Below are 98,430 nucleotides of genomic sequence, written 5' to 3' on the forward strand. Positions count from 1 at the left end.
ATGCCCCTGTCGTCGCGCATCGGCGGGCCGAGCCGGTCGGGAATCCGGGGGTCGCCACCGCGCCCGGCGGGGGCGCCACCGCGCTCCTCCAGCTCGGCGAGCTGCCGCTCGACCCGGTCGAGGTGCAGGTCCACCTGCCACTCGTCGTAGCCGTTGAAGCGGACCCGGAAGACGACGTCGTGGACCTCCTGGGAGGCCACGGGCGCGCCGACCGGCTGACCGGCGAGTGTCGCCTCGACCCGGTCCAGGAAGGCGTCGACCTCGTCGACCTTGTATCCCCGGCGGAGCGCCTTACGCCGGAAACGCTGACCCTGACTCGCCACTATGTCTCCTGGTCTCGTACCGCTACGCCGTTGCCGCGCGTGAGTCGCCGTCCGTGTCCCCGGCGGCGGCGAGCTGGCCACACGCCCCGTCGATCTCGCGTCCCCGGGTGTCCCGCACGGTGGTCGACACCCCGGCGTCGCGCAACCGCCGGACGAACTCCCGCTCGACCGGCTTCGGGCTGGCGTCCCAGCGGCTGCCCGGAGTCGGGTTGAGCGGGATCAGGTTCACGTGGGCCAGCTTGCCGGCCAACAGCCGCCCGAGCAGATCTGCTCTCCACGGCTGGTCGTTCACGTCCTTGATCATCGCGTATTCGATGGACACGCGACGCCCCGTCGTGGCCGCGTAGTCCCACGCCGCGTCCAGCACCTCGGACACCTTCCAGCGCTGGTTGACCGGGACGAGTTCGTCGCGCAGCTCATCATCGGGGGCATGCAGCGACAACGCAAGGGTCACGGAGAGGTCTTCGCTGGCCAGTCGCCGGATCGCCGGGACCAGCCCGACCGTGGAGACGGTGATGTGCCGCTGCGACAGGCCCAGGCCCTCCGGCGCCGGAGCGACCAGCCGGCGGATCGCCGCCACCACCCGCGAGTAGTTGGCCAGCGGCTCGCCCATGCCCATGAACACCACGTGCGACAGCCGCGGCGGCGAGCCGGACACCGCGCCGGAGGCGGCCACCCCGGCCAGGTAGACCGCCTGGTCGACGATCTCGGCGGTGGACAGGTTGCGGGTCAGCCCGGCCTGGCCGGTCGCGCAGAACGGGCAGGCCATGCCGCACCCGGCCTGGCTGGAGATGCAGACGGTCACCCGGTCCGGGTAGCCCATCAGCACGCTCTCCACGAGCGAGCCGTCGTGCAGCCGCCAGAGCGCCTTACGGGTCGCGCCGTCGTCGCAGGCCAGCTCGCGTACCGGGGTGAGCAGGGTGGGCAGCAGCTCACCCGCCAGCCGCTCCCGGGTCGCCGCCGGCAGGTCGGTCATCCGCTCCGGGTCGCGCACCAGGCGGCCGAAGTAGTGGTTGGAGACCTGCTTGGCGCGGAACGCCGGCTCGCCCAGCTCGGTGACGAGCGCCTGCCGGCCGGGCAGGTCCAGGTCGGCGAGGTGGCGCGGAGGCATCGAGGGTCGGCGGCCGCGGGCGTCGGGGTCTACGGAGATCAGCGGGAGACTCGTCATGGCGCGTCCAGTCTGACACGCTCCCGCCCGGACGCACCCGTCCGTACGTGTCGAATCGCCCCCGGCCGCCCGGCCCGCCGCGGGTCTCCGCCGTGACGCATACCTCAGCTCACCACCGGGACGAACACGGCGAGCAGAAGGTAGGCCACCGGCACCGCGAACAGGATCGAGTCGAGCCGGTCCATCAGACCGCCGTGCCCGGGCAGCAGGTTGCTCATGTCCTTGACGCCGAGATCCCGCTTGATCATCGACTCGGCGAGGTCGCCGAGCACCGCGGAGACCGAGATCGCCATCCCGAACAGCGCGCCCCACCAGGGCGCCACGTCGAACAACACCCACAGCAGCACCGCGCTGCCCGCCGCCGCGGCGGTCACCGAGCCGGCGAAGCCCTCCCAGGACTTCTTCGGGCTGATCGTGGGCGCCATCGGATGCTTGCCGAACGACACGCCGGCCGCGTACCCGCCGGTGTCGGAGAGCACCACCGCGACGAGCGTCACCAGCACCCGCAGGTGCCCGTCGCCCGGCGCCGCCGCGAGCATGGCCGCGAACCCGGCGAGGAACGGCACGTACACCGCGATCAGGGTGGCCGCGGTGAGGTCGCGCTGGTAGTTGCCCGGCCCGTCGCCCAGCCGCCAGATCATCGTGCCGAGCACCGTGACCAGCAGGCCGAGGCAGAGCGCGTCCGGGCCGGCGAACCAGGCCAGGCCCACCGTGATCACGCCACCGGCGACCAGCGGCGCCAGCGGCGGGTGGGCGCCGCTGCGGCGTACCGCCCGGGCCATCTCCCAGATGCCGATCCCGACCGCGGTCGCCAGCACGGCCAGGAACGCCGGCATGAAGAAGAACAGCGGCACCACCACCGCGGCGCCGAGTGCCACCCCGACGCCGATCGCGGCCGGCAGGTTGCGCCCCGCCCGGGACGTCGTCGGCGTGGTGGTCGGCGGACGCTCGGCGCTCGCCCGCCGTCGCCCCCGACCCCGGCGACCGGGCGGCGGCTCGGGCTCGGGCTCGTCGCGTACCGCCGGGATCTGGTCGGTGGGCTCGTCGCGCACCGGCGCGATCTGCGCGGTCGGGTACTCGTCGTCACGGGGCGGCTCACCCCACGGGCCGCGGCGCTCCGGCCCGTCGGGCCGGCCGCGGTCGCCGGCCGGCGGTCCGTCGTACCGGCCCGGTCCGTCGTGGCGCCGACCGCTGTTCGGGTACGGCCCGGCGTACGTGTCCGGGCCGGCATAGGTGTCCGGGGCGGCGTACGTGTCCGGGGCGGCGTACGTGTCCGGGGCGGCGCCGGGGCGGGCGTAGCCGCCCGGCTCGGTCGGGTGGGTGGGCGCCGCCGGGGCGGGCCGCCAGGGGCCCGGCTCCAGATCGGTGTCCGGCCAGGGCAGAGCGGGGGCCGGACGGTCCCAGCCACGCGGCTCGGTGCTGCCGTAGGGGTCGGGGTGGGACATCACGCACCGGCAGCCGGTACGAGAGCCACCACATGACGCAAGACCAAAACCATCCCCTACCGGCGTGAGACTTCTGTTGACCGACCGACGGCCGGGCGACCCCCGCCGTTCACCCCGTGGTGGCCGGGAATCGTGCCGAGCCTACTGCACCCGCCGGAGCCCCGAGGGTCTGCGCCGCCGGGCACGACGACGGCACCGGGCCGCCGCCCGTGCGGGCGACGGCGGCGGTGCCGTGCGGGGTACGCGCGCGCTCAGACCTCGAGCAGCTCGTTCTCCTTGTGCTTGACCAGCTCGTCGACGGTAGCGACGAAACGCTGGGTCAGATCGTCCAGCTCCTTCTCCGCGCGCCGGCCCTCGTCCTCGCCGACCTCGCCGTCCTTGACCAGGCGGTCCAGCTCCTCCTTGGCCTTGCGGCGGATGTTGCGGACGGCGACCTTGGCCTCCTCGCCCTTCTGCCGGGCGACCTTGATCATCTCCCGGCGCCGCTCCTCGGTCATCTGCGGCAGGACGATGCGGAGCTGGTTGCCCTCGTTGTTCGGGTTGGCCCCGAGGTCCGAGTCGCGGATCGCCTTCTCCATGGCGCCCAGCTGCGAGTTGTCGTACGGCTTGATGATCACCATGCGGGGCTCGGGCACCGCGATGGAGGCCATCTGCGGCAGCGGGGTCGGGCTGCCGTAGTAGTCGATGACGATCCGGGAGAACATGGCGGCGTTGGCGCGACCGGTACGGATCCCGCCGAACTCCTCCTTGGCGTGCTCGATGGCACGCTCCATCTTCTCCTCCGCCTCGAGGAGGGTGTCGTCGATCACCGGTCTCCTCGCCTCCTTCTGTCGCTCGTCGTGGGTAGTGCGGGTGCCGCCGTGGCAGAGGGACCGCTTGTCGATCCGGCGGGCCGGTCAGGCGGTGATCAGGGTGCCGATCTTCTCACCGGCGACGGCCCGGACGATGGTGTCGTCGCCCTGGGCGCCGAAGACCAGCATCGGCAGGCCGTTCTCCATGCAGAGGCTGAACGCGGCGGCGTCGGCCACCCGCAGGTTACGGCGCAGCACCTCGGAGAAAGTGATCGAGTCGAGCTTGCTCGCGGTCGGGTCGATCCGGGGGTCGGCGGTGTACACCGCGTCCACGCCGTTCTTGCTCATCAGCACCACGTCCGCGCGGATCTCCAGCGCCCGCTGGGCGGCCACCGTGTCGGTGGAGAAGTACGGCATGCCGGCGCCCGCGCCGAAGATGACCACGCGGCCCTTCTCCAGGTGCCGGATCGCCCGCAGCGGGATGTACGGCTCGGCGACCTGGGCCATGGTGATCGCGGTCTGCACCCGGGTCTCGATGCCCTCCTTCTCCAGGAAGTCCTGGAGGGCCAGGCAGTTCATGACCGTGCCGAGCATGCCCATGTAGTCCGCGCGGGCCCGGTCCATGCCCCGCTTCTGCAGCTCGGCGCCGCGGAAGAAGTTGCCGCCGCCGACCACCACGGAGACCTGCACACCACGGCGTACGACGGTGGCGATCTGCCGGGCGATGCCCTGCACGACGTCGGGGTCGACACCGATCGCGCCGCCGCCGAAGACCTCACCGGAGAGCTTCAGCACCACCCGGCGGGACCGACCGGGAGGAGGCGCGGTCGGATCCTCCATCGCCAGGCTCCGGTCACTCACAACCTGCGTCATCCGCCCCGCCCCTTCTCCCCGCGCATAGCGCGGGCGTCGCGTACGTGCCCTTGCCGACCCTATGTGACGAGGAGGCCGCGGTGCCTGTCACGTACACCGGCGGCCTCCTCGTCGACGTTCTCCCCTGTGCCCGGGCCCGGAAGGCCCGGCGCGGCGGCTCAGGCCTGGCCGACCTCGAACCGCAGGAAGCGGGTCACCTCGATGCCGGCGTCGGCCAGCACCTGCTTGACGGTCTTCTTGTTGTCGGCGACCGACGCCTGCTCCAGCAGGACGAAGTCCTTGAAGAAGGCGTTCACCCGGCCCTCGACGATCTTCGGCAGCGCCGCCTCGGGCTTGTTCTCCTCGCGGGCGGTCTGCTCGGCGATGCGCCGCTCCGACTCGACGGTCTCGGCCGGCACCTCGTCGCGGGTGAGGTACTTCGGCCGCATCGCGGCGATCTGCATGGCCACGGCGCGCGCGTCGGCGTCCGCCGCCTCGTCGGTCTTGCCGGTGAACTCCACGAGCACGCCGACCGCCGGGGGCAGGTCCTGGCTCTTGCGGTGCAGGTAGACCGCGGTGGTGCCGTCGAGCTTGGCGAAGCGGTTGAGCACCAGCTTCTCGCCGATCTTGGCGGACTGCTCCTGGATCAGGTCGGCCACGCTCTTGCCGTCGATGCTGCTGGCGAGCAGCTCCTCGGCGTTGGTGGCGCCGCTGGCCACGCCGTGCTCGACGAGCTGCTGGGCCAGCGCGATGAAGGCGTCGTTCTTGGCGACGAAGTCCGTCTCGCAGTTGAGCTCGAGCAGCGCCTGGCCGGAGTGGGCGACGAGCCCGTTGGCGGCGGTGCGGCCGGCCCGCTTGCCGACGTCCTTGGCGCCCTTGACGCGCAGGATCTCGACGGCCTTGTCGAAGTCGCCCTCGGCCTCCGTCAGCGCCTTCTTGGAGTCCATCATGCCGGCGCCGGTGAGGTCGCGGAGCTTCTTGACGTCCGCGGCGGTGAAGTTGGACATGACTCTCTCTTCGGTGTCAGTGAGGTGGTCTGGGGTGCTGGTTACCCGGTTCCGGGCCGGTGCTGCCGCCCGGCGTACCCGTCGCGCCCCACCGCCGGGAATCGCCGACGGTGGGGACGCGACGGCGAGATCACTCGGCGGCGGCGGTCGCCGGCTGCTCGGCAGCGGCGGCGGCGGGCTGCTCGTCGGCCTTCTTCGGCTCCTCGAGCAGCTCACGCTCCCACTCGGCCAGCGGCTCGTCGGCGGCGACCTGGCCGGCCTCGGGCTTCTCGTCCGCGCCCCGGTTACGGCCGGAGCGGGCGATCAGACCGTCGGCGACGGCGGCGGCGACGACCTTGGTCAGCAGCTCGGCCGAGCGGATGGCGTCGTCGTTGCCCGGGATCGGGAAGTCGACCTCGTCCGGGTCGCAGTTGGTGTCGAGCACGGCGATCACCGGGATGCCCAGCTTGCGGGCCTCGTCGACGGCGATGTGCTCCTTCTTGGTGTCGACGATCCAGACCGCGGCCGGGAGCTTCTGCATGTCCCGCAGACCACCGAGGGTCTTGGTGAGCTTGATCTTCTCGCGGGAGAGCTGGAGCGTCTCCTTCTTGGTGTAACCGGCGGCGGTGCCGCTCAGGTCACCCAGGGCCTCCAGCTCCTTCATCCGCTGCAGCCGCTTGTACACGGTCTGGAAGTTGGTCAGCATGCCACCGAGCCAGCGGTGGTTGACGTACGGCTGGCCGACCCGGGTCGCCTGCTCGGCGATGGCCTCCTGGGCCTGCTTCTTGGTGCCGACGAACAGGATGCTGCCGCCACCGGCGACGGTGGTGCGGACGAACTCGTACGCCTTCTCGATGTAGTCGAGCGTCTGGCGCAGGTCGATGATGTAGATACCGTTGCGCTCGGTGAAGATGAAGCGCTTCATCTTCGGGTTCCAGCGCCGGGTCTGGTGCCCGAAGTGCACACCGCTTTCCAGCAGCTGACGCATGGTCACGACGGCCATGGTGGGTTACTCCTACTGTGTCCCTGGTTGTCCGTCCGGCCGGCGGCCGGACGCCTGGCACCCGGTCGGCGGCCGGGGTGGGCCCGGGTGAAGAACCGGGACCAGGGAGGCCGTCGCCCCACGGAGGAGACCGTGGAAAGGGCACGCGAGGTCGACCGCGCGAGGCGGTCGCCAGTCGACCAGTGTACGCGCCCTGTCCGCCGCACGGCCCTCGGGTGCGGGAGGCGGCCTTGCTCAAACCTTGATCGACTCCGGTACGGCGAAGTGGCGGTGTCAACCTGCCTGTGACACCGCCACTTCGGCGTACTGGTTCAGCGGTCGTCCATCCGCTCAGCCCGCCGCGAGGGCTGCGGCGAGGAAGAGGACCAGCCCGACCGTCAGGTACGCCGTCGGCGGGCGCAGCCAGCCCCGGCTGCCGTCGGCCAGCGCCAGCCCGCCGGTGCGCAGCCCGTACAGGCCGGTGCCGAAGATCGGCAGTCCGACGGTCAGGAACATGCCCACCACCACGTGCGACGTCGACACCGGGTCGCCGAACAGGCCGTGCAGCAACACCCGTACCGCCGGCACCTCCAGCACCAGCACCATCACCGCCAGCAGCACCGCGAGCGCCGGACGCCGGGTCCGGTAGACGCCGTCACCGGGCGGCGGACCGTCCGGCCGGGGCATGAGTGCCGGCATCGGGCCGGTCGGCATCTCCAGCGGATTCGGGGTCGCCGCCGGCTCGGCCGGACCGGCCGGGCGCTCACCGATCCGCAGCGGAGTCGCCTCGCCGGGGTTGAGCCGCGCCGCGGCCGACGGGTCCGTCCCACCGGTCACCGGCGGCTCGGCCGACCGGCCGGTGTCCACGATCGGGTAGCCGCCGAGCGGCCCCGGACCGGCCTGGCCGGCAGCGCCGCCGAGGGCCAGCGCGTTGCCGCCACCGCGCGGATCGGCGTTGTGAGCGGCCAGGCCGTACGGGTCGCCGCCGGTACGGGACGCGCCGTCGGAGGCCGGGGTGCCGAGCGGGCTCGCCGGCGCCGCGCTCAGCGGGTTGCCGTGCGCGGCGGTGCCGAGCGCGTCCACACCACTGCGGGACACCGCGGCGAGCGAATCGTCCGCGGACTCGCGGGCCGCCCGCCGCCCGGCACGTGACCCGGGCAGCTCACCGGAGACCTCCGGGTCGTCCGGCCGCTGCGACCGCCAACTGCTCGTGTCGTCCACCAGCGGGTCGGCGGCGGAGTACCGGCCCGGCTCGGCGTACCGGCTCTCACCGGCCCGCTGCTCCGGCGTGCGGTAGTCGTCGTCGCGGTAGCGGGGCTCACCCGCGGCGCGCCAGTCCGACTCGTATCCGCGGTCGCCCCATCGCGACCCCTGCTCATCCTCGGGATAGCTCCGTCGTCCGTCCACGACCGGCACGGTATGCGACCGGCTCCAGCCGCGCCATTCGGGTCCGGTGGACATCGTCCCAGCTCGCACGGACTATCTCGCGTCATCGGATCGTCGCATCTCGTGAGTTGGGCGCGACGGTCGCCTAGTGAGGCTCGACGCCTGCTGGCACTCGCTACCGTCGAACCCGCCCCGCTGAGGTGCACCACTTGACCGATCCGCAGGCCGCCGACCAACGGGTGCACCAAGAGGCCACGTAGGGCCGAACGGGGCAAATCTTCGGCCACGACGGACATGCCCCCGTAACGCCGCCCCCTCAGCGACCCACCTCTTCGTGGCAGCCAGCGGAAGCCAGGGCACTACTCAGCATGTCACCCTCACCCCGATGAGACACAACCGAAGACGCGCCGGCACTCAGGGCAGCGTTGGCATGGGAAGCCGAACGCCTCCTGCCCGCGGAGTAGCTAACTGGGGCAGCCCACTCCACAACCGGAGGCATTCGTCTCCACGCCCACTCACGTTGCGCAGCAATAGCATAGCTGTGAGTTGTGGCGGTGGCGGCTTGGACGCATCCAACCACTCCGGGCATCCTGAGCGGGAAAGCTCAATAAGCCCCGCCGCCACAGGCTCACTGAGCCGCCCAGTCGCCCAAGAAGGATGGGCGGACTCCATTCTTCATCATCGAGAACATGTCGTTCCGACTATTCCCATATCGGTAGACCGAGGAATCGAATCCCGCGTAAAACCTGCCATCACTCCCTGAATATATGGTCAAATGAAAGCTGTCGACTCCAACTGGCATGAGAGCGACGCCAGCCACTGTCGCACAGCGCCGGGATATCCTCGCGTCCCGCACTGTACATACGGCCGACGGTTCAAACCGAGTCCAGCTGGCAATCCTTTCCCCTGCGATGAGGAGGGTTGGAGGATGCTCAACCGTCAGGCCGATGTATTGACCCAAGAATGCGTGACCCTCCTCGTGACACTCAAATCCTGCCCGCTTCAGATTCGCCGCGACAACTTCTATTTCAGGCAACCCGCCAGCCGCCCTCGAATTGGACGAGCCGAGGAACCCGAACAGTTCTGCTTCATGCATAGTTCACCTTGACAGGTCAGTCGCTCCACGCCGCACGAGGACGCTTTGACAGGATAGGCATGCCGCCTCCGAGACACCAGTTGCATTGCGAACAGTCAAGAACTCGATGTCACTCAAACGTAGCGAGCGTCCGGCTCGAGCCTCGAACGCCGCTCCGTGCTCTGCGATAAGAGCGTTGCAAGCCCGAATCTCCGCGCAGTTGTCGGCCCCTCGGCCCGCAATCTGCCCGCCATCCGCAAGAGCGGAATCGATCTCGGGCTCGAAATAGGCTGGACGGGACGAATGGCCAGAGTGGCCGATCGAAACCATGTCGGTCCCTCGAAACCGGGCTGCGGCAGTCATCGTGGCGTCTTCGGGCGCTGATCGCGCTGCGGCTCTAGCCTCAGATCCGCAGTTGTGCACGAGTACCGGAGTGTTGCCGGCCACCACATAGTACGTGTGGACGACGGAGACCGTCAGGTCGCGCATCACCTCGCTGCCGCTGAAGTTGCGGACCTTGACGACGTTCACCGTCGACCCGTCCGCCGCGAGCAGCCCTTCGGCGGCCTTAAGCTCACCCGCGCCGACCCACTGCTCGCGGGTGACGCTCCAGAACGGGTGGTGCTGCGTGGTGTCGATCGTCGACACAGCGCCCTTGCCGTCGCGGACGACCAGGTCGGTCAGGGCGTCGTCCCGGTTGATGTGCAGCTTTTCCACCGTCTGGGCACTGGTGGCCCCGCGCTCGGGGTCGTGGGCGAGGACCTGGTCGCCCTCACGCACCTCGGCGATCGGCTGCGTCGTCCCGTCGGCCATGAGGACCGGGGTGTCCGGCGAGAAACTGTGTGTCGGGCAGCCGCCCTTGGAGCTGGGTGCGCCTCCGCCGTTGTTTCCGCCGGTCTTGCCCTTGGCCGGCGCGACGGGCTCCTTTTTCGGAGGTTCGGGCGTCTTCGGTGCCGGTGGCCGCGGAGTCTCCCGGATCTCCTTCTTCAGCAAGGCCATCTCTTTGGCCTCGGCCGCCGGGTTGATCGACGGGGGCTTGCCCCACCTGATGCGCGCCACGACTGCGCCGGCCTTGTCGGCTCCCCAGTCGATGACCTTCTTGCACCACCTGCCGAGCTTGCAGGCCCAGTCGAGTCCGGGCACGACCGAGACGCCGGACAGCGCGGCCTCCCGCCAGTTTCCTTCGGTGGCGTAAATGACCGCGTTGACGCCGTCACATCCCGCGCCCAGACCGATGAGGAAAAGGCCACACGCCTCAAGGGACTCGTGCGTCTTCTGTCGGCCGGTCTTCTTCGTCGGCCCCCCACTGCCGTCGTTGCGGCTGGGACCATGGCCCTGGCCGGTCTTGCCCTCCGCGTAGTTCTGGCACGCATAGCCCCCGAGGCCGCTGCAAACAACAATGTTGTTGGCCGTCGGGTTGAGGTACTCGGGGATGATCAGACCGCTCGGGTCGCTGAACGTGACCGGGTTGTTCGACGCGTAGGTGTAGGCGGACAGCTGCTGCGGGTTGCCCGGGTCGTTGATCGGGTCGACCGAGATGAACCGGCCGATGGTCGGGTCGTACTCGCGGGCTCCGAGATGGGTCAGGCCGGTCGGGTCCTGATAACCACCGAGGAACCCCTGCTGGTTGGGCCAGGTGACCGCCGCTCCCCGGGGCGACCCGTACGGCGTCTGACGGCGCTGGGTGATGGTCTGGTTCGTGTCGTTGGCGACGCTGACCTGTGAGGTCCCCTGGTGGTCACTGGCCAGCCAGGTGATGCCGGTGACGGTGCGCTGCGCGACCACCTCCCCGCCGAACGAGTAGTAGCGAGTGGCTGTCACCTGCCCGGTGGTGCCGTTCTTGCGGATCTCCTGATCCCCGAGGAACAGGGTGCTTCCGGTGGGATCGGTGGCGATGAGCCGGTTACCGCTCGCGTCGTAGATGTAGGAGCTGGTGCCGGTGCTGTCGGTCACCGAGGCCAGGTGCCCCTCGACGTCCCAGGTGAGGGTCTGCTGCCCGGACTTGCCGGGCCGGCTCTTCGTGTTGCCGGCCTCGTCGTAGGTGTACGAGCCGGTGGTCGTGCCGGTGTTGTCGGTCCTGCTCCACCCGTTGAGCCGGTGCGACTGCGGCGTGCCCGCCGTCGGGTAGGAGTAGGACGTCGTCACCGTCCCCGTCGGGGTCCCGCGCTCGATCTGGGTGCGGCGATTGCCGATGCGGCCCTCCGGGTCGTTCGGCGCGCCGAACGACCACTGCTGCCAGTACGGTGCCGGGCCGCCCAGTTGCGTCTCGGTCTGCGGTTTTGCCGTGCAGTCGAAGGAAGCCGGAGTCCACGCCTCGGTGAGCCGGCGCTGGTGGTCGTAGGTGAAGCACTGGGTGTCGCGGGGACGGGCGCCCGTGTTGTCATCGATCTTGGTGATGTTGCCGCTGGCGTCGTAGTCGTAGAACGTGTTCAGCACATACGAGGGGGCGACTGAGCGTGTCACCGAACTGCTGCTGACCCGGCCCGTGGTCTCGTCGTACAGAGTCTTGCTCTGGACCGACTTCGCGCCCGTCAGCGCGGTGGCGCGGGTGATGGTGTTCAGTTCGTGCATGTCGCTGTAGCCGGCGTCGACCACGTAGTAGGTGGCGTCGATGTAGTCGGTCGCCAACCGGTCCAGCAACGCGTGCGTGGTGTCGTACTTGTAGTTCAGCACCTCCTGGTCGAGGCCACCCGCGGCCGGGATGGTGAGCGTGTTGGGTGAGCCGTCGCCCAGGAAGCTCGCCTTCGACGTGAAGCTACAGGTGACCTTGCCGATACCGCAGAAGCCGGCCTGCGACGCCGGGAGGGTGAGCTTGGTCTGCGTCGTGTTGTACATCTTGTCGACGGACACGACCTCGGAGCGGTACTCCTCGGACCCGATCCACCGCGACGACGACTTGGCGATGCCCTTGACCGGCGAGTCGTAGGTCAGCTCGGTGCGCTTCTGCCCCGTCAGGCTGCCCTCGTGGGTGGTGCGCAGCCGTCCGACCTCGTCGTAGGCGTACCAGAGGTCAGGCGTGTCGGGGCGGGAGTCAGTGGTCCTCTCCAACTCCCCGAGGGTGTTGTACGACCTGGTGGACGTACCGGCGTCCGGGTCGCTCGACGAGATCAACCGGCCCTGGATGTCGTAGGTGTAGGACCAGGTGTTGCCGGACGGGTCCTTGACGGTGGCCAACTGGCCGACCGGGTGGTAGGTGTACCTGGTCTCGTCGTAGGTCCCGGTAGCGGTCCGCCCGTGGTACTGCCAGAGCTTCTCCGTCCGGCCGTACGGGTCGGTCCACACCGTGGTGGCGGCCTGCCCGACCGGCGGCTCCACGGTGACGTGGTCACCGTGATACGTGGTCGAGGTTCTGGCCTTCTCGACCTGGACGCTCGCGACCGAGCCGAGAAGCAGGGAGTGAGTCTGTCGGCCGGCGTTGTCGTAGATCGCCTGGGTCTGGCTCGGCACGTCCTGGTCGAGCCGGGACATGATGATCGAGGTGTCGATCGCGCCGGAGTCGTAGTAGGCCGAGTTGGACTTGTAGATGCGACCGGCCGCGTCATAGAACGTCTCGGTCATGATCCGGCCGCTGCGATGGGCCGGTTCCTGCGTCTGCCGTTGGCGGCCCAGCGCGTCGAAGATCATGTACGAGGTGTCGTTACCACCGAGAGCGTTCACCGCGGTGGTCACCACGTACGACGGCGCGGTCTTCGACAGCGTGTAGGCGTAACTGGTCGACGGGGCGTTGGGATAGGTGGCGCGCTCCCGGTTGGGCAACCACACCTGGAGAGCGCGGCCCAGGGCGTCGTAGGTGTACTCGGTGACGTAGTTGTTGACGTCGGTGCTCTTGAGCGCGAGGCCGGTGGCCGGGTCGAGGTCCACAGTTGTGGTCCACTGCAACGGGTTGGTGGTCGTCCGCTGGGTGACCGGCCCACCGGTGGCCGGGACGTACGCGGTCGTCGTCTTCTTCCCGGCGATGTCGGTGACCTCGGTCGTGCGGCCTCGAAGGTCGTACTTGGCTGTCCCCACCTGCTGGTAGGTGCGGTTGCCGCCGGCGAAGGCCACGATCTTCTCGGTCGCGGTGAGCAGCCCCTTGTCCGGCGCCGTGCCGTACGCCTGCCCGTCGTAGCTGAACCGGACGTCACCGAGGATCTGGTTGGTGTCGGTGGGCGTGGTGGAGCACGCTCCGACCCAGCCGTGGATTCGCTTGACCGGCGTGAGCAACCACCGGGTGGCGTTGCGGATGTACTCGGTCTTGCTGCACCGCTTGTCCCCGGTGGCGCCGCCGTCGGGGCTGTCCTCCTGGGTGGTCGGCATGCCGTAGTCGTCGAAGTCGGTGGTCGACGTGCTGCGCCGCCAACCGGAGTCCGTGGCGGTGCGGGAACTCACCGTGCGTACCCGGGTGTACCGGGATTCGGCGACTGGGCTTCCCGCCCGGGTGGCCGTCGCCTCGGAGCGCCACATCGTGTATACGGTTGCGGACAGGACGTTTCCGTCCAGCCAGGTGATCGTCTCGCGGGGCGAGCCGCTGAAGTGGTCGTAGTCGTTTACCGCCCCGCCTTCCAGACCCTGGACCTGCGTCGTGCGGGTGCTGCCGTTGGCGAGCTTGTCGCCGTACATCCCTCGGTAGTAGAGGGTTTCGGTCTTGGTCCGCGCGGGGCCCTCACCGACGTAGGTCACCACGCGGGGGAAGCCACGCCACTGCGACCAGGTACGGCGGTCGTTCGGAGTGATGCCGGTGTCGTCGTCGTGGTGCCACAACGCCTCGTTGTTGGTGTTGAGGTACTCGTACGCGGTGCGCAGCGGCCTCGACCCTCCGGTGGGGTCGATCTGCTGGACCTCCTCCACGACGTACTTGTGGAAGAAGTCGGTGACCTTGTCCCTGCCGTTGGGTGCCCACTCGACCGGATAACAGAGCAGTTTGTTCTTGTCCAGCGCGTCCTTCGAGGGCATCACGCTGCCGCGGACGCATTGCGGCTGCTTGTAGGTGACGAAGATCTGCCCGCCGGTCTCCAGGGTGATCAGGTTGACCCGGTGCCAGTTCATCGCCAGGGCCCAGTCGCTGCCGCCGGCGTCCACCCGGTTCGGCATCTGGATGCCGGAGAAGGTCACCTCCGGCGTCGTGATCGTGCCACCGTTGAGACCCTTGTGGGTGATGCCTTCGAGCCAGAGACCGGCCCTCGTGCCGTCACCGGGGTCGAGGAACGCGTGGCGGAAGGTCCACGAGTCCGCCTTCTGGTAGGCCGAGGCGGACGCCTTCCACGCCTTGGTGGTGATCTCCGTGGTGCGCTTTGCGGACCAGAACGTGGGAGAGCCGTTGGTACACGGGTTGGTCGAGGCGGTGCAACTCTGGTCCCAGGGAGTGTCCGGCCAGTTCGTCGCATTCTTCGTGGTGCAGTTCTGCAGACACCGGTCCACGTTCGTGAACTCGATACGTCCCGGCACATTCTCGATGTACGGCGACGTGGCGGCGTACTCGTTGTCGTCCCGGTTGTCGCTGCCGTAATCGATGCGGGTCAGGTAGCCGGCCCGGTCGTAGACGACGGGCGTCGTGCCCGTCAGATTCTTGGCGTAGTAGTTGGTCTCCTTGGCCCACCAGTAGGACATGGTGTTGCCGTGGATGTCCTGGACGTAGTCGAGGTTCCACCGCCAGGCCTGCGGCTTCCCGTTGCAGTCGGAGGCGGCGAAGGTGCCGGCGTTGCAGGGTTCGCCCGGGTTGTTGCCGTACACCGGGACGGTCAGCACGGAGTTGGTCGTCGGACGGCCGGTGGCCCAGCCGGGAAGCCGGTGACGTCCGAACCAGTACTGGGTGCCGTCGGTGCCGGTGACCTTCCAGTATTCGTTGTCGTTGTCGCCGTTGGCGTACGCCGACGCGGTGAGCAGCTCGACCTTGGTTCCGTTCTCGCTGCGGGGGTGCCAGGTGCCGTCGCTGCCCTTGAGCAGTTCGACGGTGCTGCCGTTGAGCGACATGACGGCGTTCTCCGGGCCCCAGCACAGGTCACCGGTCTTGACCGTGTTGTTCGCGTTGCCACCCATGTCGTCGGCGCACGCCTTGTAGCGCCGCTCCACGAAACCGGGAGAGAACTCGAAGCCCTCCCCGAACAGGCTCGGCTGGTTGTTGGTCGCCGCGTGCCGACCGTCCACGGACTGCGAGGAGTAGCCGAGGCCGAGGGTCGGTTCCGGTCCGCCGGGGCCCGGCGGGACACGCATCGGGTACGACCACTGGAAGCTGCCGGTGGCACCGCTGTGGCTCCACGACGACGTGGAGGCGAGGCTGGAAGCGGCGAAGTCGCCGGCTCCACCGGACGGGCCGGCGGTCAGGGCGAAGACCGCGGCGGCCTGGGCCTCGGGCACCGACACGGTCGTGGTGACCGTCCGGGTCCGCACGTCGTTACGCGAGTTCAACGGCGTGCTGCGGCAGTCCGCTGCGGCGGGGGTGCTCAGGGCACAGTCGGGCAGCTGCGCCAGCCGCAGTCTCGACGCCCAGTCACCGCCGTACGCGGTCGCGAAGGCGGCGTAGTCGATACCCACCTCGACCGGGCCGGCCGCCCGCACCCCGTCAGTGCGTCCGAGGCGTACCAGTAGGCCGTTGATGCCGGCCGCTTCGGCCTGGGCCTTCGGCAGGACCTCGACCCGGACCTTGGCGGGCGCGGCCACCGCGCTTCGGTTGGCCGAGGACGCGGTAGCCGGCCGGACCGTGACCGGCAGCGACCCGGCCCGGCTCGGTTTTGCCGCTACGCCGGCGGTCGCCGCCAGTGACACCTCGGCGGAGCCCGCCGTTGGCCAGACCGGTGCGGGGCGCCGCACCTTGGCCGCCGCGGCGTCCTTGTCGGGAATCCGCTTGCTGGACGCGGCCTTGTGCAGCGGGGCGGAGGAGTACCGCTGCGGGTCTAGGTGGAGGGCCTGCTCCGGCCGCTCCGCGCGGGCCGGCAACTGGCCACCGAGCGTGGCGGCGAGGACCGTGGCCAACCCCGCGACGAGGGTACGACGGGCGCCCCGTCGCACCGCGACGCTGACCCGCATCCCCCCACCGCCTGGTTGCGGCCGGCCGGATCGATTGATTCTCATTTCTGCCCTTCAAGAACGAGAGGTTGCCGCACCTGCGTTGCGGACGGGACCGGAGACCCGGGTCAGTCGGTTGCGGCGAACGCCGCCTGGACCTCTGCGGCGCTCAGCGCGCCCTGCCATACCTGGACACGGTCGATGTCACCGTTGAAGTAGTCGGTGGGCGCCCCCCACCTGCCTCGGCCGACCGCCAGCCCGCCTGTTCCGTGCCACGGGTTGAAGGTGGGGGTGAGCTGACTGAACAAATTGCCGTCCACGTAGAGGCTCATCGTCCGGCTCGTGGCATCCTGCACGGCCGTGAGGTGCGTCCACTGGTTGACGAGGCAGGTGCTGCCGGTCACGTAGAACCCAGGCGCGGAGGTCAAGTCGCCGGAGCGGAGCATGATCGACCACTTCGACCCGTTCGCGTCGGTACGACAGCTCAGGAACGAACTGGAGATGTTCACACCGTCCTGGGCGATCACCGTGCGGGCGCCCGCGCCGCCTGCGAACCGCACCCACGCCGAGACGGTGTACGACTGGTCGGTGCGCAGCACCGGACCGCTGGTCTGTGCGGCACCCGAGATTCCGTCGAAGCGCAGGGCAGTCGATCCGTTGAAGCCCTCCGTGGTCCAGTTCGCGGCCGGCGCCGGACCGAGAGTCAGTGGTGTCCGGTAGTCGGAGGAGTCGCCCGATTCCCTCGGCTCGTCCTGGTCGTCACTGTCCATGTCCCACTGGCCGACCCGGACGGGCGCCACGATCTCGGACAGGTCCGTCTCCGGGTCGATGACCCGGTCCCAGACCCGGGCCTCGCTGATGGCGCCGTTGATCCAACCGGTCGGTGCCCCGTTGCGCGCAGCACCGATCGTCAGTGGCCCGGACGCGGACCAGACGGAGGCGTTGGCCATGCCCACGCCCTTGCGGACCCCGTTCACGTACAACGAGAGCTGGTTGGTCGAGCCGGCATCGTAGACACCGGCGAGGTGTACCCACACGCCCGGTTGCACCGGCTCGGTACCGCACGCGGGTGACGGGGTCGCCAGAGCGTTCACCGTGTCCGATGCGTAGCTGACCCAGCACCATCGCTGCTTCGCCGGATGGTACTGGAGTTCGAACGGGCTCTTGTTCGTGCCGACCTGCGCCATGACCACCCCACCGACCACATCGGCGCGGACCCAGGCAGCGAAGGAGAAGCTGCGGGTGGTGTCGATGACCGGGCCTGTGGTCGCGGCCTGATCGTCGCCGTCGAACTTGACCGCCCAGTCCTTGCCGCTTCGCCGGCTCGTACCCAGCACACGCGAGTCCGCCCAGGCCGGGGACGGGCTCATGGTCGCCACCGGAGCGCCCTCGACCTTGTTGTTCAGGATCAGACCGGTTCCCTCATCCATCGCCCAGTGCGCGACCGGACCGGATGGGTCGCCTGCCAGGAAGGCGTAGTCGTAGGGGGCGGACGAGTTCCCGGCCTGGTCGCGGCTGCGGACGGTCAGCACGTTCTCATGCCGCAGCGTGGGCGTCGCCACCGTGGTGGCGGTGCCGCCGAGACTGCTGGCACGCACGACCATCTCCGGACCACCGTTCATCTGGTAGACGTAGTCGTATACGTCGGCGGCGCCGTTGGCCGAGAAGGTGAAGCGCCCGGTGTAACCGACCGATCCCCGCAGGTCCTGGTTCGTGCCCCGGGGCGGCGACTCCAGGTAGAGGCCGTCGGCGGCGACGACTCCGGGGGTCGCCTCGGGTGCGGAGTAGTCGACGGAGAACTCGCACCACGGGGACGCCGTGGAGGAACCGCCGAGGGTGTCCTTGGTCTGCACCTGCCACCGGTAGATCTCGCCGTTGACCGTCTTCGCGGACAGCTGCAACTCGGCCTTGGCTCCGGGCGCGACCCCGGAGTCGGTCTTGGGCCAGCCGGACACGTTCGTCCAGGTGCCACCCACCAGCTTCTGGAGGGTGAAGACGCCGGAGAGGCTGCCACCACCGCTGCCGTCCGGGTCACTGACCGTCGCCTTCAGCCACGGGAAGTCCGAGCGCACTGCCGGCCGTGACGTACCGGTCACACACGCCTGCGGCGGGGCGGTGTAGCCGGCGTGGGTCGACAGTTGTGCAGCCGTCGGGGTGTTGGGGTTGGTGTTGTACTCCACCGTCAGCTTGGTCTGCACAGGGTCGAACTTCTTCCACCAGTTGCTCGTCGACTCCGATGTGCCGTCGGACTCGCGGGTCGACAGCGCCAGCGTGTAGATCTCCTGGCCCCGGTTGGCGCTGATGTCGGCGGTGACGTTCGGGCTGGCGAACTCCATCGGCTGGTCCGGCTGGGGGTCGTCGGGGCAGCCCTCACCGGTGGATGGCTTGTGGGCGTGCCCGGACCGCTTCTCCAACCACTTGGAGAAGCTCGGCCCGGACCAGGTCTGCTTGCCTGTGGTCGCCATGTCGGCCGTCCGCCAGAGGTTCACTGGGGTGTTGCCGCAGTCCCACGAGTGCGTCATCTCCGTCAGGAACTTGGCGCTGCGGATGGTCTTGCCGGACAGCGACGTGAGCTTGAACGAGAAGTACGACCGGTAGGTGCCGGACCCCTCGGGGTCCCGGCCGACGCGGGCCACACCGTCGTTGCGGGTCGCGTTGTTGGTGCTCGAGTAACCCCACCGGGTCTTCTCGATTGTGCTCCACGGATCGATGACCACTGGGTAGACCGTGTTCTTGCCCCGCAGCAGCGCCTGGTCCGGCACGATGACCAGGTCGTCGCCCTGCACCCGGGTCGGAATTTCCGCCTTGCGCGCGTGGTCCGGCGCGACCCGCAACGACTCGCGCCGGTCCCAGGCGGCGAAGTCGGCTGCCGCCCGGCTCGTCCCCGCACGCGCCTTCGGCGCCACCCCGGCCGAATCCCACATCAGCGCACCGCCCGCGGACAGCATCGGGCTACCGGTCGGGTCGACCACCTCGAATCCGCCGCCGGCCTTGGACCGCTTGGTCAGCGACCCCGTCGTCCGCAGCGAGAAGCGCAACTCGTTCAACATCGGGTTCGCCGCGGCCTGCGCGGACTTCACCACGAGCGCCCAGGTGAACCCGTCGCGCAAGGCCCGCAGCCGCAGGTCCACGTCCGGCAGCACCGAGGCGTAGACGGCGGTGTCGCCGTCGAGCGAGGGGGCCGGGAGCTCCCCCGGCCAGGACAACGACACCTGCCCGTCGGCCACCGGCAGCCGAATTGCCGGTGCGCTTCCGCCCTGGCTGAACGTCACGTCGGCCAGCGTCGCCACGGGCCCCAGCGAACCGTCGGCTCGCCGTTCGAGCCGGGTATCGATCCGTTGCCACGAGTTGTTGTTGCGAGTCTTCGTCCACTGCGGCTCCACGTATGACTCCAGCACCAGGTTGCCCTGGGGCGTGGCGAGCACACGTGAGTTCTCGCTCTTGAGGCTGGTGACCTCGACCTGCATCTTGAGCTTCCTGGCCTGCGCCAGCGCGTCGACCTCGCCCAGCACGGGTGCGTCCGGGGACGCCGGCGGTTCGGCCACCGCTGGCGACGGCAGCAGGGTCGGGCTGCCGACCGCGATCAGGGCCAGCGTGACGACTGCGGCGGCGAAACCGCGACGACGCCACGCGAAAACCGATCCAGGTGCTCTCACCTAGACACTCCTCATTGCGTTTTGGCACGTCAGAGGGCCGTGCGGGGCACGGGACTCAAGGCGTGGAAATCAAGAACCTGTAGCGGACGGCGGTCGCTCCGGCGCCCGACGTCGGGATGTGTCAGCGCGAGCGGCTCGTCAGCGGGCGAGTTGATCGACGACTGGTCGGCGAGAGTGGCTCAGCGCGACGGTCGTTCTATAGATCAAGCTCAAGTTCATTACAGCCCCCGTTCATTGCTCCTCAGCGATGCGACAGTAAAGATCAGCTACACGCCCTGTAAAGAGGCGTCACAACTGGTTAGCGCAAACCGCCCACATGCTCCCGAGGTCGTCACCGCCGTCACCGTCCGCCACTGGCGTCTCGCATGTACGGCCGGCAGCCTTACCACATCGATCCGGTGATCGTGGCTCCGTCCACAACCGTCAGCTTGTCCACAGGGCAGCCGCATCCGTCCCGCCGCCCCGGGCCGCCCCGGCGCATCCTGGCCGGCATGACGAACCGGAACCGAGCCGTCGGCGCGTACGGCGAGCGGTGCGCGCTGCGGCACCTGATCGAAACGGGCCTGCGCCCGGTCGCCCGCAACTGGCGCTGCCCCGAGGGCGAGATCGACATCATCGCCTGGGAGGGCCCGGTCCTGGCCATCTGCGAGGTCAAGACCCGCCGCAGCGAGCAGTTCGGCTCCCCCGCCGAGGCCGTCGTCCCGGCCAAGGCCCGCCGGCTGCGCGGCCTGGCCGCCCGGTGGCTCGCCGAGACCGGCACCACCGCCGACGAGGTCCGCTTCGACGTGCTGTCCGTCCGGCTCCCGCTCACCGGCCCCGCCCGGGTCAAGCACCTGCGCGGCGCGTTCTGACATGGGGTACGCGAAAGTGCTGAGCGTGGGCCTGGCCGGAGTCGCCGGGCACCTCGTCGAGGTCGAGGCCGACCTCGCCCCCGGCCTGCCCGCCGTGATCATCTCCGGTCTGCCCGACACCGCGCTGCACGAAGCGCGCGACCGGGTCCGTGCCGCGATCGTCAACTCCGGCCAGAAATGGCCGAACCGGCGGATCACCCTCAACCTGCTGCCCGCCACCCTGCCCAAGTACGGCTCGGCGTTCGACCTGGCCATCGCGGTCGCCGTGCTCGCCGGCTCGGGTGAGCTGCCGCCCGTCGCCCTGGACGCCACTGTCGTGCTCGGCGAACTCGGCCTCGACGGCGCGGTGCGCCCGGTACGCGGCACGCTGCCCATGGTCGCCGCCGCAGCCCGCGCCGGGCACACCCGGGTCGTCGTACCCGCCGGCAACGCCGCCGAGGCGGCAGTCATCCCCGGCGTACGGGTGCACGCCGTCGACACGCTGCACCGGCTCGTCGCACACGTCCGCACCGGCGCGCCACTGCTCGCCCCGCCCGCTCCGGCCCCGGCCGAGACCCCACCCGGGCCGGATCTCGCCGACGTGGCCGGCCAGCCGCTCGGGCGGCGCGCGCTGGAGATCGCCGCCGCCGGCGGTCATCACCTTGCGCTGCTCGGCCCGCCCGGCGCCGGCAAGACCATGCTCGCCGAACGGCTGCCGTCGGTGCTGCCCGAGCTGGACGACGAGGCCGCCCTGGAGGTGACCGCGCTGCACTCGATCGCCGGCCTGCTGCCGCCCGGCGGCGGGCTGCTGCGCCGTCCTCCGTTCCAGGCGCCGCACCACACCGCCACGGTGCCCGCCCTCGTCGGTGGCGGCTCCGGGCTGGCCCGTCCCGGCGCGGTGTCGCTGGCCCACCGCGGGGTGCTGTTCCTCGACGAGGCGCCCGAGTTCGGCAAGGGCGCGCTGGAGGCGTTGCGGCAGCCGCTGGAGAGCGGCCGGGTACGTGTGGCGCGCACGCGCGGCGCGACCGAGTACCCGGCCCGCACGCAACTGGTGCTGGCCGCCAACCCATGCCCCTGCGCGAAGCCGTCCGGCGACGTCGACTGCGAGTGCACACCGCTGGCCCGGCGGCGCTACCTGGGCCGGCTGTCGGGGCCGCTGCTCGACCGGGTGGACGTGCAGGTCCGGCTGCAGGCGGTACGCGCGGCGGAACTGTTGCGTACCGATGCCGCGCACGAGTCCTCGGCCACCGTCGCCGCCCGGGTCGCCGCCGCACGACGAGCCGCCGCCGACCGCTGGGCGGCCACCGGGCACCGGGTCAACGCCGACGTCCCCGGCCCGTACCTGCGCCGCCCGCCGTGGCACCTGCCGGCCCGGGTCACCGCGGACCTGCGGCACCGGCTCGACACCGGTTCGCTGTCCGCGCGCGGCTACGACCGCGTACTGCGGCTCGCCTGGACCATCGCGGACCTGGACGGGCGGGACCGCCCCGGCCACGACGACGTCGCGGAGGCCATCCAACTGCGGACGGGAGAGGCCGCGTGAGCACCGAAGAAACCAAGCTGGCGCGGGTCGCGCTCACCTGGCTCGCCGAGCCCGGCACCCGATCCGTGTACGCCCTGGTGCAGCGGATCGGCCCGGTCGCCGCGCTGGACCTGCTGCTGTCCGGTGGCGCGCCGGAGCAGGCCCTGCGCTCGGCCGTGGCGGCGCGGGCCGCTGCCGGTGACGCCCGGGCGGTCGCGGCCGGGGCGCTGGCCCGTGGCGAGCGGCTGGGCGCCCGGCTGGTCACCCCGGACGACGACGAGTGGCCGGCCCAGGTCCGTGACCTGCGGCGGCTGGCGCTGCCCGGCGCCACCCGCCGGGTCGATGTGGAGACCGACCCGCCGCTCTGCTTCTGGGTACGCGGGGCGTGGCCGCTCGGCGAGACGCTGGCGCACTCGGTGGCGGTGGTCGGCGCCCGGGCGGCCACCCCCTACGGCTCACACATCGCCACCGAGCTGGGCTACGGCCTGGCCGACCGGGAGTGGACTGTGGTGTCGGGCGGGGCGTTCGGCATCGACTCCGCCGCCCATCGCGGCGCGTTGACAGCGGGCGGGCGCACCGTCGCCGTGCTGGCGTGCGGGGTGGACCGCCCGTACCCGATGGGCAACGCCGCGTTGTTCGACCGGATCGCCGAGACCGGCCTGCTGGTGAGCGAGTGGATGCCGGGCGCGGAGCCGCTGCGGCCCCGGTTCCTCATCCGCAACCGGGTGATAGCGGCGGCGACACGCGGCACGGTGCTGGTGGAGGCGGCGGCGCGCAGCGGCGCCACCCAGACGCTCAACCGGGCGCTCGGCCTCCGCCGCCACGCGATGGTGGTTCCCGGGCCGGTCACCTCCGCGATGTCGGTCGGCGGGCACGAGGTGCTGCGCGAGCGGCCGGACGCCCGGCTGGTCACCGGCCTCGCGCACGTGCTGGAGGAGGTGGGACGGATCGGCTACGACCTGGCCCCGCCGGCCCGAGCGCCCGAGCGCCCACGGGACCGGCTCGACGAGGAGGCCACCCAGGTGCTGGAGGCGTTGCCCCGTCGCCGGGCGCTCGACCTGGAGAGCGTCGCCGCCCGGGCCGGCGTGGACCTGCGTACCGCGATGCGCAAGCTGTCCCTGCTGGAGGAACTGACGATGGTGGTTCGTCGCGACGGCGGCTACGCGCTCGCCCCGCCAGCGGCCGGCCCGACGTGACAGGCGGCGCGTACCCCCTCGCAACCGCCCGGCGACGGGGCCGTGGGACCGGCCCCGGTCTTCTAGGATCACCATTTCGCGCGCGGCGGAAGCCGTTGCGGGAACGATCGCGCCCCGGCCGGACGCCGGGCGCCGTCACGGGGAGAAGGATGACTGGGGCAGCGAACCGTCGCACATGTCCACAATGGTCGGAGTCCGGCGCCGAGGTGCGGCTCGCCGGGCCGGCGTCGGCCATCCCGCCGACGCGCGGAGGCGGCCGATGAGCACGCAGGAGACCTCGCGCCGCAACCCGGCGGCTGGCCCACCCGGGTCGGGGCGTCGTGCGTTCGGCGGCATGCTGGTCGTGGTCAGCCTCTTCGTGGTGTTCTTCGCGATCCTGTCCCACCGCGACATCGGCGACTACGACCCGAACGGCCCGACGATGTGCGGCGAGGATGTGATGACGCCCCGGGACCGGTGCATGTTCGGCGCGGGCGACGGCTCCTACGAGGCCCAGAAGGCCGAGGCGGAGAAGCAGCACGACATCGACCTGATGATCCGGGACATCGGCTTCGTCGCCGGTCCGGCGCTGTTCGTGGCCGGAGTCCTGCTGATCGTGTGGGGCACGCGCCGGATCCGGGCCACGCAGCAGCCGGCCGAAGCCTGAGCCGGCACGGCACGGCGACGGGACGCGCGATCGTCAGTCGCCCTCGAACCGGATCTCGGTGTCTCGGCGCTCCGCGCAGCGGCGGGCCAGCCGGGCCAGCCGGCGGATGTGGTCGGCCTCCGCCGGCGCCCCGGCCACCTCGGCCAGGCACCGCAGGTCGGCGAGCAGCTGCGACATCCGATCGGTGTCGACTGTCAGCTCGCCGAGCGGATCGACGCGATCCAGCAGCGGCGTCCGGCCGCCGCCGCGGACCCGCGCCAGCAGACCGAGCAGCACGTCCTGCGGATCCGCGACGACCTCGATCGAGACGTACGCGGGCCGGCGACGACTGCTGCCCGCCGAGATCTGTCGGTAGAGGACCGCGTCCACTCCCACTGTCGGCCCCTTTTCGTACCGGGCGTCACCGTCGCGGGACGCGGCTGTCCGATCGCGGCCGGATCGGCCACCCGTGGGGCGCGCCGGCTCAGCCACGCTGCCGTCCGGTTGCCGCCCTGTGCCTGGCCGCAGCATGAGTTTCCTCTGTCCAGGCCCGGTTTAGCCACCCTGCTCGGCGCGGCGCGATCGTCACGCCGGAAGGCACTGGCGCGGCGGCGCACGGCACACCGCGGCCACGGCGGCGCCGACGGCCCGGCCGGCGCGGTGAAGGCGTGCGGCGGCTCAGCGCGCGGCGGCGCTCCGGCCGTACGCTGGACCGGTGATCGCTGTCCGCCTCTGTTACGACCGCGTGCGCCAGATCGGGGCGCCGCGGTGAGCAAGCGGCAGCGCGGCACCCGGGACGCGCACGAGGAGCTGCCCGCGTCGATGCGCGAAGCGGTGGACGACTTCGCCGACCACCTGTCGCGGGTGCGCAACCGGTCCGTCCACACCGTCCGCGCGTACGTCACGGATCTCGTGTCGCTGCTCGACCACGCGGTCCGGATGGGCTGCGCCGAGCTGCCGGAGCTGGACCTCGCCGTGCTGCGCAGCTGGCTGGCGAAACAGCGGACCATGGGCGCGGCCCGGACGACGATGGCCCGCCGCGCCGCCGCGGCCCGGACGTTCAGCGCCTGGGCGCACCGCACCGGCCTGCTCGCCGACGACATCGCCGCGCCGCTGGCGAGCCCTCGGGCCCGGCGCGAACTGCCCACCGTGCTGCGGGCCGACCAGGCCGCCGCCCTGATGGAGGCCGCCCGGCCCGCCGACGCCCCGCAACCCGGGGGAGCACCGGGCGCGGACACGCCCGAGGCCGTGCTGCTGCGTGACCGGCTGCTGCTCGAACTGCTCTACGGCACCGGGGTACGGATCAGCGAGGCGTGCGGCCTGGACGTGACCGACGTCGACCAGGGCCGCCGGGTGGTGCGCGTACTCGGCAAGGGCGGCCGGGAGCGGTCGGTGCCCTACGGGGTGCCGGCGCAGCGGGCGCTCGATGCGTGGCTGAGCGTCGGGCGGCCGGCTCTGGCGACGCCCGGCTCGGGCCGGGCGCTGCTGCTCGGGGCGCGGGGCGGGCGGCTCAACCCGACCACCGCGCGGCGGATCGTGGCCGACTGGACCGAAGCCGCCGGGGTGCCCCGGGTGACGCCGCACGGGCTGCGTCACTCGGCCGCCACCCACCTGCTCGAAGGCGGCGCGGACCTGCGGGCGGTGCAGGAGCTGCTCGGGCACTCGTCGCTGGCGAGCACGCAGATCTACACGCACGTGTCGGTCGAGCGGCTACGTGCGGCGTACCGGCAGGCGCACCCCCGCGCCTGACCGGCGGAATCCCGCCGGGTGATGATCCATCTCGGGCTAGGATCGATGGATGACGGTGCCGCAGCCGCCCGAGCCGATTCCCGGTGCTCGGCTGCTCTTCTCCCTCGATCCCTCCGTCAGCCACCTCAACCACGGCTCGTTCGGCGCCGTGCCGATCGCCGTGCAGCGCGCCCAGCAGCGCCTGCGCGACGAGATGGAGGCCAACCCGCTGCGGTTCTTCACCCAGGGCCTGGTCGACCGGATCGCCCACGCCCGCCGACACCTGGCCGCGTTCCTCGGCGCGGACCCGGACGGCACCGCGCTGGTCGGCAACGTCACCGCCGGCGCGGCGGTCGTGTTGCAGTCGCTGGCGCTGCGCCCCGGCGACGAGATCCTGACCACCGACCACGGGTACGGGGCGGTGGCCCTCTCGATCGCGCGGGAGTGCGCCCGCACGGGGGCGGTGTCGCGCACCCTGCCGGTGCCGTTGACCGCCACCGACGAGGAGGTGGTCGAGATCGTCCGCGCCGGGTTGCGCCCCGGGCGTACCCGGCTGCTCATCGTCGACCAGCTGACCTCGCCGACCGCCCGGCTGTTTCCGGCCGCCGCGCTCGTCGCGGTGGCCCGGGAGCAGGGCGTGCCGGTGCTGGTGGACGCCGCGCACGCGCCGGGCATGCTGCCGGCCACCGTCGCGTCGATCGGCGCCGACTTCTGGGTGGGCAACCTGCACAAGTGGGCGTACGCGCCGCGCGGCACCGCCGTGCTCGTGGTGGCGCCGTCGTGGCGGGAGAAGATCCAGCCGCTCGTCGTCTCGTGGGAGCAGGACAGCGGCTTCCCGACCCGGGTGGAATGGCAGGCGACGCTCGACTACACCGGCTGGCTGGCCGCCCCGGTGGGCCTGTTCACACTGCGCAGCCTCGGCGTGGACCGGGTACGCGCGCACAACGCGGCGCTGGCCGCGTACGGGCAACGGGTCGTCGGGGACGCGCTGGGGGTGGCGCCCGAGCGGCTGCCGGAGCCCGGCGGACCGGCGGTCGCCATGCGTCTGGTGCCGCTGCCACCGGGCGTCGCGACGACCCTGGACGCGGCCCGGGAGCTGCGGGCCCGGATCGCCGACCGGCTCTCCGCCGAGGTGTCGGTGGCCGGCTGGAACGGGCGCGGCTACCTGCGGCTGTGCGGCCAGGTCTACAACACCCCCGACGAGTACGACCGGCTGGCCGTCCGGCTGCCCACGCTGCTCGCCCAGCGCTGAGCGGCGAGAGCCGGCGGCGGCGCCACGACTCAGGGGACCGGCGTCGGCTCCCGGGTCGAGCGGCAGCAGCCGGACCCGGCCGAGCCCGAGCAGCGCCCAGCGGATCCAGGTACTCGGCGCCGCGTCGCAGCCCCCAGTGCAGGCAGGCCGCCTCGGCGCAGCCGGGATGCCCGGCGAGCAGGTCACCGATCGGGGTGCCGGCGTCGACCCGGGTGCCGGCGGTGACCCGGGACCGGACCGGCTCGTAGGTGGTGCGCAGCCCGTCCCGTGGTGGCCGAACGGTGAGCACCGGCCGGCCGGCGACCGAGCCGGCGAACAGGACGGTCCCGGCGCCGGCCGAGCGGACCTGCGCGCCGGGCGCGCCCGCCAGGTCCACGCCCCGGTGCCCGGACATCCACGGCTGCGGCGGCGGGTCGAACCCGCGTGCCACGCGGGGTGGACCGGGCAGCGGCCACCGGAACCGTCCGGCGGTCGCCGACCCGCCGGGCGCGCCCCGGTATCCCGTCGTGACGTCCGGCCCGTCAAGGACCGCCGCCGAGCCGCCCGCCGCCACCGGCCTGTCAAGGCTCGCCGCGGGGACGCCCGGCAACCAGAAGGCGAGCACGAGCACAAGCAGCAGGCCCCTGCCGGCCCGACCGATGGGGATACGCACACCGCGTACCCTGACCGTCCGCGCGCTGCCCCGCGCGCGCCACGCGGTCGTCCTGTGGACGACGCCCCCACTGTGGACGAGCGCCGAGATCGGGGCGGATCTGCTACGGCCGGGACGCCTATGCTGGCCGGGTGACGAAGGACTGGTACGCCTGGCACCGCGACTACGACCAGCCCGAGTCCGCACTGGCCCGGCGGCTCGCCGAGGTGCGGCAGCGTGTCGCCGACGCCCTCGACGCCGCACGGCCCGGTCCGCTGCGCGCGCTGAGTCTCTGCGCCGGTCAGGGCCGTGACCTGATCCCGGTGCTGGCCGCTCACCCCCGGGGCGCCGACGTGACCGCCCGCCTGGTCGAGCTGGACCCGCGCAACGCCGATCTGGCCCGCCGCGCCGCCGCCGACGCGGGGCTCACCGGCGTGCAGGTGGTGACCGGGGACGCCGCGCTGACCGACGGCTACGCCGATCTGGCCCCGGCCGATCTGGTGCTGGTCTGCGGCATCTTCGGCAACATCACCGACGACGACATCCGGGCGACGGTGCGGCACTGCGCCTCGCTCTGCGCCACCGGCGGCATGCTGCTGTGGACGCGGCACCGGCGCGAGCCGGATCTGGTGCCGGTGATCTGCGAGTGGTTCGCCGAGGAGGGCTTCGAGCCGGTCGCGGTGGGCAGCCCGGCCGACGGTGTGGGTGTCGGCGCGCACCGCTTCACCGGCACCCCGCGCCCGCTGGTGCCGGGTGCACGGATGTTCACGTTCGTGGGCTACGACGTGCTGGAGCGGACGGAGCAGGCATGACCACAGTGGACGACGCGAGCCGGCCTGCCCGGGTCGCCGGACCGGACGAGGCGATCAGCGCCGAGGAGCTCCAGCTCGCCGCGCGCAACCACGGCATCCCGTTGGAGGCGCTGCGCTACGACGTGACCCCGGCGGGCCTGCACTACCTGCTCATCCACTACGACATCCCGGACGTCGACCCGGCCGCGTACGCGCTGCGCGTGTCCCGGCGCGGTGCAGCGTCCACTGCGGCTGGACCTGGCGGCGCTGCGCGACCGGCCCGGGTGACCCACCGGGTCACGCTGGAGTGCGCGGGCAACGGCCGGGCGCTGCTGCGGCCCCGCCCGGTGAGCCAGCCCTGGCTGGTGGAGGCGGTGGGCAACGCCGAGTGGACCGGTACCCCGCTGGCGCCGCTGCTGCGCGAGGCCGGGCTGTCCGGCGACGCGGTGGACGTGGTGTTCACCGGGGCGGACCACGGGATCGAGCGCGGCGTCGAGCAGGACTACCAGCGGGCGCTGCCGGTGGCCGACGCGCTGCGCGAGGAGGTGCTGCTGGCGTACGAGATGAACGGCGCTCCCCTGCTGCCGCAGCACGGCGCGCCGCTGCGGCTGATCGTGCCCGGCTGGTACGGCATGGCGCACGTGAAGTGGCTGCGCGACATCACGGTGACGACCGAGCCGTTCGACGGCTACCAGAACGCGGTGGCCTACCGGTTGCGGCGCGACGCCGACGACCCGGGCGTGCCGGTGACCCGGATCGAACCGCGTGCCCTGGTGCGCCCGCCCGGGTTCCCGGACTTCATGTCCCGGACCCGGGTGGTGCGGCCGGGGCCGTGCACGGTGGACGGCCGGGCCTGGTCCGGGCACGCGCCGGTGACGTCGGTCGAGGTGACGATGGACGGTGGCGGCACGTGGACGCCGGCGGTCCTGGACGAGCCGGCCGGCGGCGAGTGGGCGTGGCGTCGATGGTCGGTGAGCTGGACGGCGACCCCGGGGCGGTACGTGCTGGGCGCCCGGGCGACCGACGCCTCGGGGCGCACTCAGCCGGTCGAGCAGCCGTGGAACCGGGGCGGGTTCGCGAACAACCTGGTGCAGCGGGTCGAAGTGGTCGTGCCGGAGCGGTGATCCGGGCGGCGGGCCGCCCGGGGATCAGCTCCCGAATCCGGAATCTGCGGGAAGCGAGATGTCGGGCTTTTCGAGCTCTTCCACATTGACGTCCTTGAACGTCATTACTCGGACGTTCTTGACGAAACGGGCAGGCCGGTACATGTCCCACACCCAGGCGTCGTGCATCTCGACCTCGAAGTAGACCTCACCGTCCGAGTTGCGGACGTGCAGGTCGACCTGGTTCGCCAGATAGAAACGGCGCTCGGTCTCCACCACGTAGGAGAACTGGCGGACAATGTCGCGGTACTCCCGGTAGAGCTGCAGCTCCATCTCGGTCTCGTACTTCTCGAGATCTTCCGCGCTCATCGCACTCCGCCTTCCATGACCACATCTTCCCCCACCGACGCCGGAGGTCGCGGCTGCTCGCCCAACGCCACGCCGACGGTACCCCCTGGCGCGCCGGAGCGCCCCATCGGCTCGTCCGGGCGCCCGGCGAACGCGCCGGCCCCGAGTCCCGGCAGCCCGGCCACGGGCTCGGGCGACACCACGTCGGCGCCCGCCGGGCGGCGGGCGCGGGGAGGCCGGCCGTCCCGTCCGGAGACGGCGGCCACGTTCACGTACGAGAAGCGGTGCTCCCGGCAGGCCCGAGCGCGCGCAGCGCGGCGCTGTGCTCGGCGGTGATGTAGCCCTTGTGTTCGGCGAAGCCGTAGCCGGGGAACCGCCCGTCCAGTTCCACCATGATCCGGTCCCGGGTGACCTTGGCGAGCACACTGGCCGCCGCCACGCAGGCGGCCACCCGATCGCCCTTCCAGACCGCCAGCCCCGGCACGTCGAGCCCGTCGACGCCGAAGCCGTCGGTCAGCACGTACTCCGGGCGGGTGGTCAGCGAGGCGAGCGCCCGGCGCATCGCGGCGAGGTTGCACACGTGCAACCCGCGGGCGTCCACCTCCTCGGCCGGGATGACCACCACGGCGTACGCCAGGGCCCGCGCCACCACCTCGTCGTGGACGCGCTCCCGGGCGGCCGGGGTGAGCAGCTTGGAGTCGGCCAGCTCGTCGATCTCGCCCCGGCGCCCCTCGGGCAGGATCGCGGCGGCGGCGACCAGCGGCCCGGCGCAGGCGCCCCGGCCCGCCTCGTCGGCGCCCGCGACGTAGCGGAAGCCCCGCCGTTGCAGGGCCCGCTCCAGCGCGTAGAGGCCGCCGTCGCGGCGCACCACCGTGCGCGGCGGGGTCAGCATGCGCCGCCTCCCACCAGCACGGCGCCGAGCCGGCCCGGCAGGTCCGGCGGGTAGTAGCGCTCGGCGGTGGCGGCCAGGTCGGTCACCGTCCACCAGCGGTGCCCGTGCACGCTCGCGCGCTCGACGTCGTTGAATCCGGTGGTGTCGACCTCCCAGCCCGCCACCCGGACCAGGTAGAACTGCTGCTCCTGGCGGTACCAGACGCCGTCGAACGGGAACTCGACGGTCTCCGACCAGACCGGCGCGCCCAGCTCGGCCGGGGCCAGCCGCAGGCCGGTCTCCTCGGCCAGCTCACGGGCCGCGCCGTCGGCCGGGGCCTCCCCCGGGTCCAGCCCGCCGCCGGGGGTGAACCAGTAGCGGTGACCCGGCCGGGCCGGATCACTGCCCTCGAAGAGCAGCACCCGGTCGGACGCGTCGACCAGCAGCACCCGGGCCGCGCGACGAGGGGTGTAGACGGTCACCGCACCAGCCTGCCAGACGGCTGCGACGAACGACCACGCCCTCCCGCCGGCGGCCGGGGGTGGGCGTGGGGGCGCGCGGAAGCCGTCGGGTCAGGGATTGGGGATCCCCTCGAACTGCTTCGGCACGCTGAGCCAGGTGGCGCGGCTGACCGGCCAGAAGATGGTGAAAGCCCGCCCGACGACCTCGCCCTCCGGGATGGTGGCGACGGTGATGTCCTCGCCGGACTGCTGCCAGTGCTCCAGCGAGTCGCCGGAGGCCTCCCGGTGGTCACCCATGACCCACAACCGGCCCTTCGGCACGGTGATGTCGAAGTCCTGGTCGGCGGGCTTGTTGCCGGGGAAGATGAACGGCTCGTCGACCGGCTTGCCGTTGATGACCAGCCGGTCCTGCCCGCCCGTACGGTCGCAGCAGACCACGTGATCGCCGCCGACGCCGATCACCCGCTTGATGAAGTCCTCACCGTCGGGGTTGCCGCTCCACTCGGTGGGCGCCTTGAAAACGATCACCTCGCCCCGGTGCGGCGAGCGGAAGTCGTAGACCAGCTTGTTGACCAGCACCCGATCGTCGATCTTGAGGGTGTTCTCCATGGACGGCGACGGGATGAAGAAGGTCTGCAGCACGAAGGCGCGAACCAGCACTGCGACCAGGATCGCCACACCCAGGAGGATGGGCAGCTCCTTCCAGAAGGAGTTGCGCGGCTTCTCGGTCTGCTCGTCGATCACGGGAGGAGCCTACGTCCCCGGGTGCGGCGCAGTCGCCCCGAACCCGCGAGAACCGTGAGCGTCGCCACGACCGGCACGATCAGGACGACTCCGCCCACCGGGTCGGGATCCACCGGGACCGGGCCGGAGGCGGCCGCGGCGTCCGCGCGCGGCACGTCCGCGAACGTCTCCGGTACGGGCAGGGTGGTCCACCGCTGCGACGGCCAGACGATCATGAAGGCGCGACCGATCACGTTCTCGATCGGCACCGGCCCCTGACATCGGGCGTCCTGCGAGACCAGCCGGTGGTCACCCATCACGAAGATCTGCCCCGGCGGCACCACCACCTCGGTGAACTGCCGGGACCGGCATTCCTTCGGATTGGGCGGAAGCTCGAGCGGGGAGTCCTCGGAGACGTACGCCTGCTCGTCCAGCGGCACCCCGTTGACCACCACGCGGCCGTCGTCGCAGCACCAGATCTTGTCGCCCGGCACGCCGATGACCCGCTTGATGAAGTCCTTCTCACCGGGGCGGCTGACGCCCACCAGGTCACCGAGCGTGCGGCTGACCTGGCCGGCGAAGTTGGTGGGCGGCGCAGGCGCCTCCTGGGCGACCCAGCGGTCGGTGCCGCGGAACACCACCACCTCGCCGCGGACGGGGTCGCGGACGTCGTAGACGACCTTGTTGACGAGCACCCGGTCGCCGACGAGCAGCGTGTTCTCCATCGACCCGGAGGGGATGAAGAACGCCTGGAGCAGGAACGTGCGGATCAGCACCGCCAGGCAGAACGCCACGATGAGCAGCAGCGGAAGCTCCTGCCAGAGCGGCATCTGGCGACGCCCGCGCCGGGCCCGCCGGCGCCAGGGATCGACGGCGCCGTCCTCGTCAACCATCTGCACCATGCCACTCTCCGGTCCGCGGAAACGACACTACCGCCCGGGAGTCTCCTTCGAGACCCCACGGGCGGTAGTGGACCGTTTCGCACCGTCCGGCTGCGCCCGTACCGACCAGGGTAATGCGGTCTGGTCGATACGACATCCGCGCAGGCCGGGCGGCGTGGCGAACGCGAATCAGTTCGCCGGCTGCTTCTCCCGCAGCTCCTTGATCTTGGCCTTCTTGCCCCGCAGCTCGCGCAGGTAGTAGAGCTTGGCGCGACGCACGTCACCGCGGGTCACGACCTCGATCCGGTCGATGCCCGGGCCGTTGAGCGGGTAGGTCCGCTCCACGCCGACACCGAAGCTGACCTTGCGGACCGAGAAGGTCTCACGCAGGCCGTCACCCTGGCGGCGGATGACGACGCCCTGGAAGATCTGGACCCGGGAGCGGTTGCCCTCGACGACCCGCGCGTGCACCTTGACGGTGTCACCGGCACGGAAGTCGGGCAGGTCGGTACGCTTCGACTGGGCGTCAAGGGCGTCCAGGATGTTCATCGCTGCGTCCTCGTGAGGCTCACGGCGCATCGTCAGTCGATGCGCGGATGGGTGATTCTGACCCCCGGATGGTGACCGGCGAGACCGGCCCCGGTCGAGGGTCCTCGCAGCCGCCCACGGCGTGGACGGATGCGGCAACCCCTCTACTTTGCCACATGCCCCGGTGGCGGGGAAAATCCGCCCCGGTCCAGCGTCGCCCGGTCCCGCTTGTCGAGCGTCTCCGGGGCCAGCGCGCCGATCATGTCGGGGCGGCGCCCGGCCGTGCGCAGCAGCGCCTCGTCCCGTCGCCAGCGGGCGATCCGGCCGTGGTCGCCGGAGCGCAGCACCTCCGGCACGTCCAGCCCGCGCCAGGTCGCCGGCTTCGTGTAGAGCGGGGCCTCCAGCAGCCCGTGCGCGTGTGACTCCTCGTCCAGCGAGCCGGCGTTGCCCAGCACCCCGGGCAGCAGCCGGGTGACCGCCTCCAGGATCACCAGCACTGCCACCTCGCCGCCGAAGAGCACGTAGTCACCCAGGGAGACCTCGGTCACCGGCATCCGGGTCGCCGCGTGGTCCAGCACCCGCTGGTCGATGCCCTCGTACCGGCCGCAGGCGAACAGCAGGTGCGACTCGGCGGCCAGCTCGTGCGCCAGGGCCTGGGTGAACGGGACGCCGGCCGGGGACGGCACGATCAGCCGGGGCAGCGTGTGCCCGTCCGGGCTCAGCTCGCCCGGGGCCAGCGCGTCCAGCGCCTCGCCCCACGGCTCAGGCCGCATGACCATGCCGGGACCGCCGCCGTAGGGCGTGTCGTCGACGGTGCGGTGCACGTCGTGGGTCCAGGTCCGCAGATCGTGTACGGCCAGCCGCAGCGTGCCGTTCGCGCGGGCCTTGCCGATCAGCGACAGGTCCAGCGGGGCGAAGTACTCAGGGAAGATCGACACGATGTCGACGCGCATGCGGTGGCTCCAGCCGGAGGTCGAGAGCTAGAGATCGAGCAGGCCGTCGGGCAGGTCGACGACGACGCGACCGCCGGCCAGATCCACCTCGGGCACTATCGCCTTGACGAACGGGACCAGCGCGGTACGCCCCTCGGGCCGCCGCAGCACCAGCATGTCGGACGCGGGCGCGTGGTCGATGCGGGCCACCTCGCCCACGTGCTCGCCGTCGCGGGTGACCACGGCGAGCCCGACCAGCTGGTGGTCGTGGAACTCCTCCGGGTCCTCCGGCGGGGCGACGTCGGCGCTGTCCACGCCGAGCAGCGTGTTGCGCAGCGCCTCGGCGACGTTGCGCTCCAGCACGCCCTCGAAGGCGACGAGCAGCCGCCCCTGGTGCCAGCGGGCCGACTCGACGGTGAGCGTCGGCGGCACCCGCCAGGCGCCGGGCTCCGACGGGGTGACCCCCGGCTCGGTGGTCAACACCGAACCGGGGGCGAACCGTGCTTCGGGCTCGTCGGTACGCACCTCCACGGTGACCTCACCGCGGATGCCGTGCGGCTTACCGATCCGGCCGACGACGAGAAGCATCAGTACGAGTCGACGATGTCGACGCGTACCCCACGCCCGCCGATGGACCCGATCACCTGGCGCAGCGCCTTGGCGGTCCGGCCGGACCGCCCGATCACCGTGCCGAGGTCCTCGGGGTGCACGCGGACTTCGAGGCGCTTGCCCCGACGGGAGTCGACCATCCGCACCCGGACGTCGTCCGGGTGGTCGACGATGCCCTTGACCAGGTGCTCCAGAGCGGGACGCAGCGGCATGTCAGGCCTGCTCGCCGGACTCGGCACCGGTCTGCTCCTCGGCCTTGGCCTCGGCCTTCGGCTCCTCCGCCTTGGCGGCGGCCTTCTTGGCCGGCTTGGCCGGGGTGTCCGCCACGCCGGCGGCGGCCTTCGCCTCGGCCTCGTACGCCGCCTTGCGGTCGGCCCGCTCGGGGGCGACCTTCAGCGGCGGCGGGGCCGGCAGGCCCTTGAACTTCTGCCAGTCGCCGGTCAGCTCCAGCAGGCGCTGCACGGCCTCGCTCGGCTGAGCGCCGACCGACAGCCAGTACTGGACCCGCTCCGACTTGACCTCGATCACCGAAGGGTCTTCCTTCGGCTGGTACACACCGACGAACTCGATCGCGCGACCGTCACGCTTGGTGCGCGAGTCGGCGATGACGATGCGGTACTGCGGGTTGCGGATCTTGCCCATCCGCAGGAGCCGGATCTTTACGGCCACAGTTGTTTCGCTCCTGTTGCGATCTCACCGGCCCGTACGGGCGGTGTGGCGGGTGAGCGCCGACCGGCACAGTGGGGTTTGGGCCGGAGACTGCTCGGTGAACTGGCGACGCGCCCGGGTTAGAGGGCGCCGGACGCGCGCCGGATACCAGCGAACCATTCTGCCAGATCCGCCCCGGAACTCTCACACCGGACCCGGACACCACGCCCGCGGCGGGTCGGGCCGTGACGGACGACACCCGCTCAGCGCACCGGCGGGCGGTCCCACCCCGGCGGAAGTTCGTCCGGTACATCCCATTCCGCGGGCGGGGTGAAGTCGCACCAGGTGCCGTCGAACGGGAACGCGCCCGCCTCGGCGATCCGGATCACCCGCTCACCCTCGGCGCGTACCGCCTTCTCGTCTGTCACCCAGTAGTGCTCCGGGAACGCCAGCCGCTCGGCGAACTCGTCCTCGTCCTTCCACTCCCAGCTCAGGTCCGGGTACACCACCACGTCGAGGTCCTGGTCGACCATGTCGACACCGGCCACCGCGCCGTCGTCCCAGCGGACGCCGGGCTCCTCCAGGTTGACGTACCAGTTCTGGAAGCGCCCGGCGGCGTCGCGGAACCACCAGACCGAGTGGGCCGCGCCGGTGGGCAGGAACTTCAGCACCGGCGGACCGTTCCACCGGCCCTGCGCGAGCCGGTAGGACGACGTCACCCACTCGGCGAACGGCACGGCCCGCATGCCCAGGCCGGCGGCGTTCACCTCGTGCGCGACGGGCGCTGTCCGCGCCACCCAGAGCAGCAGGCCGCGCTCGTCGTCGGAGACCACGCGGGCCGACCGGACCCACCCGATCCGGCCATGCCGCACGTTCCGGTGCATGATCAGCCGCCCCGGCTCGAACCGCACGCTCACCCCCGCCGTCGTGTTAACAAGGGCCCCCGCCTATGCAGAATGCGTTAAGAAGGGGCCCTTCCTTACACCCTCAGTAGGCGCGGGCGAGGATCGCCACCAGGTCGGGCTCGTCCTCCGAGTCCGGCACCGAGCCGTCGGCGCGCACCAGGCAGCGAACCGTCACGCCCTGACCGTTCGCCTCGGCCTCGCCCTCGACGCCGACCGCCGACCACGGCACCCGCGCCCAGCCGGTGGCGGACGCCTCGATCGCCTCGGCCAGCGTCGACACCTCGACGGTGCGGGACCGGCGGAACTCCAGCGCCTGGTCGTGCAGCGCCCGCTGGTCGGCCTCCAGCGCGGCGAGGACCGCGCCGACCACGTCGGCCACCGGGGTCGGGGCCTTCGAACCGTCCGTACGCCGGACCACCACCGCGTTGCCGGCGGCCAGGTCACGCGGGCCGACCTCGACGCGTACCGGGTAGCCGCGCAGCTCGGCGTCGACGGCCCGGCGGCCGAACGCGGTGTCGGTCCGGTCGTCCAGCGCCACCCGCACCCCGGCGTCGCGCAGCGCGTCGCGCAGCTTGGCCGCCGCCTCGCTCACGCCGTCGCCGTCCTTGACGATCATCACGTACGCCTGGACCGGCGCCAGCTTCGGCGGCACCCGTAGCCCGTTGTCGTCGCCGTGGCACATGATCAGGCCGCCGAGCATCCGGGTGGACGTGCCCCAGGAGGTGGTCCACGCGTGCTCCCGGCCACCCTCGGCCGAGGAGTAGCTGATGTCGAACGCCTTGGCGAAGTTCTGGCCCAGCTCGTGGCTGGTGCCCAGCTGCAGCGCCTTGCCGTCGCCCATCATGCCCTCGCACGTGTACGTGGCGGTGGCGCCGGCGAAGCGCTCCCGGGCGGTCTTCAGGCCGACCACGACCGGGATGCCGAGCACGTTGACCATCAGGTCCTCGTACGCCTCGTGCAGGATCCGCCGCGCGTAGGCGCGGGCGTCCTCACGGGTCGCGTGCGCGGTGTGCCCCTCCTGCCAGAGGAACTCGCTGGTACGGAGGAAGATCCGCGGGCGCAGCTCCCACCGGACCACGTTCGCCCACTGGTTGAGCAGCAGCGGCAGGTCGCGGTACGAGTCGATCCACTTGGCCATGAACTCGCCGATGACCGTCTCGCTGGTGGGGCGCACCACCACCGGCTCGGCGAGCTGCTTGCCGCCGCCGTGCGTGACCACCGCCAGCTCCGGCGAGAAGCCCTCGACGTGCTCGGCCTCGCGCTTGAGGTAGCTCTCCGGGATGAACAGCGGGAAGTATGCATTCTCCGCGCCGGCCGCCTTGATCCGGGCGTCCATCTCGGCCTGCATCCGCTCCCAGATGGCGTAGCCGGCCGGTCGGATCACCATGGTCCCCCGGACCGGGCCGTTGTCGGCCAGCTTCGCCTTGGCGATCAGGTCCTGGTACCAGCGGGGAAAGTCCTCCGCACGGGGAGTGAGCACGCGTGCCATGACCGCACATCCTATGCGCCGTGCGGGGCGGGGGTTCGCCGGGGAGCCGGGCCGCGCCGTGTCGCCCGGCGCGGCCGTAGACTTCGACGGCGATGGGTGAGACACGGGACGCGATCGTGGAGGCCGCCCGGGCGCAGACCGTGGCCCTCGGGTGGGACCGTGTCCGGATGGGCGCGGTGGCCGCCGCCGCCGGGGTGAGCCGGCAGACGGTCTACAACGAGTTCGGCACCAAGGCGGGCCTGGGCGAGGCGCTGGCCCGGCACGAGGTGGACCGGTTCGTCGGCCAGGTCCGGTCCGCGCTCGGCGAGCACGACTCCGACGTGCGGGCGGCGGCGTACGCGGCGATCCACCGCACGCTCGCCTCAGCCGCCGAGAACCCGCTGGTCCGGGCCGTGCTGACCAGCACGCGGGGCGGCTCGGAGGAGTTGCTGCCGTACCTGACCACCCGGTCCGAGCTGGTGCTCGCCGAGGCCGCGGCGGCGCTGCTGGACTGGACGGGTGACCGCCTGCCCGACGCCGATCCGGCGGCCCTGGCGTTCGCGGCGGACAGCGTCGTACGCCTGGTGGTGAGCCACATCGTGCTGCCCGGCGGCCCGGTCGACGAGACCGCCGACCGGCTGGCCGACCTGGCGGTGCGCCTGTTCCTGATGGCGGCGACGGCGCGCTAGCGACGACGGCGGCCGGTCACGGCCCGTCAGCGGACGACCCGGCCGCGCAGGACGATCCGGCTGGGCGTCCGGACCACGCGCAGGTCACGGCGCGGATCTTCGGGGTAGACCACCAGGTCGGCGAGGCCGCCCTCGACCAGCCCGGGGAAGCCGAGCCACTCCCGGGCCCGCCAGGAGGCGGCGGCCAGCACGTCCGGCGCGGACATGCCGGCCTGCTCGTGCAGCAGGAGCATCTCCTCGGCCGCGAGCCCGTGGTCGATGCCGCCGCCCGCGTCGGTGCCGACGTAGATCGGCACACCGGCCTCGTGCGCGGCGCGCACCACCTCGGGGAAGCGGTCGCGCAGGGCGAGCATGTGGTCGGCGTACCCGGGGAACTTGGGCCGGGCCTGCTCCGCGATGTGGCCGAAGGTCCGGATGTTGATCATCGTGGGAACCAGCGCGGTGCCCTGCCGGGCCATCAGGTCGATCAGGTCGAGGCTCAGCCCGGTGCCATGCTCCACCGAGTCCACCCCGGCCCGCACCATGATCTCCACCGCCGACTCGGAGAACGTGTGCACCGCCGCGCGTACCCCGGCGGCGTGCGCGGCGGCGACCGCCGCGGTCATGGTGTCGGCGTCCCAGGCCGGCGCCAGGTCGCCCACTCCCCGCTCGATCCAGTCGCCGACCAGCTTGACCCAGCCGTTGCCGGCCGCGGCCTGCGCGGCCACCGTCTCGGCGACCTCCGCCGCGCCGACCTCACGCCGATGTCGCGCAGGTAGCGCTTGGGCGGGGCGATGTGCCGGCCCGCGCGGGCCAGTCGCGGCAGGTCCGGCTCGTCCTCCAGTTCGGGGTACGGGTACGGCGACCCGGCGTCGCGGATCGCCAGCACGCCCGCGTCCCGGTCGATCCGGGCCAGTTCCCGCGCCTGGTCGAGCGAGGTGATCGGGCTGCCGCCGCGGGCGATGCCGATGTGGCAGTGCGCATCGGTCAGACCGGGCAGCACGAAGCCGCCGTCGGCCACCGTCTCGGCGCCGGGCACCGGTTCGAAGGTGACCCGGTCGCCGACCAGCCAGACGTCCCGGACCTCGTCGTCGGGAAGGAACACACCGCGCACGTGCAGAGCCATGTGCACAGTCCTACCCGATCAGTCCTCCTCGCCGGCGAGCAGGTCGTTGCGCCGCGCGGTCAGCGCCGGCAGATCGACCGAGACCTTCCAGGGCCGCTCGGTGACGAACAGGTCCTCGGTGTGTGCCAGTTGCTCGTACTCGCGGGCGGCGCCGTCGAGCGTGTACTCGGTCAGCGCGATCCGCTCGTGCTGCGGATCCACCACCCAGTAGGAGCGGACCCCGGAGCGGGCGTAGACCTTCGCCTTGTCGTACAGGTCGTGGAAGTGCGACGTCGGCGAGACGACCTCGACGGCGAGCAGCGCGTCCTCGACCGGGACCGGCGACCGGCCGGCGTGCTTGCGCCGGATCACCACCACATCCGGGCGCGGCTCGTTGCGGCGGTCCACCCGCATGGACAGGTCGATGCTCACCAGGAACTCAGGCGGGCAGTTGACCTCAAGCGCGAGTAGGAGACGGACACACAGATCCTGGTGCAGGGCGGTGGGCGACGGCACGATCAACCTTCCGTTGATCAGTTCGTACGGAAGGTCCTTGGGCAGGTCGCCCAGGTCGTCGACCGTCCACTCGTGCCGCTCGGGCAGGATCGGCGCCGCGGTCATGACATCTCCTTCCAGGGGGCGAACCGACCCTAGGTGATGATCACATCGCCCACTGTCACCGACACGCTAGCGGGGGCCCTTGTCGCCGCCCTTGCCCAGCTTGTTGAAGTCGATCTTCGGAAGCTTGAAGCCCGGCGGCAGGCCCTGCCCACCCGCCAGATCACCCGGGTCCAGGCCCGGCGGGAGCTGCGGCATCCCGCCCGGGAAGCCACCCGGCATGCCGGCGCCGGTACGCGGCCGCCCGCCGCCCTTCGTGCCCTTGCGCTTGTTCTTCGGCGACTTGGTCGCCTTGCGCCGGCCACCGCCGGGCAGGCCCATCATGCCGCCCATCTGCTTCATCATCTTCTGCGCGTCGGTGAAGCGGTTGAGCAGCTGGTTGACGTCCATGACGGTGACGCCGGAGCCGTTGGCGATCCGGGCCCGGCGGGAGCCGTTGATGATCTTCGGGTTGGTGCGCTCGGCCGGGGTCATCGACCTGATGATCGCGGTCACCCGGTCGAAGTGCTTGTCGTCCAGCTCGGCGAGCTGGTCCTTCATCTGCCCCATGCCCGGCATCATGGCCAGCACGTTGGCGATCGGGCCCATCCGCCGGACCGCGATGAGCTGATCGAGGAAGTCCTCCAGCGTGAAGGTCTCCCCGCCCATCAGCTTGGCGGTCATCTTGTCCTTCTGATCGGAGTCGAAGGCCGCCTCGGCCTGCTCGATCAGAGTGAGGACGTCGCCCATGCCGAGGATCCGGCTGGCCATCCGGTCGGGGTGGAAGACGTCGAAGTCCTCCAGCTTCTCGCCGGTGGAGGCGAACAGGATCGGCTGGCCGGTGACCTCGCGGACGGAGAGCGCGGCGCCGCCGCGGGCGTCGCCGTCGAGCTTGGACAGCACCACGCCGGTGATGCCCACGCCGTCGCGGAACGCCTCTGCGGTACGGACCGCGTCCTGGCCGACCATCGCGTCGATGACGAAGATGACCTCGTCGGGCTGGACCGCGTCGCGGATGTTCGCGGCCTGCTGCATCATCTCGGCGTCGATGCCGAGCCGGCCGGCGGTGTCGACGATGACGATGTCGCGGGCGGCGCGGCGGGCGTGCTCGATCGAGTCGCGGGCCACCTGCACCGGGTCGCCGACGCCGTTGCCGGGCGCCGGGGCGTACACCTCGACGCCGGCCCGGCCACCGAGCACCTGGAGCTGCCCGACGGCGTTGGGGCGCTGGAGGTCGGCGGCGACGAGCAGCGGCTGGTGGCCCTGGCTCTTGAGCCAGCGGGCCAGCTTGCCGGCGAGCGTGGTCTTACCGGAGCCCTGGAGGCCGGCCAGCATGATCACGGTCGGCGGGTGCTTGGCGAACTGGAGCCGCCGCCCCTCGCCGCCGAGGACGTTGATCAGCTCCTCGTTGACGATCTTGATGATCTGCTGGGCCGGGTTCAGCGCCTGGGAGACCTCGGCGCTGCGCGCCCGCTCCTTGACGTTCGCGATGAAGCCCTTGACCACCGGCAGGGCGACGTCGGCCTCCAGCAACGCCATCCGGATCTCGCGCGCGGTGGCGTCGATGTCGGCGTCGGTGAGCCGGCCCTTGCCGCGGAGCTTGGTGAAGATCCCGGACAGGCGGTCACTCAAGGTGTCAAACACGCGAACATCCCGTTTGTCGTTTTCGGCGGGCACATGCTGGCGGGCCGATGGTCCAGCCCACCGTTAGGGTAGCCCGCCGCCCGCACCCTCGCTCCGGCCCGGCCGTCCACGGGCCTGCGCCGCTCGTCGGCCGGGTGTTAACAGGGGTCCCTTCCTCTACCGGAGGCGTTAACAAGGGGCCCTTCCTTACACGGCGGCGAGCACGGCGGCCTCGACGTGCGCTCGTTCCTCGTCCGAGGGCCAGCCGCCGACCAGGTAGAAGGCGTCCACCACGTCGCCGCCGAGCGTGGAGATCCGGGCCGCCCGCACCTGGGCGCCGGCCTCGTCCAGCGCGCAGGTGACCCGGTACAGCAGCCCGGCCGCGTCCGCGGCGCGCAGTTCCAGCAGCACCGCGTCGGTGGCCGCCTCCCGGTGCCAAACCACCCGGGGGGCGGCGCCCTGGCTGCGGGCGGCGAGCGCCCGGCCACGCAGCCGCTGATTCACCGAGACGTCGCCGCCGACCGCGCGGCGCAGGTCGGCGCTGAGCGCGATCGGGTTCGGCGCCAGCCCGTAGCGCGGCTGCACCCGGCACTGCACCAGGGCGCGGCCGTCCACGGTGGCGGCGTCCGCGGAGATCACCTCGAGGCGGTGCAGGGCCAGGCAACCGGCGACCGTGGCGAGCAGTCCGCGCCGGTCCGCCGCGGCCACCGACACCCGGTCCTCCCCCAGGTGTACGACAGGCAGCGGCCCGGCCACGAGCGCCGGGTCGGGGGCCGGCGGAGCGGGCACCACGCCGGTGTCCAGGGTGGTGCGCACCCGGGCCACCAGCTCGGCGATCAGCCGGCCCTTCCAGGCCGACCAGGCGGCCGGGCCGGTGGCGGCGGCGTCGGCGCGCACCAGGGCGTGCAGCAGTTCCAGCGTGGCGGTGTCGCCGACCCGCTCGGCGACACCGGCGACCGTCTTCGGGTCGGACAGGTCGCGGCGGGTCGCCACGTCGGGCAGCAGCAGATGCAGCCGGACCAGCGTGCCGATCAGCTCCGCCTCGGCCGGTGGCAGCCCGACCCGGGCGGCCACCGCCTCGGCCAGCGGCGCGCCGACCGTCGAGTGATCTCCTTCCAGCCCTTTGCCGATGTCGTGCAGGAACGCGCCGAGCAGCAGCAGGTCGGGGCGTTCCACGTCGCGGGTGTGCCGGCTCGCCTCGTACGCGGTCTGCACCAGGTGCCGGTCGAGCGTGAACCGGTGCACCGGGTTGTGCTGGGGCAGGCTGCGCATCCGGGTCCACTCGGGCAGCCAGCGGTCGATCAGCCCGTACCTGTCGCAGGTCTCCCAGGCGGGCACCAGGCCGGGACCGGCGCCGAGCAGCGTGATCAGCGCGGCCCGTGCCGCCGGCGGCCAGGGCGCGGGCAGCGGCGGACAGTACGCGGCCAGCCACTCGCAGGTGGCCCGCGCGATGGGCAGCCGGGTGGTGGCGGCCGCGGCGGCCACCCGCAGCGACAGGCTCGGGTCGGGGCGGGCCCCGATGGCGGTACGGGCGAGCACCAGTTCCCCGTCCTGCTCGACCACGTCCCGCGCAACCGGGCGGCGCAGCGGCCGGCCGGGGGCGGCCCGGTGGCGGCCGGAGCGGAGCCGGTCGGCGGCCCGCCAGGCGTCGTCCAGGGCATGGCTGACGGTGCGGGCGTCGCCGGCCACGAGCCGCAGCAGCGCGTCGCCGTCCTCGGCGCCGAGCAGCCGCGCCACGCCGTCGCGTTCCTGGGCGACCAGGCGGTCGACCCGGCGGCCCACCTGCTGGTGCAGCGCGTCGCGGGTGTCCAGCAGCCGCCGGTGCGCCGCGTACACGGCCGGGCGGAGCGCGTCGGTGACCCCGGCGGTGGCGATGGCGCGCAGGATCCCCACGTCGCGCAGCCCGCCGGCCGCCTCTTTGAGGTCGCCTTCGAGCAGGAACGCCAGTTCGCCGTGCGCCTCCCAGCGCGCGGCGGTGATCTCGCGCAGGCCGGGGAGCTGGCGGATCGCGGTCCGCCGCCAGTGGTCGGTGGCGGTACGCGCGAGCTGGTCGGTGAGCGCCGGGTCGCCGGCCACGTGCCGGGCGTCGAGCAGGCCGAGGGCGACCTTGACGTCGTCCTGGGCCACCGACAGCGCCTCGGCGACGGTGCGTACCGAGTGGTCCAGCCGCAGTCCGGCGTCCCAGATCGGGTACCAGAGCGACGCGGCCAGCTCGTCGATGCCGGGGACCCCGGCGTGCAGCAGCACCAGGTCGAGGTCGCCGTAGGGGGCGCACTGGCGGCGGCCCAGTCCGCCCACCGCGACGAGCGCCACCCCGTCCCGGTCCGGGAAGGCCCGGCGCAGCCAGGCGTCGAGCGCCTCGGCCCGCGCGTTCCGGGCCGGCTCACCGATGCCCCCGGGTACGCCGACGACCTCGTTGACCACGGGCACGCCGTCCCCGGTGGGGGTGGCAGCCGTGGTCAACGAGGTCACGTCGGCAGGTCCGGCCGTCAGAGGGCGTCGAGCCCGCGCTCGCCGGTACGCACCCGGACGACCTCTTCGACGCCGGTCACCCAGACCTTGCCGTCGCCGATCTTGCCGGTCCGGGCGGCGCCGACGATCGCGTCCACGATCTTGTCGACGTCGATCTCGTCGGTGAGCACCTCGACCCGGATCTTGGGCAGGAACTCGACCGTGTACTCGGCACCCCGGTAGACCTCGGTGTGCCCCTTCTGCCGGCCGTAGCCCTGGACCTCGCTGACCGTCAGCCCGGCCACGCCGAGGGCGTGCAGAGCCTCCTTCACCGCGTCCAGCTGGTACGGCTTGATGACCGCGGTCACCAGCTTCATGTCCAACCCCTCCATCCCAGGAACGTTAACCGGCGACCTTCTCGCTGACCGGCGCGGACTCGTCCGACTCGGCGGCGGGCTCCGCGCCGGGCTTGCCGGCTCCGATCCCGGCCATCGCGAACGCGCCACCGCCGCTGCCCGTGGTGGGCGACAGGTCGTAGCCGCTCTCCGCGTGCTCGGCGATGTCGATGCCGTCGACCTCGGCCTCGGCGGAGACCCGGAGGCCGATCGTCTTGTCGATCACGAAGCCGAGAGCGTAGGCGACGACGAAGGAGTAGACGCTGACGATCAGCGCGCTGATCGCCTGCTTGCCGAGCAGGCTGGCGTCGCCGCCGACGAACAGGCCGTCGGTCTCCACCAGCGAGCTCACCGAGGCGGTGCCGAACAGGCCGATCCAGAGGCAGCCGATCCAGCCGCCGACGAAGTGCACGCCGACCACGTCGAGGGAGTCGTCGTAGCCGAGCCGGTACTTCAGACCGACCGCGAGGGCGCAGACCGCACCGGCCACCACGCCCAGCAGCACCGCTGCGGCCGGGGTGATGAACGCACAGGCCGGGGTGATGGCGACCAGACCGGCGATGGCGCCGGACGAGGCGCCGACCAGGGTCGGCTTGCCGTCACGCACCCACTCCACCACGATCCAGCCGAGCAGCGCCGCGGCGGTGGCGACCTGGGTGTTGATGAACGCCAGCGCGGTGACCCCGTCGGCGGTCAGCTCGGAGCCGGCGTTGAAGCCGAACCAGCCGAACCACAGCAGCGCGGCGCCGAGGGCGACCATCGGGACGTTGTGCGGCTTCATGCTCTCGCGCGGCCAGCCCACCCGCTTGCCGAGCACGAGCACCAGCGCGAGCGCCGCGGCGCCGGCGTTGATGTGCACGGCGGTACCACCGGCGAAGTCCAGCGCGCCGATGTCGCCGCCGATCAGCCCGCCGCCCCAGACCATGTGGGCGACCGGGAAGTAGACCAGGGTCGCCCAGCCGAACGCGAACAGCAGCCAGCCGGCGAACTTCACCCGGTCGGAGAGCGCGCCGCTGATCAGCGCCACGGTGATGACCGCGAACATCATCTGGAAGGCGATGAAGACGTAGATCGGGATTCCGGTCTCGCCCCACAGGTCGTTCTCGCCGACGAACGTCTTGGTGCCCAGGTACTGACCGAGGTCACCCCAGAACTTGCCGCCCTCGCCGAAGGCGACGGTGAAGCCGTAGAAAAGCCACAGGATGCTGACGAGCCCGATGGACGAGAAGCTCATCATCATCATGTTCAGAACGCCCTTGGACCGGTTCAGGCCGCCGTAGAACAGCGCGAGACCGGGGGTCATGAGCAGCACGAGGGCAGTCGAGACAAGCAACCAGGCAGTGTTCCCGGTGTCGATCTCCACGCTGCCTCCTCTCGTTGTCGTATTCCTCCCTCCGACTGAAGACCTGGCAGCATCGCCCGTCAGCCGGTTGCGCGGAAGCTTTGTCGCCGGCTGTTTCCTTCAGCGACACCCCGCGATTTCCGACACGTGACGGGTTGTTTCCGGCGTGTGAAGAACGCCGATCTTGCTCAGCGGAGCGCGTACTCCAACTGGTGCCGCTCGTAGTCGAGCAGCCGCAGGTCGCGCATGGGGCGACGCAGGTGGCCCTTGTGGACGATCCGGACGAAGGCCGGCTCACCGGCGGCGGCCATCCGCCGGATGCCCTCGACGTGGTCGACGATGCGCTTGCGGATGGTGCGGATGAGCCGGTGCCGGTCGCGCGGGATCAGCCCGTACGCGTCGGCGAACAGGCGCAGCCGGCGCGGCCGGTCGGGGCGCTTCCAGCCCAGCGTCACCGAGTCGCGGTCGGAGAAGATCGGCACCCAGGTCCAGGCCGCGTACGCCACGTCGTAGATGCGGGCGCCGGGCGAGGCGAGGTCGAAGTCGATCAGCCCGAGCGTGCCGTCCGGGCGCCAGATCACGTTGTGCGGCGCGGCGTCGTGGTGACAGATCACCTCGGTGTCCGGCGGGGGCGGCCCGAACGAGCGCCAGACCGCGCCGGGCGGCGGGGTGAAGCCGTACTGCGCGTCGTGGAACATCCGCAGCATGGTGGCCACCGTGACCAGGGCCTCGTCGGTGACCCAGTGCGGGGCCAGCGGGTACTCCCCGCACTCCCCCTCCAGGTACGACAGGACCTCGCGGTTGCGCTCGTCCATGCCGAGCGCGCGGGGCGCGCCGGTGAAGCCGACGTACTCCAGGTGGCGCAACAGCGCGTGCACGGAGGGCGTCCACGGGCCGGCGTTGCGCCGGACCGTGTCTCCGACACGGACCACTGTGCTCACGTTCCCGCCGTGCAGCGGGATCTCCTGCGAAGTCACGTACGGTCTCCCGAGGCGTGGCGACGGGTGGCTGGGGTCGCGCCACCCCGCGTAGGCGCGATCGTCAGTCGTCACGGGAGAGGTTACGCGTCCCGGGCGAGCGGCTCGGTGCCGAGCAGCGCGTCGACGAACTGGGCCGGGTCGAACGGGGCCAGGTCGTCCTTGCCCTCGCCGAGGCCGACCAGCTTGACCGGGATGCCGAGCTTGCGCTGCACGGAGATCACGATGCCCCCCTTGGCCGTCCCGTCGAGCTTGGTCAGCACCACGCCCGTCACGTTGACCACCTCGGTGAAGACCCGCGCCTGCTCCAGCCCGTTCTGGCCGGTGGTGGCGTCGAGGATCAGCAGCGTCTCGTCGATCGGGCCGTGCTTCTCCACGACGCGCTTGACCTTGCCCAGCTCGTCCATCAGGCCGATCTTGTTCTGCAGCCGGCCGGCGGTGTCGATGAGCACGGTGTCCACGCCGGTGTCGATGCCGCGCTTGACGGCGTCGAACGCGACGCTGGCCGGGTCGGCGGCCTCGGGCCCGCGGACCGTCTCGGCGCCCACCCGGCCGCCCCAGGTCTCCAGCTGGTCGGCGGCGGCGGCCCGGAACGTGTCGGCCGCGCCGAGCAGCACGCTGCGGCCGTCCGCGACCAGCACCCGGGCGATCTTGCCGCAGGTGGTGGTCTTGCCGGCGCCGTTCACGCCGACCACCAGCACGACCGCCGGGACGCCCTCCTTCGGGGCGGTCCGCAGCGAGCGGTCCAGGCTCGGGTCGAGCGCGTTCACCAGCTCGGCGGCGAGCAGCGCGCGCAGTTCCTCCCCGGTGCGGGTGCCGAGCACCCGGGTCCGCTCGCGCAGCCGGTCGACGATCTCCCGGGTGGAGTCGATGCCGACGTCCGCGGTGATCAGGCTGTCCTCGATTTCCTCCCAGGTGTCCTCGTCCAGCCGGTCGCGGCTGAGCAGGCCGAGCAGGCCCTTGCCGAAGACGTTCTGCGAGCGGGACAGCCGGGAGCGCAGCCGGACCAGCCGGCCGGCGGTCGGCTCCGGCACCTCGACCGGGGGCGCCTCCACCGGGGGCGCCTCGACCACCACGCCGGTGGTGAGGTCCGCCTCCGGGGCCTCGACCGGCGGGCCGGCCAGATCCTCCTCGGCCCGGGTGTCGACCTCCGTGCGCGGCAGCGGAGGCTCCGGCCGCCGGCGCAGCCGGGGCACCACGAGGCTCAGGCCGCCGATGATCAGCACGCCGAGCAGGGCGAGAGCGACGAGGAGGTATTCCGTCATGCCCGAAATCCTGTCAGATGCCGGCGACGGCGTCCCACTCACCGCCTCGGCACGCGAACAACCTGCGGGTACGCTCACACCGGAAGGCGTACCGCAACCGCCGGCCGGGTAGGGAACAGCCGAAACGATCTTGTCGGAGGTGGATGTCGTGCCCGGTTCCCGCCTGCTCATCGGCCCGTTGCTGCGCCGGGTCGTCGACACGCGGGCGACCGTCTGGGTGGAGACCAGCTCGCCCGCCGTGGTCACCGTCCGCACGGCCGACGGCGCCACCGGCAGCGCGCCCACCTTCTCCGCGTACGACCACCACTACGCGATCGTGGTGGTGACCGGGCTCACCCCGGACAGCGCCACCACCTACGAGGTGCTGATCGACGACGAGGTGGCGTGGCCGCTGCCGGACTCGTCGTTCCCGCCCAGCGTGATCCGGACCCGCGCGCTCGACGACGCCGACCAGCCGGTGCGGCTGCTGTTCGGCTCCTGCCGGGAGACCACCCAGCACTCCACCGCGCGCAAGCTGCCGCCGGACGCGCTCGACGCGTACGCCCGGCGGGTGATGGCCGCGCCCGAGCAGGCCGTGCTGCCCGACCTGCTGGTGCTGCTCGGCGACCAGGTGTACGCGGACGAGACCTCGCCGACCGTGCGGCGGCTGCTCAAGCGCCGCCGCAAGCGGCCGAAGGACGCCCCGGCGACGCAGGTGGTGAGCTTCGACGAGTACACGAAGCTCTACCTGGAGTCGTGGCGTGACCCGGAGATCCGCTGGCTGCTCTCCACCGTGCCGAGCGTGATGATCTTCGACGACCACGAGGTGATCGACGACTGGAACACCTCGCAGTCGTGGCGCGCGGACATGCGCGAGCAGCCGTGGTGGGCCGAGCGGATCCGCAGCGGCCTCGCCTCCTACTGGGTCTACCAGCACCTGGGCAACCTGAGCCCGGACGAGATCGCCGCCGACCCGGTGTACGCGAAGGTCATCGCCGCCGAGGACGCCACCGGCGTGCTGCACGAGTTCGGCGAGCGGGTCGACAAGGAGGCCGACCTGGCGCACGACACCGAGCGCTGGCGGGCCGTGCAGTACCAGTGGAGCTACGCGCTGGACCTGGGCCGCACCCGCCTGGTGATGCTGGACAACCGGTCCAGCCGGGTGCTCCTGCCGGGCAGCCGGGCGATGCTGCCGCCGGGCGAGTGGTCGTGGTTCCTCGACCAGGCGCACGGCGAGTACGACCACCTGGTGGTGGGCAGCTCGCTGCCGTGGCTGCTGCCACCGGGCATCCACCACGTCGAGGCGTGGAACGAGCGCCTGGCCGACTCCGGCCGGCCCTGGGTGGCCCGGATCTCCGAGCAGATCCGCCGGGCCCTGGACCTGGAGCACTGGGCGGCGTTCCGGCGCTCGTTCGAGGCGCTGGGCGAGCTGTTCGCGCGGCTGGGCAGCGGCACCGCGCCGCGCACCGGTGCGCGGGTGGGCGCCGGGCCGGCGTACGCGCGACCGGCGTCGATCAGCGTGCTCTCCGGGGACGTGCACCACTCGTACGTGGCGCGGGCCCGGTTCGCCGACCGTGACGTCCGCACGCCGGTGCACCAGCTCACCTGTTCACCGATCCACAACCAGGTGCCCGCCGGCATGCGCCCGCTGATGACGCTGGGCTGGAATCCCGGCCCGGCCGGGGCGACCCGGGCGCTGGCCCGTTCGGCCGGGGTACGCCGCCCGCCGGTGCGCTGGCGGAAGCTGGCCGGGCCCTACTTCGGCAACGCGGTGGCCACGCTCACCCACCGGGGCCGTGAGGCCGCCGTGGTGATCGAGGGCACAACCAGCGACGGCGAGCTGCGCCCGGTGGCGCAACAGCAACTCAGCGACGGGGACTGAGTACCCTCTGAGCGTGGACGAGACGCTGCGCGCCGTGGAGCACGAGTTGACCGCGTTGCTGCGCCGCGGCCGGGCCCTGTCCTGGGAGATCGCCCGCGAGGTCCACCCGAACCTGGAGCCCAACGCGTACGGCCTGCTGCTCTGGCTGCGGCGGTCGGGGTCGATCCGGCTCACCGACCTGGCCGTCAAGCTGGGCATCGGCAAGGGCACGCTGAGCCGGCAGATCGGCGGGCTGGAGGCGCTGGGCCTGGTACGCCGCGACCCGGATCCCACCGACCGGCGGGCGGCCCAGCTGAGCCTGACCGAGGAGGGCACCCGCCGGTTCGACGCGGCCCGCGCGGCCCGACTCGGACAGATCAGGCGTTCGCTGGAGAGCTGGCCGAAAGAGGACGTGGCGGACCTCGCCCGGCTGATGCACCGCTTCAACGAGTCGTTCTGATCTTCCGGCGAGGGGGAACAAACCCGACCCGCCAAGAGTTGTTGCTCAAGGCAACGGCTTCTACGGTTGCCCAAGGCAACCTTTCTCCCCCGCTCCGGAGGCAATCCACGATGACCCAGGCGACTGCGCCCGCGCGGGCGACCGCCGTCGACATGTCCCACCGCCAGATCCTGGAGGCGCTCTCCGGCCTGCTGCTGGGCATGTTCGTCGCGATCCTCTCCTCCACGGTCGTCTCCAACGCGCTGCCGCGGATCATCACGGACCTGCGCGGCGGCCAGTCCGCGTACACCTGGGTGGTCACCTCGACGCTGCTGGCGACCACCGCGACCACGCCCATCTGGGGCAAGCTGTCCGACCTGTTCAGCAAGAAGCTGCTGGTCCAGATCTCCCTGGTGGTCTTCGTGCTGGGCTCGGTGCTCGCCGGGCAGGCCCAGACCACCGGCGAGCTGATCGCCTGCCGGGTGGTGCAGGGCGTCGGCGCGGGCGGCCTCACCGCCCTCGCCCAGGTGATCATGGCGACGATGATCGCCCCGCGCGAGCGCGGCCGGTACAGCGGTTACCTCGGCGCAGTGATGGCAGTCGGCACCATCGGCGGCCCGCTGATCGGCGGCGTGATCGTGGACACCTCCTGGCTCGGCTGGCGCTGGTGCTTCTACGTCGGCGTGCCGTTCGCCGTACTCGCCCTGATCGTGCTCCAGCGGACGCTGCGCCTGCCGGTGGTCAAGCGCGACGTGAAGATCGACTGGTGGGGCGCCACCCTCATCACCGCCGCCGTCTCGCTGCTGCTGGTCTGGATCACCCTGGCCGGCGACAAGTACGACTGGATCTCCTGGACCAGCGGCGCCATGGTGGCCGGCGCGGCGCTGCTCGGCGTGCTCGCCGCCCGGGTCGAGAAGCGGGCCGCTGACCCGATGATCCCGCCGCGGCTGTTCCGCAACCGCACCATCACGCTCGCCGTGACCGCCAGCATCGCCGTCGGCGTCGGCATGTTCGGCGCCTCGGTGTTCCTCGGGCAGTACTTCCAGATCAGCCGCGGCGCCAGCCCCACCATGTCCGGCCTGATGACGCTGCCCATGATCGGCGGCCTGCTGGTCTCCTCGACGGTGGTCGGCCGGATCATCACCAGCACCGGCCGCTGGAAGAGCTGGCTGGTCATCGGCTCGGTGCTGCTCACCGCCGGATTCGCGCTGATGGGCACCATGCGGGCCGACACGCCGTACTGGCGCCTGGCCGTGTTCATGGCGCTGATCGGTCTCGGCGTCGGCATGAGCATGCAGAACCTGGTGCTCGCCGTGCAGAACACGGTCCGCCCGGACGAACTCGGCGCGGCCAGCTCGGTGGTGTCCTTCTTCCGCAGCCTCGGCGGCGCGATCGGCGTGAGCGCGCTCGGCGCGATCCTCGGGCACCGGGTCACCGGCTACCTGGCCGACGGTCTGAGCCGCCTCGGCGTCCCGGCCTCCGGCTCGGGTGGCGGCGGCCTGCCCGACGTGCACACGCTGCCCGGGCCGATCCGGGACGTGGTCGAGGCCGCGTACGGGCACGCCGCCGGTGACATCTTCCTGGCCGCCGCCCCGTTCGGGCTGCTCGCCCTGATCGCGGTGGTCCTCATCCGGGAGGTCCCGCTGCGCCGCTCCAACGCCGAGCCGGTCCCCGCCGGGCCCGAGAAGGCCGAGGCGATCCCGGCCGGAACGCGGGACTGACCATGGACGCCGCGGAACGTGAACGGTACGGCCCGCGGACCCGGCCGTCGCCCTACGAGCGGGGTACGGACGGGCCGCGGGTGGTGCTCGTCGGCGTGGACGGCAGCCGCACCTCGATGCGTGCCGCCGCGTACGCCGCCGGACTGGCCCGGCGGCAGGGCGCCACGCTGGTGGCGGTGTTCGTCAGCTCGCCGGCCTCGTACAGCGCGATGCTCTCCGGCGTGGTGGCCGGCGCGGTCCAGCAGACCCACGACGAGCTGGCCGCCGAGCTGCGCGCGGAGTGCCGGCGCGGGGCCGAGGAACTGGACCTGCCGGTGACGTTCCTGTGCCGGCGCGGCGACGCCTACACCGAGCTGTGCCGGGCCGCCGACGAGCACCGCGCCGACATGGTGGTGGTCGGCTCGTCCGAGCAGGCCGGGCACAAGCTGGTCGGCTCGGTCGCCACCCGGCTGGTCCGCACCGGCCGCTGGCCCGTCGTCGTGGTGCCCTGAAAGGAAGGGCCCCCTGTTAACGCCTCGCGTTGTGCAGGGGGCCCCTCTTAACATCTGCGCCCATGACCTGGACCGTGCCTGAGATCGACCGCCGCCACGAGCCCTACGTCGCCGACGAGCGCACCATGCTCGAAGGCTGGCTCGACCACCATCGCGACACCCTGGTGCACAAGTGCGCCGGACTCACCGCCGAGCAACTGCGTACCCGAAGCGTGGAGCCCTCCGGGCTGACGCTGCTCGGCCTGGTCCGGCACATGGCCGACGTGGAGCGGTGGTGGTTCCGCATCCGCGCCGCCGGGCAGGACGTGCCGACGCTCTACGACTACAGCGCCGACCCGGACGCCGACCACAACGACGTCGCCGACGCCGACCCGGCCGAGGCGTTCGCCACGCTGCGCGCTGAGATCGAGGCGGCCCGGGAGGCGGTCGCCGGCCTGCCGCTGGAGCACACCTTCCGCCATCGCCGGGGCGACACCGTCAACGACGTCAGCCTCCGCTGGGTCTACGTCCACATGATCGAGGAGTACGCCCGGCACAACGGCCACGCCGACCTGATCCGGGAACGCATCGACGGCGTCACCGGCGCCTGAGCCGGATCAGTACGCCAGCGCCGCCCGCAGGTAGCGCAGGTCGGCCGGGCCGCTCCAGCGGTGGGCGGACAGCCCGGCCACCCGGGCACCGGCCACCGAACGGTCCTCGTCGTCGACGAACAGCACCCGCCCCGGTGGCGTCTCCAGCGCCTCGCAGGCGGCCTGGAAGTACTCCTTCGCCGGCTTGTGCACGCCGACGACAGAGGAGTTGACGATCACGTCCAGCTCGTCGGTCAGGTCGAGCGCGGCCAGGTCGGCGTCGAGCAGGTCGGTGGCGTTCGTGCCCAGACCCACCCGGATGCCCGCGGCCCGCACCTCGCGGACGAACGCCAGCACCTCCGGGTCCACCTCGCCGCGGTAGCTCTGCCACTCCTGGACCGCCGCGCGGGCCCGGTCCGCGCCGACCGCGGGGGTCAGCGCGTCGGCCACGCTCACCATCCACTGGGCGTGGCTGACCTGGCCGGTCAGCACCGGCTGGAGTAGACCCCAGGACATCGCGATCTCACCGAGGACGCCCTCGGTCAGCCCGTACTCCCGCTCGACGCCGGCGGCCACCGCCGGGTCCCAGCGGCGCAGTACGCCGTCGAAGTCCACCAGGAGCGCCGTGGCGCGTTCCCGACTCACTCGCTCGTCACCTGTTCCTCGTCGTCGGCCCGGTTGAGCCGCTGGCTGATCACCTGGGTCACACCGGCGCGCATGGTCACGCCGTACAGCGCGTCGGCGATCTCCATGGTCCGCTTCTGGTGCGTGATCACGATCAGCTGGCTCTTCTCCCGCAACTGTGCCAGCAGCGTGATCAGGCGGCCCAGGTTCACGTCGTCGAGCGCCGCCTCCACCTCGTCCATGATGTAGAACGGGCTGGGCCGGGCGCGGAAGATCGCCACGAGCATCGCCACGGCGGTCAGCGACCGCTCCCCGCCGGAGAGCAGCGACAGCCGCTTGATCTTCTTGCCCGGCGGCCGGGCCTCGACCTCGACGCCGGTGGTGAGCAGGTCCTCCGGGTCGGTGAGTACGAGCCGGCCCTCGCCGCCGGGGAACAGCACCGTGAAGACCTGCTCGAACTCCCGCGCGGTGTCTTCGAACGCGCTGGCGAAGACCTCCAGGATCCGGTCGTCCACGTCCTTGACCACGGTGAGCAGGTCACGCCGGGTGGCCTTGAGGTCCTCCAGCTGCTCGGAGAGGAACTTGAAGCGCTCCTCCAGCGCGGCGAACTCCTCCAGCGCGAGCGGGTTCACCTTGCCCAGCAGGGCCAGTTCCCGTTCCGCCTTGGCGGCCCGCTTCTCCTGCACCGGCCGCTCGTAGCGGACCGGCTCCGGCACTGGCCGCCCGTCCTTCTCGGCCAGCGCCACGTCCGCGTCGGTGGGCGGGACGAGCCGGTCCGGACCGTACTCGGCGACGAGCGTGGCCACGTCCAGGCCGAAGTCCTCGGCCGCCTTGGCCTCCAGCTGCTCGATACGCATCCGCTGCTCGGCGCGGGCCACCTCGTCGCGGTGAACCTGGCTGGTGAGCCGTTCCAGCTCGGCGGCGAGCCGCTTGGCCGCGCCGCGTACCTCGGACAGCTCGGCCTCGCGGGCGGCGCGTTCGCGGGCGACGGCGTCGCGGTGCTCCTCGGCCCGGGCGATCGAGACGGTGAGCCGGGTGAGCGCCTCGCGGGCGCCGCCGACCACGGCCCGGGCGATCTGGGCGCCGCGGGCGCGGGCCGCGCGCCGGGCCGCGGCGCGCTCCCGCGCCGCGCGTTCGGCGGTGGCCTGCCGGGCCAGCGAGTCGGCCCGCCCGGCGATCGAGGCCACCCGCTCCTCGGCGGTACGCACCGCGAGCCGGACCTCCATCTCGTTCTGCCGTGCCTGCGGAACCATGGCGGCGAGCTGGTCGCGTTCCTCGGTGGACGGTTCGGCGTCGATCGGGGTCGCCTCGGCCAGCCGCAGCCGTTCCTCCAGCTCGGCCAGCGCCGCGAGGTCCCGTTCCCGGGCCGCCTCGGCGCGTGCCCGGGACTCGCCGAGCCGGTCGGTCTCCGCCTTCGCCGACCGGGCGGCCGCGCCCAGTTCGGCGAGGCGGCGCGCGGCGGCGTTGCGGTGGCTCTCCGCCTCCCGCTTCGCGGCGGCGGCGTGCTGCACGGCCTCCTTGGCGGCGGCCACCTCGGCGCGCGCCTCGGCGAGCTGTTCGCGCAGCTCGGCGGCGGTCCGCTCGGCGGTGGCGCGGTTGGCCCGCGCCTCCTCGACGGCGGCCTGCACCTCGATGAAGCTGGGCGCCTTTGCCGACCCGCCCGCCGCCGCGTACGCCCCGACCACGTCGCCGTCGGAGGTGACCGCGCGCAGCTCCGGGTTCGCAACGACGAGCGCGGACGCGGCGGCCAGGTCGTCGACGAGCGCGACGTCGCGCAGCGCCCGGTGCACGGCCGGCCGGATCTCGGCCGAGCACTCCACCAGGTCGGGCGCCCAGCGGGCCCCCCTCGGGCAGCTTCGGGCGCAGCGCGTCCGCGGAGCCGTCCATGCCCGGCCCGGCGGGGCTGCCGACCAGCAGCCCGGCCCGGCCGGCGTCGGAGATCTTGAGCAGCCGCATCGCCTCGACCGCTTCGTCCACGCCGCTGACCGCCACCGCGTCGGCGAGCCCGCCCAGCGCGGCGGCGAGCGCCGCCTCGTCACCGGGCGCGACGGTGAGCAGCCCGGCGAGGCTGCCGAGCAGGCCGGGAACCTGGTCGGCGCGGGCCAGCAGCTCACCGGCGCCGTCCTTGCGGCGCAGGCCCATCGCGAGCGCCTCCTCGCGGGCCTTCCAGGTGGCGGCGTCCTTCTCCGCGGCGCGTTCCCCGTCGGCCAGGCTGCGCACCGCCGCCTGGGCCCGCTCGTGTACGGCCACCGCCTCGTCGTGCCGGGCGTCCAGGTCGGCGTTGTCCCGGTCCGCCTCGGTCGACTGCTCGGCGACCGCGTCCAGGTCGGCCTGAGCCTTCTCGGCCCGGCCCATCGCGTCGGTGTGCGCGGCGGCGAGCCGTTCGATCTCCTCGCCGGCGCTCGTGGTCCGGGCCCGGGCGGAGTTCACCTGGCCGGTCAGGCGGGCCAGTCCCTCGCGCCGGTCGGCGATCGCCTTGGCGGCGGCGACCAGTTCCCGCTCGGCGGCGGCGAGCTGGCGTTCCAGCTCCTGGCGGTGCTCGACCGCCTCGGCCAGCCGGATCTGGTCCTCGGTGAGCGCGGCGCGCAGCTCCTCCTCCTGCTCGCGCACGCGCCGCGACTCCGCCTCCAGCTGTTCCGGGTCGCGGCCGGGGCGCTCGTCGTCACCGGCGGCGCTGAGGTGACGCAGCCTTTCCCGGGCCAGTTGCTCGATCGAGCGGAACCGTTCCTGGAGCGCGGAGAGGCGGTACCAGGTGTCCTGCGCCGCCGCGAGCAGCGGGGCGTCCTCGGCCAGCGCCGCCTCCAGCTCGCCGAGGCGGCCCTGCACCTCGCCGTGCTCTGCCTCGATCAGCTCGCGCCGCTCGCGCAGCGCGGTCTCGTCGGCGATCTCCTTGTCCAGTGTGGTCCGCAGCGTGTGCAGGTCGTCGGCGAGCAACCGCAGGCGGGCGTCGCGCAGGTTGGCCTGGATCGCGGCGGCGCGGCGGGCCACCTCGGCCTGCCGGCCCAGCGGCTTGAGCTGGCGGCGCAGCTCGGCGGTGAGGTCGGTCAGGCGGTTGAGGTTGGTCTGCATCGCGTCGAGCTTCCGCAGCGCCTTCTCCTTGCGCTTGCGGTGCTTGAGGACGCCGGCCGCCTCCTCGATGAACGCCCGCCGGTCCTCCGGCTTGGCGTGCAGCATGCCGTCGAGCCGGCCCTGCCCGACGATGATGTGCATCTCGCGGCCGATGCCCGAGTCGGAGAGCAGCTCCTGGATGTCGAGCAGGCGGCAGGAGTCGCCGTTGATCTCGTACTCGCTCTCGCCGGAGCGGAACATCCGGCGGGTGATGGAGACCTCGGTGTACTCGATCGGCAGCGCGCCGTCGGTGTTGTCGATGGTGAGGGTGACCTCGGCCCGGCCCAGCGGTGCGCGTCCGGCGGTGCCGGCGAAGATGACGTCCTCCATCTTGCCGCCGCGCAGCGCCTTGGCGCCCTGCTCGCCGAGCACCCAGGCGATGGCGTCGACGACGTTGGACTTGCCGGAGCCGTTCGGGCCCACCACGCAGGTGATCCCGGGCTCCAGCTTCAACGTCGTGGCGGAGGCGAAGGACTTGAACCCCTTCACCGTCAGGCTCTTGAGATGCACCTTCTCGATCCTCGTCCGGTGGCCGCCGTACCGTCGCCGGCTGCGCGGACCTGGTGAACCCGCAGACTAACCCGGGACCGCGACGTCGCCGCCACGCGACCCACCCGGCACCTGCGGTGTCCGCTTTCCGCCCGGCCGTCGCGGTGGGAACGGAAATGCATGATCACAATTACCGGACGCAATTCCGGGCGGTTTCGCAAGATCGAGAATCACGGCGGGAACGGCGAAAAGGGGTACGCACATGGCTGCGCGCCGGCACTTGAGTGTCGGCGCGCTTTTCGGTGTGGTGCGATTCAGTTTTCCGGCGACTGGAGATCAGGTCAGCGCGGGCTCGGCCAGACGGAGGAGGTCGTCGGCCTCCGCCGCTGCCGCCGCGAGCCGATCGTTGTCGGCACGCAGACGCGTGATCTCGAACTCCAGTGCCTGAACCCTGGCACGCAGACGGGTGACCTCGTCGAGCAGGCGCCGGTCGGGCGCTGCGCTTACGTGGCCGTAGAGGGCCTTCGCCATGCTGAACTCCTTGATGTGCGCTGCCGGAAAGGCCGGCCAACGCGCGCCCATGATGTTCGCGGCTACCATTCCCGCTGTATCGGGGCATGGCTGGGCGCGACTGGCGACACCACTATATTGAGCCGAAACCCCCTCCTTCGTCAAGTTGACCAAGGCCGTAGATCATCTCCACGTCGGCCGGGCCACTCGCCGGGGGGCTGCCACAAGGCGCGGACACGCTCTGTCCGGACGCCTTTACTGTACGCCGGAAATGTGTGAACGCCTCACCCTCGGCGGCTGCTTCGCCTTAACTCTTTCTTAGCCACGTTGCCGCAGCTCCGAGCGCGCCCGTAGCGTCACCCCGGCCCGTAACCAACCCGTGGAGGGGACAGGCGTGTACCGCTGGAACGACCCGATCGAACCGGAGGGCGCCCGCCGGCGTCCCGAGCCGCCGACCGACGAGGGTCCGGCGTGGCTCAGCGACCGGCCCGAGCCGCGGTCGTCGTACCTCTTCGGCGACGGAGGGCAGCAGCAGCCGCCCGCCGGCTACGGCCCCGCCGGTTACGACGCCGAGCCGGCCGGCTCCTACCCGCCGCCCCGCGACCGGTGGAACGGCGAGGAACAGCCCACCGCCGCCTGGCACGGCCATGAGCAGCCCGCCAATGCCTGGCACGCCCAGGGGCCGGCCAGGACCGGCCACGAGCAGCCCACGGCCGCCTGGCACGGCCAGGAGCCCGCGTGGCACGGCCACGAGCAGCCGGCCGCGACCTGGCAGCCGGCGGACGACATCCCGGCCGACGAGCCGCGACGCCGCAAGCGGCGCCTGTCCCGGCCGCTCGTGATCGGCGGGGCCGCCGCCGCGGCGACACTCGTGGTGAGTCTCGGCGTGGGCGCCGTCCTGCTGCCCGGCGACGAGCAGGGCACGAAGCGCACCTCCGCCGACGCTCCGGTGGCCGCCGCGCCGCAGGCGCCAGAGGACGCCGGGGACACCCCGGCGGACACGCTCGCTGCTGAGTCGGCCAGCCCGTCGGCCGTACCGACCACGGCCGCGCCGAGCCCGTCCAAGAAGGCCACCCCGAAGCCGAGCCGCAGCACCGCGCCGTCGCGGCAGCAGGAGCGCAGCAGCGCCCCGAGCGGCGGCGGCACCGCGGCCACCAAGGCCACCGCCACGACCGCGCTGAGCGCGGAACTCCAGAAGGTCGTCACGCTGGTGAACCAGGAGCGGGCGAAGGCCGGCTGCAAGGCGCTGACCGTGAACGCCAAGCTGAACCTGGCCGCCCAGCGGCACAGCCAGGACCAGGCGGACCACAAGAAGATGGACCACAACGGCAGCGACGGCAGCGAGCCCAAGGACCGGGTGGAGCGCGCCGGCTACAGCTGGAGCATGGTGGGCGAGAACGTCGCCTGGGGCTACCAGAGCGCGGCCGAGGTGATGGACGGCTGGATGAAATCCGAGGGGCACCGGAAGAACATCCTCAACTGCGGGTACACCCAGATCGGAATGGGTCTGGCGCGCAGCAACGGGCCGTACTGGACGCAGGTCTTCGGCACGCCGCGCTGACCGCGCGTCGTGACGGGCCCGGCGCTCGTTGACCGGTCGGGGGCGGCGTCGGGCCGCCCGCGTCCGGGGAGTCGTCGATGCGGATCCGGCCGGGGTGGGCCGTGCCGCGCGCCCGGCCGGCCCGCGTCCGCCGACGTGGCCCGCGCCGGGGCGTGGCGCTCGCGCTGACCGCGGCGCTGCTCGTCCCGGCGCCGGCCTGCCGGCGGCCGATCACCCCGCCCGGCGCGCCCACGCCCTGGCCGGTCGCGCAGGCCGACAGGTGGCGGTGGCAGTGGCAGCTCACCACCCCGGTGGACGTCACCGTCGACGCCGACGTCTTCCTCCTCGACCCGGTGGCGACCACCTCGACCGAGACCGCCGCGCTGCGCGAGCGGGGCCGCAGGCTGGTCTGCCACGTCCGGGTCGGCACGTACGCCGCCGACGATCCGGACGCCACCCGCTTCCCCGCCGCCGTACGCGGCGCTGCCGTGCCCGGGCGGCCGGGCAGCCACTTCCTGGACGTACGGCGCTGGGACGCGCTGTCACCGGTGCTGGCCGACCGGCTCCGGCTGTGCCGGGGCAAGGGCTTCGGCGCGGTGGCGCTGGCCGACGCGGACGGCTACCGGTACCGCTCCGGTTTCCCGCTGGGCTTCGACGACCAGTTGCTGTTCAACCGGCGGCTGGCCGGGCTGGCCCGCAAGCTCGACCTCTCCCCCGGCCTGGTCGACGACGTGGCGCAGGTTGCCGCGCTGGCGCCCGACTTCGACTTCGCGGTCAACCAGGAGTGCGTACGCCGCCGCGAGTGCGCGAAGCTGCTGCCGTTCGTCGACGCCGGCAAGCCGGTCTTCCACGTCGAGTACACGGGTGAGCCGGCGGATTTCTGCGTCACCTCGGTCGGCTACGGCTTCGCCTCGATCCGCAAGGACCGGCAACTCGACGCCTGGCGGGAGCCCTGCGTACTGCCGTGACGCCCCCGTCCCCGGCCACCTGGGCCGATACGGCCACGGAGGTGCCGACACTCTGCGTGACGCCACGGCTCAAGAGATGTACGCAAAAGCGATATACCTGAGAGTCATAATTATGACTCTCAGGTATATCGCTCACTAGGGGATGCCGTCTCAGCCGCTAGCACGGTCCGGACCGGATGTCAAGCCGCGACGGACATGCCGCGCGGACCGGCGCCCGGACCCGGAATCAGCGGGCGCCGACCAGCTCCGGGGCCGGGGCGGGCGGCGGCTCCACCGCCGGGGCGACGACCGTACGGCGGCGCATGAAGCGTGGCGCCCACCAGTTCGCGTCACCCAGCAGCGTCATCACCGAGGGCAGCACGACCGCCCGGATGATCGTGGCGTCCAGCAGGATCGCCGCCGCCAGGCCGATGCCGAGCTGCTTGAAGTCGATCATGCTGAGCGTGGCGAAGATGGAGAACACCGCCACCATCACCACCGCCGCGCTGGTCACCACCCCGGCCGAGGAGGTGATGCCGTGCGCCACCGCCTCCCGGTTGGGCATGCCCCGGTCGATCGCCTCACGGATCCGGCTGACCACGAAGACGTGGTAGTCCATCGACAAGCCGAAGAGGACCACGAACAGGAACAGCGGCAGCCAGGTGACGATCGCGTCCATCGAGGTGAAGCCGAGGAGCCCTTCCGCCCAGGTGCTCTGGAAGACCAGCACCAGCAGCCCGTACGCGGCCCCGGCGGAGAGCAGGTTCAGCAGGATCGAGGTCAGCGCCACCACCACCGACCGGAACGTCCACGCCATCACCAGGAACGTCAGCGCCAGCACGAACGCGGCGACGATCGGCAGCTTCGCCCAGATGTGGGCGGCGTAGTCCTCGCTGGCGGCCACGCCGCCGCCGACCGCGTACTCCACGCCCGGGATGCCGCCGAGCGTGGCCGGCACCAGGTCCTCGCGCAGCTCGTGCAGCGACCGGGACGCCTCGTCGGAGCGGCTGGCGTGCGGCGTGGCCACCTCCAGCACCGACACCCGCCGGTCCGCCGACACCTGGATCTCCGGGCCGTCCCCCTCGGCCGGCGCGAAGAGCGGGTCCGTGGCGGTCCGGCCGGCCAGGTCGGTGAGCGCGGCCCGTACCCGGTCGGCCTGCTCGGCGGGCGCCCGCACGGCGACCGTGTGGCTGGTGCCGTTGCTCGGGAACGCCGCGGTGAGCCGGTCGTACGCCTGCATGGCGGCGGTGGTGCGCGGCACGTCCTCCGGGCCGGGGAACTTCAGCTTCATGCCGAGCGCGGGCGCGGCCAGCGCGAGCAGCAGCGCCACCGAGATCAGCAGCGTCGCCACCGGCGCGCGCAGCGCCGGCTTGAGCACCGCCGGCCAGAACCGGGGCCGGGCCGACTGACCGGTGCGCGGCGCGGTGAGGCGCCACAGCAGCGGCACCCGCGGCCGGTCCACCCAGCGGCCCAGCTTCGCCAGCAGCGCCGGCAGCACTGTGAGCGAGCCGATCACCGCGACCGCCACCACCAGGATCGAGCCGACGGCCAGCGAGGAGAAGATCGCGTCCTGGGCGAGCAGCAGACCGCCCATCGAGATGATCACGGCGGTGCCGGAGACCACCACGGCGTGCCCGGAGGTCTCCGCCGCGATCTCCACCGCGTCCAGACCGGAGCGGCCCTTCGCTCGTTCCTCCCGCTCCCGCCGCACGTAGAACAGCGAGTAGTCGACGCCGACCGCCATACCGATCAGCAGGATGACGCTGGCGGTGGTGTCGGTGGCCGGCACCAGGTGCGAGGCGAGCGTGGAGAGGCCCATCGCGGCCGCCACCGAGGAGAGTGCCAGCAGCACCGGCACACCGGCGGCGATCAGCGCGCCGAACGCGATGATCAGGATGGCCAGCGTCACCGGCAGGCTGAGCAGCTCGGCGCGCTTGAAGTCCTTGCCGAGCGTGTCGTCGAGCGCCTTGTCGATCGACGGGCCGCCGACCTGCTCCACCCGCAGCTGCGGGTGCGCGTCCTGCACCTTCGCGGTGGTGTCCCGCAGCGGCTGCACCCGGTCCCCGGCGGTGCCCGGGTCGCCCGACATGGTGATCGGCACCAGCAGCGCGCTGCCGTCGCGCGACGGCATCGGCGTACCGATCGACGCCACGCCGTCGACCTGCCGCAGCCGGTCGGCCGCGTCCTGCGCGGCGGCCTTCGCCGCGGTCTGGTCGAGCGAACCCGAGCGGGCGGTGATCAGCACGTTCTCGGTCGCCGGCCGGTCGAACCCGCCACTGTCGACGATCAGCTGTGCCCGTCCGAACTCGCCGATCGCCTGATCCTCGTCGGTCGCCTCGTTCAGCCCGGCGGCGCTGCCGCCCACGAAACACACCGCCACGAAGACCACCCACAACGCGATCGCGCGCCACGGATGCTCCGCACTCCACCGTGCCAGCCGCACGGTCACCGGTCGCCTGCCCATGTTCCGGGTTCCACCCTCCTGATGCCGGCCCTGCGCCGACCCAGATGACGCTAGGCAGCAGGCGGGGCCCCGGCATCGGGGAACGGCCCCCGCTCGTCCCCGATCCGGCGGGCGCGGTCCGCGCGGCCGGAACCGGCCGCACGGACCGGGCGGAAAAGGGCATCTCCGGGTACGCTCCGGCGCGTCTCCGGGGACCGTCGGGCGATGCACACCGGCGCAACCCCGAATCGGCTCGGGGTCAACCCCGGAGGGTGCCCCGGGGCCGCGGCTGGCATCGCGGGCAGCTGTAGGAGGACCGGTTCATGAACGCCTCCCGCCGGATCGGCGCGCCGCAGCGCGGGCAGGGTTCGGCCTCCCGGCCGTAGGCGTTCAGCGACCTGTCGAAGTAGCCGCTCTCGCCGTTGACGTTCACGTACAGCTCGTCGAAGCTGGTGCCGCCCTGCTTGATCGCCTCGGCGAGCACGTCCCGGACGTGCCCGAGCAGCCGCAGCGCGGCCGGGCGGGTGAGCGCGTCGGCCGGGCGGGCGCCGTGCAGCTTCGCCCGCCACAGTGCCTCGTCGGCGTAGATGTTGCCCACCCCGGAGATCAGCGTCTGGTCGAGCAGCGCGCGTTTGATCTCCGTACGCTTGCGGCGCAGCGCCGCCACGAACGCCTCGTCGGAGAACTCCGGGTCCATCGGGTCGCGGGCGATGTGCGCGATCTCGGCCGGCAGCTCCGCCCCGCCTTCGGAGACGGACAGCCCGCCGAACGTGCGCTGGTCGACGAAGCGCAGCTCCGGCCCGTCGTCGGCGAACCGGAACCGGACCCGCAGGTGCAGCTCGTCGGCCGCGCCGGCCGGCTGCAACAGCAACTGGCCGGACATGCCGAGGTGGCCGATCACCGCGTCACCGCTGTCCAGCGGCAGCCAGAGGTACTTGCCGCGGCGGCGTACGCCGGTGATCGTCCGCCCGGCGAGCACGTCGGCGAAGTGCGCGCTGCCCGGCGCGTGCCGGCGTACCGCCCGGGGGTGGCGCACCTCGACGGCGGCGATCCGCCGGCCGATCACCCACTGGGCCAGTCCCACCCGGACGGTCTCGACCTCGGGCAGCTCAGGCACGGCCGGCGCCCGCCTCGACGTCCGCCGTCTCGTCCTGCCCCGCCGTCTCGTCCCCCGCCGCCTCGGCCTCGGCCCGCTCGGTGATCATCCGCCAGGCCGACTCGGCGGCGCGCTGCTCGGCTTCCTTCTTGCTGCGCCCCTCCGCGCCGCCGTAGCGGTTGCCGGCGACCACCACCCAGGCGGTGAACGTCTTCAGGTGGTCCGGTCCGGTGCCCTCGATCCGGTACTCCGGCACGCCGAGCCCCAGCGCCGCGGTCAGCTCCTGGAGGCTGGTCTTCCAGTCCAGCGCCGCGCCCCGGCCCGCCGATTCGGCCATCAGCGGGTCGAAGAGCCGGTGGATCACGATGGCCGCGGTGTCCAGGCCGTACTGGAGGTAGATCGCGCCCAGCAGCGCCTCCAGCGTGTCGGCCAGGATGCTCGCCTTGTCCCGCCCGCCGGTGGCCTCCTCGCCCTTGCCCAGCAGCAGGTACGCGCCCAGCCCGTCCGGGCCCAGGCCACGCGCCACGTCGGCGAGCGCCCGCATGTTGACGACGCTGGCGCGCAGCTTCGCCAGCTGACCCTCGGGCAGGTCGGGGTGGTTGTGGAACAGCGCAGTGGTGATCACCACGCCGAGCACCGAGTCGCCCAGGAACTCCAGCCGCTCGTTCGTGGGCAGGCCGCCGTTCTCGTACGCGTACGAGCGGTGGGTCAGCGCGCGTTCCAGCAGTTCCGGGTCGAGCGACACTCCGAAGGCCGCCTCCAGGTGGCCGACGGGAGCACGCCGCCGCTTGTCGTTGGTCATGGTGCTACCTCGGTGTCGTGTCGGTCAGGTGCGGGTTCGTGCGCAACGTCGGCGAGCAGGGCGCGGACCGTTCCGGCGGCGTCGCGGCGCCACAGGTGAGCGGCCAGGGCGATGCCCGAGGCGACGTCCTCGGAGCCGGCCGCGCCGTGGCACACGACCACGGTGCCGCCCACCCCCAGCAGGGCGGCGGCGCGGGGCGCGCCGCCGCCGGGCGGAGGGCCACCGGCCATCGCGTACGCGCCCTCGATGGCCTTCAGCAGGACGTTGCCGGTGAAGCCGTCGGTCACCACCACGTCGGCGCGGGCGCCGAGGGAGATGTCGTACCCCTCGACCAGGCCGACGTAGCGCGCGTCACAGGGCAGCGCCAGGGCGGCGATCGCGGGATCGGTGTGGCGGCGCAGCCGGTCGCCCTTGCCGGTCTCGTGCCCGACGGAGAGCAACCCGACGCGGGGCGCGGTGACGGAGTGCGCCACTGCCGCGTAGGCAGCGCCCAGGACGGCGTGCCGGGTCAGCATGGCGGGGCCGGGTTCGAGCGTGCCGCCCACGTCCAGCAGCACCACGGGCCCCTCGACGGCGGGCAGCGTGGCGACGAGCGCGGGGCGGCGTATCCCGGTCCAGCGGCCGAGGCCGAGCGCGGCGGCGGTGACTGTGGCGCCGGTCGAGCCGGCGGAGACCACGGCGTCGGCGAGGCCGTCGCGGACGGCCTGCACGGCCGTGCGTACCGTGCTCTCGCCGCGGGCGGCGGTGGGATGGTCGGCCATGCCGACAGCGGTCCGCACCGGGCGGACCGTGACCCGGGCTCGCTGCGCCGGGTCGAGCGCACCGATCAGCTCGCCGGCCACCTCGATCGGGCCGACGAGCATCAGGTGCAGGGCGGGATCAGTGCGTACCGCTCGCAGAGCGCCGTCAACCACGACGGCGGGAGCATCGTCCCCGCCGAGGAGGTCGACGGCGATCCGCGCGGTGCCCGGCTCCGCCGGCCCGCCGGCCGGGGGCCGGTCGGCGGTGGAGGGAGCCGGGGCACCGGGCGTGAGCCTTGGTGCGCGCGTCACCCGACCGGTGGTCGGGGACGTCACTCGGCGTCCGCGTCAGACCTCGAGGACCTGACGGCCGTTGTAGGTGCCGCAGACGGAGCAGGCGGCGTGCGGCAGCTTGGCCGACTTGCACTGCGGGCAGGCCACGGTCGCCACCGCCGAGGCCTTCCAGTTCGCCCGGCGGGCGCGGGTGTTGCTGCGCGACATCTTGCGCTTGGGGACGGCCACGGTTCTTACTCCTCTGTACGGGTCAGTTGCGTCAGGCTCGCCCAACGCGGGTCGACCTGCTGATGGCTGTGATCGGCCGGCAGATCGTCCCAGTGCACCCCGCAGTCGGGGCACAGGCCTGGGCAGTCCTCCCGGCAGAGCGGGTTCGTCGGCAGCGCCAGCACCACCGCGTCCCGCAACGCCGGCTCCAGGTCGATCAGATCGCCCTGCATCCGGCCCACCTCGTCCTCATCGGTCGTGTCGTCCGTGGTGCTGTTCTCGTACGCGTACAGCTCCTGGATCGTCACGGCCAACGATTCGTCGATCTCGCGCAGGCATCGGCCGCACTCGCCCTTGACGGGACCGGTGACGGTCCCGGAGACGAGCACGCCCTCGGACACCGACTCCAACCTCAGGTCGAGGTCGAGGTCCGCGCCCTCCGGCACACTGATCAACTCCACGCCGAGGTCCGCCGGTGCCGGCACGACCCGCTTGTGCGTACGCAACGCGCCAGGTCGGCGCGGCAGTTCCCTCGTGTCGAGGACCAGCGGCGACCTGGGGTCGAGTGTGCTTGGCGAGTGTTTGGGCATAGTCAGACTCCGGCCGATGAGAGGCCGACAAAGAAGGTTACCTGCCTGGCGGCGGACCGTCGAACCGGGGGCGGACCTCCGGCTCGGCGGCAGCCGGCTGTCGGCGACCGGCCCGCGCGCCGCTCAGAAGGGTAGCGGGCGGTCCGGCTCGTCCCCGGCGAAGGTGCCGATCTCGCGCAGCGCGTGCATCTTGTCCCGGCCGCGCTCTATCGAGGCGAGCGCCCGGGTGAGGAACTGCTCGAAGTTCGCCAGCGCGGTGTCGACGTAGTCGTCCACCTCCTCGCGGAGGCGCTGCGCCTCGGCCCGCGCCTCGGCGATGATCCGCGCGCCCTCGTGCTCGGCCGAGACGGTGATCTCGTTGACCGAGACCAGCCGGGCGTGTTCCGCCTCACCCTCGCTGATGATCCGGTCGGCCTCGCGCTTGCCGGCCTCCATGATCTTGTCCCGCTCCTCCAGCAGCGCGGCGGCCCGGCGCAGGTCGGCGGGAAGCTCCGCGCGCAACTCGTCGAGCGCGGCGATCATCTCGCCCCGGTCGACCATGCAGTTGTTGCGCGACATCGGGACGGAGCGGGCCTGCTCCACCATGGCGATCAGTTCGTCGATGCGATCGAGCGGGTCCACCGGTACCTCACTCCTGTCTTCGTCGGCCGCCCTCCATGATGCGGCCTGCGCCCGGCTTCGGCGCTGCACACATCATGTCGCGCCCGAGCCACCCACGCCCCACCCGCCCCACCCGGCGCGTCGCCCACCCCCGGCGGAGGGTCAGGGGCGGAGGCGGGTGGCCAACTGCTCCCGGACCAGGTCGGGGACGTGGGCGGAGACGTCGCCGCCCCACTTCGCCACGTCCTTGATCAGGCTGGACGAGATGAACGAGTAGAGCGGGTTGGTCGGCATGAACAGCGTCTCCACGCCGGCCAGGCCGATGTTCATCTGGGCCATCTGCAGCTCGTAGTCGAAGTCGCTCACCGCCCGCAGGCCCTTGATCAGCACACTCGCCTGCTGCGCCCGGCAGAAGTCGACGAGCAGACCGCGGAACGACTCGACCCGGACGTTGTCGTACGAGGCGGTGACCTCGTGGAGCATGTCGATCCGCTCCTCGACCGTGAACAGGCCCTGCTTCGACTGGTTGACCAGCACCCCGACGATCACCTCGTCGAACAGCCGGCTCGCCCGGCCGATGATGTCGAGGTGACCGTTGGTGACCGGGTCGAACGAGCCCGGGCAGACCGCACGTCTCATGATCGGCGACCGTACCAAAGAGTGGTCTCGCCGTAACGTCTGCTGCGCTCCGGAGTGACACCTTCCACCCACGTGACCGATCCGGAACGACTGGACCGCTCGACGATCACCAGGGCGTCCGGGGCGAGCCAGCCGCCGTCGACCAGCGCCGTCAGCATCGCGGTGATCTCGGCGTCCGGCACCGCGTACGGCGGATCGGCGAAGACCACGTCGTACGGGCCGTCGGCCGGACCGGCGGCCAGCACGGTGGCGACCTTGCCGGTGACCAGACGCGCGGCGGGAGCGGCCCGGAGCGCGACGATGTTCTCCCGGATCACCCGGGCGGCACGCGCGTCGGACTCGACGAGCAGCACGTGCGCGGCGCCCCGGGACAGCGCCTCCAGGCCGACCGCGCCGGAACCGGCGTACAGGTCGGCGAAACGTGCCCCGTCCAGGTCGACGTGCGAGTGCACGGCGCTGAACAGCGCCTCCCGGACCCGGTCGGAGGTGGGCCGGGTGCCGGCGCCGGGCGGCGCGCGATCCGCCGCCCGCCGAGCGTGCCGGCCACGATCCGGGTCACCGTCGCTCCCTGCGCATGCCCCGACGCTACGCGACCCGCGCGCCGGGGTGGATCGAGCACCCGAGGTGACGCCGGGTGACTCGACGTACATCAATGATCTCGGATTCATAACGGACCCTTTACGACCCGTCGATCTCGGTAACGCCCGCACTGTCGATCTCGCTAGGGTCTGGCCCGATTGCCGGATGGACGCGCGGCTCCGGCCCCTCCGCCCGGTCTCTCCCATCCTCCCCCTCGTCAGGAGCAGGCGTGAATCGTCTCCACCTCCGGCGTGCCGCCGCCCTCACCGCCGGCACGCTGCTCGGCCTCGCGGGCGTCGCCACCGTCGCCGGCCCGGCCGCCGCCCACCACCCCGAGCCGTCCGGCAGCTACTGCGCCACCCCGAACGGCGCGGTCACCGTCACCTGGTCCGTGACCAGCAGCGAGACCGACATCTCCGGCCGCATCACCAAGCTCGTGTCCACAGTGCCCGGCCCGGTCAGCGGGGACCTGGCGGTCGGCGCCGAGCTGAAGCCGGCCGGCAAGGGCACGCTCACCGGCACCCAGACCCACACGTTCGCCGGCGCGATTCCGGAGCTGAAGCTGACCGTCGGGGCGCACTGGGACCGGGGCCGCAAGTCGCACGAGGGCGAGCGGACCGTGATCGCCCGCCCGGCCCGCGACTGCGTCACGCCGAGCCCGTCGCCGTCACCCAGCATGCCGCCGAGTCCCACGCCCACGCCGAGCACGCCGGCCTCGCCGACCCCGACGCCGTCGGCGTCCCTCCCGCCGAGCCCGTCCACCCCGCCGTCGCCGTCCGCCCCGCCGGCGGAGCCGATCTTCAAGCTGGACCAGGACTGCGACTCGATGACGTTCGTCGTGGAGAACCCGGCCCAGGGCGCGCCGTTCACCGCCACGCTGACCACCGAGAAGGGCGTCACCAGGACGCTCGCGTCCGAGCCCGGCAAGACCAGCTCGGTCGAGTTCGACGCCTACCCGGGCCTCAAGGTCACGGTGAAGTACGACGTGGTCGAGGACGCCGAGACCATCCCGTACACCCAGCCGGACGACTGCTCCGGACAGGGCGGCGGCCTGCCCGTCACCGGCCCGGCCGCCGGCGCCATCGTCGGCGGCGCCGCGCTGCTGCTCACCGCCGGCGCGGTGCTGTTCGTGGTGGCCCGTCGCCGCCGGATCCGCTTCACCGCCTGATCCGCACCCGAGGGCGCGTCGACCACCCGGTCGGCGCGCCCTCGCCGTGCCTGCCGCGGGTCCGGTACAGGGCGCGCGGGCGGTCAGACCGCGTCGAGCACCGACGTGACCGCGACCGGGTCGACCTCGGCCTGGTTGGTCAGCAGGACGAGCCGCTCGTCGGAGTCGGGCAACCAGGCGGCGAACGCCTTGTAGCCACCGTTGTCCCCGGAGTGGTGCAGCGCCCGCCGGCCGGCCAGCGGGCCGACGAAGAACCCGTAGCCGTACGCCTCGTCGGGCCGTCCGGTGGGCGCGTGCGGCGCCGTCATCGCCGCCACCGCGGCCCTGGCGAGCAGCCGCCCCCGGCGCGGTACGTCGAGCCAGGTGAGCAGGTCCGCCCCGGTGCACCAGACGTCACCAGCGCCCATGCTCACGGTCGCGAGGTCCCAGGACGGCACCGCCCGGCCGCCCTCGTGCCCGGTCGCCACGTCCGGCCGCCCCTCGCCGGAACCGGCGAAGCTGCCGGTCATGCCCAGCGGCGCGAAGACCTCCCCGGCGAGGAACTCGGCGTACGGCCGGTCGGCCACCTGCTCGACGGTCCGGGCCAGCAGCACGTAGCCGGGACTGCTGTAGTGCCGCCCGGCGCCGGGCGGGAACAGTGGCGGCAGCGCGGCGAACCGGTCGAGCAGCTCGTCCGGTTCGGCCGGCCCGTGCAGGTCGATCGCCGGGTAGTCCTCCCAGTGGCCGAGCCCCGAGGTATGGGTGAGCAGGTGGTGCAGCGTGATGCCGGACCACTGCGGCGGCGTGCCGGGCAGCCGGCGCACGACCGGGTCGGACAGGCTCAGCGCGCCCCGCTCGGCGAGCAGCAGCACCGCCACTGCTGCCATCTGCTTGCTGATCGAGGCGATCTGGAATCGCGTCGCCGGGGTGCAGCGCCGGCCGGACGCCTCGTCGGCGACTCCGACGACCCGGTCCACCAGGAGCTCGTCACCTCGGGCCAGAAGCAGCACGCCGCGTTCGGGTGATGGTGTCGACATCTGCGCGAGCCTAGGCACGCCACGGGCGTGCCGCTGCCCCGCGACCGCACCGGCCCGCCGTCAGCCCTTCTCCAGGTATTCGGCGCGTTCCTCGTCGACGAGCGCGGCCACCGAGGCCGCGAGCGCCGGGTGCCGGGTCAGGTCCGGGTCCTCCTCGACCAGTTCGATCGCCTCGGCCCGCGCGTCGCGGATCAGCTCGGCGTCGCGTCTGAGCGACAGCAGCCGCAGGTGCGAGCGCCGGCCGGACTGGGTCGCGCCGAGCACGTCGCCCTCGCGGCGCTGTTCCAGGTCGAGTTCGGCCAGCTTGAACCCGTCGGTGGTGGAGGCGACCGCGTCCAGCCGTTCCCGCGCCGACGAGCCCTCGACCGCCTCGGTGACCAGCAGGCACAGACCGGCGGCCGAGCCCCGGCCGACCCGGCCGCGCAACTGGTGCAGCTGGGAGACGCCGAACCGGTCGGCGTCCAGCACGATCATCACCGTCGCGTTCGGCACGTTCACGCCGACCTCGACCACTGTGGTCGCGACCAGCACGTCCAGCTCGCCGTCGGCGAACGCGCGCATCACCGCGTCCTTCTCGTCGGCGGGCAGCCGCCCGTGCAGCACCCCGATCCGCAGCCCGTGCAGGGGCCCCTCGGCCAGCAGCGGGGCCACCTCGGTCACCGCCAGCGGCGGGCGCCGGCCGTTGTCGTCCTCCCGCGGCGCCTCCTCGTCCGACACCGGACCCTCACCGATGCGCGGGCACACCACGTACGCCTGGTGGCCCTTCGCGACCTCCTCGCGCAGCCGGCGCCAGGCCCGGTCGAGGAACGCGGGCTTCTCGGCGGCCGGTACGACGTGCGAGGCGATCGGCGAGCGGCCCTGCGGAAGCTGGGACAGCGTGGAGGTCTCCAGATCGCCGTAGACGGTCATGGCCACCGTGCGCGGAATCGGGGTGGCCGTCATCACCAGCACGTGCGGCGGCTGGTCGGCCTTGGCGCGCAGCGCGTCGCGCTGCTCCACGCCGAAGCGGTGCTGCTCGTCCACCACCACCAGGCCCAGGTCGTGGAAGTCGACGCCTTCGTAGAGCAGCGCGTGCGTGCCGAGCACGATGCCGGCCCGCCCCTCGGCCACCTCGGCCAGCGCCCGGCGCCGGGCCGCCGCGCCGAGCGAGCCGGTGATCAGCTCGACCCGGGTGGCGTCGTCGGCGGCGCCCAGCTCACCGGCCCGGCCGAGCGGGCCGAGCAGGTCGAGGATGCCCCGGTGGTGCTGGGCGGCGAGCACCTCGGTCGGCGCGAGCAGCGCTGCCTGCCCACCGGCGTCGACGACCTGGAGCATGGCGCGCAGCGCCACCACGGTCTTGCCGGAGCCCACCTCGCCCTGCAGCAGCCGGTGCATCGGGTGCGCGGCGGCCAGGTCGGCGGCGATCTCCCGCCCGACGACCTGCTGGCCGGCGGTCAGCTCGTACGGCAGCCGGGCGTCGAACGCGTCGAGCAGGCCGCCCGCCTTCGCCGGCCGGGCCCGCGCCGGCCACGCCGCGGCCCGGTGCTTGCGCTGCACCAGCGTGAGCTGCACGGCGAACGCCTCGTCCCACTTGAGCCGCCGACGCGCCCGGTAGAGCGCCTCCTTGCTGGTCGGGCGGTGGATCTCGCGCAGCGCGGTGCCGATGTCGGCCAGGTTGCGGGTGGCCCGCACGGTGGCCGGCAGCGGGTCGTCCGGCGGGGTGAACGTGTCCAGCACGACGCGCACGCAGCGGGCGATCACCCAGGTCGGTACCGCCGCCGCGGCCGGGTAGACCGGGATCAGGGCGCCGGCGAACTCCTCGACCTCCTCGTTCGCCGCCGCCTCGCCCTCGCCGCCCTCGCCGAGCAGGACGTACTCCGGGCCGTTGAGCTGCCGCTTGCCCCGGAACTCGGTCACCTTGCCGGCGAACAACCCCCACCGGCCGGGCCGCAGCTCCCGCTCCCGCCACGCCTGGTTGCCGAAGAACGTGCAGGTGAGCACGCCGCCGGAGCCGTCGCCGACGGTGACCTCCAGCAGGTTGCCGCGCCGCTGGCGCATCGGGCGCACGGCGGTGCGCTGCACCTGGGCGAGCACTGTGACCTGCTCCCCCACGTCGAGCGAGCGGATGTCGGTGTGCTCGCCGCGCTCGTCGTACCGGCGCGGGAAGTGGTAGATCAGGTCGCCCGCGGTGTGCAGGTCGAGATGCCCGGCCAACGCCTTCGCGGTGCGCTCGCCGACCAGCTTCTTCAGCGGCGTGTCCACAGTGGCCGCCTCGCTCGTCATTCGACCCCCACCAGGAGCGGATAGTGCGGCTGCCCGCCCTCGTACGCCTGCACCTCGACGAACGGCCAGGCCCGCTCGACATGCTCACGGACCCGGTCGGCCAGCCCGGCCGGCGCATCCGCGCCGCACAGCAGCGTGACCAGCTCACCGCCACCGCCGAGCATCCGGTCCACCACCGCGATGCAGGTGTCGGTCAGATCCTGCCCGATCAGGTGCACCTCGCCCTCGACCAGCGCCAGCACGTCACCCGCGCGGGCCGGGCCGGCGACGGTGAGCGCCTCCCGGGCGGCGTGGCACACCTCGGCGTACCGGCAGGCGCCGGCCGCCTCGGCCATCGCGATCACGTCGTCCTCGAAGCGCCGTTTCGGGTCGCGTACTGCGAGCGCCGCGAGCGCCTGCACCGGGGAACGGGTGGGCACCACGCTCACCTTGACGCCGAGGCCGTACGCCTCCTTCGCGGCCGCGCTCGCCACCGACTGCGTGTTCGGGTCGTTCGGCAGCACCACCACCCGGGCGGCGCCGGTGGCCCGGATCGCGTTCAGCAGCTCACCGGTGGACGGGTTGGCCGGCACCACCACGGCGCCCTCGGCGGCGAACAGCTCGGCGATGCCCGCGCCGGTGGCCACCACCACGGCGGCCCGCCCCTCGGGCAGCGGCGCCTGCGGCCCCGGCGCCGGGGCGGTCTGGTCGGCGAAAGCGGGTCACGCCGATGCGGTGCGGCCGGCCGGCGACCACGCCCGCCTCGATCGCCGCTCCGACGTCGTTGACGTGCACGTGCACGTTCCAGGTGCCGGCGCCGTCGCCGACGATCGCCAGCGAGTCGCCGAGCACTGCCAGCTCGGCGCGCAGCCGGGCCACCGCCTCGTCGTCCGCGTCGAGCAGGTACTGCACCTCGTAGGCGTACACGTCGGAGCCGCTCTCCCGCACCGGTGGCCGGCGGACGGCGGGTGGGCGGCGCGGGCGCCGGCTGGGCCGGGCTCTCCCCCGTGACCACCTCGACCAGCGCGTCAAGCAGCAGACACAGGCCGCGCCCACCGGCGTCGACCACGCCCGCGCGGGCCAGCTCCGGCAACTGCTCGGGGGTACGCGCCAGCGCGTGCGCCGCCGCCTCGGCCGCGGCCCGGGCCACTGTGCGCAGGTCGTCGCTGTCCACGAGACGGGCCGCGTGGGCCGCCGCGGCGACCACGCTGAGCAGCGTGCCCTCGACCGGCCGGGCGACCGCGGCGTAGGCGGCGGTGGTGGCGTCGGCCAGCGCGTCGGCGAGTTGCCGCCCGCCCACCGCGGGAGCGGCGGCGAGCGTGTCGGCGAGGCCGCGCAGGATCTGCGAGACGATCACCCCGGAGTTGCCGCGCGCCCCGAGCAGCGCGCCCCGGGCCATCAGCCGCAGCGCGTGCCCGTGCGGGGTGTGCCCGTCGTCGGGGAGGGTGCCGAGGTCCATGGCCAGGGCCTGCTGGGCCGAGGTCAGCGTGAGGACCAGGTTGGTGCCGGTGTCGCCGTCGGGCACCGGGTAGACGTTCAGCTCGTCGATCTCGCCCTGGTGCCGCCGGAGGGCGGCCAGCCCGCTCGCGCACCAGCGGCGCACCGCGGCGGCGTCGAGGGTCTCCAGCACGTCGGGAAGCCTACTGGCGCGCACCGACACGCGCCGGGGTCGTCCGCCGCGTGTCCGCCCCGCCCGCCGGCCCGGCCGGGTCGCCGGTACGCTGGGTGGGCTCGCGAAAGGGCCGGTTGGGCGTACCGACTGTCATCGGGTAACCTGACCAGGTTGCCCGGGCAGCGCCTGGCGGCGACCTCATGAACGTTTCAATCCCAGGAGTATCCCGTGGCTAGCGTGTGCGACGTCTGTGGCAAGGGGCCGGGCTTCGGCCACAACGTGTCCCACTCGCACCGGCGGACCAACCGCCGCTGGAACCCGAACATCCAGTCGGTGCGCACCCCGGCCGGTGGCGGCAACACCAAGAAGTTGAAGGTCTGCACCTCGTGCATCAAGGCCGGCAAGGTCACCCGCGCCTGACGCGGTAGCGCCACCGAACATCGTCGGTCGCCGGCGGATCCCTCGGGATCCGCCGGCTTCTGTCGTATCCACCGACCCGCGCCGCACACCTGACCGACCGTACGGCGACCGGCTGGTACGGGCCGGTTAGGGTGCTGCTGCGCCGGCCGTCCGGTTCCGGCGCGAGCCGTGGGGAGGGTGACCGGTGGACCTCGATCTGGGTCGCGAGCAACTGGTGGTGGTGGGCGCGTCGTTCGGCTCACTGAGCTGGTTCGACCAGCAACTGCCGGCCGGCACCGTGGTACTGGTCGAGGAGCCGGACGTGATCGCCCGCCGCGACCTGGCCCGGTTCGCCGAGCGGCTGCCGATGATCGGGCGACTGGTCGAGGCCGAGTACCAGACCGGCTTCGACGCCGACGCCCTGCTCGCCCGCGAGCCCGCCCTGGCCGACGCCCGGCTGGTCCTGCCCGGCCTGGAGTACGCGGTCGGCGCCGCCGCCCGGCTCGCCGAGCGGCTCGGGTTGCCCGGCGCCGGGGCGGAGGCCGCTGACATCTTCTCCGACAAGCACCGGATGCGGCTGCTCGCCGACCGGATCGGACTGGCCAACCCCGTCTACGAGCTGGTCGACGACCCGGCGCGGGCGGTGGAGTTCGCACGGGCGCACGGCGGCCGGTGCGTGCTCAAGCCCACCCGCCGTTCCGGCAGCCTGGGCGTGCAGCTGATCACCGACCCGGCCGAGGTGCCCGCCCGCTGGGCGGCGAGCGCCGCGCCGCCGGACCCGGCCGAGGCCACCGAGCGCGGCCTGCCCACCGGCGTGCTGGTGGAGGAGCTGCTGGTCGGCTCCGAGCACAGCGTCGAGCTGCTGGTCGCCGACGGCGAGGTGATCTTCGCTAACGTCACCGACAAGCGGATCGCCGGTGGCCGGTACCCGGTCGAGACCGGCCACACCGTGCCGTCCGCGCTGCCCGCCACCGAGCACGACGCGCTGCGCGCCGCCGCGGTACGCCTCGCCGAGGCGGCCGGCTTCCGCAGCGGCATGCTGCACAGCGAGTGGATCCTCGTCGACGGCGTGCCGACGCTGGTGGAGTGCGCGGCCCGGATGCCCGGCGACATGATCACCGCGCTGATCTCGATCGCCTACGAGCGCGACGTCATCGAGGCGTACCTGCGGGTGCTGCGCGGCGAACGGCCGGCGTTGCCGGCGCGGCCGACCGGCGCGGCGGCCATCGAGTTCCTGATCGCGCCGCCCGGACAGGTCACCGCCGTCGACGGCAAGCGCGACGCGCTGCGCGTGCCGGGCGTGCTCGACGTGCAGGTCGAGACGAAGGTCGGTCAGACCGTGCCGGAACTGCTCTCCTCGGCGCACCGCAGCGGGCACCTGATGGCCTGGGGCGCGACCCCGGACGAGGCGGCCAGTGCCGCGCGCCGCGCCGCGAACGAGATCCGCATCACCGTCGGCTAGAGCGTGCGGCCGTAGGACAGGCAGCCCGGGGCGTCCTTGTAGTAGCCGAAGTTCGGGATCCGCTCGTAGCCGGACGAGGTGTACATGGCGATCGCCTCGGGCTGCTTGTCGCCGCACTCCAGCACGATCCGTTTGCGGCCGTGGTCACGGGCGGAGCGCTCGACCGCGCCGAGCACCGCACGGGCCACGCCCCGGCCCCGGGCCGCCGGGTCGGTGTACATCCGCTTCAACTCGGCCGTGTCGCCGTCCTCGCCGTGGCTGCGCCAGCCGCCGCAGCCCACCGGACGCCCGTCGAGGTAGGCGACGAGGAACGCGCCGTCCGGCGGGGTGAACTCGGCCGCGTCGACAGGGGTGTCGTCGCCGCTGCCGCCGTAACGGGCGCCGAGGTCGGCCAGCGCCGCCCGGATCAGCGCCTGCGACTCGGGCGCGTCGAAGCGCCGCTCCCGGATCTCGATCTCGCTCACCGTGCCAGGTTACGACCGCCTCCGACCCCCGCCCGGCCGGGCGGCCGGGGGTCGGACGCAGATCACTCCGCCGTTCGGCGGAAGTGGTCCCAGCCGCGCGGGCCGTCGTACCCGGCGCCGTCGACGGTGACGCCGGCGCCGGCCGCCACCCGCCCGACCGGCCGCCAGCCGTCGGGCAGCGCGGCGTCGGGCGGGAAAGTCGCCGCCAGGGCGTGGTCGTCGCCGCCGGCCAGGATCCAGGTGTACGGGTCGACGCCGAGCGCCGCCGCCGCGTCGCGCATCTGCCGGGGCACCTCGAACGCCTCCCGGCTCAGGTCGACGGCCACGCCGCTGGCGGCGGCCACGTGCCCGAGGTCGGCCAGCAGCCCGTCCGACACGTCGATCATGGCGGTGGCGCCGGCCGCGGCGGCGGCCGGTCCGGCCGCGTACGGCACCTCCGGGCGGCGGAACGCCTCGACCAGCAGCCGGGGCGTGCGGAAGCCCCGGGACAGCACGGTGTAGCCCGCCGCCGCCCAGCCGGTGCGCCCGGCCAGCGCCACCACGTCGCCGGGCCGGGCGCCGGAGCGGACCACCGGTGGCCGCCCGGCCAGGTCGCCGAGCGCGGTCACCGCGATGGTGAGCGTCGGGCTGGCCGACATGTCCCCGCCGACCACGCTCGCGCCGACGAGCGCCGCCTCCGCGCCCAGCCCGTCGGCCAGCTCCTCGGCCCAGGCCGGGTCCAGCTCGGCCGGCATGCAGAGCGCGACGAGCAGCGCGGTCGGGGTGGCGCCCATGGCGGCGATGTCGGCGAGGTTGGCCGCCGCCGCGCGGTGTCCCACGTCCCGCGCCGCCGACCAGTCGCGCCGGAAGTGCCGTCCCTCCACCAGCACGTCGGTCGATGCGACCACCCGCCGGTCCGGCGCCGCCACCACCGCGCCGTCGTCGCCGGGGCCGAGCAGGCAGCTCTGTCCCTGTGCCAGCCGGGCGGTCACCCGGTCGATCAGCCCGAACTCGCCGACATCCGTGACCGTCATGCCGTCCCCTCGATCCGCTGCGTCGTTGCGCACGTTCCACCCCTGTCCGCGCCGGCGTGTGCTCGCTCACCGCGTACGACCGGCAACCGATAGGGATCACTGCCGCTCAGTACGGTAGTTTCACCCTTCGGGTCGCCCGGAGGCGACGGACGGAGGTCGAGTCGTGGTACAGGCGTACATCCTCATCCAGACCGAGGTCGGCCGGGCGCGTGACGTGGCCGGTCTGATCGCGGACCTGGCCGGCGTGGTACGGGTCGACGCCGTCACCGGGCCGTACGACGTGGTGGTGCTCACCGAGGCGAACACCGTCGACGAGCTCGGCAAACTCATTGTCAGCAAGGTGCAGATGGTGCCCGGCATCACCCGCACCCTCACGTGTTCGGTGGTGCGGCTGTAAGTGGACGAGAAGACTTCCCCGCGCCCGGACCGCTCCACCCGCCGCGCCGCGCTCTGGGCGACTCTGGTCGCCGTGCCGGTGACGGTGGCGGTGGCCGGGTTCACGTTCGCCAAGCTGGCCCCGGAGTCGCCGGACGCCGGGCCGAGCGCGTCGGCGAGCCCCCGGGCACAGTCGAGCGCGCCGGTCGAGATGGCCGCCCCGGCGCTGGCCGAGCGGCCGACCGTACTCTGCCGTGCCCTGATGTCGCAGCTTCCGGACAGCGTGCGTGACCTGCCGCAGCGTCCGGTCACCGCGGGCCCGGAGCAGAACGCCGCGTACGGCGACCCGGCGCTGACGGTGGCCTGCGGCGGCAGCCCGGCGCAGTTCCCGCCCACCGACGAGGTGTGGACGGTGAACAAGGTCTGCTGGCACGCGGCCGAGGAGGCCGACGCCACGGTGCTGACCACCGTCGACCGGGAGACCCCGATCCGGGTGCGGGTGCCGAAGTCGTACGAGCCGCCGCTGCAGTGGGTGACGACGATCTCCGACACCATCGTCAGCTCCGTGCCCTCGGCGAAGCAGGCCCCCTCGGGCTGCTCCGCCTGACGCCCGGCCGGCCGGTTCAGCGGCCGGCGCGGCGGTGCAGGGCGGTACGGATCAGCCGGTTGACCAGCTTCGGGTACTCCAGCCCGCTGGCCGACCACATCCGCGGGAACATCGACGTCGGGGTGAAGCCCGGCATCGTGTTGATCTCGTTGAGGTAGACGTCCATCTGCGGGGTGACGAAGAAGTCGACCCGGGCCAGGCCGGAGCAGTCGAGCGCGGTGAAGGCCCGGGTGGCGTAGTCGCGCACCTGCCGCGCGACCGGCTCGGGCAGGTCGGCCGGTACGTCGTACTCGCAGACCTCGTCGGCGAAGATGTACTTGGCCTCGAAGTCGTACCAGTCGCGGTCGCCGATCATCCGCACCTCGGCGAGCACCGAGGCCTCCGGCGCGCCGCCGGCCTCGCCCTCCAGCACACCGCACTCGATCTCGCGGCCGACCACGGCGCCCTCGACGAGCACCTTGCTGTCGATCTCCCGGGCGGTGACGAGCGCGGCGTCCAGGTCCGCCCAGTCGTCGACCTTGGTGATGCCGAACGAGGAGCCGGCCCGGGACGGCTTGACGAAGACGGGCAGCCCGAGGCGCTCCTTGTCCTCCTCGCTCAGCGACATCCCGGCGCGCAGCACCGCGTACGGGCCGACCGGGATGCCCTCGGCGGCGCAGAGCTTCTTGGTGAACTCCTTGTCCATGGCCGCGGCGGAGGCGAACACGTTCGCGCCGACGTAGGGGATGTCGGCCATCTCCAGCATTCCCTGGATCGTGCCGTCCTCGCCGTACGCGCCGTGGAGCACCGGGAAGACCACGTCCACGTCGGCGAGCGCGACCGGCCCCTGGGCCGGGTCGAGCACCATCAGGCCGCCCGCGGCCGGGTCGGCGCGCAGCACCAGCTCGGCGCCGGACCCGGCGGTGATCTCCGGGAGTTTCCGGTCGGTGATGGCGAGCCGGCTCGGTTCGCCGTCGGCGAGCACCCACTGGCCCTGCCGGGTGATGCCGACCGGCACCACCTCGAACTCGTCCGGGTCGAGCGCGGCCAGCACGCTGCCGGCGCTGACGCAGGAGATGCCGTGCTCGGGGCTGCGGCCACCGAAGACGATCGCCACACGGGTCTTGCCTGGGGTGGTCATGGTCACCTCATCGTCGCGACTGCGGCTGGCCGTGCTCGCCGGTGGCGCTCACCCGATTGACCTTACTGTGCGTTGTCGGCGGGGGTGGTCGATACCCGGGGAGACGCGGAGCCACGTGGCAAACGGTCAAGGTGACATATACAGGGAGTAACCATACGAGGGTGGCTGCGGCTCAGAAGGCCGGGTGCCGGGGCCGGCGACCGACCGCGATCACCTTGACGCGCTGCCGGCCGGCCCGCACCATGCCCAGCGCCATGAACGCGCCGGCGATCCGGTCGGCCGCCTCCCGGCTGTTCGCGCCGACGACCTGCCGTCGGCGTTCGGGGCTGGTCCGCTCGTCGCGCCCGGCGCCGTCCGGGGGTCGCACGTCGGTGAGGACCACGAGGAACCGGGTCATTCCCGGCCACCTCCGCTCCGCAGGCGGCAGGCCGTCACCGTCATCGCGGAACCCCTCCCCATCTCGTGGACCGGCAGGGGCACGCGGCGGCCGGATCGTGGGGGAGTAGAAATCCGACCACCGCGCGCCCCATCCCCTCCGGTCGCTCACCGCCACCGTCGCCACGACAACCGGCGGTGAGGACGCCGTCACAGATTGACAGGTTCACGGGCGTGAATGCAACTCTCATCGACTTTCTCTCACGCACATTTTCCCACCAGATGTGCGACCATCGATGCATGGCGCCGAAGACCGCCCGGGCCCGACGGCTCGGCATCGCACTGCGGACCCACCGGGAGGCCGCCGGCCTCACCCTGGAGTCCGCGGCCGACGAGATCAACAGCACCCGGAGCACGCTGTCCCGCTACGAGAACGCGCAGACGCTGATCAGTCCCGCCACCGTGCGCGCGTTGCTGACCAGCTACGGCGTGGGCCCGGACGAGATCGCCGCGGCCGTGGAGCTCGCGAAGGACGCCCGCAAGCCCGGCTGGTGGGTGTCCTACTCGTACCTGCTGGACCGCCGCACCATCGACTTCATCGCGCTGGAGGCCGAGGCCACCGGCATCGCGAACTTCGAGCCGTCGGTGGTGCCCGGTCTGCTGCAGACCGCCGACTACATCCGCGGCGTGATGCGCGGCGGCCCGCACACCCTCAGCGACGAGCAGGTCGAGCAGCGGGTGCAGCTACGGCTGGACCGCCAGCAGCGGCTCTCCGGGGACGAGCCGCCGATCCTCGACGCCATCATCGACGAGGGCGCGCTGCTGCGCCCGGTCGGTGGGCCCTCGGTCATGTCCGCCCAGCTCCAGCACCTGGTGAAGATGGCCGAACTGCCGAACATCACGGTGCAGGTGATCCCCCTGGCCGCCGGTTACCACCGCGGCACCCGGGGCTCGCTGCACATGCTGGAGTTCGCCGACCCGGAGGACCCGATCATCGCCTCGGTGGAGACCGTCGCCGGGCAGATGATCCTCGACCGGCCGGGCGACCTGCGTACCTGCACCAAGATCATGGAGCACCTGCGGACCGTGGCGCTGAGCCCGGCGGCCAGTCGGGACCAGTTGCTCCGCCTGCTGAACGAGAGGTGACCCAGATGAACGGCACGAACCGTCCGCGCCCGACACCGGCCGGCTGGCGCAAGAGCAGTCACAGCGGCGACGAGGGCGCATGCGTGGAGATGGCGCCGCTGCCCGGCTCGGTGGCGGTCCGCGACTCCAAGGACCCGGCCGGCCCGGTGCTGGTGTTCCGGCCGCACGCCTGGGCCGCGTTCACCGCGGCGCCGCCGCGCCCCTGACCGCGGCTCCTCAGGCGGACGCGCCGCCCGGCCGCAACGGCGCGGCCACGGCGGCGGCACGCACCGCCTCCAGCGCGGCGATGGCCACCCCACGCGCCCCGGCCATGTCCCGATCCGGCACCAGGGCGAAGGTGGCCACCGCCCGCTGCTCCGCACGGAGCACCGTGTGCTCGGCGACAGCGGCGAGGAACCAGTCCCGGAACTCCGGCGCCGCCTCCACCACGCCCCCGCCGACGAAGTACGCGTGCGGGTCGGTGAAGTTGGCCGCGATGGTGAACAGCCGCCCCAGCGCCCGCGCCTGCTGGCCGAAAACCTGGCGGGCCAGCGGGTCGCCCCGCTCGCCGTAGCCGCGCAGCAGCTTCGCGGCCCGGTCCGGCTCCTCCGCGGCCAGCGGATGCTCCGGATGCCGGGCCAGCCAGTACGGCAGCAGGTTGCGCCGGATCGCGGTCAGCGAGGCGACGCTCTCCGCGTCACCGGTGAAGCCGCACGCGCAGACCGGCGCCGCCTGGTCCGGCTCGACCAGGCCGTCCAGCGGGATGTGCACGTGCCCGAACTCGCCGGCCATGCCGGCCGCGCCGCCGACCACCCGCCCGGACTCCACCACACCCCCGCCGAGCCCGGTGCCGACGATCGCGGCCACCGAGGACCGGGCCATCGCGTCCGCGCCGAAGTGCACATGGTGGGCGTAGAGCGCGGCGGCGTTGCCGTCGTTGGCGTACACCACCGGCAGGCCGAGCCGCCGCTCCAGCGCGGTACGCACGTCGAAGCCGCGCCAGGCCGGCTGGGAGAAGTTGGTGGAGCCCCGCGAGGAGATGACCCCGGTGGCGCTGGCCGGGCCGGGCGTGTCCAGCCCGACCGCGCGTACCAGGTCGCGGGGCACGCCGGTGTGGGCGAGCACGCCGTCGAACGCCCGCGCCAGCGCCTCCACCGCCGCCTCCGGCCCGGCGCCCACGTCACTCGGGATCTCCAGCAGCCCGTCCACCAGGAACCGGCCGTCGACGGTCAGCACAGTGGCGTTGTCGCTCGTGCCCCCGTTGTCGAGCCCCACCACCACCGGCACACCTGCGCTGCCCACCGCCACCGCCTCCCGCCGCGCCTGACCCGAGGCTAGTTCCCCTCCGGCCCACCCGCCACGCCCCCCGGCGGGACTCCCCCACCGCGATCAGCCGGGGCTCCCCCGCCGCGGTCAGCCGGGACGGCGGGCGGTCACCGCTGTCGCCTCGCGTTCCTCGTCGCGGACCACCGCCGGCTCCAGCCCGGCGGCGGTGAACACGGCGCACAACTCCGGGGCCTGCGCGACGCTCACCTCGACCACCACATGCCCGCCCGGGGCGAGCCACTCGGCCGCACCGGAGGCGACCCGGCGCAGCACGGCCAGACCGTCCGTGCCGCCGTCCAGCGCCACCGGCGCCTCGTACAGGCGCGCCTCGGCCGGCAGCGAGGTCACCGCGGCGGTCGGCACGTACGGCGCGTTCGCCACCACCAGGTCCAGCGTCCCGCGCCGGCCGGCCGGTAGCGCGTCGAACAGGTCGCCCTCGTAGACCGGGACGCCCAGCGGTTCGAGGTTGCGCCGGGCGCAGGCCACCGCCACCGGGTCGATGTCGGCGGCGGCCAGCCAGCGCGGCGTCAGCCGCTCGTGCAGCACCACGGCGGCGGCGCCGGAGCCGCAGCACAGGTCGAGCACCGCAGGGGCCGGCCCGGCCAGCGCCGTCGCGGCGTCGACGAGCAGGGCGGTCCGGCCGCGCGGCACGAACACACCCGGGTGGACGGCGATCCGCCGGCCGCAGAACTCGGCCCAGCCGAGCAGATGTTCCAGCGGCAGGCCGGCGACGCGACGGTCGACCAGCCGGGTCAACGCCTGCGCCGAGTCGGCGGCGGCGATCAGCAGTTCCGCCTCGTCCTCGGCGAAGACGCAACCGGCGGCGCGCAGCCGGCGGACGAGGGCCGGACGGTCGGGAGTGAAAACGGTGGATGCCATGGCAGGCCTTTCGGGAAGCGCTCGTCGGCGCTCCCGGCGTCGCCTCAGCTCCTGGGCGACGCGGACTCGGAGGGAACGCCGGTCCTCTGCTGGGGGATCGGACTCACCTCCTCGGGTCGGGGCCGCACGGGCCGTGGCTGCCCGTCACGATAGCCCAGCGGGCGTCGCGCCGTCAGCCCGCCGCGTCCAGCGCGGCCGCCACGTCGGCGAGCAGATCGGCGGTGTCCTCGATGCCGCAGGAGAACCGCACGAAGCCGGGCGGCGTGGCGTCGCCCCACTGGGCGCGCCGGTCGGCGGTGCTGTGCAGCCCGCCGAACGAGGTGGCGGCGGCCACCAGCCGGGAGGCGCCGAGGAACCGGGCCACCCGGCCCTCGTCGCCCAGGTCGAACGAGACCACGCCCGGCACGCGCCGCATCTGTGCCGACGCGACCGGGTACGCCGGGTCGTCCGGCCGTCCGGGCCAGCGCACCCCGGTCACGTCCGGCCGGGCCGCGAGCAGGTCGGCCAGCGCCCGCGCGTTGGCGGTCTGCCGGGCCAGCCGCAGGTCCAGCGTGGCCAGCGAGCGGTGGGCCAGCCAGCAGTCGAACGCGCCGGGCACCCCACCGGTGGCGTTGCGCCAGGTGGTCGCCGCGTCCCGCAGCCCGGCGTCGCGGGTGGCCAGATAGCCCAGCAGCAGATCCGAGTGGCCGGTCAGCGCCTTGGTGCCGGAGGCGACCACCACGTCCGCGCCGAGGTCCAGCGGGCGCTGCCCGAGCGGCGTCGCGGTGGTGTTGTCCACCGCCACCAGCGCCCCGGCGGCGTGCGCGGCGGCGGCCACCGCCCGCACGTCGACGACGTCCAGGCCGGGGTTCGCCGGGGTCTCCAGCAGCACCAGCCGCACGCCGTCGAACGACGGGTACGGCCCGGCGGTCGGCACCAGCGTCACCCGTACGCCGAGCTGCTCCAGCGTGCCCGAGGCGAACGAGCGCACCGAGTAGTAGCCGTCGGCGGGCAGCAGCACGGTGTCGCCGGGTCGCAGCACCGTCAGCAGCAGCCCGGTGATGGCGGCCTGGCCGCTGGCGAAGACGCGGCAGTCGGCGCCCTCCAGCTCGCCGATCGCCGTCTCCAGCAGTCGCCGGGTCGGGTTGTCCGGCCGCCCGTACCCGTCCGCCGCCGCCGACGGGCCGCGCTCCGGGTCGAGGTGGTACGGCGCGGCGAAGACCGGGCCGGGCAGGAACGGCTGCCCGGGTACCGCCTCCGGCAGTCCGGCGTGGACGCTGCGCGTGCCGTCGCCCCAGTTCTCGCCACTCATCCCGGCTCCGCTCACTCGTACGACTCCGGCTTGGCGGTACGGCTCATCAGCGCGTCCACCGCGAGGCGCGGGTCCATCCCCTCGTGGCAGATCCGCTCGATCTGCTCGGTGATCGGCATCTCGACCCCGTGCGCGCGGGCCAGGTCGCGGATGGCCAGGCAGCTCTTGACGCCCTCGGCGGTCTGCCGGGTGGCCGCCTGGGCCTGCTCCAGCGACTCCCCCCGGCCGAGGTGCTCGCCGAAGGTGCGGTTACGGGCCATCGGGGACGAGCAGGAGGCGACCAGGTCGCCCATGCCGGCCAGCCCGGCGAACGTGATCGGGTCGGCGCCGAGCGCCACGCCCAGCCGGGCGGTCTCGGCCAGCCCCCGGGTCATCAGCATGGCCCGGGTGTTGTCGCCGAAGCCCATCGCGGTGGCGATGCCGTACGCCAGCGCGATCACGTTCTTCACCGCGCCGCCCAGCTCGCAGCCGATCACGTCGTCGTTCGTGTACGGGCGGAAGTACGGGGTCCGGATGGACGCCTGCACCAGCGCGGTACGCCGGCTGTCGGTGCCGGCGACCACCGTCGCGGCCGGCTGCTCGGCGGCGATCTCCGGGGCCAGGTTGGGCCCGGAGACGACCACCACCCGGTCGGCGGGCACCCCGGCGGTCTCCATGATCACCTGGCTCATCCGCTTGGTGGTGCCCAGCTCGATGCCCTTCATCAGCGACACGAGCGTGGCGTCCGGCGCCACGTACGGCGTCCAGTCGGCGAGGTTGCCGCGCAGCGTCTGCGACGGCACCGAGAGCACCACCACCTCGGCGCCCTCGATCGCCTCGGCGGCGTCGCCGGTGGCGGTCACCCGCTCCGGCAGGCGCACGCCCGGCAGGTACTCCGGGTTCTCCCGGCCCGTCCGGATCGCCTCGGCCACGGCGGCGCGGCGGGCCAGCACTGTGACGTCCCGCCCGGCGTCGGCGAGGATCTTGGCGAACGCGGTCCCCCAGGACCCGGCGCCCAGCACCGCCACGTGCCCGCTCATTCGCCGGCCTCCCGGATGCCGGTGCGGGCGGGCCGCTGCCAGAGCGGCGGTGGTGTGCCGCCACGGATCTCCGCGACCAGATCCCGGATGCGCAGCATGATGGTGTCCGTCATCTCCTCCAGGATCGGCCGGGTCGGCGTGGCGCCGGCCCAGGGGCTCAGGTCCACCGGCGGGCCGGCGACCACCGTCACCGGGGTACGCGGGCGCAGTCCGAACCGCGCCGTACGCGGGTCGAACATCCGCTCCGGGCCGACCATGGCGATCGGGACCACCGGGGCGCCGGTCGCGAGCGCCAGCCGGGCCGCGCCGGTCTTGCCCTTCATCGGCCACAGGTCCGGCTCCCGGGTGGTGGTGCCCTCCGGGTAGATCACCACGGCGCCCCCCTCGGCCAGCGCGGCGACCAGCTTGTCCAGCGACTTGACCGCCTCGACGGTGCCCCGTTCGACAGGGATCTGCTGGCAGCGGTGCAGGATCGCGCCGACCACCGGCACCCGGAACACGCTGGCCTTGCCGAGGAAACGCGGCCAGCGCCCGGCGTCGTAGATGTAGTGGGCGACCACGAGCGGGTCGGCGTGCGAGATGTGGTTCGGCACGAGGATCACGCCGCCGTCGCCGCGCAGGTGCTCCATGCCCCGCCAGGTGCGCCGGGTCCAGACCGTCATCAGCGGCTTCACCAGCACCACGGCGAGCCGTCGCCAGAACCCCAGCCTCCGCCGTGCCACAGTGCCTCCTCGATCCGCCCACGCGCCCCGGCACAGAATCATGCCTGTTCGCCCCCGCTGCGGCCAGTGCGGGTACCGGCGCTCCCGCTGGCAGGATGGTCGGCGTGTCTGAGGCCCGCTGGACCGTGGTGATGCCGGTGAAGCGCCTGGGAGCGGCGAAGAGCCGGCTGCGGGGCGCGCTGCCCGGCGTACCCCATGAGGAGCTGGCGCTGGCCCTGGCGGCCGACACGCTGCGCGCGGCGCGGGCGTGCCCGGCGGTCGCCGGGGTGCTCGTGGTGACCGACGACGCGCGGGTGCGCGCGCGGCGGACGCGGCGGGCGCCCGGGTCGCGCCGATCCGGGCGCCGGGTTGAACGCGGCGTTCCGGCACGGCGCGGCTGTCTCCAACCGCGCGCCGCCGTGGCCGGCCTGACCGCCGACCTTGCCCGCGCTTGAACCCGGCGAGTTGGCGCCTCTCTGCGGGCTACCAGGGTGATACGCGGGTACGTCGCGGACGCACCCGGCGGTGGCACCGTGCTGCTGGCCGCGCCGGCCGGGGTGCCGCTGGCGCCACGGTTCGGGCCCGGCTCGGCCGCCGCCCACGCGGCGAGCGGGGCGCTGCCGCTGGCCGGTGACTGGCCCAGCCTGCGCCGGGACGTGGACACCCCGGCGGACCTGGCCGCCGCCGCCGGGCTGGGTCTGGGGCCACGCACGGCGGCGCTGCTGGCCGGGGCCGAAGTCCGGTACGGTGCTGGCATGCAGGGCACGGTGGCCACCTACGACGCGTCGACCCGCAGCGGCGTGCTGCTGCTCGACGACGGCACCGAGCTGGCGTTCCCGGCCCGCGCGTTCGACGCCTCCGGGCTGCGGCTGCTCCGATTGGGGCAGCGTGTCCGGATCGAGCGGGACGCCGACGGCGAGGTCGTCCGGGTGACCTTGCCGACCATGGCGTGAACAACCTGGCCGGAGTTCATTTTCCGTTCACCCTTATCGGGGAATCATGAGGTGGTGAGCACCCCTCGCGAGCACCCCGACGGCCCGCCGCCGATCCTCGACCCCGGCCCGCCCCGCAACGGCCGCCCCAGCCGCGGCCCGGACGGGCGGTTCCGCCAGCCCCGGCCCCCGGAGGAGCGCCTCGGCGCCGACCCGGACGCGGCCGGCGCCACCGGGCTGGACGAGCCGCTCGACCCGGTCGAGGGCCCGGACGAGACCGGCCCGGACGCCGGGTCGCCACCGGCGCAGCCGCTGCCGGAGGACCGCTTCCTCAACCGGGAGCTGTCCTGGCTCGACTTCAACGCCCGGGTGCTGGCGCTCGCCGAGGACCCGCGCACCCCGCTGCTGGAACGGGCGAAGTTCCTGGCCATCTTCGCCAGCAACCTGGACGAGTTCTACATGGTCCGGGTGGCCGGGTTGAAGCGCCGCCTCTCCGCCGGCCTGCCGGTGCGCGGCGGCGACCGGCTGCCGCTGCGCACCCAGCTCGAACTCGTCACCGAGAAGGCCGCCGGCCTGGTCGCCCGGCACGCCGCCTGCCTGGTCGACGACGTGCTGCCGAAGCTCGCCGCCGAGGACATCCGCATCCTGCGCTGGAGCGACCTGGACGACGCCGAGCGGGAGCGGCTGCGCACCTGGTTCCGGGAGCACATCTTCCCGGTGCTCACCCCGCTGGCGGTCGACCCGGCGCACCCGTTCCCGTACATCTCCGGCCGGTCGCTGAACCTGGCCGTCTCGGTACGCGACCCGGACGGCGGCTCGGAGCTGTTCGCCCGGGTCAAGGTGCCGAACAACGTGCCCCGGTTCGTCCGGGTCCACCGGGAGCAGCCGGGCGTGCGGTTCCTGCCGGTGGAGGACCTCATCTCGGTGCACCTCGGCCAGCTCTTCTCCGGCATGCAGGTGGTCGAGTGCCACCTGTTCCGGGTGACCCGCAACGCCGAGGTCGAGGTGGACGAGGACCGCGACGAGGACCTGCTCCAGGCGCTGGAACGGGAACTGGCCCGGCGCCGGTTCGGTCCGCCGGTACGCCTGGAGGTGGCCGCGTCCATCTCCGACCACATGCTGGAGCTGCTCGTCCGCGAGCTGGACATGGACGACCACGACGTGCTGCGGGTACGCGGGCTGCTCGACCTGTCCGCGCTGTGGCAGGTCTACGGCGAGGCGGACCGGCCCGACCTGAAGGACCCGTCGTTCGTGCCGGCCACCCATCCGCGCCTGGCCGAGGGCGAGGTGCCGCGCAGCGTCTTCGCCACGCTGCGCGACGGCGACGTGCTGGTGCACCACCCGTACCACTCGTTCGCCACCAGCGTGCAGCGCTTCGTCGAGCAGGCCGCGGCCGACCCGAACGTGCTCGCCATCAAGCAGACGCTCTACCGCACCAGCGGCGACTCCCCGATCGTGGACGCGCTGGTCGACGCGGCCGCCGCCGGCAAGCAGGTGGTGGTGCTGGTGGAGCTGAAGGCGCGCTTCGACGAGGTGGCGAACATCGGCTGGGCGCGCACGCTGGAACGGGCCGGCTGCCACGTGGTGTACGGCCTGGTGGGCCTCAAGACGCACTGCAAGACCGCGCTCGTCGTACGCCAGGAGGGCAACCAGATCCGCCGGTACTGCCACATCGGCACCGGCAACTACCACCCGAAGACGGCAAGGCTCTACGAGGACTTCGGCATGCTCACCGCCGACCCGGAGATCGGCGCCGACCTGACCGACCTGTTCAACGTGCTCACCGGCTACAGCCGGCAGACCGCGTACCGGCGGCTGCTGGTGGCGCCGCAGGGCATCCGCAGCGGCCTGATCGAGCGCATCGACAGGGAGATCGAGCACGTCCGGCTGGGCATGCCGGGGCTGGTGCAGTTCAAGGTGAACTCCCTGGTGGACGAGGAGATCACCGACGCGCTCTACCGGGCGTCGCGGGCCGGCGTGCACGTGGACCTGCTGATCCGGGGCATGTGCACGCTGCGGCCGGGCGTGCCGGGGCTGTCGGAGAACATCCGGGTCCGCTCGATTCTCGGCCGGTTCCTGGAGCACTCCCGGATCTTCCGGTTCGGCAACAACGGCGACGCCGAGTTCTGGATGGGCTCGGCCGACCTGATGCACCGCAACCTGGACCGCCGGGTCGAGGCGCTGGTGCAGGTGAGCGATCCGGTGGCCCGCGCCGAGCTGGACCACGTCCTCACCGCCGCGTTCGACCCCGACGTGGACGCGTTCGAGCTGGCCGCCGACGGCACCTGGCACCGGCGTACCGGCGACGGCGACACGCCGCTGACCCACCTGCAGGACCTGTTGCTGCGCCGGGTCGGCGGCCGGGCGGACTGAGCGGGCCGTGGCGCGTGCCGGGCGGGCATACGGTGAGCGGGTGAGCGACGACGAGCCGGTACGGATCCGGGCCGCGGGCGGCGTGGTGTGGCGCCCGGGCCCGGCCGGCGTCGAGGTCTGCCTCGTGCACCGCCCCCGGTACGGCGACTGGTCGTTGCCGAAGGGCAAGCTGGACCGCGGCGAGCATCCGCTGGTCGCCGCCGTCCGTGAGGTCGCCGAGGAGACCGACGTACGCGCGGTGCCGCAGGTGCGCCTGCCCACCGTCCGCTACCGCAGCGAGGGTCACGCCAAGGCGGTCGACTACTGGTCCATGCGGGCGGCCGGCGCCGGCGGCTTCCAGCCCGGCACCGAGGTCGACGACGTGGCCTGGTTCCCGGTCGACGACGCGGTACGCCGGGTCAGCTACCCGCACGACGCCGAGGTGATCGCCGCGTTCGCGGCGCTTCCGCCGGTCACCGCGACCGTGCTGCTGGTGCGGCATGCCAGCGCCGGCAAGCGCGGCACCTGGACCGGCCCGGACCACGGGCGCCCGCTGGACGACGACGGGCAGGCCCAGGCGCTGGCGCTGGTGCCGCTCGTGGCCCTGGTCCGCCCGGCCCGCCTGTGCTCCGCCTCGGCGCGCCGCTGCGTGCAGACGCTGAGTCCGGCCGCGGCCCGGCTGGACCTGCCGATCGAGGTGTGCGGCGACTTCGACGAGCCGGAGCCGGGCCAGCAGGCCGAGGAGTGCGCGCTCGCCGCCGCGGCCCGCCTGGTCGCGCTGGCGCAGACCGCCGGGACGGTGGCGGTGTGCAGCCAGGGCAAGGTGATCCCGGGCGCGCTGGAACGGCTCACCGGCCGCGTGGACGAGGACTTCACCACCGCCAAGGGCGGTGGCTGGCTGCTGCCGTTCGCCGGTGACCGGCTGGTCCTCCCGGACCGGCTGTGAGGCGGCTCAGGGCAGCGTGACGGTGAGCGTCACCGGGAGGTGGTCGCTGGCCTCGGTACGCGGCGCGCGTACCTCGGTGGCGGTCAGGCCCGGGGAGACGAAGACGTGGTCGATCTGGGTGCGCGGGTCGTCGGCCGGGCTGGTCCGCAACGGCCGGGCCGGGGCCAGCGCGTCCACCAGCCCGGCGCCGGTGAACTCGGCGAACGCCGGGTCGGCCGGCTCGGTGTTCAGGTCGCCACCGAGCACCAGCGGACGGCCGGCGGCGTACCGGCCGGCGAACGCGGCCACCTCGCGGGCCTGCTCCACCGGATCCCGGCCGGGCGGCGGTTGCAGGTGCGTGGCCACGACTGCCAGCTCGCGACCACCGAGGTCGAGCGTGACGCCGAGGGCCTGCGCACCGGTCGGCGCGCCGTGCGCGGTCAGCCGCCGCGTCTGCCCGGAGCGCGCCGGGAACCGGCTGAGCACCGCGTCGCCCCAGACCGGGTCGGCGGCGGGCGCGAAGACGTACGGCATCTCCAGCCGCCGGGCCAGCAACGCCAGCGTGTCGTGGCCGCCGTTGAGCCACCAGCCCCGGTCCACCTCGCTGAGCAGCACGATGTCCGCGCCGCGCAGCTCCCGGGCCAGCGCGTCGAGGTCCAGCCGGCCGTCCAGGCCGAACCCCATCCGGATGTTGTACGCGGCCACCCGTACCGCCGCCGGCGCGGCCGTGGCCCGGGCCTGTGCGGGCGGTACGTGCAGCACGGCGCCCAGCGCGGCCAGTGCGGTCAGGCCGGCCAGGACCGTGACCCGGACCGTGGTGGGCAGCACCGGGCCGGGTGAGGCCGCGCCGGACGATGCCGGGGTGGCCCGGACAGGCGCGGTAGCCGCCACCAGAGCCACCAGGACGGCCGTGGCGACCGGCGCCCAGCCGTTGGGGTACCCCAGGTCGTAGGCGGCGTAGTAGGCCACCGTGGCCACCGCGAACACCAGCATCCCGAGCGCCGCCGCCCGCCCGCGTCGCGCCCCCGCCCGTCCGTCGTCGCCCGGCCCGGCCGCGTCGTCGGCGGCTGCGGGCCCGTCGCCGGTCGTGTCGGTGAGGGCCAGGCAGCCGCCGAGACCGGCGGCGGTGAGCAGGTACGCCGGAACGAGATGCCCGGTCACGAACAGCACCGACCCGGCGAGCAACGCCAGTGGCCACAGCACCCGCGCCACGCGCGCCGGTGCCCGGAACAACGCCGCCGCGAGGAACAGCAGCACCGCGAGCGCGCCCGGCAGGGCACCGCTGCCGGGGCGGGCGAGGCCGGGGAAGTCAGGCGATCCGGTGCCGGCGGCGGCGCTCCAGAGCGCCGGGGCGAGCGCCACCTGACCGGCCAGCAGCAGCGCCGGCCCGCACAGCAGCCAGGCCCGGCGTCCCGGAACGCGGATACGCCGCCCGGTTGTGCCGTGGCCCGCGCCCGTCGGGGACGGCCCCGCCGCCGACGTGTCCGCCCGCTCCCGCCGTACCGCCACCGAGGCGGCCAGGAACGCCGGCACCAGCAGGGTGCTCAGGCTCCAGGCGAGCACACCGCCGCGCCACACCAGGTCCTCGGTGCCGAGCAGGGCGTGCCCGACCGCGTTCCCGGCCATGCCCAGCGCCAGCCCGGTCACCGGCCGGGGCACGGACGCGGCGGTGGCGGCGAGCCAGACCAGGCCGGCGAGCAGCCCGGCGCAGGCCAGCCAGAGCTGGGCCGGACCACCGGGTTGCGCGGTGAGCGCCAGCCGCGCCGCCGCCAGCACAACGGCGGCGACGAGTCCGACCGGGGCGGCGCCGGTGCGGCGTACGAGCGCAGGCGCGGCGAGCGCGAGCAGGAACCAGCCGAGCGCGAACGCGCCGAGCAGCTCGGCTGGTGTCTCGGCGGCCCGCCCGAAGAGGGTGATGACCGACGGGAGCCAGACCCGCAGCACGTCCAGCAGGACCGCGATACCGAGCGCGAGCGTGAGGGTGGAGAGGTGACGGTGCCGCACGGGCGCCTCTTCTCGTGACCGACGGGGGTTTTCGGCACGGCGATTCTGCGGGGCGCGACGGCGGGCGGTCAACGGCGTACCCATGCGAAAGGGCGCCCACCGGCAACGGTGGGCGCCCTTTCGTGGGCCGTCCGGTCAGCGCCGGGTGGCGGCCTTCTTGGCCGGTGCCTTCTTCGCGGGCGCCTTCTTGGCCGCCGTGGTCTTCTTGGCCGTGGCGGACTTCGCCGCGGTCGTCTTCTTGGCGGTGGTGGTCTTCTTCGCCGCGGTGGACTTCGCCGCGGTCGTCTTCTTCGCCGCCGTGGTCTTGGTCGCGGCGGCCTTCTTCGCCGGCGCGGCCTTCTTGGTAGCGGTCGTCTTGGTGGCCTTCGCCGCCGTGGTCTTCTTCGCGGCCGCGGTGGTCTTCGCCGCTGTGGTCTTCTTCGCGGCGCCGGTGGTCTTCTTCGCGGCGGCGGTGTCCTTCGGCACCTTGCCGCTGGCCACCATCTCCTTGAAGCCCGCGCCCGCCCGGAACGTCGGGACGGAGGTCTTCTTGACCTTCACCGCCTCGCCGGTACGCGGATTGCGCGCTGTTCGGGCTCCCCGGACGCGCTTCTCGAACGCTCCGAAACCGGTGATCGCCACCTTCTCGCCCTTGGTGACCGCCGCCTGGACCTCAGCGAGAACCGCGTCGAGCGCGGCCGTCGCCGTCTTCCGGTCCCCCAGGCGAACGGCGAGCGCCTCGATGAGCTCGGCCTTGTTCACGACTTCCTCCCGATTGTGCAACTGACTCGACGCGAGCCATTCTGCGCGCACGTTATGCCCTGTGCTGCCTGGACACAAACATTCGGTGGAAAAAAGCCCTTGTGTCGTAACGGATTCGCCCCCACCGGGCGCACCGGTGGGGGCGAATTCGGGCCGGAGTCAGGCTACCGAGGGCAGGAACGACGGCCGGGACGCCTCGTACGAGGCGATCTCCGCCTCGTGCCGGAGGGTGAGTCCAATGTCGTCCAAGCCCTCCATCAGCCGCCAGCGGCTGTGGTCGTCCAGCGGGAAAGCCCAGGTGGCGTCACCGGCGTGGACCTGGCGGGCGGCGAGGTCGACAGTGATCGGCGTGGTCGGCTCGGATTCCACGAGATCCCACAGTTCTTCCACGGCTTTCAATTCCAGCTCGACCGGAAGGAGGCCTTCCTTGAGCGCGTTGCCGCGGAAGATGTCGCCGAAGCGGGGCGAGATGACGGCCCGGAAGCCCCAGTCCCGCAGCGCCCAGACGGCGTGCTCCCGGGATGATCCGGTGCCGAACTCGGGGCCGGCGATCAGAATCGACGCACCCGAATGGACGGGATCGTTGAGGACGAATGACGGGTCCTCCCGCCACGCGTTGAACAGACCGTCGGCGAATCCGGTCCGGGTCACCCGCTTGAGGTACACGGCGGGGATGATCTGGTCGGTGTCCACGTTGGATCGGCGCAGCGGCACGGCGGTGCCGGTGTGGGTGGTGAACTTGTCCATCTCTCGGCTGCCCTTCTACAGGTCGGCGGGGGCGGCCAGCCGGCCGACCACGGCGGTGGCGGCGGCGACCGGCGGGGATACCAGGTGGGTACGCCCGCCCCGGCCCTGGCGGCCCTCGAAGTTGCGGTTGGAGGTCGAGGCGGAACGCTCACCCGGCTTCAGCGTGTCCGGGTTCATGCCCAGGCACATGGAGCAGCCGGCGAAACGCCACTCGGCGCCGGCCTCGGTGAAGACCTTGTCCAGCCCTTCGATCTCGGCCGCCTCGCGGACCGCGGCCGAGCCGGGGACCACGAGCATGCGTACGCCGTCGGCGACGCGGTGCCCGCGCAGCACGTCGGCGGCGGCACGCAGGTCCTCCAGGCGGCCGTTGGTGCAGGAGCCGACGAAGACCACGTCCACGGCCAGGTCACGCATCGGCGTGCCCGGGGTGAGGTCCATGTACTCCAGCGCGCGCCGGGCGGCGACCCGCTCCGGCTCGGTGACGAAGTCCTCCGGGGCCGGCACCGTCGCGCCCAGCGGCACACCCTGCCCGGGGTTGGTGCCCCAGGTGACGAACGGCGTGATCCGGCTCGCGTCGAGCGTGACCTCGGTGTCGAACGTCGCGCCGTCGTCGGTGGGCAGCGTCCGCCAGTACTCCAGCGCCGCGTCCCAGGCGTCGCCCTGGGGCGCGTTGGGCCGCCCCTTCAGGTACGCGAACGTGGTCTCGTCCGGCGCGATCATGCCGGCCTTGGCGCCCCACTCGATGGACATGTTGGCGATGGTCATCCGCCCCTCCATGGAGAGGTCGCGGATCGCCTCGCCCCGGTACTCGACGATGTGACCGCGACCGCCGCCGGTGCCGACCTGCGCGATCAGCGCGAGCACCAGGTCCTTGGCGGTGACGCCGGGCGCCAGCTCGCCGACCACGTTCACGGCCATGGTCTTCGGCCGGGCCTGCGGCAGCGTCTGCGTGGCCAGCACGTGTTCGACCTCACTGGTGCCGATGCCGAACGCGAGCGCGCCGAACGCGCCGTGGGTGGCGGTGTGCGAGTCGCCGCACACGATCGTCATGCCGGGCTGGGTGAGGCCGAGCTGCGGGCCGATGACGTGCACGATGCCCTGGTTCTCGTCGCCCAGCGCGTGCAGGCGGACGCCGAACTCGGCACAGTTGCGACGCAGCGTCTCGATCTGGGTGCGGGAGGTGGGGTCCGCGATCGTGAGCAGGTCGCCGCGCCGGAGGCGGAACGCCGGGTCGTCGTACCCGGTCGGGGTGTTGTGGTCCTCCGTCGCGATCGTCAGGTCGGTACGGCGGACCCCGCGCCCGGCCAGACGCAGCCCGTCGAACGCCTGCGGGCTGGTCACCTCGTGCAGCAGGTGCAGGTCGATGAAGAGCAGGTCCGGCTCGCCGTCGGCGGAGCGGACCACGTGTGCGTCCCAGACCTTCTCGGCCAGGGTCCTCGGTTGAGTGACTCCCACCATCTGGACATCCTAAATTCTGGGAGGTAAATTTCGGCTTGTGGGACACAGTATGAGCGGTGTCGGCGTTCTCGACAAGGCGGTGGTCATCCTGGCCGCCTGTGTCGACGGCGCCAGCCTGGCCGAACTCGTTGAACGCACCAAGCTGCCCCGGGCCACCGCGCACCGGCTGGCACAGGCGCTGGAGATCCACCGGATGCTCGTCCGGGACACCCAGGGGCGCTGGCGCCCGGGTCCACGCCTGGGCGAGCTGGCGAACGCGGCCCCGGACGTGCTCCTGACCGCCGCCGAGCCGCTGCTCGCCGCGCTACGGGACGCCACCGGCGAAAGCGCCCAGCTCTACCTGCGGCGCGCCGACGAGCGGATCTGCGTGGCCGCCGCCGAGCGTGCCAGCGGCCTGCGGGACACCGTCCCGGTCGGCTCGGTGCTGCCGATGACCGCCGGGTCGGCGGCGCAGATCCTGCTCGCCTGGGAGCCGCCGGAGGCGGTCATGCCGCTGCTCCCCCGCTCCAAGTTCACCGGCCGCACGCTGGCCGAGGTACGGCGGCGCGGCTGGGCCCAGAGCGTCGCGGAGCGGGAGGCGGGTGTGGCGAGCGTCTCGGCGCCGATCCGGGACCGCACCGGCCGGGTGATCGCCGCGATCAGCATCTCCGGCCCGATCGAGCGCCTCGGCCGCCGCCCCGGAGAACGCCACGCCATGGCCGTCGTCCGAGCCGGCCAGCGCCTCTCCGGCCTCTGACCCACCCACCCCCACCCCCCTCTCGCGTTGATCATGAAGTTGGCGGCATTTTTGATCTCCCAGACTGCCGCTAACTTCATGATCAACGGGGTGGGGCGGGGAATGCGAACGGCCCGCCTCGCGTAGCGAGACGGGCCGTTCGGTGACGTAGCCCCGACCGGATTCGAACCGGCGCTACCGCCTTGAGAGGGCGGCGTCCTGGGCCGCTAGACGACGGGGCCAGGCACTTTTCCTGCTTCGCCGCCCTGCCGGGTGGCGTGGCAGTAGTCTAGCGGCATCGCGTCCGGCACCGCGCCGCGGGGGTCACCCCCACCGCACGCGGAAAACGTTGCCCGGACAGCAGAAAGCCCGCCCCGGGGAAACGGGACGGGCTGTCGGTGCTGTAGCCCCGACCGGATTCGAACCGGCGCTACCGCCTTGAGAGGGCGGCGTCCTGGGCCGCTAGACGACGGGGCCAGAACCTTCATTGCACTCCGCCAGCGTGAGCTGCCGGAATCCAGCGTCCGCGAGCTCTTGCGAACCCGCGGCTGCGCTGGGGTACCAGGACTCGAACCTAGACTAACTGAACCAGAATCAGTCGGGCTGCCAATTACCCCATACCCCATTGGCCCCTTGCGGCGCCGGGAATGAACTTTACCCTCCCGGTGCCGACAGGCCAAATCCAACCCCTCGAAACCCACCTGACCAGCGGAAACGAGGCATCGGAGCGAATCAGGCGACAGGGACCACCGGGTTGCTGAGCTCCCCGATCCCCTGGATCCGCACGGTGACCGTATCCCCCTCGGTGAGCGGACTAACCCCCGCCGGCGTGCCGGTCAGGACCACGTCGCCGGGCAGCAGCGTCATCACGTGCGAGATGTACGACACCAGGCCCGGTACGTCGAACACCATGTCCTTGGTCCGGCCGAGCTGGCGTACCTCCATCTCCTCCGGGTTGCGGCCCACCTCACACCGGATCTCCAGGTCGCTCACGTCGAGCCCGGTGGTGATCCACGGCCCGATCGGGCAGAACGAGTCGAAGCCCTTGGCGCGGGTCCACTGGCCGTCGGAGCGCTGGAGGTCCCGCGCGGTGACGTCGTTGGCGCAGGTGTAGCCGAAGATGGCCCGCTCGGCGGCGGCCCGGTCGGCCCGGCGGGCGCCCGGAGCGCCGATCACCACGGCGAGTTCCGCCTCGTGCTCGACCTGCTTGGAGAAGATCGGCAGCCGGATCGCGTCGCGCGGACCGATGACCGACGTGGACGGCTTGAGGAAGAGCAGCGGCTCCTTCGGCACCTCGCTGCCGTGTTCGGCGGCGTGCTCGGCGTAGTTGCGGCCGACGCAGACCACCTTGCTGGGCAGGATCGGCGACAGCAGCCGGACGTCGGAGAGCGCCCAGCGGGCGCCGGAGAACTGGATCTGCCCGAACGGGTGGCCCTCGATCTCGGCGATGGTCAGGCCCTGCGGCCCGGCCTCCGGCTCGCCCTCGACGACCCCGAACGACATTCCCTTGGCATGAGCGAAACGAGCGATACGCACCCGGCCAATCTATCCCCGCCCGCGCGTCGCCCGTCGGACACCGGCAGGCAGCGCGCCCGGGCGGCCCGCGCCGCACCCCTCGCCGCCCGCCGGCGCCGGGACCGGCGAGAGAGCGACAGGGTACGCCGGATCGCGCCGGACGGGGCGGGAATGGCGGCTTCGTACCCGCCCGGCGGGGCCCGGCCCATAGCTTCGGTTCCGGAGGTTCGTTGGTATGCCTGCATCGAGACGACACCACAAGGCCCTGGCAGTGTTCGTGAACTGCCTCGGCGTCATCGCCGCCGTACCGGCGCTGTCCCCGGCGACGCCCCGCGCGGCCGAAACCCCCGCCCGACCGGCTCCACCGCCGGCCGCCGTCCCGGTCGCCCTGCCCGGCGCGGGGGCGACCCCGATCCCGACCGGCGTGCCGGCGGTCCCGCCGGCGGTGCCGACCACCGGC

At 72.8% G+C, this 98,430-nt stretch carries 83 protein-coding genes, 3 tRNA genes and 9 pseudogenes; 29 read left to right on the forward strand and 66 right to left on the reverse strand.

Translation table 11 applies throughout. The annotated features are described in order from the left end of the window. The 11 genes from MCBG_RS13045 to MCBG_RS13090 form a co-directional block, all read right to left on the reverse strand. A partial coding sequence (locus MCBG_RS13045; protein WP_043325881.1) for a DivIVA domain-containing protein occupies positions 1-323 on the reverse strand: 323 nt, incomplete at its 3' end. A gap of 22 nt (positions 324-345) precedes the next feature. After that, positions 346-1,491: a dual-specificity RNA methyltransferase RlmN gene (rlmN, locus tag MCBG_RS13050; RefSeq protein WP_043325883.1), complete on the reverse strand. Its 1,146-nt coding sequence runs from the start codon at positions 1,489-1,491 to the stop codon at positions 346-348. A gap of 104 nt (positions 1,492-1,595) precedes the next feature. Continuing rightward, positions 1,596-2,936, reverse strand: coding sequence for a phosphatidate cytidylyltransferase (locus MCBG_RS13055; RefSeq protein WP_043325887.1), 1,341 nt, complete (start codon positions 2,934-2,936; stop codon positions 1,596-1,598). Between the two features lie 251 nt (positions 2,937-3,187). After that, positions 3,188-3,745 (reverse strand): ribosome recycling factor, encoded by a 558-nt coding sequence (gene frr / locus MCBG_RS13060; RefSeq protein WP_043325889.1) that lies wholly within the window; start codon positions 3,743-3,745, stop codon positions 3,188-3,190. An 87-nt stretch (positions 3,746-3,832) separates the two neighbouring features. Next, a complete protein-coding gene (pyrH, locus tag MCBG_RS13065) occupies positions 3,833-4,600 on the reverse strand; it encodes a UMP kinase (protein WP_043325891.1) in 768 nt (255 codons plus the stop codon). A 158-nt stretch (positions 4,601-4,758) separates the two neighbouring features. Beyond that, entirely contained in the window at positions 4,759-5,586 is an 828-nt protein-coding gene (gene tsf / locus MCBG_RS13070; protein WP_030504245.1) for a translation elongation factor Ts, read from the reverse strand. 130 nt (positions 5,587-5,716) lie between these two features. After that, a complete protein-coding gene (rpsB, locus tag MCBG_RS13075; RefSeq protein ID WP_043325892.1) occupies positions 5,717-6,568 on the reverse strand; it encodes a 30S ribosomal protein S2 in 852 nt (283 codons plus the stop codon). A 330-nt stretch (positions 6,569-6,898) separates the two neighbouring features. Beyond that, positions 6,899-7,963, reverse strand: a complete 1,065-nt coding sequence (locus tag MCBG_RS13080) for a hypothetical protein (protein WP_043325893.1) — start codon at positions 7,961-7,963, stop codon at positions 6,899-6,901. A 598-nt stretch (positions 7,964-8,561) separates the two neighbouring features. After that, entirely contained in the window at positions 8,562-9,029 is a 468-nt protein-coding gene (locus tag MCBG_RS35190; RefSeq protein ID WP_084789514.1) for an SUKH-3 domain-containing protein, read from the reverse strand. 3 nt (positions 9,030-9,032) lie between these two features. Further along, on the reverse strand, positions 9,033-15,956 hold the full coding sequence (locus MCBG_RS13085) for an RHS repeat-associated core domain-containing protein (RefSeq protein ID WP_157560781.1): 6,924 nt from the start codon (positions 15,954-15,956) through the stop codon (positions 9,033-9,035). Positions 15,957-16,117: 161 nt separating this feature from the next. After that, the gene (locus MCBG_RS13090) at positions 16,118-19,645 is read right to left on the reverse strand and encodes a LamG domain-containing protein (protein WP_140946286.1); all 3,528 of its coding nucleotides are present in this window, start codon (positions 19,643-19,645) and stop codon (positions 16,118-16,120) included. Positions 19,646-20,136: 491 nt separating this feature from the next. Here MCBG_RS13090 and MCBG_RS13095 point away from each other — a divergent pair, with 491 nt between their 5' ends. The 4 genes from MCBG_RS13095 to MCBG_RS13110 all read left to right on the forward strand — a co-directional run bounded on the left by MCBG_RS13095 (position 20,137) and on the right by MCBG_RS13110 (position 23,839). Continuing rightward, positions 20,137-20,496 (forward strand): YraN family protein, encoded by a 360-nt coding sequence (locus tag MCBG_RS13095; RefSeq protein WP_043330559.1) that lies wholly within the window; start codon positions 20,137-20,139, stop codon positions 20,494-20,496. Position 20,497: 1 nt separating this feature from the next. Continuing rightward, entirely contained in the window at positions 20,498-22,018 is a 1,521-nt protein-coding gene (locus tag MCBG_RS13100; RefSeq protein ID WP_043325896.1) for a YifB family Mg chelatase-like AAA ATPase, read from the forward strand. Then, positions 22,015-23,193 carry a DNA-processing protein DprA gene (locus MCBG_RS13105; protein WP_043325897.1) on the forward strand — a complete coding sequence of 393 codons (1,179 nt, stop codon included), beginning with the start codon at positions 22,015-22,017 and terminating at the stop codon, positions 23,191-23,193. The genes MCBG_RS13100 and MCBG_RS13105 overlap by 4 nt, the downstream gene beginning before the upstream one ends. A gap of 259 nt (positions 23,194-23,452) precedes the next feature. Further along, on the forward strand, positions 23,453-23,839 hold the full coding sequence (locus tag MCBG_RS13110) for a hypothetical protein (protein ID WP_140946285.1): 387 nt from the start codon (positions 23,453-23,455) through the stop codon (positions 23,837-23,839). Positions 23,840-23,872: 33 nt separating this feature from the next. On the opposite strand, the gene MCBG_RS13115 is transcribed toward MCBG_RS13110, so the two are convergent. Beyond that, on the reverse strand, positions 23,873-24,214 hold the full coding sequence (locus MCBG_RS13115) for a hypothetical protein (RefSeq protein ID WP_043325899.1): 342 nt from the start codon (positions 24,212-24,214) through the stop codon (positions 23,873-23,875). Positions 24,215-24,640: 426 nt separating this feature from the next. On the opposite strand from MCBG_RS13115, the gene MCBG_RS13120 reads away from it, so the two are divergent. Then, positions 24,641-25,567: a tyrosine recombinase XerC gene (locus tag MCBG_RS13120; protein WP_051611538.1), complete on the forward strand. Its 927-nt coding sequence runs from the start codon at positions 24,641-24,643 to the stop codon at positions 25,565-25,567. A 49-nt stretch (positions 25,568-25,616) separates the two neighbouring features. Then, complete coding sequence (locus MCBG_RS13125) at positions 25,617-26,798, forward strand: aminotransferase class V-fold PLP-dependent enzyme (RefSeq protein ID WP_043325902.1); 1,182 nt, start codon at positions 25,617-25,619, stop codon at positions 26,796-26,798. Between the two features lie 48 nt (positions 26,799-26,846). Here MCBG_RS13125 and MCBG_RS31765 read toward each other — a convergent pair. Further along, a pseudogene (locus MCBG_RS31765) lies at positions 26,847-27,387 on the reverse strand (murein hydrolase activator EnvC); the annotation flags it as partial. Positions 27,388-27,581: 194 nt separating this feature from the next. Between MCBG_RS31765 and MCBG_RS13130 the strand changes: the two are divergent. Both MCBG_RS13130 and MCBG_RS13135 read left to right on the forward strand, forming a co-directional pair. Then, positions 27,582-28,241, forward strand: a complete 660-nt coding sequence (locus MCBG_RS13130; RefSeq protein WP_043325904.1) for a methyltransferase — start codon at positions 27,582-27,584, stop codon at positions 28,239-28,241. After that, positions 28,238-29,344 carry a sulfite oxidase gene (locus MCBG_RS13135; protein WP_043325905.1) on the forward strand — a complete coding sequence of 369 codons (1,107 nt, stop codon included), beginning with the start codon at positions 28,238-28,240 and terminating at the stop codon, positions 29,342-29,344. The genes MCBG_RS13130 and MCBG_RS13135 overlap by 4 nt, the downstream gene beginning before the upstream one ends. Before the next feature lie 24 nt (positions 29,345-29,368). On the opposite strand, the gene MCBG_RS13140 is transcribed toward MCBG_RS13135, so the two are convergent. From MCBG_RS13140 to proS, 13 genes and pseudogenes are all read right to left on the reverse strand, one after another. Continuing rightward, positions 29,369-29,692, reverse strand: a complete 324-nt coding sequence (locus MCBG_RS13140) for a DUF2469 domain-containing protein (protein WP_011905215.1) — start codon at positions 29,690-29,692, stop codon at positions 29,369-29,371. Continuing rightward, a pseudogene (locus tag MCBG_RS35195) lies at positions 29,689-29,808 on the reverse strand (ribonuclease HII); the annotation flags it as partial. The gene MCBG_RS13140 and the pseudogene MCBG_RS35195, both read right to left, overlap by 4 nt. Before the next feature lie 78 nt (positions 29,809-29,886). Further along, a pseudogene (locus MCBG_RS13145) lies at positions 29,887-30,563 on the reverse strand (ribonuclease HII); the annotation flags it as partial. Continuing rightward, the gene (locus MCBG_RS13150; protein WP_043325908.1) at positions 30,557-31,024 is read right to left on the reverse strand and encodes an NUDIX hydrolase; all 468 of its coding nucleotides are present in this window, start codon (positions 31,022-31,024) and stop codon (positions 30,557-30,559) included. The pseudogene MCBG_RS13145 and the gene MCBG_RS13150, both read right to left, overlap by 7 nt. A gap of 90 nt (positions 31,025-31,114) precedes the next feature. Further along, the gene (gene lepB / locus MCBG_RS13155; protein ID WP_043325910.1) at positions 31,115-31,747 is read right to left on the reverse strand and encodes a signal peptidase I; all 633 of its coding nucleotides are present in this window, start codon (positions 31,745-31,747) and stop codon (positions 31,115-31,117) included. After that, on the reverse strand, positions 31,744-32,628 hold the full coding sequence (lepB, locus tag MCBG_RS13160; protein WP_043325911.1) for a signal peptidase I: 885 nt from the start codon (positions 32,626-32,628) through the stop codon (positions 31,744-31,746). The genes lepB (MCBG_RS13155) and lepB (MCBG_RS13160) overlap by 4 nt, the downstream gene beginning before the upstream one ends. Before the next feature lie 168 nt (positions 32,629-32,796). Then, the gene (gene rplS / locus MCBG_RS13165) at positions 32,797-33,156 is read right to left on the reverse strand and encodes a 50S ribosomal protein L19 (RefSeq protein ID WP_013284591.1); all 360 of its coding nucleotides are present in this window, start codon (positions 33,154-33,156) and stop codon (positions 32,797-32,799) included. Positions 33,157-33,299: 143 nt separating this feature from the next. Further along, complete coding sequence (gene trmD, locus MCBG_RS13170; RefSeq protein WP_043325913.1) at positions 33,300-34,088, reverse strand: tRNA (guanosine(37)-N1)-methyltransferase TrmD; 789 nt, start codon at positions 34,086-34,088, stop codon at positions 33,300-33,302. 27 nt (positions 34,089-34,115) lie between these two features. After that, complete coding sequence (gene rimM, locus MCBG_RS13175; protein ID WP_043325915.1) at positions 34,116-34,655, reverse strand: ribosome maturation factor RimM; 540 nt, start codon at positions 34,653-34,655, stop codon at positions 34,116-34,118. Then, positions 34,655-34,915 carry an RNA-binding protein gene (locus tag MCBG_RS13180; RefSeq protein ID WP_026268109.1) on the reverse strand — a complete coding sequence of 87 codons (261 nt, stop codon included), beginning with the start codon at positions 34,913-34,915 and terminating at the stop codon, positions 34,655-34,657. The genes rimM and MCBG_RS13180 overlap by 1 nt, the downstream gene beginning before the upstream one ends. Then, on the reverse strand, positions 34,890-35,345 hold the full coding sequence (gene rpsP, locus MCBG_RS13185; protein WP_013284587.1) for a 30S ribosomal protein S16: 456 nt from the start codon (positions 35,343-35,345) through the stop codon (positions 34,890-34,892). The genes MCBG_RS13180 and rpsP overlap by 26 nt, the downstream gene beginning before the upstream one ends. Positions 35,346-35,587: 242 nt before the next feature. Next, a complete protein-coding gene (locus tag MCBG_RS13190) occupies positions 35,588-36,235 on the reverse strand; it encodes a ribonuclease FAU-1 family protein (RefSeq protein WP_043330560.1) in 648 nt (215 codons plus the stop codon). A gap of 76 nt (positions 36,236-36,311) precedes the next feature. Further along, positions 36,312-37,718, reverse strand: coding sequence for a proline--tRNA ligase (proS, locus tag MCBG_RS13195; protein WP_043325917.1), 1,407 nt, complete (start codon positions 37,716-37,718; stop codon positions 36,312-36,314). A gap of 92 nt (positions 37,719-37,810) precedes the next feature. Here proS and MCBG_RS13200 point away from each other — a divergent pair, with 92 nt between their 5' ends. Continuing rightward, positions 37,811-38,386 (forward strand): TetR/AcrR family transcriptional regulator, encoded by a 576-nt coding sequence (locus tag MCBG_RS13200; RefSeq protein ID WP_043325918.1) that lies wholly within the window; start codon positions 37,811-37,813, stop codon positions 38,384-38,386. 26 nt (positions 38,387-38,412) lie between these two features. Here the strand turns inward: MCBG_RS13200 and MCBG_RS13205 are convergent. From MCBG_RS13205 to ftsY, 8 genes and pseudogenes are all read right to left on the reverse strand, one after another. Next, positions 38,413-39,491, reverse strand: a pseudogene (locus MCBG_RS13205) (amidohydrolase family protein). Between the two features lie 18 nt (positions 39,492-39,509). Continuing rightward, a complete protein-coding gene (locus MCBG_RS13210) occupies positions 39,510-40,091 on the reverse strand; it encodes a Uma2 family endonuclease (protein ID WP_043325919.1) in 582 nt (193 codons plus the stop codon). 66 nt (positions 40,092-40,157) lie between these two features. Beyond that, a complete protein-coding gene (gene ffh / locus MCBG_RS13215; RefSeq protein WP_043325921.1) occupies positions 40,158-41,711 on the reverse strand; it encodes a signal recognition particle protein in 1,554 nt (517 codons plus the stop codon). 186 nt (positions 41,712-41,897) lie between these two features. After that, entirely contained in the window at positions 41,898-44,162 is a 2,265-nt protein-coding gene (locus MCBG_RS13220) for a [protein-PII] uridylyltransferase (protein ID WP_043325923.1), read from the reverse strand. A 17-nt stretch (positions 44,163-44,179) separates the two neighbouring features. Further along, positions 44,180-44,518, reverse strand: coding sequence for a P-II family nitrogen regulator (locus MCBG_RS13225; RefSeq protein WP_174537509.1), 339 nt, complete (start codon positions 44,516-44,518; stop codon positions 44,180-44,182). Positions 44,519-44,543: 25 nt separating this feature from the next. After that, positions 44,544-45,839, reverse strand: coding sequence for an ammonium transporter (locus tag MCBG_RS13230; RefSeq protein WP_231915538.1), 1,296 nt, complete (start codon positions 45,837-45,839; stop codon positions 44,544-44,546). Positions 45,840-46,066: 227 nt separating this feature from the next. Then, on the reverse strand, positions 46,067-46,930 hold the full coding sequence (locus tag MCBG_RS13235; RefSeq protein ID WP_174537508.1) for an aminoglycoside phosphotransferase family protein: 864 nt from the start codon (positions 46,928-46,930) through the stop codon (positions 46,067-46,069). 8 nt (positions 46,931-46,938) lie between these two features. Next, a complete protein-coding gene (gene ftsY, locus MCBG_RS13240; protein WP_043325927.1) occupies positions 46,939-48,120 on the reverse strand; it encodes a signal recognition particle-docking protein FtsY in 1,182 nt (393 codons plus the stop codon). A 148-nt stretch (positions 48,121-48,268) separates the two neighbouring features. Here ftsY and MCBG_RS13245 point away from each other — a divergent pair, with 148 nt between their 5' ends. From MCBG_RS13245 to MCBG_RS13265, 5 genes are all read left to right on the forward strand, one after another. Beyond that, complete coding sequence (locus MCBG_RS13245) at positions 48,269-49,981, forward strand: alkaline phosphatase D family protein (protein ID WP_043330561.1); 1,713 nt, start codon at positions 48,269-48,271, stop codon at positions 49,979-49,981. Positions 49,982-49,994: 13 nt separating this feature from the next. Continuing rightward, positions 49,995-50,420 (forward strand): MarR family winged helix-turn-helix transcriptional regulator, encoded by a 426-nt coding sequence (locus tag MCBG_RS13250; protein ID WP_043325928.1) that lies wholly within the window; start codon positions 49,995-49,997, stop codon positions 50,418-50,420. Positions 50,421-50,530: 110 nt separating this feature from the next. Then, a complete protein-coding gene (locus MCBG_RS13255; RefSeq protein WP_043325930.1) occupies positions 50,531-52,120 on the forward strand; it encodes an MDR family MFS transporter in 1,590 nt (529 codons plus the stop codon). Positions 52,121-52,122: 2 nt separating this feature from the next. Next, on the forward strand, positions 52,123-52,611 hold the full coding sequence (locus MCBG_RS13260) for a universal stress protein (protein WP_043325931.1): 489 nt from the start codon (positions 52,123-52,125) through the stop codon (positions 52,609-52,611). Between the two features lie 62 nt (positions 52,612-52,673). Continuing rightward, a complete protein-coding gene (locus MCBG_RS13265; RefSeq protein WP_043325933.1) occupies positions 52,674-53,201 on the forward strand; it encodes a DinB family protein in 528 nt (175 codons plus the stop codon). Between the two features lie 6 nt (positions 53,202-53,207). On the opposite strand, the gene MCBG_RS13270 is transcribed toward MCBG_RS13265, so the two are convergent. The 3 genes and pseudogenes from MCBG_RS13270 to MCBG_RS13280 form a co-directional block, all read right to left on the reverse strand. Continuing rightward, on the reverse strand, positions 53,208-53,825 hold the full coding sequence (locus MCBG_RS13270) for an HAD-IA family hydrolase (RefSeq protein WP_043325934.1): 618 nt from the start codon (positions 53,823-53,825) through the stop codon (positions 53,208-53,210). Continuing rightward, positions 53,822-57,422, reverse strand: a pseudogene (gene smc / locus MCBG_RS13275) (chromosome segregation protein SMC). Before smc ends, MCBG_RS13270 begins: the two are co-directional and overlap by 4 nt. Before the next feature lie 315 nt (positions 57,423-57,737). Further along, on the reverse strand, positions 57,738-57,932 hold the full coding sequence (locus MCBG_RS13280) for a hypothetical protein (RefSeq protein ID WP_013284566.1): 195 nt from the start codon (positions 57,930-57,932) through the stop codon (positions 57,738-57,740). Positions 57,933-58,305: 373 nt separating this feature from the next. On the opposite strand from MCBG_RS13280, the gene MCBG_RS13285 reads away from it, so the two are divergent. Together MCBG_RS13285 and MCBG_RS13290 are read left to right on the forward strand one after the other, a co-directional pair. Continuing rightward, a complete protein-coding gene (locus tag MCBG_RS13285) occupies positions 58,306-59,472 on the forward strand; it encodes a CAP domain-containing protein (RefSeq protein WP_043325935.1) in 1,167 nt (388 codons plus the stop codon). A 77-nt stretch (positions 59,473-59,549) separates the two neighbouring features. Beyond that, positions 59,550-60,419, forward strand: coding sequence for an endo alpha-1,4 polygalactosaminidase (locus MCBG_RS13290; RefSeq protein ID WP_043325937.1), 870 nt, complete (start codon positions 59,550-59,552; stop codon positions 60,417-60,419). Positions 60,420-60,645: 226 nt separating this feature from the next. On the opposite strand, the gene MCBG_RS13295 is transcribed toward MCBG_RS13290, so the two are convergent. The 9 genes and pseudogenes from MCBG_RS13295 to rsmD all read right to left on the reverse strand — a co-directional run bounded on the left by MCBG_RS13295 (position 60,646) and on the right by rsmD (position 68,368). Next, the gene (locus tag MCBG_RS13295; protein ID WP_043325938.1) at positions 60,646-62,862 is read right to left on the reverse strand and encodes an MMPL family transporter; all 2,217 of its coding nucleotides are present in this window, start codon (positions 62,860-62,862) and stop codon (positions 60,646-60,648) included. A gap of 238 nt (positions 62,863-63,100) precedes the next feature. Continuing rightward, a complete protein-coding gene (gene mutM / locus MCBG_RS13300) occupies positions 63,101-63,958 on the reverse strand; it encodes a bifunctional DNA-formamidopyrimidine glycosylase/DNA-(apurinic or apyrimidinic site) lyase (protein WP_043325939.1) in 858 nt (285 codons plus the stop codon). Further along, positions 63,951-64,739 (reverse strand): ribonuclease III, encoded by a 789-nt coding sequence (rnc, locus tag MCBG_RS13305; protein ID WP_043325941.1) that lies wholly within the window; start codon positions 64,737-64,739, stop codon positions 63,951-63,953. Before rnc ends, mutM begins: the two co-directional genes overlap by 8 nt. Next, positions 64,736-65,695: a phosphate acyltransferase PlsX gene (locus MCBG_RS13310; RefSeq protein ID WP_181373744.1), complete on the reverse strand. Its 960-nt coding sequence runs from the start codon at positions 65,693-65,695 to the stop codon at positions 64,736-64,738. The genes rnc and MCBG_RS13310 overlap by 4 nt, the downstream gene beginning before the upstream one ends. Before the next feature lie 132 nt (positions 65,696-65,827). Then, positions 65,828-66,001 (reverse strand): 50S ribosomal protein L32, encoded by a 174-nt coding sequence (gene rpmF / locus MCBG_RS13315; protein ID WP_030500827.1) that lies wholly within the window; start codon positions 65,999-66,001, stop codon positions 65,828-65,830. 5 nt (positions 66,002-66,006) lie between these two features. Then, positions 66,007-66,570: a YceD family protein gene (locus MCBG_RS13320; RefSeq protein ID WP_043325942.1), complete on the reverse strand. Its 564-nt coding sequence runs from the start codon at positions 66,568-66,570 to the stop codon at positions 66,007-66,009. Positions 66,571-66,693: 123 nt separating this feature from the next. Further along, positions 66,694-67,191 (reverse strand): SPFH domain-containing protein, encoded by a 498-nt coding sequence (locus tag MCBG_RS13325; RefSeq protein ID WP_043325943.1) that lies wholly within the window; start codon positions 67,189-67,191, stop codon positions 66,694-66,696. 141 nt (positions 67,192-67,332) lie between these two features. Then, positions 67,333-67,809, reverse strand: a complete 477-nt coding sequence (gene coaD, locus MCBG_RS13330) for a pantetheine-phosphate adenylyltransferase (RefSeq protein ID WP_043325944.1) — start codon at positions 67,807-67,809, stop codon at positions 67,333-67,335. Next, positions 67,806-68,368 (reverse strand): annotated as a pseudogene (gene rsmD / locus MCBG_RS13335) (16S rRNA (guanine(966)-N(2))-methyltransferase RsmD). Before rsmD ends, coaD begins: the two are co-directional and overlap by 4 nt. Positions 68,369-68,617: 249 nt before the next feature. Here rsmD and MCBG_RS13340 point away from each other — a divergent pair. Further along, complete coding sequence (locus MCBG_RS13340; RefSeq protein ID WP_043325945.1) at positions 68,618-69,556, forward strand: hypothetical protein; 939 nt, start codon at positions 68,618-68,620, stop codon at positions 69,554-69,556. An 83-nt stretch (positions 69,557-69,639) separates the two neighbouring features. On the opposite strand, the gene MCBG_RS13345 is transcribed toward MCBG_RS13340, so the two are convergent. The 3 genes and pseudogenes from MCBG_RS13345 to MCBG_RS13355 all read right to left on the reverse strand — a co-directional run bounded on the left by MCBG_RS13345 (position 69,640) and on the right by MCBG_RS13355 (position 74,443). After that, on the reverse strand, positions 69,640-70,572 hold the full coding sequence (locus MCBG_RS13345; protein WP_043325946.1) for a serine hydrolase domain-containing protein: 933 nt from the start codon (positions 70,570-70,572) through the stop codon (positions 69,640-69,642). A gap of 60 nt (positions 70,573-70,632) precedes the next feature. Next, complete coding sequence (gene recG, locus MCBG_RS13350) at positions 70,633-72,834, reverse strand: ATP-dependent DNA helicase RecG (RefSeq protein WP_043325948.1); 2,202 nt, start codon at positions 72,832-72,834, stop codon at positions 70,633-70,635. Further along, positions 72,831-74,443 (reverse strand): annotated as a pseudogene (locus tag MCBG_RS13355) (DAK2 domain-containing protein). The gene recG and the pseudogene MCBG_RS13355 overlap by 4 nt, the downstream one beginning before the upstream one ends. Positions 74,444-74,653: 210 nt before the next feature. On the opposite strand from MCBG_RS13355, the gene rpmB reads away from it, so the two are divergent. Further along, positions 74,654-74,845 (forward strand): 50S ribosomal protein L28, encoded by a 192-nt coding sequence (rpmB, locus tag MCBG_RS13360; RefSeq protein WP_011905179.1) that lies wholly within the window; start codon positions 74,654-74,656, stop codon positions 74,843-74,845. Between the two features lie 184 nt (positions 74,846-75,029). Beyond that, positions 75,030-76,286: an ATP-grasp domain-containing protein gene (locus MCBG_RS13365; protein WP_043325949.1), complete on the forward strand. Its 1,257-nt coding sequence runs from the start codon at positions 75,030-75,032 to the stop codon at positions 76,284-76,286. Here MCBG_RS13365 and MCBG_RS13370 read toward each other — a convergent pair. Together MCBG_RS13370 and MCBG_RS13375 are read right to left on the reverse strand one after the other, a co-directional pair. After that, entirely contained in the window at positions 76,283-76,750 is a 468-nt protein-coding gene (locus tag MCBG_RS13370) for a GNAT family N-acetyltransferase (protein WP_043325950.1), read from the reverse strand. The two genes, MCBG_RS13365 and MCBG_RS13370, sit on opposite strands and share 4 nt — an antisense overlap. 62 nt (positions 76,751-76,812) lie before the next feature. Beyond that, positions 76,813-77,763, reverse strand: coding sequence for a thiamine-phosphate kinase (locus MCBG_RS13375; protein ID WP_043325951.1), 951 nt, complete (start codon positions 77,761-77,763; stop codon positions 76,813-76,815). A gap of 163 nt (positions 77,764-77,926) precedes the next feature. Between MCBG_RS13375 and MCBG_RS13380 the strand changes: the two genes are divergently transcribed. Both MCBG_RS13380 and MCBG_RS13385 read left to right on the forward strand, forming a co-directional pair. Further along, positions 77,927-78,160 carry an Lrp/AsnC ligand binding domain-containing protein gene (locus MCBG_RS13380; protein ID WP_013284547.1) on the forward strand — a complete coding sequence of 78 codons (234 nt, stop codon included), beginning with the start codon at positions 77,927-77,929 and terminating at the stop codon, positions 78,158-78,160. Continuing rightward, a complete protein-coding gene (locus MCBG_RS13385; RefSeq protein WP_043325952.1) occupies positions 78,161-78,745 on the forward strand; it encodes a DUF3515 family protein in 585 nt (194 codons plus the stop codon). It begins immediately after the preceding gene. A gap of 16 nt (positions 78,746-78,761) precedes the next feature. Here MCBG_RS13385 and MCBG_RS13390 read toward each other — a convergent pair whose 3' ends face one another. Together MCBG_RS13390 and MCBG_RS13395 are read right to left on the reverse strand one after the other, a co-directional pair. Beyond that, positions 78,762-79,865: a D-alanine--D-alanine ligase family protein gene (locus MCBG_RS13390; protein ID WP_043325953.1), complete on the reverse strand. Its 1,104-nt coding sequence runs from the start codon at positions 79,863-79,865 to the stop codon at positions 78,762-78,764. A gap of 172 nt (positions 79,866-80,037) precedes the next feature. Further along, positions 80,038-80,262, reverse strand: coding sequence for a hypothetical protein (locus MCBG_RS13395; protein WP_043325954.1), 225 nt, complete (start codon positions 80,260-80,262; stop codon positions 80,038-80,040). 278 nt (positions 80,263-80,540) lie between these two features. On the opposite strand from MCBG_RS13395, the gene MCBG_RS13400 reads away from it, so the two are divergent. Next, positions 80,541-81,386 carry a helix-turn-helix domain-containing protein gene (locus MCBG_RS13400; protein WP_043325956.1) on the forward strand — a complete coding sequence of 282 codons (846 nt, stop codon included), beginning with the start codon at positions 80,541-80,543 and terminating at the stop codon, positions 81,384-81,386. Between the two features lie 5 nt (positions 81,387-81,391). Next, positions 81,392-81,592, forward strand: a complete 201-nt coding sequence (locus MCBG_RS13405) for a DUF397 domain-containing protein (protein ID WP_043330563.1) — start codon at positions 81,392-81,394, stop codon at positions 81,590-81,592. A gap of 10 nt (positions 81,593-81,602) precedes the next feature. Here MCBG_RS13405 and MCBG_RS13410 read toward each other — a convergent pair whose 3' ends face one another. From MCBG_RS13410 to MCBG_RS13430, 5 genes are all read right to left on the reverse strand, one after another. Continuing rightward, entirely contained in the window at positions 81,603-82,667 is a 1,065-nt protein-coding gene (locus MCBG_RS13410) for an ROK family protein (protein ID WP_043330564.1), read from the reverse strand. A gap of 111 nt (positions 82,668-82,778) precedes the next feature. Continuing rightward, entirely contained in the window at positions 82,779-83,570 is a 792-nt protein-coding gene (locus tag MCBG_RS13415; protein ID WP_043325957.1) for a putative protein N(5)-glutamine methyltransferase, read from the reverse strand. A 172-nt stretch (positions 83,571-83,742) separates the two neighbouring features. Continuing rightward, positions 83,743-84,861 carry a cystathionine gamma-lyase gene (locus MCBG_RS13420; RefSeq protein WP_043325958.1) on the reverse strand — a complete coding sequence of 373 codons (1,119 nt, stop codon included), beginning with the start codon at positions 84,859-84,861 and terminating at the stop codon, positions 83,743-83,745. An 11-nt stretch (positions 84,862-84,872) separates the two neighbouring features. Further along, positions 84,873-85,880, reverse strand: a complete 1,008-nt coding sequence (locus tag MCBG_RS13425; protein ID WP_030500847.1) for an NAD(P)H-dependent glycerol-3-phosphate dehydrogenase — start codon at positions 85,878-85,880, stop codon at positions 84,873-84,875. Next, positions 85,877-86,602, reverse strand: a complete 726-nt coding sequence (locus MCBG_RS13430) for a lysophospholipid acyltransferase family protein (RefSeq protein ID WP_043325959.1) — start codon at positions 86,600-86,602, stop codon at positions 85,877-85,879. Before MCBG_RS13430 ends, MCBG_RS13425 begins: the two co-directional genes overlap by 4 nt. 95 nt (positions 86,603-86,697) lie before the next feature. On the opposite strand from MCBG_RS13430, the pseudogene cofC reads away from it, so the two are divergent. From cofC to MCBG_RS13450, 4 genes and pseudogenes are all read left to right on the forward strand, one after another. After that, positions 86,698-87,315 (forward strand): annotated as a pseudogene (cofC, locus tag MCBG_RS35200) (2-phospho-L-lactate guanylyltransferase); the annotation flags it as partial. Between the two features lie 21 nt (positions 87,316-87,336). Further along, the gene (locus MCBG_RS13440; protein WP_043330566.1) at positions 87,337-87,534 is read left to right on the forward strand and encodes a cold-shock protein; all 198 of its coding nucleotides are present in this window, start codon (positions 87,337-87,339) and stop codon (positions 87,532-87,534) included. Positions 87,535-87,588: 54 nt separating this feature from the next. After that, on the forward strand, positions 87,589-89,886 hold the full coding sequence (locus MCBG_RS13445) for an RNA degradosome polyphosphate kinase (protein ID WP_369799305.1): 2,298 nt from the start codon (positions 87,589-87,591) through the stop codon (positions 89,884-89,886). 7 nt (positions 89,887-89,893) lie between these two features. Beyond that, positions 89,894-90,811, forward strand: coding sequence for an NUDIX hydrolase (locus tag MCBG_RS13450; protein ID WP_051611205.1), 918 nt, complete (start codon positions 89,894-89,896; stop codon positions 90,809-90,811). 6 nt (positions 90,812-90,817) lie between these two features. On the opposite strand, the gene MCBG_RS34920 is transcribed toward MCBG_RS13450, so the two are convergent. The 4 genes from MCBG_RS34920 to leuC form a co-directional block, all read right to left on the reverse strand. Beyond that, positions 90,818-92,794, reverse strand: a complete 1,977-nt coding sequence (locus MCBG_RS34920) for an endonuclease/exonuclease/phosphatase family protein (protein ID WP_043325962.1) — start codon at positions 92,792-92,794, stop codon at positions 90,818-90,820. Between the two features lie 135 nt (positions 92,795-92,929). After that, the gene (locus MCBG_RS13460) at positions 92,930-93,535 is read right to left on the reverse strand and encodes an HU family DNA-binding protein (RefSeq protein ID WP_030270029.1); all 606 of its coding nucleotides are present in this window, start codon (positions 93,533-93,535) and stop codon (positions 92,930-92,932) included. 159 nt (positions 93,536-93,694) lie between these two features. Continuing rightward, positions 93,695-94,282, reverse strand: a complete 588-nt coding sequence (leuD, locus tag MCBG_RS13465) for a 3-isopropylmalate dehydratase small subunit (RefSeq protein ID WP_043325965.1) — start codon at positions 94,280-94,282, stop codon at positions 93,695-93,697. A 15-nt stretch (positions 94,283-94,297) separates the two neighbouring features. Next, on the reverse strand, positions 94,298-95,740 hold the full coding sequence (leuC, locus tag MCBG_RS13470; RefSeq protein ID WP_043325966.1) for a 3-isopropylmalate dehydratase large subunit: 1,443 nt from the start codon (positions 95,738-95,740) through the stop codon (positions 94,298-94,300). 49 nt (positions 95,741-95,789) lie between these two features. On the opposite strand from leuC, the gene MCBG_RS13475 reads away from it, so the two are divergent. Further along, a complete protein-coding gene (locus MCBG_RS13475; protein ID WP_013284529.1) occupies positions 95,790-96,476 on the forward strand; it encodes an IclR family transcriptional regulator in 687 nt (228 codons plus the stop codon). A 148-nt stretch (positions 96,477-96,624) separates the two neighbouring features. On the opposite strand, the gene MCBG_RS13480 is transcribed toward MCBG_RS13475, so the two are convergent. From MCBG_RS13480 to MCBG_RS13495, 4 genes are all read right to left on the reverse strand, one after another. Further along, positions 96,625-96,697, reverse strand: a tRNA-Glu gene (locus tag MCBG_RS13480). Positions 96,698-96,859: 162 nt separating this feature from the next. Continuing rightward, positions 96,860-96,932 (reverse strand) — tRNA-Glu (locus MCBG_RS13485). Positions 96,933-97,008: 76 nt separating this feature from the next. Further along, a tRNA-Gln gene (locus MCBG_RS13490) sits at positions 97,009-97,080 on the reverse strand. A gap of 107 nt (positions 97,081-97,187) precedes the next feature. Further along, positions 97,188-97,991 carry a fumarylacetoacetate hydrolase family protein gene (locus MCBG_RS13495; protein ID WP_013284528.1) on the reverse strand — a complete coding sequence of 268 codons (804 nt, stop codon included), beginning with the start codon at positions 97,989-97,991 and terminating at the stop codon, positions 97,188-97,190. Between the two features lie 214 nt (positions 97,992-98,205). Between MCBG_RS13495 and MCBG_RS34050 the strand changes: the two are divergent. Continuing rightward, positions 98,206-98,430, forward strand: a pseudogene (locus tag MCBG_RS34050) (hypothetical protein); the annotation flags it as partial.

This window comes from Micromonospora sp. M42, from assembly GCF_000568915.1.
Taxonomy (GTDB): domain Bacteria; phylum Actinomycetota; class Actinomycetes; order Mycobacteriales; family Micromonosporaceae; genus Micromonospora; species Micromonospora chalcea.

Coding starts and splice junctions, on each gene's coding strand:
- rlmN (WP_043325883.1), bottom strand. CDS start 1,491: ATGACGAGTCTCCCGCTGATCTCCGTAGACCCCGACGCCCGCGGCCGC.
- MCBG_RS13055 (WP_043325887.1), bottom strand. CDS start 2,936: ATGTCCCACCCCGACCCCTACGGCAGCACCGAGCCGCGTGGCTGGGAC.
- pyrH (WP_043325891.1), bottom strand. CDS start 4,600: ATGACGCAGGTTGTGAGTGACCGGAGCCTGGCGATGGAGGATCCGACC.
- tsf (WP_030504245.1), bottom strand. CDS start 5,586: ATGTCCAACTTCACCGCCGCGGACGTCAAGAAGCTCCGCGACCTCACC.
- rpsB (WP_043325892.1), bottom strand. CDS start 6,568: ATGGCCGTCGTGACCATGCGTCAGCTGCTGGAAAGCGGTGTGCACTTC.
- MCBG_RS35190 (WP_084789514.1), bottom strand. CDS start 9,029: ATGCATGAAGCAGAACTGTTCGGGTTCCTCGGCTCGTCCAATTCGAGG.
- MCBG_RS13095 (WP_043330559.1), top strand. CDS start 20,137: ATGACGAACCGGAACCGAGCCGTCGGCGCGTACGGCGAGCGGTGCGCG.
- MCBG_RS13100 (WP_043325896.1), top strand. CDS start 20,498: ATGGGGTACGCGAAAGTGCTGAGCGTGGGCCTGGCCGGAGTCGCCGGG.
- MCBG_RS13110 (WP_140946285.1), top strand. CDS start 23,453: ATGAGCACGCAGGAGACCTCGCGCCGCAACCCGGCGGCTGGCCCACCC.
- MCBG_RS13120 (WP_051611538.1), top strand. CDS start 24,641: ATGCGCGAAGCGGTGGACGACTTCGCCGACCACCTGTCGCGGGTGCGC.
- MCBG_RS13125 (WP_043325902.1), top strand. CDS start 25,617: ATGACGGTGCCGCAGCCGCCCGAGCCGATTCCCGGTGCTCGGCTGCTC.
- MCBG_RS13135 (WP_043325905.1), top strand. CDS start 28,238: ATGACCACAGTGGACGACGCGAGCCGGCCTGCCCGGGTCGCCGGACCG.
- MCBG_RS13140 (WP_011905215.1), bottom strand. CDS start 29,692: ATGAGCGCGGAAGATCTCGAGAAGTACGAGACCGAGATGGAGCTGCAG.
- lepB (WP_043325911.1), bottom strand. CDS start 32,628: ATGGTGCAGATGGTTGACGAGGACGGCGCCGTCGATCCCTGGCGCCGG.
- rplS (WP_013284591.1), bottom strand. CDS start 33,156: ATGAACATCCTGGACGCCCTTGACGCCCAGTCGAAGCGTACCGACCTG.
- trmD (WP_043325913.1), bottom strand. CDS start 34,088: ATGCGCGTCGACATCGTGTCGATCTTCCCTGAGTACTTCGCCCCGCTG.
- rimM (WP_043325915.1), bottom strand. CDS start 34,655: ATGCTTCTCGTCGTCGGCCGGATCGGTAAGCCGCACGGCATCCGCGGT.
- proS (WP_043325917.1), bottom strand. CDS start 37,718: ATGGCACGCGTGCTCACTCCCCGTGCGGAGGACTTTCCCCGCTGGTAC.
- MCBG_RS13200 (WP_043325918.1), top strand. CDS start 37,811: ATGGGTGAGACACGGGACGCGATCGTGGAGGCCGCCCGGGCGCAGACC.
- MCBG_RS13210 (WP_043325919.1), bottom strand. CDS start 40,091: ATGACCGCGGCGCCGATCCTGCCCGAGCGGCACGAGTGGACGGTCGAC.
- MCBG_RS13225 (WP_174537509.1), bottom strand. CDS start 44,518: ATGAAGCTGGTGACCGCGGTCATCAAGCCGTACCAGCTGGACGCGGTG.
- MCBG_RS13230 (WP_231915538.1), bottom strand. CDS start 45,839: ATGACCCCCGGTCTCGCGCTGTTCTACGGCGGCCTGAACCGGTCCAAG.
- ftsY (WP_043325927.1), bottom strand. CDS start 48,120: ATGACGGAATACCTCCTCGTCGCTCTCGCCCTGCTCGGCGTGCTGATC.
- MCBG_RS13255 (WP_043325930.1), top strand. CDS start 50,531: ATGACCCAGGCGACTGCGCCCGCGCGGGCGACCGCCGTCGACATGTCC.
- MCBG_RS13260 (WP_043325931.1), top strand. CDS start 52,123: ATGGACGCCGCGGAACGTGAACGGTACGGCCCGCGGACCCGGCCGTCG.
- MCBG_RS13265 (WP_043325933.1), top strand. CDS start 52,674: ATGACCTGGACCGTGCCTGAGATCGACCGCCGCCACGAGCCCTACGTC.
- MCBG_RS13280 (WP_013284566.1), bottom strand. CDS start 57,932: ATGGCGAAGGCCCTCTACGGCCACGTAAGCGCAGCGCCCGACCGGCGC.
- MCBG_RS13290 (WP_043325937.1), top strand. CDS start 59,550: ATGCGGATCCGGCCGGGGTGGGCCGTGCCGCGCGCCCGGCCGGCCCGC.
- MCBG_RS13295 (WP_043325938.1), bottom strand. CDS start 62,862: ATGGGCAGGCGACCGGTGACCGTGCGGCTGGCACGGTGGAGTGCGGAG.
- rnc (WP_043325941.1), bottom strand. CDS start 64,739: ATGACCAACGACAAGCGGCGGCGTGCTCCCGTCGGCCACCTGGAGGCG.
- MCBG_RS13320 (WP_043325942.1), bottom strand. CDS start 66,570: ATGCCCAAACACTCGCCAAGCACACTCGACCCCAGGTCGCCGCTGGTC.
- coaD (WP_043325944.1), bottom strand. CDS start 67,809: ATGAGACGTGCGGTCTGCCCGGGCTCGTTCGACCCGGTCACCAACGGT.
- MCBG_RS13345 (WP_043325946.1), bottom strand. CDS start 70,572: ATGTCGACACCATCACCCGAACGCGGCGTGCTGCTTCTGGCCCGAGGT.
- recG (WP_043325948.1), bottom strand. CDS start 72,834: ATGACGAGCGAGGCGGCCACTGTGGACACGCCGCTGAAGAAGCTGGTC.
- MCBG_RS13375 (WP_043325951.1), bottom strand. CDS start 77,763: ATGACGGTCACGGATGTCGGCGAGTTCGGGCTGATCGACCGGGTGACC.
- MCBG_RS13390 (WP_043325953.1), bottom strand. CDS start 79,865: ATGACCACCCCAGGCAAGACCCGTGTGGCGATCGTCTTCGGTGGCCGC.
- MCBG_RS13395 (WP_043325954.1), bottom strand. CDS start 80,262: ATGACCCGGTTCCTCGTGGTCCTCACCGACGTGCGACCCCCGGACGGC.
- MCBG_RS13400 (WP_043325956.1), top strand. CDS start 80,541: ATGGCGCCGAAGACCGCCCGGGCCCGACGGCTCGGCATCGCACTGCGG.
- MCBG_RS13405 (WP_043330563.1), top strand. CDS start 81,392: ATGAACGGCACGAACCGTCCGCGCCCGACACCGGCCGGCTGGCGCAAG.
- MCBG_RS13415 (WP_043325957.1), bottom strand. CDS start 83,570: ATGGCATCCACCGTTTTCACTCCCGACCGTCCGGCCCTCGTCCGCCGG.
- MCBG_RS13420 (WP_043325958.1), bottom strand. CDS start 84,861: ATGAGTGGCGAGAACTGGGGCGACGGCACGCGCAGCGTCCACGCCGGA.
- MCBG_RS13425 (WP_030500847.1), bottom strand. CDS start 85,880: ATGAGCGGGCACGTGGCGGTGCTGGGCGCCGGGTCCTGGGGGACCGCG.
- MCBG_RS13440 (WP_043330566.1), top strand. CDS start 87,337: ATGCAGGGCACGGTGGCCACCTACGACGCGTCGACCCGCAGCGGCGTG.
- leuD (WP_043325965.1), bottom strand. CDS start 94,282: ATGGACAAGTTCACCACCCACACCGGCACCGCCGTGCCGCTGCGCCGA.
- leuC (WP_043325966.1), bottom strand. CDS start 95,740: ATGGTGGGAGTCACTCAACCGAGGACCCTGGCCGAGAAGGTCTGGGAC.
- MCBG_RS13475 (WP_013284529.1), top strand. CDS start 95,790: ATGAGCGGTGTCGGCGTTCTCGACAAGGCGGTGGTCATCCTGGCCGCC.